We start from the raw sequence: 93,949 nt of genomic DNA, 5'->3' as shown, positions 1-93,949 counted from the left end.
GGCGGAGGCCTATTGCAGCCAGTACGGCAGCGACTTCATCAGCGTGATGCCGACCAATCTTTATGGCCCCGGCGACAATTATCACCCTGAATTGAGCCACGTCGTCGCCGCCCTGATCCGCCGCTTCCATGAGGCGAAAGAGTCTGGCGCCAAGAGTGTCGTCGTCTAGGGCACCGGTACGCCGCGGCGCGAGTTCCTCTATGTCGACGACATGGCGGATGCCTGCGTGCATCTGATGAAGACCTATTCCGGTGCGGACCTCGTCAACATCGGCACTGGCGAGGACATCGCCATCGCCGAGTTCGCGGGCGTGGTCGCGGAGATCGTCGGCTATCGCGGCGAGATCGCTTTCGACACCTCGCGCCCCGACGGCACGCCGCGCAAGCTGCTCGACGTCAGTCGGCTGACAAAGCTCGGCTGGCGCGCGACGACGTCACTCGAGGATGGCTTGAAGCGCGCTTATGAGGCCTATTTGGCTGAGGCGCAGGGGGCCTAGCGGTAATCCTGCTGGGTCGAGTCGGGTCGCTCAATCGGCGGAACATGGAAAGCGTCGCTGCTTTCGATGAGATTGATCTGCAGACTCGAATTGCCATTGAAGCAGTCAAGCGTGCCCGATTTCGCGGAAGCGTCATGATACGCGCTCAAATAGCGTGCGAGGCGTAATGTACCAGAGCAGGAAAAGGAGCGCGGCGCCATTCGTCACAAACGAAATCGTTAGCGGAACGTTGATGAAGGTCTGCGCGAGAACGCCGGCTGATAGAAGGACGAATCGCGATGGTAGGCCCGAGGATAGGCAATTGCCGAGCGAAATGATCAACCCGCACGCAAGGGCAGCAACCGGTGCCATATTCATTCCGACTGACGCGATGCCTTCGGTCGCGAACAGCGAGGCATTAAAGTATCCAATCTGATAGGCGTTTTGCATCACGACTGCCAGCGGCTCCCGGTACGGGCAATCGACGAACGATTTTACGAGATTGATCTGGCAAAAGTAGGTCAGTTCGTGCGTTGCGAAGAAGTCATTGTAGTAATCGAGTGCACTCGAAGGGAGGGCGATCATCCTGAAGTTGATCAAGCCGAAATATGAGATGAACTGCTGATAAGTGATCGCATTGGCATCAAAAAGCATTGCCAGAATCACCCCTAGCAGAATCGGCAGGAGTAGAGACAGCACCACGGCTGTCCTGGGCTCAAAGAAAATTGAGCCCAAGCCCAGGAATAACAACCAGGCCGGTGCGAACAGGGCAAGCTTGGTGAGTGTGATTGGATAAAAGAGTAGTAGGAGCAGCAATGTCGATATAGCTCGCCACCAGCTTTTCTGCGCAACAAAGCAAGCAAATGCAAATGGCAGCAGCACATTCGACGTGATGCCCATTGCATATTGTTATTGTAGCCAGGCCGGAAACCGGAGTTCACCGCGATAGGTGTAGATCTCCGCGAGCCTAACCATCCTCAGGTTGAAGAACGCGCCGCAGACGACAACGATCGCGCTGAGGATAAATATGGACGTCAACAATTTGCTAAACGTGCCTGGCGAGATCTCCACTCTTGGCTTTATGGGTGCTGTGATGAATAGCGCAGGTACGAGGAATGCGAGCGCCGAGGCAAAAGACGATGCATATGCCAGAGCATGATCATAAGGGAATTTCGATAGTTGGATCAGCCACAGATAGCCCAGTATGATCGTGTATAAGTAGAATCCAAGCAGATAGCCCAAGCTGAATTGACTAACGCTGAAGAGAATTGAGATCAGCGCAAACGGTGCGATGTTTAAGGCCGTTGCGTACAATGCGTCTGCATTGCTTCCTGTCCGCAGTATTGATTCGTAAAATTGTGTGACGTAGGCGAGTGACACGCAGCAGAGCACAATGTAGGCGAAGACGAGCAAGCTGGGCCCGAACCTAAAGGACTGCGGCGTGGGCGATCCAATCCCGGCTTGATCTGATGTTGTCAGAGCCCGCGCGAGGAAAATGGTCTCGATCACCGCCTGGCGAGCTTGTGCACCCATTCTTCAGGTCCGTGTCGCAACGAAATTGTGCAAAAGGGCGGCAGCTGCAAACGCCACTAAAATTGAGGTGATGGCTGCAATGAACAGAAATCCGAGTCGACGCGATCCCGATTGCCTTCTGATCATCGGTGATCTGTTGGCCGAGTTCTTCGGCGGATCGCTTGGCCAGCACGGCACGCGCAGCGGCGGGTGTCGTCCGCAAAAGGAACGTCCGATTGCTGGCTGGAGCGCCGCTGCAGTTGCTGGCCCGCCAAATCCTCCCGTTGGGCAGGTAGAGAAGCGCGGACCTCGTCGGACAATATCTTTAACTCGTCGAATAATCGACTTTCTCGTTGGCGGAGACCAACCCGATATCGATTGCCGACCGGGTCGTCGTCCGTGGCTTGACGAGCACGAAAATGGAGATCGCCAACAGGAAAAATATTAGTCCCGCGATCGAGAGCAGCGTCCAGCGATACCACGAGAGCGTCTGCAGCGGACCAGAGGCGGTTGTTCTCTCCGTCGTCATTTTGCAATCGGTTCCATGGCTTGATCGGGCGCTAACACGATCAGAGTTAGGAGAAAAAGCTGGCCGCGTCCATCTAAGTTGATCCTGCGACGTCGTCATGAAGTTCGAGGTGCCGTGATTCCGAGCAGCCAAGAAATCCCGGCGGCCGCGGATAGCGCCCGGCCAGGTCCCATCCTCAAGCGCGACAGCCGTCAGGACGGTTCTCGGATCACGTGATTTTGCGGTCAGACGGGGCAGATATGTGGCCCTGGCCGGCTACCGGCGAGAGACGGGAAAGCCCTGATGATCGGAGTCAACCTGACCTGGCACGAATGAGTCGCACAGTTCCAAGTGGGCGCACGGCGCGATTGCGGAGCCAGGTGACTTGCCTGGAGAGAGCGCTCGAGCCGGCTGTTGGTCTGATCGTCTGCGGAAGCGGGGCAGGGCAACGGCTCTAACCGCGCTCGTCTGCGATCACCTTGCCATCGTTTGGCAGCGCGCCGGGGCTGACTAGCTCGACTGCGCCGCCGAGCTTGGTCACGGCTCGCAGGCTGCTGGCGATCACTTCGCGCAGCGCATCGTCTGATGCGCTCGTCTCGGCCTTCAGCGTCATCGCATCGGTCTCACCCTGACGGGAGACGACGAGGCGCAGCCTTCCGAGCGAGGGGTGGCGCTTGCCGATCTCGGCGATCTGCTCGGGGCGGACGAACATGCCCTTGACCTTGGTGGTCTGGTCGGCGCGGCCCATCCAGCCCTTGATACGCATATTGGTGCGCCCGCACGGGCTTATGCCGGGCAGGGAAGCGGTGAGGTCGCCGAGCGCCAGCCGGATCCAGGGATGATGCGGATCGAGCGAGGTTACCACGATCTCGCCGACTTCGCCCGGCGCCACCGGATCGCCGGTGCCTGGTTTGACGATCTCCATGATCAGATCCTCGTTGACGACCATGCCGTCGCGTGCCTCGGTCTCGAACGCGATGAGGCCGAGATCGGCGGTGCCGAACGCCTGGTAGGCGTCGATGCCGCGCGCCTTGATCTCGGCCTGGAGGGAGGGCGGGAATGCCGCGCCTGAGACCAGCGCGCGCTTGATCGAGGAGACGTCGCGGCCCGCGGTCGCGGCGGCATCGAGCAGAATCTTCAGGAAATCAGGCGTGCCGCTGTAGCCGACCGGACGGTAGGCCTCGATCAGCTCGAATTGCTGCTCGGTGTTACCGGGCCCGGCCGGGATCACGGCGCAGCCCAGCGCGCGTGCCGAGGCGTCGAAAATGAAGCCGCCGGGGGTGAGGTGGTAGCTGAACGTGTTGAGCACGATGTCGTCGGGGCGGAACCCGGCCGCGAATAGCGCCCGTGCGCCGCGCCAGGGGTCGGCCTGCCGTCCCTCCGGCTCGAAGATCGGCCCCGGTGAGGTGAAGAGGCGGGCAAACGAGCCCGGGGCCGCCGCCACGAAGCCGCCGAAGGGCTGGGAGGCCTTGTGCAGGGCGGGCAGTTCCGACTTGCGCAGCACCGGAAGGCCCGCGAGCGCCGCCCTGGAGCTCACCGAGGCGGGACCGATGCCTTTCAGCCGCTCGGCATAGGTCGGGGCGGCCATGGCGCTGCGCAGCACGTCCGGCAGGCGGGCGAACAAATCGGCCTCGCGCGCCGCTTGTTCACGCTTCTCGAGGGCGTCGTAATGGGCGGTCATGGCAGATCTTTCCGGGTTGGCGTCCGTTGCACGCCGCCGCCCGCATGGGTATCAGACGGCCATTGACAGGGGTGGAGAGGGCGCGATGGCGAACGAAAGCATCATTCCGGCGGACGAGGCGGCTGGCGTCGTCGCGCGCCTGAAGCGCCGCATGGTCGAGGACGCGATACCGCTGTGGTCCACCGTTGGCTGGGACCATGCGACGGGCGGTTTCATCGACCGGTTGCATCGCGACGGCACAGCGGATGTGGCCGCGCCGCGGCGCGTGTTCGTGCAGGCGCGGCAAATCTATTGCTACGCCAAGGCCGCACAGATGGAGTGGTATCCGCAAGGCCGCGCCATCGCGCTGAAGGGGCTCGAACACATGCTTGCCAAGGCCAAGGCGCCCGACGGCAAGCCTGGCTATGTGCACCGGCTGACGCCTGAAGGCGCGGTGCTGGATGCGCGCCGCGATGCCTACGATCACGCCTTCATCCTGTTTGCGCTCGCGACCGTTTATTCGCTCGACAAGGACGCGCAGGTCCGCGCCGAAATCGACGCGCTGCTTGCTTTCGTCGACGGCCATCTGCGCTCGCCGCATGGCGGCGTGCACGAAGGTCTGCCGGTCTCGCTGCCGCGCCGGCAGAACCCGCAGATGCATATGTTCGAGGCGATGATCGCGTGTTTCGACGCGACCCATGATCTGTCGTTCCAGAACAGAGCCGGCGAGTTCTTCGCGCAGTTCCTCGCCAATCTCTACGACAAGCGGACCTGCGCGCTCGGCGAGTATTTCGAGGAGGATTGGTCGAAGATCGAGCCTGTCAGCGTCGAGGCCGGTCACCAGGCGGAGTGGGTCTGGCTGCTGAAAGGGTTTGAGCGCATCACGGGCTGCCCGACCGGACAGCGGCGCGCCGAACTGCTTGCGACCGCGATGCGCTATCGCGACCCGGTGACCGGCTGTCTCGTCGACGAGGGCGATGATGCCGGTAACATCCGTCGCTCCACGCGCCGGCTGTGGCCGCAGACTGAGATTGCGAAAGCGTGGATTGCGCAGGCCGAGTCCGGCGAGGCGGGCGCGGCGGAGGAGGCGCGGGCGGCGCTGGTGCGGCTCGAACGTTATTATCTCAGCCATCCCGTGCGGGGCGGCTGGTACGACCAGTTCGACTGCGACGGCAAATCGCTGATCGACACCATTCCTGCGTCGTCGTTCTATCATGTTCTCTGCGCGGTCACGGAAGCGGAGCAGGTGCTGAGCTGAGTTTCACAGCCACCTTTTGCGTCGCTTGAAGCTCTTGAGGTTCTTGAAACTCTTGCGCTGGTCGCCGGCGCCGCCGAGGTAGAATTCCTTGACGTCCTCGTTGTCGCGCAATTCGTCAGCGGTGCCGTCGAGCACGACCTTGCCCTGCTCCATGATGTAGCCGTGGCTTGCCACCGACAGCGCGGCGCGCGCGTTCTGCTCCACCAGCAGGATGGTGACGCCGAGGTCGCGGTTGATCTTCTGGATGATGGAGAACACCTCCTTCACCAGCAGCGGCGACAGGCCCATCGAGGGCTCGTCCATCAAGATCATCTTCGGGCGCGCCATCAGCGCGCGGCCGATCGCCAACATCTGCTGCTCGCCACCGGAGAGATAGCCGGCAAGGCCCGTGCGCTCCTTCAGGCGCGGGAAATAATTGAAGACCATGTCGAGGTCGGCATCGACCTCGCGATCCCGGCGGGTGAAGGCGCCGAGCCTGAGGTTTTCAAGCGACGTCATGTCGGCAACGATGCGCCGGCCCTCCATCACCTGGAAAATGCCGCGGCGAACGATCTTGTCGGGATCGATGCCGGCGATGGGCTCGCCCTCGAACAGGATCTCGCCGCGCGTGACCTCGCCGTCCTCGGTCTTGAGCAGACCCGAGATCGCCTTCAGCGTCGTCGATTTGCCGGCGCCGTTGGCGCCGAGCAGCGCCACGATCGCGCCCTTGGGCACGTCAAGGCTGAGGCCGCGCAGCACCAGGATGACGTCGTCATAGACGACCTCGATGTTGCGCACGGCGAGGAGGGGAGCGGGAGCCACGGCAGTCGGCTTGGCGCGAGATGCTTCGAGGGTGTCGGTCATATTGTCTCCGCTGTCGTCACAGCTTCAATCCAGTCATTCCGGGGCGGTCCGCAGGACCGAACCCGGAATCTCGAGGTTCCGGGTTCGCCTCGTCGAGGCGTCCCGGAACGACGAACGGATCAGGCGCTCACCAGCCGAACCATTCCGGCTTGCGCGGCAGCTCGACCGACTTGACCTTCTCCAGCTTGATCGTGCCTTTGCCCATCAGGTCGTTGATGTCGCCATCGGTCGCGCCCGACACCTTCGTGCGATAGAGGTCAACCTTCATGGTGCCGCGATGGTCCTTCTCGGTCCAAGTCGAGGGATTGCAGACGCCTTCCATCCCTGATGGCACCCAGTCCTTCTTCTGGTAGAAGCCCTTGGCGACGTTCTCGCCGGTGGCACCGCCGTTCTTGGCCGCCCAGTCGAGCGCCTCCTTCATGTAAAGCGCCGAGCAGACGGCGGCGACGTAGTGCACCGGGCGGTAGACCTTGCCGGTGGGATCGGACATCTTGGAGATTTCCATCACCGTCTTCATGCCGGGCGCATCGCCGCCCCATCCGACCGCCGTGCGCAGCGGGAACACCACGCCATCGGCGGCGTCGCCGGCAGCCTTCGCGCCATTCTCGTCCATGCCCCACACGTTGCCGAGGAACTGAACGTCGACGTTGGCGGCCTTGCAGGCCTTCAGCACCGACACGTTGGATTGGGGGGTGTTGCCGAGATAGGCGTAGTTCGCACCGGAGCTCTTCAGGCTAAGGCACTGGCTGCTGTAGTCGCCGGGGCTCAAAGCGAACACCAGCGGCGGGAGCACTTCGAAGCCGAGCTCGGTGGCGAGCGCCTCGCCAGCGGCCTTCGGCGCGTTGGGGTAGGGATGGTTGGCGCCCATATGGACGTATTTCGGCTTGCCGGGCTTGCCCTTGGCCTTCCAGTCCTCGGCCGCCCACATCAGCATCGCGCGCAGCGCGTCCGAATAGGTCGGGCCATAGAAGAAATTGTAGGGCGCGGGCTTGGCCTTGCCGCTGGCGCCTTCAGGATCCGACAGGGCTGCAGCGTAAGAGCCGGACATGTCGGGGATCTTGTCCTGGGCGAGGAAGCCGGTCAGCGCTTCGGTGTCCGCCGTGCCCCAGCCCATGATGGCTGCGACCTTGTTGTCCGGCGCCGACCACTTCTTGTAGAGCGCGATCGCGCGCGGCACCTGGTAACCGTAGTCGTTCGTGTCGACATTGAGCTGCTTGCCGCCGACACCGCCGTTCTTGTTGACCCAGGCGAAGGTATCGGCGACGGCCTGGCCGAACGGCGTGCCGACGTCGGCGGTGCCGCCCGAGCGATCCTCGAGATGGCCGATCGCGATCTGCGCCTGGGCGCCGGCGGAAAATGCGGCGATCGCCAGCGCGAGTGAGGCGGTGCTCAAAAGGGCTTTTGTCTTCATAGGTCGTCTCCTCCTGTTATTGGTTTGTTGAATTGACCGCGCTCAATACGAGAACGGGTAGAGTTTCCAGTACGCCTTGATCTGCCGCCAGCGATGCGCGAGCCCGTCGGGCTCGAACATCAGGAACACGATGATGATGAGCCCGATCGCGATCTCGCGCAGGAAGGTGAGGTTGTTGTTGAGCGACAGCGCCTGATCAATCGCGCCGCCCTTCAGATGCAGGCTGATCCATTCCATGGATTCCGGCAGCAGCACCACGAAGGCGGTGCCCATCAGCGTGCCCATGATCGAGCCGGTGCCGCCGATGATGATCATGGCGAGGAACAGGATCGAACGCTCGATGCCGAAGCCTTCCTGCGACACGACGAGCTGGTAATGCGCATAAAGCGCGCCGGCGATTCCGGCGAAGAAGGCGGCCAGGCCAAACGACAGCGTGCGGTATTTGGTAAGGTTGATGCCCATGATCTCGGCGGAGAGATAATGGTCGCGGATCGCCACCAGCGCGCGGCCGTCGCGCGTGCGCATCAGGTTGGTGACGAGAATGTAGCTCGCGAGCACATAGGCCAGCACGACGTAGAAATATTGCTTATCGCCCCGGAGCGTATAGCCGAAGATCGAGAATGGATTTGCGCTCGCCGGCACGGAGCCGCCGGAAAACCATTCTGCGCGGGAGAAGAAGTCGAGCAGGATGTATTGCGCGGCCAGCGTCGCGATCACGAGATAGAGACCCTTCAGTCGCGCCGCTGGAATGCCGAAGATCAGCCCGACCAGCGCGGTAACGACACCGGCGAGCGGGATCGCGAAGAACACCGGGATCGGCGCGTTGTTGGAGATGTAAGCCGAGGTGAAGGCGCCGAGCAGGAAGAAGGCGGCGTGGCCGATCGAGATCTGGCCAGTGAAGCCAACGAGGATGTTCAGCCCCAGCGCGGCGATCGAAAAGATGCCGATCTGGATCAGGATGCTCAGCCAATAGCCGCTGAGAAATTGCGGCAAGAGGCAGAGCAGCAGCACGCCAACAATCGCGAAGTTGCGGCTGGTCGTGGCCGGGAAGATCGTGGTGTCGGCCGCATAAGAGGTGCGGAAATCACCAGCAGGGATGAGGGAAGGGCCGGCCATGGATCATATCCGCTCGATGTCGTGGGTGCCGAACAGGCCGTAAGGCTTGATCATCAGCACGATGATGAGCACGTAGAACGGTGCAATCTCGTAGAGGTTGCCCCAATGCAGGTACTGGCTGTCGACATATTGCGCGATGTTCTCGAGCAGGCCGATGATGATGCCGCCGAGCACCGCGCCGCCGACGGAATCGAGCCCGCCGAGGATCGCCGCCGGAAACACTTTGATGCCGTAGGCCGCAAGGCCCGACGACACGCCGTTGACCACGGCGACGACCACGCCGGCGACCGCCGAGACGGTCGCCGATATCGCCCAGGCCATCGCAAACACGCTCTTGACGGAAATGCCGAGCGACTGCGCCACTTGCTGGTTGAACGCCGTGGCGCGCATCGCAAGGCCGTATTTCGAGGCGCGGAAGAACCAGGCCATGCCGATCATCATCGCGAGCGAGACGACCAGGCTCATGACATAGACGGTCTGGATCTGGAGGCCGAACAGGCCGACGGACTGGCTTTCGAACACGCGCGGGAACGGCTGCGGATTGACGCCGAACATCCATTTCAGCGTCGCCTGGAGTACGGTGGAGAGGCCGATCGTCACCATGATCACCGAGATGATCGGCTCGCCGATCATCGGCCGCAGGATGAGGACCTGGATCGCGATGCCGAACACGAACATGAACACCAGCGTCATCGGCATGCCGATCCAGAACGGCACCTGATATTTGGCGAGCAGCGCCCAGCACACCCAGGCGCCGACCAGCAACAGTTCACCTTGCGCAAAGTTGACGACCTGGGTGGCTTTATAGATCAGCACGAACGACATCGCGACCACGCCATAGAGCGTGCCGACGACGAGACCGTTGACCAGGAGCTGGATGAGGAAGGCGGTGTTCATGTGATGCTCGCTGACAAATCCGGCGCGCTCTTCCCCTCTCCCCTTGCAGGAGAGGTTGGCTTCGCGAAGCGAAGACGGGTGAGGGGTCGTCCCGGCAGTGACGGTGCGGAGAGAGGACCCCTCACCCCAATGAGGGTGTGGCTGATGGCGGTGATGCCCTCTCCCACAAGGGGAGAGGGCGCATCGACTGACAGCGCATTCTCCGAGAACGACATCACTCCGCAGCCTCCGCCATGGGGCCGCGTCCGCCGAGGTCGACGACTCGCAGCGTCGTGCGCACGCGCTGCGTGGTGCCGTCCTGGAAGCGGATCACGGTGTCGACGGGAATGTCGGCGTCGCCGCGATAGATGGCGTCGATGATCCCGGCGTATTTCTCGTTGATGACGCCGCGGCGTACCTTTCGCGTGCGGGTGAGCTCGCCGTCGTCGGCGTCGAGCTCCTTGTAGAGCAAGAGGAAGCGCGAGATGCGCTGCGCCGGCGGCAGCGTGGCGTTGACGGTCTCGACTTCCTTCTGGAGCAGGGCATAGACCTCGGGGCGCGAGGCGAGGTCGCTGTAGGTCGTGAATGAGAGCCGGTTCTTCTCCGCCCATTTCGAGATGATGGAGTAGCGGATACAGATCATCGCCGCGAGCGCGTCGCGGCCGGCGCCCAGCACCACGGCTTCGGCGATATAGGGCGAGAATTTCAGCTTGTTCTCGATGAATTGCGGCGAGAAGCGCTCGCCGCGCGCTGTCTCGGCGAGATCCTTGATGCGGTCGATGACGACGAGCTGGCGGTTGGCGTTGAAATAGCCGGCATCGCCCGAGAGCATCCAGCCGTTCCTGATGTCGGCGACACTGGCCTCCGGGTTCTTGTAGTAGCCGAGGAACATGTTGGGGTGCCGCACCACGATCTCGCCGACGCCGTGAATGTCGGCATTGTCGATGCGAATCTCTACATTGTCGGCCATCGGAACGCCCGTCGTGTCGGGGTCGACCTTGCCCTCGGGGTGCAGCGTGTAGGCCCCGATCAATTCCGTCTGACCGTAGAGCGTGCGCAGCGGAACGCCCATGGCCTGGAAGAACTTGAAGGTATCCGGCCCGAGCGCGGCGCCGCCGGTGGCGGCCGAGCGCAGGCGGGTGAAGCCGAGCCGGTCGCGGAGCGCGCGGAACAGGATCGCGTCGGCAAAGCCGGAGCGCTTGCCCTGTTCAAGTGCGGCGAGGCCACTGTTCATGCCGATATCGAACAGGCGCTGCTTGAAGGGCGTCGCATCCATCACTTTGGCGCGGACGTCGGCGGCGATCGATTCCCAGACCCTTGGGGCAAAGAGCACGAACGTCGGCGCGATCTCGCGCAGATCGTTCATCATCGTATCCGGCTCTTCGACGAAGTTGATCTTCATCCGGCAGAGCAGGCCTTTGCCGAGCACGTAGACCTGTTCCATGATCCAGGGCAGCGGCAGCACCGAGACATATTCGTCGTCGGGTCCCTTCGGGTCGAAGGCCAGATAGGTCGCGCAATGGCCGAGCACGCGCCCGGCAGCGAGCATCGCGAGCTTTGGATGTGACGTGGTGCCCGACGTGGTGCACAGGATCGCGACGTCCTCGCCCTTGGTAGCATCGACGAGGCGATCGTAAAGCTCCGGCTCGCGCGCGGCGCGGGCACGACCGAGCTCGGCGAACTTTTCCGCCGACATCAGACGCGGATCGTCGTACTTCCGCATGCCACGCGGATCGGAATAGATGATGTGCTTGAGATCAGGCACGCGGTCGGCCAGGGCCAGCAGCTTGTCGACCTGCTCCTCGTCCTCGGCGAAGACGAGCTGCGCTTCGCCGTAGTTGAGCAGGTAGGAGGCTTCTTCGTCGAGTACGTCACGATAGAGCCCGAGGCTCAGTCCGCCGATCGCATGGGTGGCCACTTCCGCCGCGACCCAGTCCGGCCGGTTGTCGCCGATGATGCCGATGACGTCGCCGCGGCCAAGGCCAAGCTCGATCAGGCCGAGTGCGAAGTCGCGCACGCGGGACTGGTAGTCGTTCCAGGTGAAGGGGCGCCAGAGACCCAGATCCTTTTCGCGCAGCGCAATCTCGTTGCCGTGCTCTTTTGCATTGAGCCGGAGCAGCTTCGGATAAGTGTCGGCCTGCGCGACGCGCCCTGCGTAATCCATCATGCCGCGCTCTCCTGCGCCGGCGGTGCATCATCGGGGCCGACCAGCGCCTCGTCCTCTTCGCCGAGATAGGCGCGCTTGACGTGAGGATCGGCGAGCACGGCGGCGGGATCGCCCTCGGCGATCTTGCGGCCGAAATCCAGCACCATAACGCGGTGGGAGATGTCCATCACAACGCCCATGTCGTGCTCGATCATCACGACCGTCATGCCGAACTCCTCGTTGAGATCGACGATGTAGCGGGCCATGTCCTCCTTCTCCTCGAAGTTCATGCCGGCCATCGGCTCGTCGAGGAGGATAAGGCGCGGCTCCAGCGCCATGGCGCGGGCGAGTTCGACGCGCTTGCGCAGGCCATAGGAGAGGGTGCCGGCGGTGGCTTTGCGCACCGACTGCAGGTCGAGGAAGTCAATGATCTCCTCGACCTTGCGGCGATGCGCGAGCTCTTCCTTGCGCGCGCCGGTGAGCCAGTACAGCGAGCCCGTGAGGAAATTATTCTTCAAGAGGTGATGGCGGCCGACCATGATGTTGTCGAGCACGCTCATGTGGTGGAATAGCGCAAGGTTCTGGAAAGTGCGGCCGATGCCGAGCTTGGGGCGCGCATTCGGCGTCAGCCCCGTGATGTCGCGGCCCTGGTAGAACAGCTGACCTTCGGTCGGCTTATAGCGGCCGGAAATACAGTTCACGATCGAGGTCTTGCCGGCGCCGTTGGGACCGATGATCGAGAACAGCTCGCCCTCGTTGATGGCGAAGCTGACGTCGGTCAGCGCACGAACGCCGCCGAATCGCAAGGACACGCCGCGCACTTCGAGACTGGTAGCCACCAAACAAATCCCTCCCGGTGATGGCGCATTCAGCGGCGCTCTTCGTCGGTTCCTCCTGGACGATCCTAGTACGGCCGCCCCAGCGAGGCCATGCAGCACATGGTCCCGACCAGAGCCGCGCCGCTTTCGCCCTGTTTGGGATCAAAAGCCGCATCGCCCGAGGTGGTTCTCAATAGGGGAAAGCGCTAATTTGAAATGTCTCCGGCCTGACAATTCTGCGACAAAGTTTTTCAGTCGGCCGCTGCCTCCTTCTTTCGTAGGCTGGTGGCTGGAGCGATCATGTTGCAATGCAACAGAAGGATGGCCGGCCTCTCGATCATGATTTCAGAGGATCAACTGAGGCGCGTCGCCGCCTGGTCACGCGAGCTCACGCCAGCGGAGATCGAGGTTGCCCGCGCCGGGATCACCGAACGGTCCTACGGTACCGGCGAGACCGTGTTTATGCGCGGCGACAAATTCGACTATTGGGCGGGTATGGTGAGTGGCCTCGCCCGCATGGGCGGGGTGTCGCGCGACGGCAAGGAGACCAGCCTGGCCGGGCTCACGGCAGGCGCGTGGTTCGGCGAAGGCAGCGTGCTCAAGAACGAATTGCGCCGCTACGACGTGGTCGCGCTGCGCGACAGCCGCGTCGCGCTGATGGAACGCTCAGCCTTCATGTGGCTGTTCGAGAACAGCGTCGGCTTCAACCGCTTCCTGGTGCGCCAGCTCAACGAGCGGCTCGGCCAATTCATCGGCATGCTTGAGGTCAACCGCACCCTCGATGCGACCTCTCGACTTGCCCGCAGCATTGCCTCCCTGTTCAACCCGATCCTCTATCCCGAATCGACCGCGCATCTGGAGATCACCCAGGAGGAGATCGGCGCGCTCTCCGGTATGTCCAGACAGAACGCCAACCGCGCGCTGAACCGGCTGGAGAAAGAGGGGCTGCTGCGGCTGGAATATGGCGGCGTCACGATCCTCAATGTCGAGCGGCTGCGTGGATACGGGGATTAGTTAGAGCGTTTTCAAGCGAAGTGGATACCGGTTCGCGTCAAGAAAACGCGTCAAAACAAAATCTACCGCGCATTGGCGGGCGCGTGCACCGGCCAGAGGTCGGTGCGCCAGCGGACCGCGATCGCCAGCATCGCGATGAAGCCCGCGGCGGCATAGAGCGACCCCGTCGCGGAATAGCCGATGAGGTCGATCAGGCTGCCAGCCGCGAGCAATCCGATCGGCAGGCCGTAGATCACCATCATGCGCACCCCCATCACGCGGCCGCGCAGGTGAGCGCTGGCGGTCCGCATCAGGATGACGGCTGCCGAGATCATCGACATGCTCTGGGCGATGCCGGCCAGCACCAGGCAGGCCATCGCCACCTGTATGGTCCTGATTTCGACGAACACCAACAGCAGCGTGTACCAGGCGAGGGTGGCGCCGATCAAAAGGCGGGCGATACGCAGGCCGCTAACCAGACTAAGCGTGACGGAGCCGATCAGCGAGCCCAGCGCGAAGCTTGCCGAGAGATAACCAAGGCCGGTCTGGTCGGTATGAAAGATGTCGCGCGCGATGTAGGGCAGCAGCCCATTCGTCAGCGGAAAAGCAGTGAGATTGGCCAGGAATGCGACGCACAGCGCGGCCAGCATGGCGGGCCCATTCCAGGAAAAAACGAGGCCTTCCTTGAGATCGCGCAGCAGCCGCGAGCCGGAATGGCTCTCGACCGTGCGATGCTCGGCGGACTTCGCCGGTCGGGTCAGGCAGAACATCAGACCGGCGGCCACGACATAGAGGCAGGCGATCACCACATAGACCTTGCCGATGCCGAAGGTCGCGAACAGTCCGGCTCCGGTCAGCGCGCCGGCGATGCGCGCGCTGTCCTGGGTCGTGCGTGACAGGCTGATCGCCCCCACCAGCAGCTCGGCCGGCATGATGTCGGCAAGCAGTGCGCTGCGAAGGCCGAGATCCGAGGAGCGGATCAGGCCCATGATCGTCACGATGATCATCACCTTGAGCGGCGCGAGATGGCCGGTCAGCGCCAGCGCCATGATGGTCGAGGCGAGCACGGTATAGGTGAGACGCAGCACGCCAAGAAGATCGCGGTGACCCATGCGGTCGCCGACCATTCCGAGCACCGGAGCGATCAGCGTTCCCACATATTGCAGCGAGGCGAGAACGGTCAGCAGCAGCACCGAGCCTGTTTCGACCAGGATGTACCAGCCGAGCACCAGCGTCTCGACCTCGAACGCCCAGGAGGTGAGCAGGTCCGACGGCCACTGAAAGCGATAGTTGCGAATGCGGAATGGTGCGAGCGCGGATGTGCTCAAGATGCGATGACGGGTTTCACGGCGATTCCCCCTTATTCTTGTTGTTCTGTTCGGCAGGGTAGCCGCGGCCAAGCCCCTGTCAATCGGCGCTACTGCATGCCGCCATGCTTGCCGACGACGCGCGGTGCGCCAGTGCGTCCGCAGCATCGCTTCGTCGCCCATCCGATACGGACATGTTGACCAACCACCGCTTGCTCTTCCGGTGCGACGAGGCCATGCTTGCCTGGTTTCTGGGCCCATCCGGCAGGTCCAGTAGATCGCGCCATCGCGGCTTCCGCGAGATCTTGACCCATGAACTGCTCTTGCTGTGGTCTAGAGGTCCAGAGCGGCTTTGCCTTCTGCCCGAAGTGCGGCACGAAGCAGCCGAACGCGTGCCCTGGCTGCGGCTTTCGATGCGCGCCGGATTTCGCCTATTGCCCGAAATGCGGCGTCTTCGTCTCTGAGGTCCCCGCAGGCGGCGAGCAGGCATCGGCGCGGACGAGCCCGACGACGCTCCCGATCCGCTCCTCCTCCCCGCCGCTCGCGCCGGCAGAGGAGGCCCAAGCCGCATTTCGAGCTCCGTCGGACAAGATCGACAGCGAGGCGAACCGCCGCACCATCACCGTGCTGTTTGCCGACCTCAGCGGCTTCACTGCGATGAGTGAGCGGCTCGACCCCGAGGTCATGCAGACGCTTCAAAACGAATTGTTCGAGGAGTTGACGGCCGCAGTGCAAAGCTTTGGCGGCTTCGTGGACAAATTCATCGGCGATGCGCTGCTGGCCCTGTTTGGTGCGCCGGCGGCGCACGAGGATGACCCGGAGCGGGCGGTGCGCGCTGCCCTCGACATGATCGACCGGACGGCGCGCCTCAGCGAACGCGCGAAGGCGTATGCAGGTTCACCTCTGCTGCTCCATGTCGGGATTAATACCGGGCATGTCGTCGCGGGCGGGCTCGGTGCGGGTGTCACCAAATCCTATTCGGTGACCGGCGACACGGTGAATACCGCCCAGCGACTACAATCGATGGCGGCTCCGGGCGAGGTGCTGGTCGGGCCGTTGACCCACCGGCTGACGCGGCATGCGTTTTCCTATGACTCGCTTGGCGAGGTCTCACTCAAGGGCAAGATGGGCAGCGTGCTGGTCCACCGTCTGAAGGAAGCGCTCGACACGCCCCGCGCGGCGCGAGGTCTCGATACGCTGGGCCTCAATGCGCCGTTGATCGGGCGGGACGCCGAGCTTGCGCGCATGATCGGCAGCCTTGATCTCGCGTGCGGCGGCGCGGCACAATTGGTGCGGCTGGTCGGTGAAGCCGGCATCGGGAAAACGCGCCTGGTCAGGGAGTTCGTCGCCCGCATTCGCGACCAGGATCAATTCGCTGGCGTGGCGATCCGGCAGGCGGCGTGCTCGCCGCTCGGCGAACAATCCTATGGCACACTCGCCGCCGTGCTGCGCAGCGCCTATGGCATCGCGCAGAAGGCGGGCGCCACTGAGGCGGAGGCGAAGGTCGCCGAAGCGCTGTCGGAGCTTGGCCTCGCGACTGACGAGGCCGACCGCCTGATACCCCTCTATTTGCACGTACTCGGCCTCGGCGACCCCAACACCTTGCTCAGGCATGTCGAGCCTGAACAGCTCCGCCGGCAGATATTTTTCGCGATTCGCACCGTCTTCGAGCGCCGCCTGGCACTGTCGCCACTGCTGATCATCGTCGAGGATCTGCATTGGGCCGATGCGGTGTCTCTGGAAGCGTTGCGCTTCCTGATGGATCGACTTGAGCGGACGCGGCTGATGCTGCTGTTTACGCATCGGCCGATGCTGGAACTGGACCAGTTCGGTTCGAGCAGGATCAGTCACGCAACCCTCCGGCTGCCCCCGCTTGGCGACGCCGACGGACAAAGGCTGCTCGCGGCTTACTTCAGTCACGGTTGGCGTGAACCGCCGGGGCGTCTGTTTAGTCGGATCCTCGATCGTGCCGGCGGCAATCCGCTTTTCCTCGAGGAGATCATACGCGGCCTGATCGAAGCCGGTACTCTGGAGCGCGACGGTGCGCAGTGGCGGATGACGTCGGATGAAGCCGCCGCCGATATTCCGGCAAGTATTCAGGCGTTGTTGCTCGCGCGTCTCGACCGGTTGCCGCATCAGGTGCGCCGCCTAGCACAGGAGGCCGCGGTGATCGGCCCGCGTTTTGATGCGGCTACTCTCGGTGCGGCGGCAACCGAGCCGGCAAGGGTTGAAGCAGGGCTCGAACTTCTGTGCGATGCGGAAATCGTCGAGGAGATCGCGGGCTCGAACTCGATTTCGCTGCGGACCTACCGCTTCACGCAAACCATGCTTCAGGACGTCATCTATCAAAACCTGCTTCTGCAGCGCCGGATCGAGCTTCATGGACGGATTGGTGGGGCGCTCGAGAGGCTCTATAGCAATGAGCCCGAGCGGCTCGAAGATCTCATACTGCTCGGACATCACTTCAGTCTGAGCGCGAGCAAGCCGAAAGGCGCGCGCTATTTGCGCGCGGCCGGCGACCGCGCACGCGCCAGCTATGCCAATGACGATGCCATCCGTCTCTACCAGCAGGCCCTCGCCGTGCTGTTGACCGGCGGCAGCGAACGTGAGCCGGAACGTCTGGTCCTGTACGAGCGGATTGCGGACCTCTGTGCCGCGGCTGGCCGCCGGAACACGGCCGAGGAGCACTTTCGCAGCGCGTTGGAGGGGCACCGCGCCACGCAGGACCGGATCGGCGAAGCACGAATTCTTCGTAAGCTTGGCCGATTGCTGTGGGATGCCGGCAAGCGGATCAAGGCAGAGACGCATTACGCCAAGGCGGCCAACCTGCTTGGAGGGATCGACGCGCCCATCGAGTGGGCGCATCTCTTGCAGGAGCGCGGCCGTCTCGCGTTTCGGACAGGCGATCACGTGGCCGCCGCGAGATGGGCAGACGAGGCGCTCGGCTATGCACGGTCCGTACCGGCGGAGGCGGACGAGCAGGGCGGGCTAGAGGCGGCACGTGCCATTGCGGAGGCCCTCAACACCAAGGGGGTAGCGCTGGCGCGGCTTGGACGACACGAGGAGGCGGTGCGCGAGGTGGAGCAAAGTGTTGCAGCCGCCGAAACAGCCGGCCACCTTAACGTAGCCTGCCGCGGCTACACCAACCTCGGTGTGCTCTATACGATTGTCGACCCGGCGAAAGCCGTGACGATCTGCCGGCGTGGGCTCGATATCGCGCGCCGGATCGGGGACCTCGGCTTCCAGGCGCGTCTTCTTGCCAATTTTGCTGTTGCCTGTTGCACCTTCACGGACAGATGTAGCGAGGAAGGTGTACCGGCTGCCGAAAAGGCAATCGAAATCGACCGTGCGCTGGATCTGCGCGAGCATCTCTCCGTGCCCCTGATCGTGCTCGGGCAAATCCATCAATGTCATTTCCGCCCCGATCTGGCCTCCCTCTGCTACAATGAGGCAATCGAGGTGGCGAACGAAACCGGCGAACCGCAGCAGCTTTTTCCGTGCTATGATGGTCTCGCCACGCTGAGCCTTGATCGAGGCGACATGCCCGAGGCAGACCGATATTTCGCGCTGGCCCATGATGTCTGCGCCCGCCACGGGCTCGATCCCGCCGGGCTGATCGTGTTGCCATTTCTTGACTAAGTCATATGAAGGAGTTCAACCATGTCAGAACTTCATGTCGATGGACCGCTTCAGCCGGGCGATCGTGCACCGAACATCGTGCTGGACGCCATCACACGCGATGGAACGATCGCGCTCCAGGATTTTCGCGGGCATAGTCCGATATTGATCGGCTTGTTTCGCGGGCTGCACTGCCCGTTCTGTCGGCGCCACATCGCGGCCCAGGCGCAACTTGACGCAGCCCTGCGCGAGAAGGGCGTCGAAAGTCTCACCGTCGTGAATACGCCGATCGAGCGCGCGCGGCTCTACTTCCGCTATCATCCCTTGCCCAATCTGCTTGCCGCGTCCGACCCAGAACGGGTCTCGCACCGCGCGTTCGGCCTGCCCAATATCGAGTTTACGGAGAACGAGACCGAGTGGCCGCGCAAGGTGGGTATGGACGTTGTCATGAGCATGCAGGTCGATATGCCCGGCGAAACGTCGGGGCCGATGAATCGGTTGGCGGCTTCCGAGTACCTCAACAACAAGGACGGCTACCAGATGATGGAGGCCGATCAGCGCATGGCGGCAACCGGCCAAGGCCAGCTGTTCGGCCAGTTCCTGCTCGATCGTGAGGGGATCGTGCGCTGGTCCTTTACCGAGGTTCCTGAAGGCGGCCAACGCATGTTCGGGGCTCCGAGCCCCCAGGAGTTGATGTCGGCCGCCTCGCAAGTGGCAAGCTAGGAATCGCCGCCGGGTTGGCGGTGCAAATGCCGCGCTCGACGCGCTGCAACCCGCGGCGACAGTTCCTGCTCATGACTCGTAAAGACTCAGGCGCACGATGACCCACATCCAGGAGCGGCTGCTCGAAAGCAAGATGACCGAGATCGAGCAGGCCCGATCCTGGAGCCCACGCGTGATCTCGAAATTCGAAACGCTTATCAGGGGCGGTGACGATCTCTCGCTCTACCGGATCAATCCCCTGGCGTTCGCGCGTGATCGCGCGATTACCGAGGCTGAAAGCATCGACCTGTTTCTCCATGCGACCAGGAGCGGGTTGTTCGAGATGAGTTGGGACGTTGTTTGTCCCCAGTCCGGCATGGTGCTCGACAGCTTTGGCGCTCTGCGCACCCTGAAAACCCATTACGTTTGCGGCCTCTGCGACGTCAGCGGTGAAACCGACCTCGACGATTTCATTGAAGTTACGTTTACGGTCTCGCCGCAGCTCCGGCGGATTCCATTTCATGATCCTGATTCCCTTTCGATCGAGGATTTCCACTGGAAGCTTCGTTTCCTTGGCGACGCGCGCATGCCCGGTCAGCAGGTCCGATTCCTCGATTTCCTGCGGGGATTGGTTCGTGGACTTGCGTTCTTGCCGCCGGGCTCGACCACCTCTCTTCGTGCCGACCTCGGTCCCGGTGCCCTGGCCGGAGTCAACGTCCAGACGCAGGCTGCATTCGTGGTCTCGGTCGTAGGCGAACCCGCAACTGCGCCGACCGTCCTGCGCGTCGGATATGATGCGCAGCGCTTTTCGCCTTCGCTGCCCGTCGTCCCGCCTGGCCCCGTTGTGATCGACGTGGAGAACTCCGGCGTAGTGCGTGGCTCATTGCTCTTGATCAATTGGCCGCCCGACGTCCTGGCTCAGACGACCAAGCCTGCGCTCGAGTTCGAACCGTATATGTCCGGCGGCATGTTACTTGCGCGGCATACCTTCCGCCGCCTGTTCCGCTCGGAACGTGTCGACGAGCGGGAAGGCCTCGGTATCCGGCAGGTGACCTTGCTGTTCACGGATCTCAAGGGGTCGACCGCGATGTACGAGCGTCTCGGCGATCTGAATGCCTACGCCCTGGTTCGCGAGCATTTTGCCTTGCTGGGAGCGACCGTCCAGGCGCATTCCGGCGCCATCGTCAAGACGATCGGGGACGCCGTGATGGCGGTCTTCTCCCGCCCGACCGACGCGGTCTCCGCGGCGTTGCAGATGCTCGGAGAAATAGAACGCTACAACAGCGAGCATGGTGACCCGAGCATCATCCTAAAGATCGGAGCGCATTGTGGCCCGTCGATTGCAGTGACCCTCAACGAAAATCTGGACTACTTCGGGCAGACTGTGAATGTTGCGGCGCGCGTGCAAGCCTTGGCTGATGCCGGCGAAATCTGTCTCTCGGAAGCGCTTTATTCGGCGCCGGGCGTCAGCGGCCTTCTCGCAGGCCACGCCATCGTTCAGTTTGACGCACCTCTCCGCGGCGTCGTGGGAAACGCGTGCGTGTATCGTGTCGTGCGTAGTTAGGATCCTGCTCCGGCACGAGCCTGCTGGGGAGTTTCACGTCACGGGTACTTTCGGCTTCTTCTCCGTCAGCACTACGGCCATCGCCGAGATCAGCGGCCGCATGAAATACGCATCTTCCGCCGGCGCGATGTCCGTGCGTAGGCCATGCGCGGCGAGCTCCCCCGACACCGCAGGGCCCACCGACGCAATCAGCGTCCGCTCCAACCCTGCGCGCAACTTCGCTTCGATGCCGTGTGCCTTCGCGGCTTCCATCAGTCGGCGAACCTGGCCGAGATTGGTCAGCGCGATGGAATCGATTCGTCCCTCCGCCATGTCGTCGATGGCGGCGACGATGCTGGCGTCCGCAGCTTTGGAGTCGTAGACGTAAGGCAGCAGGGTATCGACCTCAGCGCCTTGCGCGGCGAGTGCGCCAGTCAGGACGCTGTGGTCCTTGTCCGGATAAAGCTGGAGGCCGAGGCGATGCCCCTTCAAATCCAGCTTGCCCAGCATCTCGATCACGCCTTCGGTGGTCGGCTTCTCCGTGGTCTGCTGAGCCTCGAGCGAGATTTCGCGCAGCGCCTTGCCGGGCTTCGGCCCGCGGGTGAACTTTCGCGATTTGGCCAACGCTGCGACCAAAGCCTGGTCGAGCCCGCGCGTGCGCGCGAGCTTCATGATCCGCCGCAGGCCCTCGCCAGTCATCAGAACGAGGTCGTCGAACGGCTTGTCGATGGCGCGGCGGATCCAGGCTTCGACCGGGGCCGGGTCCGGAGCATCCTGGATGGTGAACATCGGACACTGCACGACCTCGGCGCCTTGCTCGGCCAGGAGCTTCGAGAACTGCGCCTCCTCGCGGGTCTCCAGGATCAGGATGTGGGTGCCTTTCAATCGGTCGGCCATGGGCGTGCTCCGTTCAGTTCAAAATCGCAATCGTCCGTTCATCCTGACTCCGCCGTCGGGATTGGCGCAAGGGTCGCCTCGGTGCTAGAGCAGGGCGCAAGTCGCGGATCGTTCCGCACATCGCTGCCCAAACCTTCGTCAAGAGCCATCTCTTCAACAGCCATTTCATCAACAGCCATGCCTGATCATCAATACGTTCTGACCCTGTCCTGTCCGGATCGCCCCGGCATCGTCTCGGCGGTGTCGACCTTCCTGGCGAACTCCGGACAGAACATTCTCGACGCCCAGCAGTTCGACGACGTCGAGACCAAGAAATTCTTCATGCGCGTGGTTTTCACCGCGGCCGATCTCGCCGTGGAATTGGCCGCGCTCCAGACCGGCTTTGCCGCGATCGCCGAGCGCTTCGGCATGGAGTGGCAGATGCGCGACCGCGCCGCGCATCGCAAGGTGATGCTGCTGGTGTCGAAGTCCGACCATTGCCTGGTCGACATCCTCTATCGCTGGCGCACCGGCGAATTGCCGATGACGCTCGCTGCGATCGTCTCCAACCATCCGCGCGAGGTCTATGCCGGGCTCGATTTCGGCGAGATTCCGTTCCATTATCTGCCTGTCACCAAGGAGACCAAGCGCGAGCAGGAGGCTCAGATCCTCGATCTCGTTGCCAGGACCGGGACCGATCTCGTGGTCCTCGCCCGCTACATGCAGATCCTGTCGGATGATCTGTCGGCCAAGCTGTCCGGCCGCTGCATCAACATCCACCACTCGTTCCTGCCGGGCTTCAAGGGCGCAAAGCCCTATCACCAGGCCCATGAGCGCGGCGTGAAGCTGATCGGCGCCACCGCCCATTACGTCACGCGCGATCTCGACGAAGGTCCGATCATCGATCAGGACGTCGAGCGGATCAGTCATCGCGACACGCCTGAGGATCTCGTTCGCAAGGGACGCGACATCGAGCGCCGCGTGCTGGCGCGGGCGATCCGCTATCACCTCGACGACCGTGTCATCCTCAATGGCCGCAAGACCGTGGTGTTCGTGGATTGATTTGCTCACCTCGCCCCGATTGCGGGGCGGGGAGCCAGTCCCTCAGTGCACCGCGTCGCCCGAAGTCGACCCAATCGCCCCCTTCTTCGCCTGCTCTTCCTTGTCGCGATCCGCCGCCGGCATCAGCCGCTTGCGCTCGCGCTCCTTCATGTAGGCGTCGTATTGCGGTGTACCCGGCCGGGGCGGGGCATCCGCCGGCAGGCCGCCGGCCCATTGCGGGATGTAATCGCCCATTCCGGCCGAGAGTTTTTCGTTGACCGTGCCGCAGCCGGACAGGCCCGCGGCAAGCGCGAGCAGGGACACGATGGAACGGAAACGTCTGGACATATTGGGCACTGCAATCGGGACGAGGGGCGGACACCGGGCGAGCGGCGCGACCGGAACGGTAGCCTTCAACAAGGTAAAATAGACTTATTCGAGATAGGTATAAAAATACCTGGCATTCGCGGTATCGATTCTCCCCCGATGTGCGGATTCTGCAAATGAAAGACGAAATCCTCCATCCCCGCGGGCGATCGCCTTCGTAGACTGCGGGCGTCGGTACGCGGCAATCTGCTTGGCCGGCGCGAGGGCTTTTTCGTTGACAGCTCCATTTCATTTGTACAATCGTACAAATGAAATGTGCGAACGCGGAGCCCGGGTTACCCCGGCGTAACCGCGACATCACTTTCCAATCTCGGTGACTGGAACGCGCGGGCCTTGCGCGGAATGGTCGCCAAACGTCCGATTGACAATGAGGGCGCGAAAGACGCCATGTGACGCGCGATATCGCTCGTGCGCGGGTTAAAGTCAGCCAAGGACCGAGCTAATCGGTCCATCGCAGAAGAAGGTCAGGAATGAAGGGGAGGGACATCTGATGTTCGAATACAAAACGTTTTCTAGGGCGGCTGCCATTGCCGCCATCGCAGGCCTTGCGGGCCTCGCACCGGTCAAGGCGCAAGACACCGTCAAGATCGGCCTGATCCTGCCGATGACCGGCGGCCAGGCCTCGACCGGCAAGCAGATCGAGAACGCGATCAAGCTCTACATGCAACAGAAGGGCGATACCGTCGCCGGCAAGAAGATCGAGATCATCGTCAAGGACGATGCGGCAATTCCCGACAAGACCAAGACCGCAGCGCAGGAACTGATCGTCAACGATAAGGTCAGTTTCATCGGCGGCTTCGGCGTGACGCCGGCCGCGCTGGCCGCGGCTCCGCTGGCAACGCAGGCCAAGATTCCGGAAGTCGTGATGGCGGCCGGCACCTCCATCATCACCGAGCGCTCGCCCTATATCGTGCGCACCAGCTTCACGCTGGCGCAGTCCTCGACCATCATCGGCGACTGGGCCGTGAAGAACGGCATCAAGAAGGTGGCGACCCTGACCTCGGACTACGCGCCGGGCAATGACGCGCTCAACTTCTTCAAGGAGCACTTCACGGCCGGCGGCGGCGAGGTGGTCGAAGAAGTCAAGACGCCGCTCGCCAACCCCGACTTCGCGCCGTTCCTGCAGCGCATGAAGGATGCCAAGCCCGACGCGATCTTCGTGTTCGTGCCGGCGGGCCAGGGCGGCAACTTCATGAAGCAATATGCCGAGCGCGGCCTCGATAAGGCGGGCATCAAGGTGATCGGACCGGGCGACGTCACTGACGACGACCTGCTCAACAACATGGGCGACGCCGTGCTCGGGACCGTGACCGCGCACATCTATTCAGCGTCGCATCCCTCGCAGATGAACAAGGACTTCGTTGCCGCCTACAAGAAGGCGTTCGGCAATCGTCCGGGCTTCATGGCGGTGAGTGGTTATGACGGCATCCACCTGATCTACGAAGCGCTGAAGAAGACCAACGGCGACACCGACGGCACCAAGCTGGTCGAAGCCATGAAGGGTCAGAAGTGGGAGAGTCCGCGCGGTCCGATCTCGATCGATCCGGAGACGCGCGACATCATCCAGAACGTCTACATCCGCAAGGTCGAGAAGGTCGACGGCGAGCTCTTCAATGTCGAGTTCCAGACCTTCGAGGCTGTCAAGGATCTCGGCAAGACGAAGAAGTGACGCGCGAAAGCGCGTCATCCGGCGGCTCTTCCTTCACACCTCTCCCGCTTGCGGGAGAGGTCGGCGCAGAGCGCCGGGTGAGGGTTCTTTCCTCTGGGGGAGCCTTCGTTGTTGAGACACCCTCTCCCCAGCCCTCCCCCGCAAGCGGGGGAGGAGCGCACAGCACGGCCCTGAGCGACACTAGAGATGATATTCGACGTTCCATGACCTCGATCCTCACCAACCTGTTCGATGGCGTGGCCTACGGCATGCTGCTGTTCGTGCTTGCCTGTGGGCTTGCGGTCACGCTCGGCCTGATGAACTTCGTCAATCTCGCCCATGGCGCCTTCGCCATGGCCGGCGGTTATGTCTGCATGCTGCTGGTGAACCAGCACGGCTGGCCGTTCTTCGCGGCATTGCCGCTCGCCTTCGGCTCGTCTGCGGTGATCGGCATCGTGCTCGAGCGCACGCTTTATCGCCACCTCTATGCGCGCAGCCATCTCGACCAGGTGCTGTTCACCATCGGCCTGACATTCATGTCGGTCGCGGCCGTGGACTACATCCAGGGCTCCTCCCGTGTCTTCATCAATTTGCCGGCAGCACTGCAGGGTCAGTTCGATGTGTTCGGCGTCGGTATCGGCCGTTACCGGCTGATGATCATCGTGATCTGCGGCTTGCTCACGATCGGTCTGCAGATGGTGCTCGCCAAGACGCGTTTCGGCAGCCGCCTGCGCGCCGCGGTCGATGACCCCCGCGCCGCGAGCGGTCTCGGCATTAACGTGCCGCAGGTCTTCGCCTTCACGTTTGCATTCGGATGCGGTCTCGCAGGTCTCGGCGGCGCGCTGAGCGCCGAGATTCTCGGCCTCGATCCGTATTTCCCTCTGAAGTTCATGATCTACTTCCTGATCGTGGTCACCGTCGGCGGCTCCTCCTCGATCACTGGGCCGTTCCTGGCCTCGCTCCTGCTTGGCATCGGTGACGTCGCCGGCAAATATTACGTGCCGAAGATGGGCCCCTTCGTGATCTACACCATGATGATCGTGATCCTGATCTGGCGCCCGAACGGCCTGTTCGGCCGCACGGCTGCGCGCTGAGCTTGCCGATGAGCGCTTCTTCCGACGTCGGTTTCCACGCCCAGCGGCATGCTCGCTGGCACTATGGCGAAGCGGCCTTCTGGCTTATCGTGCTGGCCTGCGGCTTCGTGTTTCCGTCGCGCTATCTGATCATGACCGACATCCTGCGGCTGGCGCTGTTTGCGATGTCGCTCGATCTCATCCTCGGCTATGCCGGCATCGTCTCACTCGGCCACGCCGCCTTCTTCGGCGTCGGCGCCTATGCGGCGGGGCTGCTTGCGCTTCATGGCGTCATCAACGAGCCGGTGCTGGCGCTGATCGCGGCGGGCCTTGCCGCGATGGTGCTGGGCTTTGCCACCAGCTTCCTGGTGATCCGCGGCGTCGATCTGACCCGGCTGATGGTGACGCTGGGCATCGCGTTGTTGCTGGAGGCGCTCGCCGAGCGCTTCTCCAACATAACCGGCGGCACCGACGGCCTGCAGGGTATCGAGATGCAGCCGATCCTCGGCCAGATCCCGTTCGACATGTTCGGCAAGGCCGGATTCTTCTATTCGCTGGCCGTGCTGTTCGTGCTGTTCCTGCTCGCCCGCCGCATCGTCCATTCCCCGTTCGGCCTGTCGCTGCGCGCGATCAAGAACAACCCGCTGCGCGCCGCCGCCATCGGCATCCCCGTCAACCGCCGCCTGATCGCAATCTATACGCTTGCGGCGTTCTATGCCGGCATCGCAGGGGCGCTGTTCACCCAGACCACCGCGATTGCCTCGCTCGATGTGTTCGCATTCGATCGCTCGGCCGATCTGATGCTGGTGCTCGTCATCGGCGGCGCCGGCTATCTCTATGGCGGCCTGATCGGCGCGGTAATCTTCCGCATGCTCCAGGAAGTGTTCTCCACCATCACCCCGCAATATTGGCAGTTCTGGATCGGACTCGTGCTGGTCGTGATCGTGCTGGTTGGTCGCCAGCGGCTGCACTATGGCGTGCTGTTCCTGCCCAATTTGCTGATCAAACAGATTGCGGGACGCAAGGCGGTTGTGACCGTGCCGGAGAGCGACGCATGACCATCGCACTTGAAACCCGGAACCTCGAAAAGACTTTTGGTGGCCTGCGTGTCACGCGGGATCTTTCGCTCAAGATCGAGCAGGGCGCCCGTCACGCGCTGATCGGCCCAAACGGCGCCGGCAAGACCACTGTGATCAACCAGCTCACCGGCGTGCTCAAGCCGAACTCGGGTCGCATCCTGCTCGAAGGCCAGGACATCACCGATCTGCCCGTGCACAGGCGCGTGTTGCGCGGACTGTCGCGCACATTCCAGATCAACCAGCTCTATCCTGATCTCACGCCGCTCGAGACCATCGGCCTTGCCGTCTCCGAGCGCCTCGGCCATGGCGGCGACTGGTGGCGGCGGATGGGCACGCGCAGCGACGTCAACGGCGAGATCGCCGATCTCCTGACGCGCTTCCATCTGCTCGATGTCATGAACGAGCAGACCGTGACGCTGCCCTACGGCAAGCAGCGCCTGCTCGAGATCGCGGTTGCGATCGCCGCCAAGCCGCGCGTGCTGCTGCTCGACGAGCCCGCCGCCGGCGTGCCGGAGAGCGAGCGCCACGACATTCTCGCGGTCGTCGGCAGCCTGCCGCGCGACGTCACCGTGCTGCTGATCGAGCACGACATGGACCTCGTGTTCTCGTTTGCCGACCGCATCTCGGTGCTGGTCTCCGGCGCGTTGCTGACCGAAGGCCCGCCCGAACAGGTCGCGCGCGATCCACAGGTGAAGGCGGTCTATCTCGGCGAGGAGGCGGTCAATGTCTGACCTGCTCGCAATCGACCAGCTTCGCGCCGGCTATGGCGAGGCGGTGGTGCTGCCGAAGATGACGCTGAACCTTGCCGAAGGGCAGGTGCTGGCGCTGCTGGGACGCAACGGTACCGGCAAGACCACGCTGATCAACTCCATCGTCGGCGTCACCCGCCGTTTCTCGGGCTCGGTCACGCTCGCCGGCACGGATGTCACGAGTTTGCGGCCCGACCAGCGGGCGCGTGCCGGCATCGGCTGGGTGCCCCAGGAGCGCAACATCTTCCGCTCGCTGACGGTGGAAGAGAACATGACCGCGGTGGCGCAGCCCGGTCCCTGGACCGTCGAGAAGGTCTATGAGATGTTCCCGCGGCTGAAGGAACGGCGCAGCAATTTCGGCAACCAGCTCTCCGGCGGCGAGCAGCAGATGCTGGCGATCGGCCGCGCGCTGACCCTCAACCCGAAGGTCCTGCTGCTGGACGAGCCGACCGAGGGCCTCGCCCCCATCATCGTCGAGGAGCTTCTGAAAGCGATCGGGACCATTACCCGGGCCGGCGGCATCTGCTCGATCATCGTCGAGCAGAACGCGCAAAAGATTCTGGGGCTCGCCGACCGTGTTGTGATATTGGAGCGCGGAACGATCGTCCACGACGCCCCGAGCGCCGCGCTCAAGGGCGACCCGTCGGTCCTCGAGCGCCACCTCGGCGTCGCAGGGGCGGCGGCCCACTAACTTGTCCGACGCGTTTTCTTCACGCGAACCGGTCTCCACTTCGCTTGAAAACGCTATAGAAAATATCTTGGGAGTTAAGAAATGCAGCGAACCAAAGCCCCCTTCCGTGCCGACGAGGTCGGCAGCCTTCTGCGCCCTGCCAAGATCAAGGACGCACGCGCAAAACTCGAGAAGGGCGAGATCTCGGCCGACGATCTGCGCAAGATCGAGGACATGGAGATCGAGAAGGTCGTGCACAAGCAGGCTTCGGTCGGCCTGAAGCTCGCGACCGACGGCGAATTCCGTCGCTCCTGGTGGCATTTCGACTTCCTCGCCAAACTCACCGGGTGCGAGCTGTTCCACCCCGACACCGGCATCCAGTTCGCCGGCGTGCAGACCCGTCACGACGCGGTGCGGGTGATCGACAAGCTCGATTTCTCCAACGATCACCCTATGCTCGACCACTTCCGCTTCCTGAAGAAGGTCGCCGACCAGGCCCACGTCACCGCCAAGATGACGATCCCCTCGCCGGCCGTGCTGCACTTCCGCGGCGGCCGCAAGGCGATCTCCAAGGACGTCTATCCCGATCTCGACGCCTTCTACGAGGATCTCGGCAAGACCTACCGCAAGGCCGTGAAGGCGTTCTACGACGCGGGCTGCCGCTATCTGCAGTTCGACGACACCGTGTGGGCCTATCTCTGCTCGCCCGACGAATTGCAGAAGGCGCGCGAGCGCGGCGACAATCCGGACGGTCTCCAGCAGATCTACGCCCGCATCATCAACTACGCGCTGGCCGAGAAGCCGGCCGACATGGTGGTGACGACGCATGTTTGCCGCGGCAATTTCCGCTCGACCTGGATTTCCTCGGGCGGCTACGAGCCGGTGGCTGAGACCATGCTCGCCGGCACCAATTACGACGGCTATTTTCTCGAATACGACAGCGACCGCGCCGGCGGCTTCGAGCCGCTGCGCTTCTTGCCCAAGGGCAACAAGGTCGTCGTGGTCGGCGTCATCACCTCGAAGTTCGGCGAGCTCGAGAAGAAGGACGACATCAAGCGTCGTCTCGAAGAGGCTTCCAAGTTTGCTCCACTGGAGCAGCTCGCCCTGTCGCCCCAGTGCGGCTTTGCCTCGACGGAAGAGGGCAACATCCTCTCCGAGGAAGAGCAATGGGCCAAGCTGAGCCTTGCGGTCGAAATCGCGAAGGAAGTGTGGGGGCAATAAGTCTCCACACTCTCGCTGTCATTCCCCGCGAAGGCGGGGAATCCAGTACGCCGCGGCTTCTCCGCATCTCTCGCTGTCTCTGGAATACTGGATCGCCCGCCTTCGCGGGCGATGACAGCTGAATGCGTATTGGATAGCGCGCTCGATCGCCGCGTCACTTCTCCGCCAGATAGACCTCGCCCAGCAGAGAGGAGTTCGACCACGGCACCTGTTTGTTCTTCGTGGTCGAGACCACCTCCAGCCCGCACCCGCGTCAGCATCTGCTGCACTTCGAGGCCCGGCGTGCCGAGATGGCGGGACAGCGCGGCGGAGAAGGGGGAGTTGGCGCCTTCGCCATCGAGCGCGACCTGGCCCGGCGCGGTCGCGAATGCGATCAGCGTGCCGGCCCCCAGTGTTGCACCGGACCCGAGGCTCGACGGCGCAGCGAGGCCCGAGGCGCCTTCAATGCCGCGACTTCCGCCAGCGTTTGCGACCTGCTGCGCCATCGGGTTGTTGCGGCAGGCATCGAAGATCAGGATGTTGGTGCGAACCTGGTCGTCGAGACCCGCCATGATCGTGTCCATGTCGATCATGGCTTCGGTCATGCCGCTGCCTGGCTTCAGTGCGACGTCGACGGGAATGAGATAGTTGCGGCCGTCGATCTGCACGCCATGGCCGGCATAGTAGACCAGCGCCACCTGCGCCCGTGCGGCCTCGCGCAGGAAGTCGCGCGTCATCTTCTGCATCGCGGCACGGTCGAGGTCGACGCCCTCCGACACGGTGAAGCCGATGTCGCGCAGGCTCTTTGCGACCGCGCGCGCGTCGTTGGGTGGGTTGGGCAGCGCCTTCACATGCGCATAGGCACCGTTGCCGATGACCAGCGCCATGCGGCTGCCGCGAACGGCCGGTGCAGGTGCCGCGCCCGTCTGCTGCGGCGTCGGCGCTGCCGCCGGTTGCGTCGTCGGGGATGGTGCATCGCGCGGGATCGGCGCCGCTGCGTCCGTCACCAGCGACAGCCGCACCTTTGCGGTGGCCTGATTGGCCTTGCTGACCGCATCGGAAGCCACGATCGCCAGCGTCGCGTTGTAATCCTCGCGCGCGTGGGTGTAGTCGCCTTTCGCTTCATAGGCCATCGCGCGATGGGTGTAGCCGGAGATCAGCACGCTGTTCGGCGGCGTCATGATGTTGACGGGCGGTTTCTCCTTGGCGAGCCGGATCGCCTCGCTGCCATCGGCAATGGCGCGATCGAGTTCGCCCTTGGCGCGCCAGATCGAGGTGCGGCTGATCAGCGGCTGCGGCAGTGTCGGATCGAGCCGGATCGCCTGGTTGATGTCGGCGAGCGCGCCGTCGAGATCGCCGAGCGCCTCTTTCGAAACGCCGCGGTTCAGCAACGAGAACGCCGATTTCGGATCTGCCTTGATTGCGGCATCGTAGTCGGCAATCGCCTTGGCGTAGTCGCGCTTGCCGCGCCAGGCATTGCCGCGATTATGGAAGATGCTGGCGCTTGGCGGGCCGAGCTTCAGCGCATCGTCGAAATCGGCGATGGCGATGTCGTAGTCGCCCTTGTCGTAATAGGCCGAGCCCCGCAAATTGTAGACCGGCTGGCTCGGCTGCAGCCGGATCGCCTCGGTGGTGTCGGCGATGACCTTGGCGTAGTCGCCTTTCTTGTTCCAGCCCACTGCGCGCCAGAAATAGACGGTCGCGAGCTGCTCGCCCTTGAAAACCTTCAGGGCGATAATCTTGGTGCAGGCATCGACCATCTGGTCCGCCGGCGTGGTCTCGGTGGTGCAGAGCGGCCCGAGCTGGCTGCGCGACTGGGCGGAGCAGGGTGCCGACCAAAGGGTCGCGGCGAGCAGGGCGAGCGCGACGAGCAGGGCGGCTCATGGGTAATTCCTTGAGGAGACGTGCTTGTTTGTTGTCCGGCGGCACGTTGGGGTTCACGGGCGCGTCATCGGGTTTGGGGTAAAGCAGGCGGCGGTATTCCCTCGGTGGGCAGAATTTGCTAGGAGACAGGTCCCAACTTACCTGCCCACCGCTCTCCCATTCATGAAGAACGACGAAATCCTGAGCCAAATCACCGAGTTCTGCCGTAAGGCGGACATGGCGGAATCAACGTTTGGCCGGCGGGCGGTGAACGATGGGAAGCTCGTGCACCGCCTCCGCGAGGGCAAGCGCATCACCATCGACACGCTGGAGCGGATCCAGGCCTATATCGCGGCATCGACGACCGGCGGCCTGCCGCCACCGCGGGGGCTTCAGGTTCCCCCGGAAAAGCGCGATCCACGGGGCAATTTCCGTTTTTTCGAGAACCGGCAGAAATATCTGCTGTTCGTCCACACCTGCAGCGAAAAACGGGTGGTCGCCGACCGGGTGGCGCTGGAGCTTTCCACAATCCATCCGCGGCCGCCGGCGCTGCGCATCTTCGATGCCGGGGTCGGCGACGGCACGGTGCTGGCGCGCGTGCTGCGCGCCACGCACCAGCGCTACCCGCACATGCCATTCTATGTGGCCGGCAAGGAGCTCAGTCTCGAGGATCTGCGCCTGACGCTCGAGAAGGTGCCGGACCGCATTTTCGAGCACCCGGCATCGGTTTTCGTCTTCACCAACATGTTCTATTCGGAGGCGCCCTGGCTCACGCCGGCATCGCCTGCGGCAGCTGCTGCGACCGTCTGGCACGAGGTGCCGCTGAGGGGCGCCTCATCGGGCGAGTTCGAGCAGCAGATCGCTGAGCTCCGGCCGTTCCTGGAGCAGAATTGGCGCGCCGCGATCAGCCCGCGTACGGCGATGCCGCTCTACGAGCGGCCGGTCGTGCTCGTGCTCTACCGCGACGACCACCGATTCCTGCTCGATTCGACCATTCCTCGGCCCGGACAGACCGAGGCCAATTTTGACCTCGTGATCGCATCCCAGCCATACCGGGCCCTGTCCTCGGTCAATTTTCGGGCCAAGCGGATCATTGCACCGCTGGCGCGGGCATTGCGGCCGGGCGGCCGCCTGATCGGAATCCACTCCCACGGTCACGATCCCGGCATGGAAATGATCCAGGCCATCTGGCCCGGAGAAAACCCTTTCTCGGTGAGCCGTCATGAGCTATTGCGCGCCGTTAAGTATGAGCTCGGATCGTTGGGCCGAGACCTAAATTTTAATGCTTATGCGGATAACCGTTCGATCTTCAGGTATGATATGGAAGCGCTGCCCAACGAGGTGACGGGTACCATCGGGACCTCGACGGCCTTTGCAGCGTGGAATGCGGCGGTGTATGTCGCTCAGATTGAGGACGACCGGTTGACAGATATGACTCAAAACGGCCGCACTCTGGATGCCGCCAGGGATGTGCTGCGGAAGTACAACGGGCTCTGGTTTCTCGACGAATCCTACGTCATCTCGCGCCGGCGTGATTGACATAATCCAACTGTAAACATCGCAAACGTCCGCCGGTAGCGGTGGAACAAGGGGTTTCTTGATGCGCGCGTCCTATCTCTTCACCAGCGAGTCCGTGTCCGAAGGCCATCCGGACAAGGTCTGTGACCGGATTTCCGATGAAATCGTCGACCTGTTCTACCGCGAAGGGCCGAAAGCCGGCATCGATCCGTGGGCTATCCGTGCCGCCTGCGAGACGCTGGCGACCACCAACAAGGTGGTGATTGCCGGTGAGACCCGCGGTCCGAAGTCGGTCACCAACGAGCACATCGAAAGCGTGGTGCGCGCGGCGATCAAGGACATCGGCTACGAGCAGGAAGGCTTCCACTGGAAGACCTGCGACATCGAGATCCTGCTGCACCCGCAGTCGGCCGACATCGCGCAGGGCGTCGATGCGCTGCAGCCGGGCGAGGTCAAGGAAGAGGGCGCTGGCGACCAGGGCATCATGTTCGGTTACGCCACCAACGAGACGCCGGACCTGATGCCGGCACCGATCTTCTACGCCCACAAGATCCTTCGCCTCATTTCCGAGGCCCGTCACTCCGGCAAGGAGAAGGTGCTCGGCCCCGACTCCAAGAGCCAGGTCACCGTGCAGTACGAGAACGGCAAGCCGGTCGGCGTGCGCGAGATCGTGGTCTCGCACCAGCATCTGGTTCCGGACCTCACCTCGAACCAGGTCCGCGAGATCGTCGAGCCCTATGTGCGCGAGGCGCTGCCGAAGGACTGGATCACGCCGAAGACCATCTGGCACATCAACCCGACCGGCAAGTTCTACATCGGCGGCCCTGACGGCGACTCCGGCCTGACCGGCCGCAAGATCATCGTCGACACCTATGGCGGCGCGGCCCCCCATGGCGGCGGCGCGTTCTCCGGCAAGGATCCGACCAAGGTCGATCGTTCGGCCGCTTATGCTGCGCGCTACGTCGCCAAGAACATCGTCGCCGCCGGTCTTGCCGACCGCTGCACGCTGCAGCTTGCCTACGCCATCGGCGTGGCGCGTCCGCTGTCGATCTACATCGACACCCACGGCACCGGTAAGGTGTCAGAGGATCAGCTCGAGAAGGCCGCCGCCAAGGCGATGGACCTGACCCCGCGCGGCATCCGCAGCCACCTCGACCTCAACCGCCCGATCTACGCGCGCACCTCGGCCTACGGCCATTTCGGCCGCACGCCTGACAACGAGGGCGGCTTCTCCTGGGAGAAGACCGATCTCGTCGAGCAGCTGAAGCGCGCGCTCTGATTCTTGTGCGTCATTCCGGGTTCGTGCGCGAACCCGGATCCTTAAATCCTCACGTCGCTAGTCCGGGGCGCCTCTTCAAGGTGTCCCGGAATGCCCGTTCAACAACAGGACACTCGCAATGAACGCGAAGCCCGGCTTCACCGATTACATCGTCAAGGACATTTCGCTCGCCGATTTCGGCCGCAAGGAACTCTCGCTGGCCGAGACCGAGATGCCCGGCCTGATGGCCACCCGCGAGGAGTTCGGCCCGAAGCAGCCGCTGAAGGGCGCGCGCATCGCCGGCTCCCTGCACATGACGATCCAGACCGGCGTGCTGATCGAGACGCTGGCGGCGCTCGGCGCCGAGATCCGCTGGGTCTCCTGCAACATCTATTCGACGCAGGACCACGCCGCCGCAGCGATCGCCGCCGCCGGCATTCCCGTCTTCGCCGTCAAGGGCGAGACGCTCAAGGATTACTGGGATTACACCGCAAAGCTGTTCGACTGGCACGGCGGCGGCCACCCGAACATGATCCTCGATGACGGCGGCGACGCCACCATGTACGTCCATCTCGGCCTGCGCGCCGAGAAAGGCGACACCGCGTTCCTGGACAAGCCGGGCTCGGAAGAAGAGGAAGTCTTCTTCGCGCTTCTGAAGAAGCAGCTCAAGGAGAAGCCGAAGGGCTACTTCGCCGCGATCGCCGAGAGCATCAAGGGCGTTTCCGAAGAGACCACCACGGGCGTGCATCGTCTCTACGACATGCAGAAGGCCGGCACGCTGCTGTGGCCCGCCATCAACGTCAACGACAGCGTCACCAAGTCGAAGTTCGACAACCTCTATGGCTGCCGTGAATCGTTGGTCGACGGCATCCGCCGCGGCACCGACGTGATGATGTCGGGCAAGGTCGCGATGGTCGCGGGCTTCGGCGACGTCGGCAAGGGCTCGGCGGCTTCGCTGCGCCAGGCTGGCTGCCGCGTGATGGTGTCGGAAGTCGATCCGATCTGCGCGCTGCAGGCCGCGATGGAAGGCTACGAGGTCGTGACCATGGAAGACGCCGCGCCCCGCGCCGACATCTTCGTCACCGCCACCGGCAACAAGGATATCATCACCATCGAGCACATGCGCGCGATGAAGGATCGCGCCATCGTCTGCAACATCGGCCACTTCGACAACGAGATCCAGATCGCGGGTCTGCGCAATCTGAAGTGGACCAACATCAAGCCGCAGGTCGACGAGATCGAGTTCCCCGACAAGCATCGCATCATCATGCTGTCGGAAGGCCGGCTCGTGAACCTCGGCAACGCGATGGGCCACCCGTCCTTCGTGATGTCGGCGTCCTTCACCAACCAGACGCTGGCGCAGATCGAGCTGTTCGCCAACAACAAGGACGGCAAGTACAAGAAGGAAGTCTACGTGCTGCCGAAGTCGCTCGACGAGAAGGTCGCACGCCTCCACCTCGCCAAGATCGGCGTCAAGCTCACCGAGCTGCGCAAGGACCAGGCCGATTACATCGGGGTGAAGCAGGAAGGTCCGTACAAGTCGGACCACTACCGGTACTGACCGGCAGACCTATCGATCAACAACGCGAAGCCCCGGAGCGATCCGGGGCTTTGTTGTTTCGGCGCATGGAATTCAACCCGTTTCGTGGTTTCCGCACGGCTGATTGCCGATTGACGCCCAGCGGCGACGGGCCGACAATCGCCTGTGGCGGAGGAAACCATGCAACAAGAACATTTCGACGTGCTGATCGTGGGTGCGGGGCTATCAGGCGTCGGCGCGGGCTATCATCTCCAGACCAAGTGCCCGGGCAAGAGCTACGTCATTCTGGAGGGGCGCGACTGCATCGGCGGCACGTGGGACCTGTTTCGCTATCCTGGCATCCGCTCGGACAGCGACATGTTCACACTCGGCTATTCCTTCAAGCCGTGGACCGATCCGAAGGCGATCGCCGACGGGCCGCAGATCCTGAACTATGTGCGCGAGACGGCAGCCGAGAACGGCATCGACAAGCACATCCGTTACCGCCATCGCGTCAAGCGCGCGGCGTGGTCGACGAGTGATGCGCGGTGGACCATCGAGGCCGAGCACATGGCGGGCGAGGGCGCCACGGAGCTCGTGCGCTTCACCTGCAATTTCCTGTTCATGTGCGCGGGCTATTACAAATATGAGGCGGGCTACACGCCGGAATTCGCGGGCGCAGCTGACTTCGCCGGCCGCATCGTGCATCCGCAGAAATGGACCGGGGATATCGACTACGCCGGCAAACGCGTCGTCGTGATCGGCTCGGGCGCGACCGCGGTGACGCTGGTGCCGGAACTCGCGAAGAAGGCTGCGCAGGTCACCATGCTGCAGCGCTCGCCCACCTATGTGGTGTCGCGTCCGGCCCAGGATCCCGTCGCCAACAAACTGCGCCGCAACTTGCCGGCGCGGCTGGCCTATCATTTGATCCGCTGGCGCAACGTGATGTGGGGGATGTTCTTCTTCCAGCTCAGCCGACGCAAGCCGGCGAAGGTGAAGAACCTGATCCTGACGGGCGTGAGAGCCGCGCTCGGGCCGGACTACGACGTCGCGACCCATTTCACGCCGCGCTACAATCCCTGGGACCAGCGGCTCTGCCTCGTGCCGGACGGGGATCTCTTCAAGGCGATCCGCGAAAAGCGCGCGGCCGTGGTCACCAACGAGATCGACACGTTTACGCACGACGGCATCCGCCTCAAGGACGGCAGCGAGCTTGCCGCCGACATCATCGTGACCGCGACGGGCCTGGTGCTCCAGGTCGTCGGCGGCCTCGAGGTCAGCGTCGACGGCCGTATCGTCGATTTTGCCAAGACTCTCACCTACAAGGGCATGATGTATGCCGACGTGCCGAACATGGCATCGGCCTTCGGCTACACCAATGCGTCCTGGACGCTGAAATGCGACCTCACTTGTGAATATGTCTGCCGGCTCATCAACTACATGGAGCGGCACAATTTCCGGCAAGCCGTGCCGCACAATGACGATCCCGATATCACCGCACAGCCGTCGCTGGAATTTACCTCGGGCTATGTGCAGCGCTCCGTCGCGAAAATGCCAAAGCAGGGCTCGAAGCGGCCGTGGCGGCTGTACCAGAACTATGCGCTCGACATCGTTTCCTTGCGCTTCGGCAAGATCGACGACGGCGTGATGCGGTACTCCTGATCGCCGGCTGACACTTGCAGCCCGGCCGCAATGGTGCCGGCAATGGTTAAACGATGCTGTCGAAGTGAGTGCGAACATACGCACCGCATTGAGTGGCGGCTGATATGCGCCAAGGCGCACCTCTCGACATGTCGCGGCCATTGTCGATCCGGAACAGATCGCCTCTATATGCACACAGGTTAATGGTGGCGAATGCGGGGTCCCGCAATGCATCACTCCGGCCGTCACGGGCTACGGCTTCTTCGTCGTCTAACCGCGATGTTCATTCGTCGCCTTGGTCTCGTATTCTTGCTTCCGCCCCGGGATACCAGGTTCTGGCAGCGGCCAAAAAAAATTTACAACACTATCGCGGGGACTCGACCATCTGTTATCTCAGCCGAGTAGAGTTCAAGCGCATCGTGGGATTAACTTAACTCATACTCCATCAAACCGGCAGAAGCTCAAAGTTACTACAAGATCGAGTGAGGACCATCCCATGCATCTCCAAAAACGGATACTTATCACAGGCGGTTCAGGATTCCTCGGCTCCCATCTGTGCGAGAGGCTGCTGGCGACGGGAGCGGAAGTCATCTGCCTTGACAACTTCTTCACCGGAACGCGCCGCAACATCGAGCACCTGATTGGTCAGACCCGCTTTGAGCTCATCCGTCACGATGTGACGTTTCCGATCTATCTTGAAATTGATGAGATCTATAATCTCGCGTGCCCAGCGTCCCCCGTGCACTACCAGCACGATCCGGTCCAGACGACGAAAACGAGCGTACATGGGGCGATCAATATGCTTGGCTTGGCCAAGCGTACCAAAGCCAAGATTCTTCAGGCCTCCACTTCTGAAGTTTATGGAGATCCTAGTGTCCATCCGCAAAACGAGGAATATTGGGGCAACGTAAATCCCATCGGGATGCGCTCTTGCTATGATGAAGGCAAGCGCTGCGCCGAAACCCTATTTTTCGACTATCGGCGTCAGCACAAGTTGCGGATCAAAGTTGCGAGAATCTTCAACACTTATGGTCCTCGCATGCATCCCAATGACGGGCGCGTCGTGTCGAATTTCATTGTTCAGGCGCTGCGAGGTGAAGACATTACCATCTACGGGGATGGATCTCAGACTCGCGCGTTTTGCTACGTCGATGACTTGATCCATGGGCTCGTCAGTTTGATGAACACCGATGATCGAGTTACCGGACCAATCAATATCGGAAATCCGGCAGACGTTTCGATGCTTGAGCTCGCAAGTACCATAATCAATATGACTGGATCATCCTCCAAGATTGTGCACCTTCCTTTACCGGCCGATGATCCGCGTCAACGACGTCCAGACATTACGAAAGCGAAGCTGGAACTGGCCTGGGAGCCGAAGACGCAGCTTGGCGAAGGGATTGCGAGGACGATTGCCTATTTTGAAAAGCTACTCAAAGAACTGCCGTAGTTTGTCCGCCCTGTACCAGAACTATGCGCTCGACATCGTTTCCTTGCGCTTCGGCAAGATCGACGACGGCGTGATGCGGTACTCCTGACCACGCCGCCGCCTGCGGTCACGCCTTGCGCGTCGTGAGCGCGAGGCCAAGGTCGATCGCGAGCGCCAATATCACGCCGCCGCCGCCGAGAGCGAACAGGACGAGATAGTCGCCGCCGGTCTGCGCAAAGATCCAGGAGAAGCCGTAGGCCGCAGCCGCCTGGAACAGCGCAAAGCTGGTGGTGGCGTGGCTCCATGTCGCACGCTGCTGCTCGCTGGAGTGCGGAACGAGCTCATGGATGCGGCCGAGCACCAAGGGCACGATGCCCGGCGTGAAGCCGCCGACCACTACGCTCGATACGATCAACGACACCGGTGCTGTGCTGACGGTGGGCAGCAGCACGGCGGCTGCTTCGATCAGAAAGGCTGCGCGCAAGGCCGGGCCGAATCCGGAGCGGTCGCCGAGATGGCCGGTGACGAGCGGGCCCACGATCGCGCCGAGGCCGTACAGGACCCAATAGCGTGATCCGGCCGCAATGCCCTGGCCCAGACCACGCGCCACGAAATCGACGATGAAGACCATGTGCGGCACCAGCGCGACCGCGTTGAGCCCGTACTGGATCAGGAGCGCCCGGGCGGCCGGCGAGGTGTGACGCCGTTTCGTGTGGTGCGAGGACGCAGTATCGCCCCTGGCTTGCGCGGGCCAGTTCCACCAACTGAGGAGTGTGAGGACGGCGGCGAGGACGCCAAGGCCATACCAGCTCTGCGGCAAGCCCTGTTGCAGCAACAGCGGCACCAAGGTGCCCGATGCAGCCACGCCGAGCCCAACGCCCGCAAAGATCACGCCGCCGACGATGCCGCGCCGGCTGGCCGGGGTGTGTGGCAGGATTACAGAAGCAGCCAGCACCATGATGATGCCGCCGGTGAAACCCGAGAGGAAGCGCCAGGCGAAGAACCAGATGAAAGACACCGGAGCAGAGCTGGCAAAGAAGGAGAGGGTGGCGAGCAGCATCATTGCTCGTAACGCTCGGATCGCCCCGATACGGGCGGCGACAGCTCGCGCCGCGAGCGCGCCGGCGAGATAACCGGCAAGGTTCGCAGCACCGAGATAGACGACGTCGGAGGCACTGAACCACTTTGCTGCAATCAGCGCCGGGATCAACGGCGTGTAGGAAAAGCGGGCGAGGCCAAGCCCGACCAGCGATGCGGCGAGGCCGGCGACGGCATATCGCCAAGTTGCCTCTGACGTCGTGCCCGGCCGCTGCTGCGGCCGGGCCTCGTGCTTGGTATTTGCATGGAGTTCGGTCATGTCATCCTCCTGCGCGCACGGGCGCGCAGATGTCCTTAGTGGCCGGCGCTCTGGCCGCCATCGACATGCAGAATCTCGCCGGTGACGAAGGACGCACCCTCCAGATAGAGCACGGCATTGACGATGTCGGACATCTCGCCCATGTGGCCGACCGGGTGCATTGCGCCGTACTGCGCGTGCGTCGACACCGGATGCATCGGCGATTTGATGATTCCTGGCGCCACCGCGTTCACGCGGATGCCGCGCCTGGCGTATTCGATCGCGAGCGACCTGGTCGCGGCGTTGAGGCCGCCCTTGCTCAGCGAGGCCAGCACTGAGGGCACGTTCGAATTGGCATGGTCGACCAGCGTGGTGCTGATCTGGACGACGTGGCCAGACGCCTGTTTCTCCATCTCGGCGATCGCGAGCTGGGTGATGTTGAAGAAGCCCGCGACGTTGGTGCCCATCACAGACGCGTAATCCTCGGCGGTATACTGCGTAAACGGCTTTGCGACAAAGATGCCGGCATTGTTGACCAGCGTATCGACGCGGCCGAAGCGGGCGACGGCCTGCGCAACCACGCGCTCGGCGGTTGTCCGGTCGGCGATGTCGCCGGGAATGGCGAGAACTTCGTCGTCGCCCGACGGCTTGATCGACCTTGCTGTGGCGACCACACGATAATTGCGATCGCGAAAGCCCTGGACGAGGGCGGCGCCGATGCCCTGCGACGCACCGGTGATGATGGCAACCTTCTGCTCGATACCCATGACGGGCTCCTGTTGTTGATCCGTGCCAGCGCTGGCTGGCCAGGGGGTGATCTATGCTGCGGTAGGCCGGCTGCGAATGCGCGCTGTCCGGCAGACACTCTTTCGCGGCGCGCACGAATGCCCGGCCGGCAGCTGGCGGGGAGTTGTCGCGGTTGGGGCAAACGCCTAGCTTGCGGGTGGAATTTCAGAAGGGCCGCGGGAAAGCATGGATCGTCTGGATGCGATGAAGGTATTCGTCCTCGCGGTGGACGAGGGCAGCCTTGCCGCCGCCGGCCGCAAGCTTGGCCGGTCGCCTGCGGCGGTCAGCCGCGCCATCGCCTTTCTCGAAGAGCGGGTGGGCGCCGAGCTGCTGCATCGGACCACGCGATCAATCAAGCTGAGCGAGGAGGGCGAGCGCTACGTCGCGGTCTGCCGCCGCGTGCTGATCGAGCTGGAAGAAGCCGACGACATTGCAGCTGGCCCGCGCACCGCGCCGCGCGGCCTGCTCACGATCACCGCGCCGGTGGTGTCAGGCGAGATGGTGCTGCGTCCGATCCTTGATGCGTTTCTGGACGCCTATCCGACGGTGTCGGCAAAGCTCCTGCTGTTCGATCGCGCGGTCAGTCTGATCGATGAAGGCGTGGATGTCGCGCTTCGCATCGGTCCGCTCGCGGACTCGGCGATGGTTGCGACGCGGATCGGCGAGGTCCGCCGTGTCGTCGTGGCAGCTCCCCGCTATCTCAATCAACACCCGCGAATCGAAGAGCCCGGCGATCTCGCCAAGCATCAGGTCGTGGCGATGGCCCATCTTCCCAATTCGTGGACGTTCAAGCCGCCGAAAAATTCGTCGGCGCCTCGCACGGTCCAGTTCACACCGCGACTCACCGTCAGCAGCACCTATGCGGCCGTGGCTTCCGCCGTCGCCGGGCGCGGCGTGGCGCGGATGTATTCGTATCAGGTTGCCGAGCAGGTGGCGCGCGGCGAGCTCGAGATCGTGCTTGCCGGTGACGAGGATCCCGAGATGCCGGTTCACCTGATCTGTCCGCAGGGACGGCTCACAGTGTCGAAGGTGCGGGCCTTCACCGACTTCGCAGTCCCGCGGCTCAGGAAGCAGTTCGCGCTGCTCAAGAAGAGTCTCGGTGCGCGCTAGACATCGCGGCCGCGGCGCGGCAGCCAATGCGTTGTTTCGCGTATACGGCCGCCCGGCTGAATCGGCGATGGTTCCCAAACAGTTAACGCCGATTTAACGGATGAGTCCTAGCCTGTCTCGGCCGGGGTTAATCGCAAGGCCGAGGTGAGCCCAATGGAAGCCCAGAAGATCGCGGTCGACGCTGTCGTCGCGCTGACCGATTGCGACCGCGACGCCGTCATCGCATTCATCCGCCGGCTCTACCTCGCCGGCGTCACCGATCCCAAGCGCCTGATTTTCAAGGGCTTGCAGGCGCTGTCGCGGGCTTGATTCGGCTAGTTTCGGTCCGTTTCGGCCCAAATCTCTAGTCCCGCGCTCCCCCCAGCGTGAACACAACCCGCCGGTGAATAACTTGCCGGTTGGGCCGGGTCGCGTTAGATCACGTCCCCGGCTGGGTCACTCGGGATTTGGGGAAATGCTGAAACAGCTTTTTGCGCCGCAACTTGTCATTTTGTATGTGCTTGTGGCATCGACGATTTACGTTCACTTCCGCGGCAAGCAGCGGCTGCGCTTTGCGCGCCAGCTCGGCGATCACTCGACCTACCTCGCGCCCTACAATGTGCTGATGTATGCGGGTTCGGCGGTGCCGAACAAGCCGGTGATCTCGGTTGAGCAGTTTCCGGAGCTGAAGCCGCTCAGCGAAAACTGGGAGACCATCCGCGATGAGGCCGTGCGCCTGTTCGACGAGGGCTTCATCCGCGCCGCTGCCAAGAACAATGACTGGGGCTTCTACTCATTCTTCAAGAGTGGCTGGAAGCGATTTTACCTGAAGTGGTACGACGACTTCCTGCCCTCGGCGAACGCACTGTGCCCGAAGACGGTGGAACTGCTCAAGTCGATCCCGAGCGTGCACGGTGCGATGTTCGCCATGCTGCCGCCGGGCGGCAAGCTCGGCGCTCATCGTGATCCCTTCGCCGGCTCGCTCCGCTACCACCTCGGTCTCGTCACGCCGAACTCGAACAAGTGCCGTATCCTCGTCGACGGCGTCGAATGCGTCTGGCGCGATGGCGAGGCCTTCATGTTCGACGAGACCTTCATCCACAGCGCCGAGAACCAGACTGATGTCAACCGCATCATCCTGTTCTGCGACGTCGAGCGCCCGATGAAGTACGGCTTCATGACCGCGATCAACCGCTGGGTCAGTCATCACATCGTCAAGGCGTCGGCGACCCAGAACGTCGATGGCGAGCATGTCGGTGCGCTCAACAAGGTGTTCGGCAAGCTCTACGAGATCCATCTCGGCAGCCGCAAGGTCAAGGAATGGAACCGCAATGTCTACTACACGCTGAAATATTCGCTGTCGGCGCTGATCCTGGGCCTCATCGTATTTTCGGCGTTGAAGTGATGTAGGTAGGGCGGATTAGCGACTTGTGCGCCGTAGCTCGAAGAGCGAAGGCGAAAGCGCAATCTGCCCACCATTCTCCGCACTCATCTGGCAGCGAACGCTACGAGCTGAACGCCAGCGGAGCCAAGGACAGTGGCAAGAACGTAGCGTGTTGCCGTTTGCGAGAGCCATCGCAACCCTATCGTGGTTCCGGCTATCGCGCCGGCGAGCGCGCCCAGTGCATACAGCCAAGTTTGGGATGACGGTACCTGTCCAACGTGGATCGCCCCGACCAATCCGATGGCGGAGTTTCCGAGGATGAAAGGCGCGGAGAGCGCCGCGGTCTGTTTGGGTGATGCCCAGCGCATTCCAACCAAAATGGGAGCTAGGAACACGCCACCGCCGACGCCGGTTAGCCCCGAGATGAAGCCGACGCCGGCGCCCGTCAATATTGCGGCCCCGAGTGGCGTGGCTCGATCCGGCAAATCTTCGTTTCTCCGTCCGATCACCAGGACGATAGCGGCGAGCAGGAGCACGATTCCCGTGATGGTGTGGTAGATATCATCGGCCAGAACGATGGATGCGCCCGCCAGAGTGGTTGGCAGTGAGGCGATCAGAAGTGGCTTCAGCTTGGCCCAGTCGATATGGCTGCCGCGATTGAATAGCCACGTGGAACAGGTAGCCGCAACGATATTGAGCAACAGGGCAGTTGGCCTCATCTCGTTTGGGGGAAACGAGGCAAAGGCCATGAGCGCAAGAAATGCTGTTCCGCCCGCTTGACCTACTGTCGCATAGAGAAGCGAAATTGCAGCGAAGAATGCCGTCAGCATTTTCTAGTGATGATGCCTGTGTCCTTCGGAACCGATGGGGTGCTGATAACCTCGCAGTTCGGCATATCGCTGCATTTGACTCTGATTGAGCAAAGCTGCGGTCGTCAGATGATATTTGAGGTGGCTTTCACGCAGCTGCGCCTGGGTTTCGGAAATGGCAGCGATGGTGGCTTTGAGCGATTCCGGTGTCACCGCACGAGCCGAGAAAAGCTGATCCAGTTCCCTCTCTTGCTCGACGAGCTTGTTGCCTAGCGGGACCGTCTCTTGCTTCATGGCGTCGTAGAGTTTCTGAACTCGAAGACGTTGATCCGAAGTCAACTCAAGGCGATCACCGAGTTCGAGAACATGGCTCGGGCCGGGGTATCCATTTAGTTCAGCGGCCAGCGCCAAGCCCATTCCGCGTCCGCTCAGCAGATCGTCGATCTGCTGTCGCGACAGCGCCTTGACGGGACGTTGCTCAAGACCGGCATAAGGCTGGTCCGACTGCGCGTCGGCAGCATTGCACATGATGACAAGCGTGGCCGCAAGCAGAAGGCGTCTCATGAGTCTCACTCCGTAAGGTCGGCCGGTTTGCTGATCGATTTCCGCCGGTGCTATCGATGCAGCATATCTTGCTGGACGGTTCGTCCCGTGGCAACAAGATTGCCTGAGCGAGTTGCCAAATATGGAGCAGGCAATGGCCCCGCTGCCACTTGCGAACACCGAGATCGTTCAATTCTTTCGGCAGTGGCTGGAGACCTTTGCGGGCTATGTCCGCGAGGTCGACTACGCCTCGGCTCGGCCGCTCTTTCACCCAGACGTACTCGCCTTCGGCACGCACAATGACGTCATCCCGGGGCTTGATCAGTGGGTCACTACGCAATGGAATAGCGTCTGGCCGAAGACCACGGACTTCCGCTTCGTGCTCGACCAGACCTCGATCCTCGCGTCGGCCGACGGCACGATGGCGACCGTGATCGCACCATGGACGAGCTCAGGCTATCATCCCGATCGCAGCGCGTTTCCGCGCCCTGGCCGCGCGACCATGATCTTTTCGCGGAATGGCGATGGCTGGCTGTGTGTTCACTCTCACATGTCGCTCAATCGCGGTGTGCCGCAGGCGAGCCACGCGAATCGGCCGGTGAAAGCCTGGTAGAAAGATCGAACTAAAAAGGGCCCCGGACAATGTCCGGGGCCCTTTTGATTTCGGGATGTTGGAGGCCTATTCCGGCTGGCCGATCGAGACCTTCAGCGTGCCGACGCCGTCGACGCCGCATTCGAGCTTGTCGCCAGGCTGAAGCTGCGACACGCCGGCCGGCGTGCCCGTCATGATGATGTCGCCGGCGGCGAGCTTCACCTGCTGCGAGAGCTGCCAGATGATTTCAGGCACATTCCAGATCAGCTCGGTAAGGTCGCCCTTCTGCGCTTCCTTGCCGTTGACAGTGAGCCAGATCTTGCCTTTGGAGGGATGGCCGATCTTCGAGGCCGGCTGCACCGCGGAGCAGGGCGCCGAACCATCGAACGACTTGCCGATCTCCCACGGACGCTCCTTCTTGCGCGAGGCGATCTGGAGGTCGCGGCGGGTCAGGTCGATGCCGACGGCATAGCCGTAGACGTGATCGAGCGCCTTGTCGGCAGGGATGTTCAGCCCGCCGCTCTTCATCGCGACGACGAGCTCGACCTCGTGATGCAGATCCTTGGTCAGCGGCGGATAGGGAATGGCGGCGCCATCGGGCACCAGCATGTCGGCGTGCTTGGCGAAGAAGAACGGCGGCGCGCGTTCGTCATTGCCCATCTCGCGGATGTGCTCGAGATAGTTACGGCCGACGCACCAGATGCGGCGCACCGGATAGCGGCCGCTCTCGCCGACGACAGGGAGCGAAGCCTGGGGCGGAAGCGGAATCACGTAGGATGCGGCGTTCATGAGGCGGTCTCGCTGCTCTTGAGGTGGAAGGGAACTCTATGCGGTTGCGCTGATCGGCGCCAGCGCCAAGCCTGTGTCGTGGTTTTGAAGGCGGAAGAACGAAGCATAGCGGCCCGAGCGGCGCAGCAAATCGTCATGCCGGCCCTGCTCGACAATCTCGCCGCCCTCGACCACCAGGATCGCATCGGCGCGCATGATGGTGTGCAGGCGATGCGCGATCACGATGGTGGTGCGGCTCTGGCAGAGATGCTCGATCGCCTCCTGCACCTGCCGCTCGGATTCGGAATCGAGCGCGGCGGTTGCTTCGTCGAGCAGGATGATCGACGCGTTCTTGATCAGCGCACGCGCCACCGCAATGCGCTGGCGCTGGCCGCCGGAGAGCTGCGTGCCGTGCTCGCCGACCGGCGTGTCATAGCCGAGCGGGAAGCTCGTGATGAAATCATGCGCGCAGGCGGCCTTTGCGGCCTCGATGATCTCGTCCTCGCTTGCGCCCGGCTTGCCGAAGGCGATGTTGTTGCGAATGGTGTCGCGGAACAGATAGACGTCCTGGCCGACATAGGCAGTCTGCGCCCGCAGCGATTTGCGCGAGACCGCGCCGATCGACTGGCCGTCGATGACGATGTCGCCTTGCGTCACCTCGTAGAAGCGCAAGAGCAGCGCCAGCACGGTCGACTTGCCGCCGCCGGAGGGGCCGACCAAAGCGGTGACCTTGCCGGGCTCGGCAACGAAGCTCATGCGGTTGAGCACCGTCTCGCCATTGCGATAAGAGAAGCTGACGTCGCGCAGCTCGATGCGGGCGTCGGAGAGCTTCAGCGCCGGCTTGTCGTCGTCGGAGTGCTCGCTGGCGGGGCTGTCGACGACTTCGAGCAGCATGCGCGCGCCGACGAGCTGGCTGTTCAAATCGATGTTGAGCCGGGCCAGCCGCTTGGCGGGCTCGGTCGCCATCAGGAACGCCGTCATGAACGAGAAGAACGCGCCCGGCGTGGCGTTGAGCGCGACCACGCTGTAGCCGCCGTAGAGCAGGCAGCCGGCGACCGCGAAGCCGCCGAGCATCTCCATCAGCGGATTGGAGCGATTGGCGACGCGGGCCATCTTGTTGGCGTTGCGCTCGACGATCGCGATGTTCTCGTCGATACGCTCCTGCATCGTCGCTTCGAGCGTGAAGGCCTTCACGGTGCGGATGCCCTGCAGCGATTCCTGCATCGTCTCCATGATGTCGGCGGTGCCGGTGAACTGGTTGTAGGCGAGGCCCTTGATGCGCTTGACCAGCTTGCGCAGCACCAGCATCGCCGGCGGCACTGCGACGAGGCCGATGAACGACATCAGCGGATCCTGCCACACCATCACGCCGATCATGGCCACCAGCATCAAGAGATCGCGGCCGATGGCGTTGACCAGCATGTTGAGCACGTCAGTGATGGATTTGGCGCCGGCTGTGAGCCGCGCCAGGAATTCGGACGAATGCCGCTCGGAGAAGAAACCGACGCTCTCGCGCATCAGTTTTGCGAACAGCTGGCGCTGGTTGTTGGCGAGGATGGCGTTGCTGATCTTGGTCAGGATCACCATGTGGCCGTAAGTCGCCACGCCCTTGATGAACAGCAGAATCACCGTGATGCCCGAGAACATCGCGATGCCCGGGATGTTCTTGTCGACATAGGCCTGGTTGATGACCTGGCCAAGCACGTAGGTCGCGCCTGCGGTCGCGCCCGCGGCAGCCGCCATGAACGTGAAGGCAATGACGTAGCGCCGCCAGTAGACGACCCCCTGTTCCATGACCAGGCGGCGAATGAGGACCATCGCCGCATAGGGATCGTCGGTGATTTTCTTTGGAAACTGGGCCATCCGTAGTCCATTGACGGCGCAGGGAAAAGCCTGCCCGCGCGTCAGGGATCGAATGGCCTCTGTGCCCGCTAAAGCTCCGCTTTTCAAGCCCAATTAAGGGCTTGCACAGGATGCGATTTTAGGCCGAGGCGGCTTGGCGGAGCTCGCCATGGCGCTCCCGGAACAGCTTGTCCTCCCAGGCCAGCGCGTGGGCCGCGATGGTCTCGAGGTCCTCGTATTGCGGCTTCCAGTCGAGCAGGCCGCGGATGCGGCTGGTGTCGGCGACCATGGTCATGATGTCGCCGGGCCGGCGCGGGGCGTATTGGACGGCGAAGCTGCGGCCCGACACCCGGCGCACGGCGTCGATGGTCTCCAGCACCGAATAGCCGCGGCCATAGCCGCAATTCAACGTCGTCGAGGCGCCGCCATTGCGCAAATAGGCCAGCGCCGAGCGGTGCGCCTGCGACAGGTCGGTGACGTGGATGAAGTCGCGAATGCAGCTGCCGTCGGGGGTCGGATAGTCGGTGCCGAACACGTCGATCTTGGCGCGCTGACCGGTCGCGGCCTCGACCGCGATCTTGAGCAGATGCGTGGCGCCGACGGTGGCAAGGCCGATGCGCGCCTGCGGATCGGCGCCGGCGACGTTGAAGTAGCGCAGGGTCACGTACTGCATGCCGTAGGCGGCGGCGACGTCGTGCAGCATGATCTCGGTCATCAGCTTCGACGAGCCGTAAGGCGACAGCGGCCGCGTCGGCGCGTGCTCGGGCACCGGCACCAGGTCGGGATTGCCGTAGACGGCGGCGGTCGAGGAGAAGATGAAGCGGCTGATGCCGCGCTTCACCGCGACGTTGAGCAAATTGCGCGCGGTCATGAAGTTGTTGCGGTAATAGCCGAGCGGATCGCGCATCGACTCCGGCACGACCACCGAGCCCGCGAAATGGATGATGCTCTCGATGTCGTGCTGGGCGATGACGCCTTCGACCAGGTTCTCGTCGCCGGCATCGCCGATGAACAGCGGCACGCCTTCGGGTAGATAGGTGGAGAAACCCGTGGAGAGATCGTCGATCACGACGACGTCCTCGCCGGCTTCCGCCAGCGCTAGGACCGTGTGACTTCCGATATAGCCGGCGCCGCCGGTGACTAGCACAGTCATGGTCTCACCCGTCATCGATCAACGCGCCAAGTTAACGTTTGCGCGGTGAAGAGGGGGTTTCGGCCCGGCTGAACTGGTCACTATGCTTAATGTTGCGTATAGGGGACGCACCAAACGGAGCATGACGTGGCGAATTCCCCGGACGATCTGCAAGTGATCGTGCCAAATCTGCACAGGCGCTATTCCGGGGTCACCGCGACCAACCGGATGGTGGCGCCGCGGCTGGCAAAGCTCTATCGCGCCGGCTGGTTCGGCTCCGATGCGCCGGAGGGGATTGCGCGGCTTGGCGTCGGCGATGTCCTGAAACTATGGCGCCGCAACAGGCCCATGATCTGGCACGCGCGGCGCAACAACGAGATGATCGTGGGCGTCTTGCTGCGCGCGCTGGGCTGGCCGTTCAAGCTGGTCTTCACCTCGGCGGCGCAGCGTCATCACACCTGGATCACGCGCTGGCTGCTCCGCCAGATGGACGCGATCATCGCGACCTCGGACATCTCCGCCTCGTTCCTGAAAGTGCAATCGACGGTAATCCCGCACGGCGTCGACACCGATGTCTACGCGCCTCCGGTCAATCGCGCCGCAGCGTTCGCGGAAAGCGGCTTGCCCGGCCGTTACGCCATCGGCTGCTTCGGCCGCGTCAGGGCGCAGAAGGGCACTGATGTGTTCGTCGATGCGATGTGCCTGACGCTGCCGCGCTATCCTGACTTCACGGCTGTCATCGTCGGCCAGGTCACGGCCGAACAGACGCCGTTTGCGAACGACCTGAAGAAGCGCATCGAGGCGGCTGGCCTGCAATCGCGCATCGTCATCACCGGCGAGCTTCCGATCGAAGAGGTGCAGCGCTGGTATCAGCGGCTGACGATCTACGCCTTCACCTCGCGCAACGAAGGTTTTGGCCTGACGCTGATCGAAGCGATGGCGACCGGCAGTGCGCTTGTTGCCGCGCGTGCAGGCGCCGCGACGCTGGTGGTCGAGGATGGCGTAAGCGGCGTGCTGATCCCGACCGGCGATGCGGAGGCGCTGGCGGCGGCGCTGGAACCGCTGATGCGCGACGTCGCTGCAGCGACGGCGATGGGCGAGCGGGGGCGCGCTCGGGTGCTCGAGAAGTTCAGCCTCGATGCCGAGGCGGTCCGGATCGGCGAGATCTATCGTCCGCTGCTCTGAGCCGCTTTTCCAAAAAGCGAAAACAACCCCATGCACAGTAGCCGGCGCAGATGGCTTGCCGGACGCGCACGGCCAAAATTCGAATTTTACGAAAGTTGTTTGACCTGTCGGGCAAAACAGGTGTAGATTGACATCATCCCAAGATCACCGCCGACATTTCGCCGGCGCGCCGCGCACGCGAATTTCGGCAAACCCAATCGTCACGCTTTGATCAAGCCGGCATCTCGCGGCTAGACCTCTTCCGGGCCTTCTGCCGCAAGAAGCTGACCTCGAGCTCGTCGCCGTTGATGCGGTCGAGCTGGCATCGTTGATAGGCAAGTCCGGTCGAGGAAAGGAGAAGGAAGAACTCGGTCAGCGCCAGGCCCTCAATCGACGTCTCGATGCGAAGGGTGGCGTCGCTTTCCGATACGTCTTTGACCAGGCAGGGGCGGCGCCAGGTGCCGTCGATCGACATCATCTGCGCCGACAGCGGCCGCTCGAACGAAACGCGCTGGCTCTCGCGCTCTTTCTCCTTGAGCATGCCTACCGCTTCATCTGCGGCTGCGAATGCCGGCCCGCGAGTCCTGGCGCGGCATGCGGCACCGGATGAAGCCTGCGCTCGTAGGTGTCGGCAAGATCGAGCAGACGCTTCCGGGTGAACGAGTCCGCTTTCGCCGCGAGCTCGCGGATGTCTTGAGCGCGCCCTCTGATGAAGTCTTCGTCCATTGGCTTTTTCCCCTGAAGCGAGAGGATGCCAATTCTTCCCGAGGGTGTATCCAACATAAGTTAGGTTCGGCGCGACGTCCGGCAAAAGCCGTCGATCGCTCAGCTCTCAGCCTGCTTGCCAGCCTCGCTCAGCACCTGCTGCGCAATCCCCACCACGTCGCTTGCCGCGATGTCTCGCATGCAGCGATGATCGTTCATCTTGCAGACCGTGCTCTGGCAGGGCTGGCACGACAGCACGCTCTTGGTCTGCACGACCGTCGCGGCAAGGCCGTTCAATGGCGCCCAGAGATAGGGGCTGGTCGGGCCGAAAATGCCCATGGTGGGCGTGCCCAGTGCGGCCGCGATATGCATCAGGCCTGAATCGTTGGAGATGGCGACGCCGGCCGCCGCCATGGCGAGGACGCCGTTGCGCAAATCGTTGCCGGTGAGGTCGCGCACGCCGGGGCCACCAGCGGTCCCCGGGCCGCCGGCTGCGACGATCTCCTGCGCGAGGCCCTTTTCCGCGGGACCGCCGACCACCCAGACTTCGAGGCCGCGCTCGACCAGCAGGCGGGCGGCCTCCGGATAGGAGGTCCAGCGTTTCGACACTCCGACCGAACCGGGAGCGAGCGCCACGGCCGCGCCGGCGCTGAGGCCGTTGGCCTGGCACCAGCGGGCGATCTCCTCAGGCGGAACCCGCAATTGCGGCACCGGCCATTCCGGGGGCAGCGGCGCGCCGTCCGGTTGCGCCAAAGCGGCATTCTCGTCGATGAAGCGGGGGAGCTTGCTCTCGCCCCAGCGCCATCGATTGATCAGTCCGAACCTGAATTCGCCGACCCAGCCGACCCGTTCGGGGATGCCGGCCAAGGTCGGCGCAATGGCGGCCTTCCAGGTGCGGGGTAGCACCAAGGCCGTGCCGTAGTTCCGCTCGCGCAGGAGTTTTGCGAGGCCGAACTGGCGGCGTAGCGCCAGGCGGCTGCGGGGCAGGTCCCAGACGATGCCGGCGCGCACGCCGGGCATGTAGTCGACCAGGGGAGCGCAAAGGGGCGTGGCGAGGAGATCCACCGGCCGGTTCGGCCATCGCTCCTTCAGGACCCTGACCACGGTGTGATTCCGGACGAAATCACCGATCCACATATAGGGGATGATCAGAATCGGGCGTGTGTCGCTCCGCTCCTCATTCCCGCCAAGATGCGAATCAATATTCATTCGTTAATTGGACCGCTATGCTCTCGATGTGGCGGTTCGGTAGCCGCTCCGGGCCGGCAGGTAAAGCTGGGAGAGGGCGAGTCCAAATGCGTCCGCCCAAAATGCTTACACTTTGGCAGATGATGCGCTACGGCAGGTATCGGGCCGCACAAGATCGGGCAGGGTGGTTGGAATGTTGCTGGTGACCGGCGGGGCCGGTTTTATCGGATCGAATGTGGTCGCCGCGCTCAACGATTCCGGCCGCAGCGACGTCGTGGTCTGCGACCTCCTCGGCAGCGACGGCAAGTGGCGCAATCTCGCCAAGCGACAGCTTGTGGATATCGTGCCTCCGGCCGAGCTCTCCAACTGGCTGAAGGGCCGCAAGCTGGATGCCGTGATCCATCTGGGGGCGATTTCCGAGACCACCGCGACCGACGGCGATCTCGTGATCGAGACCAATTTCCGCTTCTCGATGCGCCTCTTGGACTGGTGCACGGAGGGTGCGGTGCCGCTGATCTACGCGTCGTCGGCCGCGACCTATGGCGACGGTGCGGAAGGTTTTGACGACGATGCCTCGCTGGCGGCGTTGAAGAAGCTGCGGCCGATGAATCTCTACGGCTGGAGCAAGCAGCTGTTCGATCTGGCGGTCGCCGAGCGCATCGCGCGGGCTGAGAAACTGCCGCCGCAATGGGCCGGTCTGAAATTCTTCAACGTGTTCGGCCCCAACGAATACCACAAGGGTTCGATGATGAGCGTGCTGGCGCGCCGCTTCGACGACGTCAAGGCGGGCCGCGTGGTGCAGCTGTTCAAGTCGCATCGCGACGGCATCGCCGACGGTGACCAGCGCCGCGATTTCATCTATGTCGACGACGTCGTGCGCGTCATCCTGTGGCTGCTGGCGACGCCTAAAGTCTCCGGCCTTTTCAATGTCGGCACCGGCAAGGCGCGCAGCTTCAAGGACCTGATGCTGGCTGCCTATGCCGCACTCGGCACAAGGCCCAACATCGACTATGTCGACATGCCCGAGCAGATCCGGGGTGCGTACCAGTATTTCACCGAGAGCAAGGTCGATCGTCTTCGCCGCGCCGGCTATAACGGCGGCTTCACGGCGCTTGAGGACGCGGTGAAGGCCTATGTCGGGGACTATCTCGACCGGCCCGACCGCTTCCGTTAAGGCCATTTGACCATGCCGACGCCGATTCTCGATTTCGATGCCCTCGCGCAAGCCATTTCCGGCCGCACGGTGCTGTGCATCGGCGACATCATGCTGGACGAGTTCGTCTATGGCGAGGTGTCGCGGATCTCGCCTGAGGCGCCGACCCCCGTCATCGCGGCCCAGCGCAGCGAGATCCATATCGGCGGCGCCGGCAACGTCGCGCGCAATATCGCTTCGCTCGGTGCGCGCTGCGTCTTCGTCGGCCTCGTCGGCGAGGACAATGCCGGCAGGCAGCTCGCCCTGGCATTGGCAGACTATGCCGGGATCGAAAGCGTGCTGGTGTGCGACCCGTCGCGGCCGACCACGCGAAAAGTCCGCTTCGTCTCCGAGCATTTTTCCACGCATATGCTGCGCGCGGACTGGGAGCAGGCGCTGGCTGCCTCCGATGAAGTCGAGACCAGGCTAATCGAGGCGATCCTGCCGCAGATCGCGCGCGCCGATATCGTGCTGCTGTCCGACTACGCCAAGGGCGTGCTGACCGCGCGCGTGATCCGCCACACCATCGATGCGGCACGCGCGGCCGGCAAGCCGGTGATCGTCGATCCGAAGAGCCTGAACTGGGCGATCTATCGCGGCGCCACGCTGCTCACGCCCAACCGCAAGGAATTCTCGGAAGCCACCCGCAGCCGCGCCGACACACCGCAGAGCATCGTCGATGCCAGCGAGGACGTGATGCGGCTCGCCGATTGCGAGGCGATCCTGGTCACGCAAGGCGAGCAGGGCATGACGCTGGTGCCGCGCCATGGCGAGGCCGTCCACGTTCCCGCCTTCCCGGTGAAGGTGCGCGACGTCTCCGGCGCCGGCGACACCGTTGCCGCCGCGCTCGCGGTGTCGATCGCGGCCGGCGCGGATTGGGATACGGCGCTGCGCGTCGCCAGTGCCGCGGCCGCGGTGGCGGTCGGCAAGCAGGGCACCGCCAGCGTCAGCGTCGATGAGCTGCGCCGAAAGATCCTGCCACATGCCACACTTGCGGCCGAGGAGAAGGTCGTCAGCGCGTCAGGTCACCTCGAGGCCCAGCTTGCCGAATGGAAGCGAGAGGGGCTGCGTGTCGGCTTCACCAATGGCTGCTTCGACATCCTGCATCCCGGCCACGTCAAGGTGCTGACCGCGGCGCGCGCAGCCTGCGACCGCCTCATTGTCGGGCTGAACAGCGACGCCTCGGTACGGCGGCTGAAGGGCGCCGATCGCCCGGTCCAGGACGAGCGGGCGCGCGCGGAGGTGCTGGCCGCGCTCGAAGCGGTCGATCTCGTCGTCATCTTCGAGGACGACACGCCGATCGACCTGATCAGGCGGATTACGCCGAGCGTGCTGGTCAAGGGCGGTGATTACACCCGCGAGCAGGTGGTCGGTCACGAGGTCGTCGAGGCCGCCGGGGGAACGGTCGTGCTGGTCGACATCCTCAAGGGATTCAGCACGACCGCGCTGGTCCATCGTGCGCGCGGAGGCACCGAGTGACGGCACTTGCAGGGGAGACGACCGCCCAGATGCTGTGGCGGCGTTTCCGCAGTCCGGCCGCCTGGAGCGAGACCGTCGACCTGTTCGCGATCCTCACGGTTGCCTCGCTGCCGTGGTCGACCTCGCTTGCGGCAATCTTCAACGCCGCGTTCCTGGTCTGCATGGTGCCGTTCCTCGACATCAGGGCATTCCTGCAATCGCTGACGCGTCCGATTTGTGCGGCGCCGATTGCGCTGTTTGTGCTTGCGCTGGTGGGAACGCTGTGGTCGGACGCGGCCTGGGGCGCGCGCCTCTACGCGCTCAGTCCCACCGTCAAGCTGCTGGTGCTGCCCGTTCTGCTCTACCATTTTGAGCGCTCGTCGCGTGGAAACTGGATCTTCATCGCCTTCCTGGTCTCCTGCGCGCTGCTCTCGGTGATGTCGTGGCTGGTCGCTTTCTATCCCAATCTGACGCTCAAGCCGGACCATCTCGAGCGCGGCATCTTCGTCAAGAACTACATCGACCAGAGCCAGGAGTTCACGCTTTGCGCGGTCGCGCTGGCTTATCCGGTCGGGCTGCTGCTGCGCGAGAAGCGCTACTGGCTTGCCGGATTGCTGACGGCGATAGCGCTGAGCTTCTTCGTCAACATGGTCTTCGTGGTGGTGTCGCGCACCGCGCTCGTCACCGTTCCGATCATGTTCGGTGTGTTCGCGCTGCTTCATTTGAGATGGCGCAGCATCGCGGTTATCTCCGCCGCCCTGATCGCCGGCGCTGCGATCGCCTGGCAAGCCTCGCCGCAATTGCGCAAGACCGCGGACACGTTTTCGCGGGACTACCGCCTTTACACCCAAGAGAGCGTGCCGACGTCCATCGGCGAGCGCCTCGAATATTGGCGGCATGCCGTTCAGTTTTTTTCGGAAGCCCCGCTTGTGGGACACGGTACCGGTTCCTCGCAGGGGCTGTTCGAGAGAGCCGCGAAAGAGCCCTCATGGGTTCTGGGCGTCAGGGTCTTTCCGAATCCGCATAACCAGATGCTGCACGTCGCCATCCAGTGGGGGATCATCGGCATCGTCATTCTCTACGCGATCTGGATCCTGCATCTGCTGCTGTTTCGCGGTGACGGGCTGGCCAATTGGATCGGCCTCCTGATTGTGGTGCAGAACGTCTTCACCTCGCTTTTCAACTCCCATCTGTTCGACTTTCACGAGGGCTGGATCTACGTCATCGGCGTCGGCGTTGCCGGCGGCATGGTGATCCGGGCACAACGGGAGGGCGCGAAGGTGGTTAAAGTGGGTTCCTGAGCCAGGGGGCTGGCAACCTCTAGGTAGCAAGGCTCCTGCCGGCGAGTCTTGTGCTGGCAAGGCTTCTGCTAGCAAGTCTCGCCGAGATGGGCTATCAGCGCGGCAGGTTACACTAATGGGATAATCATCGGTCGGCGGATGACGCGGCTTTCGCATCTTTCTTTGCGCAATTTCATGATTGCGCTCCACGACCTGCTCGCAACGACAGCGGCGTTGTTCGCGGCGTTTTATCTGCGTTTTGAGGGGGCGGACGGCTTCTATGACCGTTTGCCGCTGCTATTCCAAATCCTACCGTACTTTCTCGCCTTCAGCGTGGTCGTGTTCTTCATTTTCAACCTGACCACCACCAAATGGCGCTTTATATCGCTGCCGGATGCGATGAACATCGTCCGCGTCGCTAGCGTGCTGACAGTTGCCTTGCTGGCGCTGGACTACATCATTGTTGCTCCCAATGTCCGCGGTGCCTTCTTCTTCGGCAAGGTGACGATCGTTCTCTACTGGTTCCTGGAGATCTTCTTTCTCAGCGCCTTGCGCATGGCCTATCGTTACTTCCGCTACACGCGGGTGCGGCGTCATGCTCGCGCGGAGGATGCCGCGCCGACGTTACTGATCGGCCGCGCTGCAGACGCCGAGGTGCTTCTGCGCGGTATCGAGAGTGGGGCGATCAAGCGGATCTGGCCGGTCGGCGTGCTGTCACCGTCGGGCTCGGATCGCGGCCAGTTCATCCGCAACGTTCCGGTGCTGGGCGGCGTCGATGACATCGAGGACGTAGTTTCCGATTTCGCCAAGCGCGGCAAGGCGATTGCACGCGTGGTGATGACGCCGTCGGCGTTCGAGCCGGAGGCGCATCCGGAATCGATCCTGATGCGGGCGCGCAAACTCGGCGTGATCGTCAACCGCATGCCCTCGCTCGAGAGCGGCGACACGCCGCGCCTGACCGCTGTCGCGGTCGAGGACCTGCTGCTGCGGCCGAGCGAAAAGATCGACTATGCGCGCCTCGAAGCCCTGATCAGGGGCAAGGCGGTAATCGTCACCGGCGGCGGTGGTTCGATCGGCTCCGAGATCTGCGAGCGTGTCGTCGCCTTCGGCGCCGCGCGCCTGTTGATCCTGGAGAATTCCGAGCCGGCGCTCTATGCGGTCACCGAGGCGCTCGCCGCGCACGACGCGGGTGCTGCGATCGAGGGGCGGATCGCCGACATCCGCGACCGCGAGCGCGTGATGCGCCTGATGGCCGAGTTCAAGCCCAACATCGTGTTCCACGCAGCGGCCCTCAAGCACGTGCCGATCCTCGAGCGCGACTGGAGCGAGGGCGTCAAGACCAACATCTTCGGCTCGATCAACGTCGCCGACGCGGCGCTCGCCGCCGGCGCCGAAGCCATGGTGATGATCTCGACCGACAAGGCGATCGAGCCGGTGTCGATGCTGGGCCTCACCAAGCGTTTCGCCGAGATGTACTGCCAGGCTCTCGACCATGATCTTGCGGCGGGGGCTGCCGGTGCCAAGCCGCCGATGCGGCTGATCTCCGTTCGCTTCGGCAATGTGCTGGCCTCGAACGGCTCGGTGGTGCCGAAGTTCAAGGCCCAGATCGAGGCCGGCGGCCCTGTCACGGTGACGCATCCCGACATGGTCCGCTATTTCATGACCATCCGCGAGGCCTGCGACCTCGTCATCACGGCAGCGACGCATGCGCTCGGCATGGCGCGTTCGGACGTTTCCGTCTATGTGCTCAACATGGGCCAGCCGGTGAAGATCGTGGATCTCGCCGAACGCATGATCCGTCTCTCCGGCCTGCAACCCGGTTACGACATCGAGATCGTGTTCACGGGGATGCGGCCGGGGGAGCGCCTGCACGAAATCCTCTTTGCGTCCGAAGAGCCGACCCGCGAGATCGGTGTCGCTGGCATCATGGCCGCGCAGCCGAACGAGCCGCCGATGCAGACCTTGCGCAAATGGATCGCGGCGCTCGATCAGGCCATCGAGCGCGACGATCGCGCGACCATCAGGACGATCCTCAAGGATGCGGTTCCCGAGTTCGGGTCAACCGCGGCCTGAGCATGCAGTCGCAAGGCCAGATCGTCGTCGCGAGCCAGCATTATCCGCCGGATCCCAGCACGACCGCGGCGATCATGGCCGAGATCGCCTGCCGCCTCGCATCTGACCATGAGGTCGTGGTGCTGTCGGGCTCATCAGGCGCGTTGCCGCCCTCGCAGATCGGCCCCGACAAGCCACGGGTCATCGCCATCAAGAACCGCATGGCGGGAAAGGCGGCGCTGGTCCGGCGCGGCATTTCCGAGCTGCTGTTCGTGCTGCGCATCTTCGTCGCGCTGCTACGGCGCTTGCGACGAGGTGACGTCGTGCTCACGGTCACCGCGCCGTTCATGCTGCCTTACGCAGTGGTGGCCGCGGCGTGGCTCAAAGGCGCGCGCTCGGCGCTGATCATGCACGACCTGTTTCCTGACGTGCTGGTAATGGCCGGTCTCTTGAAGCCGCGCTCGGTCGTGGCGGGCGTGATGCGCGCCGCCAACAGCCTGATGTTTCGCGCCCTCAATGCCGTCGTGACCATCGGGCGCGATGCGGAAGCGCCGCTGCTGACCTATTCCGGCATGACGCGCAACAAGATCCGCTTCATCCCGAACTGGGCGACGCTGGTGCCGGCGGTGCGGCCGGTGACATCAGACAATCCGTTCCGCAAGCACCTTGCGGCCCGCTTCGTGGTCGGGCTGTCGGGCAATCTCGGTTTCACCCACGATCCGGAGATCGTGTTCGAGGCGGCGCGCCTATTGAAAGACGAGGCGGATATTGGCTTCCTGCTCTCCGGCTGGGGCATTGGCTTCGAGCGGCTGAAGCAGTTGCAGGCCGAAGCGAACCTGCCCAATGTCGGCTTCGTGGCACGGGTGGAGGATTCCGAGCTCGAGGCCTTCCTGGCTGCGGCCGACCTTTGGATCATCCCCTACCGGAAGGACGTGGCCGGGGTGTCGGTACCGAGCCGTTTCTATAATCTGCTGGCGGTCGGCCGTCCGGTCGTGCTGATCTCGGAACCCGAGGCCGAGGCCGCCCTGACGGTCGTGGAGAGCGGCCTCGGCTGGGTCGTGACGCCGGGCCGCGCCGATCAGCTCGCCGCCGCGATCCGCGCGGCGTCCGCTTCCGGCGACGGCGCCATGGCCGCGCGCGCGGTGAAAGCAGCATGGGGGTTCGATCGCGGCGTGGCGATGAACGCCTATGCCGCCATGATAGACGACTTGTTGCGCAACCCGAACCTTTCGGAGCAGCGATGAGCAAGGAAAAGCCGCTTGTGTTGGTGACGGGAGCGAGTGGCTTCGTCGGTCGCCACGTCGTGCCCGACCTGGAGCGCGAAGGATGGGCGGTTCGGCGCGCGGTCCGCAGCCCGCACGGGCAGGGCGACGAGGTCGTCATCGAGAGCATCGGCCCCGACACCGATTGGACCGCCGCGCTCGACGGCGTCGATGCCGTCGTTCATCTCGCCGCCCGCGTGCATCACAAGCACGAGGAGCACGCGGTCCAGCTCTACCGCAACGTCAACATCGCCGGTACGCTGCACCTGGCGCGCTCTGCGGCAATGGCTGGTGTGCGCCACTTTATCTTTGTTAGCACGGTTCTGGTGCATGGCCGCACCAACGAGGGCCGTGCCCCGTTCAGCGAAAACGACATCCTGACGCCGCGCGGCCTCTACGGCATGTCCAAGGCGGCGGCCGAGGCGGGCCTGAGGACGCTCGCACGCGACAGCCAGCTGAATATTTCGGTGATAAGGCCGCCGCTGGTCTATGGCGCGGGTGCCAAGGGCAATTTCGCGCTGCTGACGCGCGCGGTGAACCTGGGATTGCCGCTGCCCTTTGGCTCGATCCGCAACCACCGCGCCTTCCTGGCGGTGGAGAACCTCTCGTCCTTCATCCTGCGCCGGCTTGGCAATACCGATCCCGCGAGCAATTTCGAGGTCTTCCTGGTGGCCGACAAGGAGCAGGTCTCGACGCCCGAATTCATCGAGCGCCTGGCCAGGGCGTCGGGCAAGAATCCGAGGCTGTTCGGCATGTCGCCGGAGCTGCTGAGCTCGCTGCTCGGCCTGCTCGGCCGGCAGGACACCCATGACAGCCTGATCGGCTCGCTCGAGCTCAACGTGTCCAAGGCGATCGCAACGGGATGGCAGCCTTCGGTGACGCTCGACGAGGGCCTGCGGCTGGCGCTGGCAGCTCAGGACGCCTGAGGGCGGGAGAACCGCAGCAGCACGAAGGCGATCGCGATCGCGGCCGCCAGCAGCGCGATCAGCGTGACCGTCACCGAGCCTGATCGGACCGTGAGAAGCGCAAGGGCCGCCAGCACGAGGTTGAGGACAAAGACTTCGCCGACGACACGCGGAACCGAAAAACCGTTGTCGGTGGCGCGCTGGTAGAAATGCGAGCGATGCGCCGACCAGAACTGCTCGCGTCTTGCGATCCGCCGGAACAGCGTGATGGTGGAATCCGCGAGGTAATAGGCCGGCAGCAGCAGCGCCGCGGCGGGTTGCCCGTGCCAGGCGAGCTCCAGCAGGCACCAGCCGAGCAGAAGGCCGATCGGCAGGCTGCCGACATCGCCCAGAAACACTTTTGCGACCGGCTTGTTGAACGGCGCAAAGCCGAGGATCGCGCCGCATAGGGCGGTTGCGACCAGCACCGCCGGCCAGGACAGGTCGCCGAGCAGGCCGAGCAGCATTAGCACTGCTGTGACCGGCACCACCTCCGCCACCGTCATCAGGTCGAGACCGTCCATGAAGTTGACGAGGTTCACGAACCAGACACCCGCGAGCAGGATCAGGCCGCGCTCTATCGTGAGCGGCAAAGCGGGCACGATGCGAGCGGTCTCGGGCGCGGTGAATACCACGGCGCCGACGCAGGCGGCCTGCAGCACGAGCCTCACCAGCACCGGCAGGGATACGATGTCGTCCGCGAAGCCGACCAGCGCGATCACGATGGTCGCAATCACCAGCGCCGGCGAGATCGCAACGCCCACCCACGCCGCCAAGGCGGAAGCGACGAGCAGCGTTGCTGCTATCACCGCGATGCCTGCACCCTGCGGCGTCGGGATGCGGTGGGAGGAGCGCGCGTTCGGCCGCGCCAGCGCGTAGCGCTGGAGCAGGGGGCGGCTGGTCCAGGTGATCAGCGCCGAGATCAGCGCGGCGATCGCAATGGCAAGCAGCGATGGCACGATCGTGAGCGCGCTCACTCAGGAACCCCGAGCTGCGCCGAGCCCTGCGCGGCTTTCTCCGCGCTGAGGATCCAGACCAGGCCGCCGACGGCGCCGACGATGAAGACGACCGCGCCGAACAGCAGTGAGACGTTGACGCCTTCGTTCGCGGCAAGTCCGGCGAAGCCGAAGGCCAGCCCCATGGTGGCCTCGCGCACGCCCCAGCCGGCGATCGAGATCGGCATCAGGGTGATCAGCATCACCGGCGGCACCAGCAGGAAGACCTGGGCGAGGCTGACCGGTGCTGCGATCGACTGCACCACGCACCAGGCGATGACGGCGGTGAGCACGTGAACGAGCAGCGATAGGACCGCGACCCTCGGTCCACGCGTCGGGTTGAAGATGACGCGATTGGCGATCACGGCGCAGGCGTGGAGATGATGGGTCGCCCACCAGGTCTTCAGCCACGACCATTTCAGCACGCCGAAGATCAGGAAGCCGATGCCGCCGGCGAGCGCGGCGAGGTCGACCAGCAACAGCGCCGAGCGGCCGTGCGGGTCGGTGATCAGCTGATAGCTCCAGGGCAGGCTCGCGACGATGAGGATCGCCAGCGCGATCAGGCCGATCGCGCGATCGACGAAGATCGAATAGGTCGCCGCGCGCCATCCGGCGCCGGCGCGCGCGACCAGCCACAGCCGGACCGCGTCGCCGCCGATCGCGGACGGCAGGGTCTGGTTGAAGAACGAACCGATCACGTTGTAGCGCATGGCACGGCCGAGCTCGAGCGGCGCGCCGCATGCAGCGCTGACATCGCGCCAGCGCAGCACGCCGACGAAGATCTGCAGGAATGTCACCGCGATCGCCATGCCGATCCAGAGCAGGCTGGACACCGTGAAGCGTGACACCAGCTCGGTCAGGTCGACCTTGCGCAATGCCAGGTAGAGCAGCGCCGCGGATATCAGGATTTTGGCCGTCGACAGCAGGATTCGGCGCATCTCGCCCGCATGAACAGGGGTTGGCGAAGGTTGAGGTTACCCGACGCCAGGCGCCGAATTCGGCCGCTTTGGTATGGTTTTGGCGCCGATCTTGCAATAGCTCTCTTGCGATGTTGAGCTCTCTTGCAATGGCCCTTGAGCTCCTGTGGGGCTCTTTACCGTTAAAGTTGCTGGCTATTGCGGCCCCCTCGGGGCGACGTCTAAAGAGGCTGATGTTGCCAGTGCGGCGAAGCATGTCCTCTGGTTTGCTTTGGGAACAGGATGACGGATCAGGCGATTTTGGTTACGGGAGCCGCCGGCTTCATCGGCTTTCACGTCGCCCGGCAGCTCCTGGCCGAGGGCAGGCCGGTCGTCGGATTGGACAATCTCAACACCTATTATGATCCGGCGCTGAAGCAGGCGCGGCTGGCGCTGTTGCGGAGCGAGGCCGGTTTCTCCTTCGTGCAGGCCGATCTTGCCGATCGCGGGGCGATGGCGGCGCTGTTTGCGCGACATCGATTTGCCAAAGTGGTGCATCTGGCGGCCCAGGCCGGCGTCCGCTACTCGATCGACCAGCCCCACAGTTACGTCGATTCCAATCTCCAGGGCTTTCTCAACGTGCTAGAGGGCTGTCGGATCAACGGGTGTCGTCATCTTGTCTACGCTTCGTCATCCTCCGTTTACGGCGCGAACACGAAACTGCCGTTTTCCGTGCAGGACCGGACCGATCATCCCGTGAGCTTCTACGCTGCGACCAAGAAGGCGAACGAGGTGATGGCGCAGTCCTACAGCCATCTGTACCGGCTGCCGGTCACCGCCTTGCGCTTTTTCACCATCTACGGCCCATGGGGACGGCCTGATATGGCCATGTTTCTGTTCGTAAACGCCATCATGGCTGGCAAGCCGATCCGGCTCTTCAACCATGGCAGGATGCGCCGCGACTTCACCTATATCGACGACGTGACCCGTGTCGTATCCAAACTGATCGATCTTGTGCCTGTAGACAATCCGGCTGCCGCAAATGCGCCGTCTCGAGTCTACAATGTCGGAAATCACCGCCCCGAAGAGCTGATGCATGTCGTCGGACTTCTGGAGCGGGAGCTGGGTCGGACGGCGATCAAAGAATTGCTGCCGATGCAGCCGGGAGATGTGGTGGAAACGTTCGCGGATGTCGAGGATTTGATGCGCGACACCGGCTTTGCACCGTCAACGCCGATCGAGCGCGGGGTCCACAATTTTGTCACCTGGTATCGCGACCACTACAAGGTTTGAAACGACGATGGACAAACGCATTATCCCCCTGATCATGTGCGGTGGTGCCGGCACGCGGCTGTGGCCGGCTTCGCGCGAGGTGCGCCCGAAGCAGTTCCTGCCGCTGTTCGGTCCGCGCTCGACGTTCCAGGACACGCTGCTGCGTGTTTCGGATGCGTCGCTGTTCGACCGCCCTGTGGTCATCACCAATGCGGCCTACCGCTTCATGGTGCTGGAGCAGCTCGCCGAGATCGGCATCGAGGCCGACGTCATCCTCGAGCCGATGCGCCGCGACTCCGGTCCTGCAATCGCCGCCGGCGCGGCGTTCGCGCAAAACCGCATCAGTGAAGCGATCGTGCTGGCGCTCGCCGCCGATCACGTCGTGCAGGACAATGCCGCCTTCGTCGCGGCGTGCCGCGAGGGCCTCGCGGCTGCGAGCACTGGCCGCATCGTCACCTTCGGCGTCAAGCCGGAGCGGCCGGCGACCGAATACGGCTATATCAGTCCGGGTGAGGTGATCTCCGGCGAGGTGCACGCGGTTGCGCGTTTCGTCGAGAAGCCGGATGCGGTAAAGGCCGCGGACTACGTCAATTCGGGCTATCTCTGGAACAGCGGCAACTTCATGTTTCCCGCGGCGCTGCTGCTCGACGAGTATCGCAAGGTCGACGCGGCGAGCGTGGAGGCGGTCTCCAACGCGGTCACCAACGCCGGCCGCGATCTCGGCTTCGTGACGCTGGAGCCGCAGGCCTTTGGCGCGGCCAAGGCAATCTCGATCGACTACGCCGTGATGGAAAAGACCTCGCGCGCCGCGGTCGTGCCGGTGTCGTGCGGCTGGTCCGACGTGGGCTCCTGGCGCGCGGTGTGGGAATTGTCCGAGAAGGACGCGCAAGGCAATGCCGCGCACGGCACGGCCGTGTTCGAGGATTCGCGCAATTGCAACGTCACGACCGATCACGCGCTGGTCGCGCTCGAAGGCGTCGACGATCTCGTCGTCGTCGCGACCGCGGACGCGGTTCTGGTCTCGCGGCAGAAGGATGCCAACGGGCTGAAGCGTCTCGTCACCAAGCTGAAAGCCGTCGCGCCGAAGGTCACCGAGGAGCATCTCAAGGTGCACCGCCCCTGGGGCAGCTATCAGTCGGTCGACAATGGCGAGCGCCACCAGGTCAAGCGCATCGTGGTGAAGCCGGGCGGACGCTTGTCGCTGCAGAAGCACCATCATCGCGCCGAGCATTGGATCGTGGTCCGCGGTGCGGCCCGCGTCACCGTCAACGAGACCGTGAAGACGGTGCACGAGAACGAGTCCATCTACATCCCGATGGGCGCCGTCCACCGGATGGAAAATCCCGGTAAAATCATGCTGGAACTGATCGAGGTCCAGACCGGGTCCTATCTCGGGGAAGACGACATCATCCGGATTGAAGACGACTATCAAAGGTCGTAACCAGCGAACTCCGAATCACGCGACCCGGGCCTGAAAAGCCTGCTTTCTGCGGCCTAAGGCCCGGAGAACGTGTAACTTTTTGAATCAAATCGTGTCCGGGCAGTTTGGCCGGCATTCGCCACAACTGTGGCACCCGTGCTAGAAGCGGCCCGGGGATTTGCGTTGAATCGGGGTTTGCTCAGATGAGTTCCATGGGATCACAGCCGGCAAAGGCCGGCCTGCGCGTTGGTGTCATCGGCGCCGGCGTGATGGGCAGCAACCATGCGCGGGTGCTCGCCGGTCTGCCCGGCGTCAGCCTGGTCGGCGTGGTCGATCCTTCGCCGGCGCATCGCGCGCGGGCGACCGAGCTTGCCGATTGCAACAGCTTCGAGACGCTCGACCAACTCCTCGCCGAGGGCGTCGATGCCGTCACCATCGCGGCGCCGACCCATCTGCATCACGAGGTCGCGCTCGCTTGCATCGCCAAGAACATCCACGTGCTGGTCGAGAAGCCGATCGCCTCCACGGTGAAAGAGGGCCGCGACATCGTCGCCGCCGCGCAAAAGGCCGGCGTCACGCTGATGGTCGGTCATGTCGAGCGCTTCAATCCAGCCGTTGCCGCAGTCAAGCAGGCGATCGCGGGCGAGGACATTCTCTCCATCGCGATCACGCGCGTCGGCCCGTTCCCGCCGCGCATGTCCAATGTCGGCGTCGTCATCGACCTCGCCGTGCACGACATCGATCTGATCCGCTGGTTCACCGAATCCGACATCGTCGAGGTGCAGCCGCAGCTGTCGAGCGCAGTCGCCGAACGCGAGGACATCGCGCTCTTGCAGTTCCGCACCGCCAATGGCGTGCTTGCCCACATCAACACCAACTGGCTGACGCCGTTCAAGGCGCGCAGCGTCACGGTCGCGACCCGCGGCAAATACGTGATGGGCGATCTGTTGACGCGCCAGGTCACCGAGTGCTTCGGCTTCAAGCCTGACGGCAGCTACTCGATGCGGCATCTGCCCGTCGGCCATGACGAGCCGCTGCGGGCAGAGCTGATCGCCTTCCTCAAGGCGGTGCGCAATGGCGAGACCCCCGCAGTCACCGGTGATGAAGGCGTCGCCAGCCTCGAGATCGCAACGCAGTGCCTTGAGACGCCGTCACGGCCCGCAGCAACATCGCCCGCCCGCAAGGGCCCGCGCCGCGTCGCCGGCTAACAGCCATTCCATGTCGACCAGGCAAGAAGGCGCCAAGAACCAGGCGAAGAACCAGACCATGAACCAGCATCTGCGTTCCGAACCCATTCCCTTCATCGACGTCGCCTCCCAGCGCGTCCGGCTTGGCGCCTCGCTCGATGCGGCCGTCAAGCGCGTGATGGATCATTGCCAGTTCGTCAATGGCCCTGAAGTTTTCGAGCTCGAGAAGCAGCTTGCGGCCTATTGCGGCGCCAAGCACGTGGTGACCTGCTCCAACGGCACCGATGCGCTTCTGATGGTGCTGATGGCGAGGAACGTCGGGCCCGGCGATGCCGTGCTGTGTCCCTCCTTCACCTTCATTGCGACCGCCTCGCCCGCGGCAAGGACCGGCGCGACGCCTGTCTATGTCGACGTCGATGAGACGACTTTCAACATGGACCCGGAGTCGCTCAAGCGCGGCATTGCGGCCGCGCGCAAGGCCGGCTTGAAGCCTGTCGCGGTCATTCCGGTCGATCTGTTCGGACAGCCTGCCGACCACGATGCCATCGCCGATATCGCCGCGGCCGAAGGCCTCTTCATCATCGATGACGCCGCGCAAGGTTTTGGCGCAAGCTACAAGGGACGCAAGCTCGGCACCTTCGGGCTCGCCACCACGACCAGCTTCTTTCCGGCAAAGCCGCTCGGCTGCTTCGGCGACGGCGGCGCGATTCTGACCGATGACGACGAACTGGCGGCGACGCTACGCAGCATCCGCGTGCACGGGCAGGGCGTCGATAAATACGACAATATCCGCCTCGGCCTCACCGGCCGGCTCGACACCATGCAGGCTGCGATCCTGATCGAGAAGCTGAAGATTTTTGACGACGAGGTCGCCGCCCGCAACAAGGTCGCCGAGCGCTATGCGCGCGGCCTCTCCAACATGGTCGCCGTGCCGCGTCTGGCGCCGGGCAATACCTCGGTCTGGGCGCAGTACACGATCCGGCTGCCTGAAGGTACCGACCGCGACGGCTTCGCTGCCGCGCTGAAAGCCCAGGGTGTGCCGACCGCCGTCTATTACGGCAAGTCGATGCATCAGCAGTCCGCCTACAAGCAGTATCCGGTCGCCGAGGGCGGCCTGCCTGGCTGCGAGAGCCTGTCGCAGGACGTCATCAGCCTGCCGATGCACGCCTATCTGACCGAAGCCGATCAGGAGCGGGTCATCGCCGCCGTGCAAGGCGCACTCGCGGGGTGATTTCCTTCCCTCTCCCACAAGGGGAGAGGGCACAGCAATTCGCATCGGAAGCCGAGCCCTCGTCTTTTTTGATCACGTCAAACTTCAAAGCCTTATCGTCAGGCTGATGAGTCTCTAAAACAGACGCATGCTCGGACGCATTTTCACGGTCGGTGGTTACACGCTGCTCTCGCGGCTGACGGGGTTTGCCCGCGACATCATGCTCGCGGCGATCCTCGGCGCCGGCCCAGTGGCCGACGCCTTCTTCGTGGCGCTGCGGCTGCCCAATCATTTCCGCGCGATCTTTGCCGAGGGCGCCTTCAACGCCGCCTGGGTGCCGGCCTATGCGCATGTCCACGGCGAAAAGGGGGAGGGGGCGGCACACCTGTTCGCCGACCGCATCTTCACGCTGCTGTTGGCCTCGCAGGTGGTGCTGCTGATCGTCGCCTGGCTGTTCATGCCTCAGGCCATGAGCCTACTTGCGCCCGGCTTTTCGGACGACGCCGAGCAGCGCAAGCTCGCGATCGAACTGACCCGGATCACCTTTCCCTATCTGCTGCTGATCACGCTGGTGACGCTCTATGGCGGCATGCTGAACGTGATGCAGCGCTTTGCCAGTGCGGCGGCCGCGTCGATCTTCCTCAATGTCGCGATGATGATGACGCTGGCGGTCGCCGTCTGGTTTCCGACCGCTGGCCACGCCGCGGCCTGGGGCGTCCTGATCTCGGGCTTCCTGCAATATTTCCTGCTCGCCGGCGATCTCGCGCTTCATGGCGGCCTGCCGCGCTTTGCGCCGCTCAAGCTCGATGAAGACGTCCGCAGCTTCTTCAAGGCGCTGGGTCCCGCGACACTGGGTTCGATGGGCACGCAGGTCGCGCTGTTCGCCGACACCATCATCGCGACCTTCCTGCCGGCAGGCGCACTCTCGGCGCTGTATTATGCCGACCGTCTCAATCAATTGCCGATCGGCGTCATCGGCATCGCCATCGGCACGGTGCTGCTGCCGGAGATGTCGAAACGGATCACGGCCGACGATCATGACGGCGCGATGAAGGCGCAGCGCCGCGCTTTCGATTTCACGCTGCTGTTCTCGATCCCCTTCGTCGCGGCCTTTCTCACCGTGCCCGACGAGATCATGCGCGCGCTGTTCGCCCGCGGTGCGTTCTCCAAGGCCGATGCGGTTGCCGCCGGCGGCACGCTTGCGGCCTATGCCATCGGCCTCGTCCCCTTCGTGCTGATCCGCAGCGCGGTCGCGACCTTCTACGCGCGCAAGGATACCGCAACGCCGGTCCGCGCGTCGCTGACCGGCATTGCCGTCAACGTCGCACTGAAGGTGGCCTTGATGGGATCGCTGGCCCAGATCGGCCTTGCGCTCGCGACGGCCGTCGGCGTCTGGACCAATCTCATGTTGGTGCTGTTCTTCGCCGTGCGGCGCGGCTTTCTCGTGCTCGACCGGGCGTGGCTGATGTCACTCGGCAAATTCCTACTGACCGGGATTATCCTCGCGGCTGCGTTATGGCTGATCGCACGTGTCAGCGGACCTTCGCAAGGTGCGATGCGCTTCCACGATGAAGTGACTCTGGTGCTGTTGGCCGTCGGGGGCACCATCGTTTACGCGCTCGCGGTCCTCGTGCTGTTCGGCCGCAGATGGCTGGTCTCGCTGGTGCGCGGCTAGGCGCGAGCGAGCGAATGGCCGGCCTTCAACTCGCCAGTTTTCTTTCCTTGGCGAACGGGCTGAGACCGAGCCAGGTTTGCATCGAGGATGCGATTTGCCGGTCGCCGGTCAGAATCATCCGACGATTGCCCACGGCCGCCCGGACCGTGTCGAGCCCCATCCAGATTGCGGTCATGCTGCGCAGATCGACGGAAATATAGAGGTCGACGTCAAATCCGGGATCGATCGAGCACAGGTCGACGCCTTCCTCGGGATCGACGATCAGCCACCAATGTCGTTGCGTCGCTGAAAGCTCGGGATAGACAAACTGAATGATGTTTCGCCGCCTGGGCATCGGCGTTGGATTCAGATTTCGCCGCATATCCCACATCAGCAGTTGAACGTCGAGGTGCTGGAGCGACAGGTCGGCCTTGATCCGGCGTTGGCCCCAGATTCCAAATCCTTCGACGATGGGAGTGAGTTCACGTCCCGCCGGCGTCAGCCGATATTCATGGACGCCAGGCTCCAAAACCAACGCTTCCCGCGCGACAATCCCCGCAGACTCGAGATCCTTGAGCCGTTGGGATAGCAGTGCGGGCGACATTCGGGGGACACCACGGCGCAGATCGTTGAACCGCGTCGAGCCGGCGATCAGCTCTCGCAGTAGCACCACAGTCCAGCGTGTACACAAAACCTCGGCGGCCATTGCGACGGGACAGAACTGCTTGTAGCTGCCAGCAGCCATGTTCTCTCTCCTTGTGGACCATTTGCGAACGTACTGCGGAATTCGCTCGGGCTTCCAGTTCAAAATCTGTACCGGCATCGATTCAGTTCGTGAACTAGTGGCGCGCAGAAGGCCCTTGCTAACCCTCAGCAATGCGGACTTGGACCGCTCCACCGGGCTCAAAGGGCCGTCGCGATGCGTCGGCCAGGAGCCTTATGGCATCAACTCACAATGACAAGGTAATTGCGATGATAAAGATTTTCGGCAGGCCCAGGCTCTCCCTGGCGAGCGCTGCGATGTTCGGCACGGTGTTGCTCCACTCGGGCACGGCATCCGCCGTTACAGCCACGATCACCCGTAGCGTTGACGTGCGGGCAACTGCCCAGGACGTTTGGTCGCTGATCGGGCCGTTCTGCGCGATCAGGGATTGGCTGCCTCCGGTGGGGCAGTGCATCGAGGATGGCAAGGCGCCATCGACGCGCATTCTCGTCACGAAGGACGGAAAGGCGGCTTTCGTCGAGACGCAAGTCGCTCGGAATGAAGCCGAGCGCAGCTACTCCTACAAGTTTCTGACGAGCCCTCTTCCCGTCTCGAACTACACCGCAACGATCAAGGTGACTGCGAAAGCCAATGGATCATCCACCGTCACCTGGAACGGCTCCTATACTCCCGAGCGAGGGCAAGAGAAGGCCGCGAGCGAAGCATTGCTCGGGGTCTATGACGCGGGGCTTGCCGAAATCCAGGCAAGGTTCGCGAAATAAGGCCGAAGCTTCAGACGTTCAGCAGACCAGATCAAGGAGATCAACATCATGACAAGTTACAACGGCAAGTGCTTTTGCGGCGAGGTTGAAATCGAAGCGGAGGGAGCACCGGAGGCAATGGGATATTGCCATTGCTCGTCGTGCCGCTCCTGGTCGGCCGCCCCGGTGAACGCATTCACATTGTGGAAGCCGCAGAACGTGCGGGTGACCAAGGGCGCCGAATTCGTCGCCACCTACGCACAATCGGAGCTAAGCCATCGGCAATACTGCAAGCGCTGCGGGGGGCATCTGATGTGCGACCATCCGCCGCTTGGGCTGGTCGACGTGTATGCAGCCACATTACCAACGCTGAAGTTCGCGCCGGGCGTGCACGTGAATTATTCCGAGACGGTGTTGCCGATCAGGGATGGCCTACCGAAACTGAAGGATTTTCCGGCCGAGTTCGGAGGCTCAGGTGTCGCCGTTTCTGAATAGCCCTCTGGTCTGGACGTTGATCGCGCTGATCTTGTCCATGGCCGGAATCCTTCATGACCTCTGCTGAGCTCCTTCGCAGGAGAGCGGCTGTCTTGTCGGTCGGCGATCTCCTTTCCGCGGCATGCGGCCGCGGAAAGAAGGCTTGCCTTGATCTGTCCCTGCAACGCCATTTTGGATGTTCGCGAACACCTGTCGCCACTCGCCTGAAAGGAGTGCTTGGCTCCCATGCATCTCTTGATTTCGCGCGATTGTCCTGCTATTGGCCGCGCATGATTAAATGCTCGCGCAAAGTCAACTTCAACCACATGACCCGCTTCGGCTGGGCCGTGGAAGGAGTCGTGCGCTAGCAATTCGACGACGACATCTTTTCCACCAGGCCCCGCCGGCATCGGACGGGGCCTTTTGTTTGGCCACGCTCCCTGCCGGCACAACAGCAGGAGCGTACGATGCCACCACAACTAACGGATATCTCACCCGGAATTGGGGGCGAGGCCGCAAGGCGCGGCCTTAGTCTCTCGATCGTGCAGGCGAAGGGCGCGATCGACCATGCGTTGGCGGAGCGCCTCAAGGCGTCCGCCAAGGCGCTGGACGAGGAAGCTGCCGGACCAACGGCGGCATCGACGCCAAGCCTCCTCGGACTGCTCAAGCAAGCCTGGCTTGCGTTTCTGGCACGGCGCCAGAACCCGCAGCTCACCTTGCAGGACCTGAGCGACAGGGAGCTCATGGATATCGGCCTGACGCGCGGGGAGGTCGACTACCTCTCGCCCCAGCGAGCGATCGATACGCTCAGGGATAGCACGATGTATCTATGGAGCCGCCGTGGGATGTAATCGATCACGCGTCAGAAGCGGACGTGCGCTTGACCAACGCGCATGGCCGCTTCTGATGAGCCAAGAGGCCTGATGCGTCAGGCTCCGTGAATAAGACGTTGATATTGCTTTTGACGGGGCGCCTGAAAATGCGGGTTAGGCTGGCTCAAATCGCGGATGCAGATCGTGCAGTCGACGTCGTGCGGCGGTCGATCCAGGAGTTGTGCGTGTCCGATCACAGGGGTGACGCGGCTACTCTGTCGATGTGGCTCAGCAACAAGACGGTGAACAACATGCGGCGATGGATCGCCACTCACGCTGTTCATGTGGCTGTCGACGATGAGCAGATAGCCGGGGTTGCGTCCGTTCGGTCCGATGGATTTATATTGTTGAACTATGTGGCGCCCGAGGCAAGATTCAAGGGAGCGAGCAAGTCGCTGCTGCGCGATATCGAACTCTGGGCATCACGCCGTGGCCTCGAATGGCTTGCACTCGATAGCACGGCCACCGCGCTCCGCTTCTACCTGTCGAGTGGCTGCACCATGATCGGGCCGCCGCAGCCTGCTTCGGGATAACGATGAGGCATCCGATGCGCAAAGCGGTGACGGTCCGACCGGAGGCTTGAGGTCTTGCTTTGTGTCATTCGCGCGGCGGCAAACGCAATGTCAGGCCCCGGATCGTCGATCTTCACAGGGAAATGACCGCGCTGCGGCCCTTCCGTCCAATCCCGCTCTGAGGTGCGAGCCACGGGACGATTTTTCGCGGGCCCGGTCTGCCTAAAGCCGTTTGCACTGCCTCTTTTTCCACGGCAATATGCCGGCAAAACAACCATAGGACGGACAAGACAATGGCAGCCCCCATCAAGTTCGGCGTCGGCCAAAGCGTGCTTCGCAAGGAGGACGACGCGCTGATCCGCGGCAAGGGCCGCTATACCGACGATTACGCGCCGCAGGCCGTGCTTCGCTGTCTGGTGCTGCGCTCGCCGCATGCCCATGCCAAGTTCACCATCGATGCCGGCCGCGCCCGCACCCTTCCTGGCGTTGCACTGATTCTGACCGCCGCCGAGGTCGGGGATCTCGGCAATCTGCCCTGCCTGTTCAATTTGGAGACCGATCCGTTCACCGGCCCGCCTTACCCGATCCTGGCCAAGGACGAGGTGCGGCATGTCGGCGATGCGGTCGCCTTCGTGGTTGCCGAGACCATCGACCAGGCGCGCGACGCGATCGAGGCGATCGAGGTTAAATGGAGCCCTCTGCCGGCGGTGACCGGCGTCGTCAACGCCATCAAGAAAGGCGCGCCGCAGGTCTGGCCGGACAAGCCGGGCAATGTGCTGTTCGACGTCTCGATCGGCGACAAGGCGGCGACTGAAGCCGTATTCGCCAAGGCGCACACGGTCGCCGAAATCTCCATCGTCAATCCGCGCGTGGTCGCGAGCTTCATGGAGACGCGTGCGGCGGTCTGCGAATACGACCCCAAGGCCGATCATCTGACGCTGACCGTCGGCAGCCAGGGCAGCCACCGTCTGCGCGACATCCTCTGCCAGAACGTGCTCAACATTCCCACGGACAAGATGCGGGTGATCTGCCCCGACGTCGGCGGCGGCTTTGGGACCAAGCTCTTCCCGTATCGCGAATACGCCTTGATGGCCGTCGCAGCGCGCAAGCTGAAGAAGGCCGTCAAATGGTCGGCCGATCGCTCCGAGCATTTCATGGGCGACGCGCAGGGCCGCGACAACGTCACCACGGCCAAGATGGCGCTGGCCGAGGACGGCAAGTTCCTGGCGATGGACTGCGACCTGATCGGCGACATGGGCGCGTACCTCTCGACCTTCGGGCCCTACATCCCGCATGGCGGCGCCGGCATGCTGCCGGGCCTCTATGACATCCAGGCCTTCCATTGCCGGGTGCGCACCATCTTCACCCACAGCGTGCCTGTCGATGCCTATCGTGGCGCGGGCCGACCCGAGGCCGCCTATGTCATCGAGCGCCTTGTCGATGCCTGCGCGCGCAAGCTCGAGATGACGCCGGACGCAATCCGCCGCAAGAATTTCATCCCGCCGAAGGCGCTGCCCTACAAGACCGCGACCGGCAAGGTCTACGATTCCGGCGACTTCGCCGCGCATCTGAAGCGCGCGATGGAGATCGGCGAGTGGAAGGAGTTTTCGAAGCGCGCCAAGGCGGCCAAGAAGCATGGCCTGATCCGCGGTATTGGCCTTGCAAGCTATGTCGAGGTCTGCGGTGTGATGGGTGAAGAGACGGCCAATGTCCGCCTCGACCCCAACGGCGACGTCACCGTCCTCATCGGAACGCAGTCGAGCGGGCAGGGCCACCAGACCGCCTACGCGCAGATCGTCGCCGAGCAGTTCGGCGTTGCGCCGGAGCGCGTGCACGTCCGCCAGGGCGACACCGCGGAGATTGCGACGGGCCTCGGCACCGGCGGCTCGGCCTCGATCCCGTCAGGCGGCGTCAGCGTCGAGCGCGCCACACGCGATCTCGGCCAGAAGCTCAAGGAGATCGCGGCGCAGGCGCTGGAAGCGAGCGCCGGTGACCTCGAGATCACCGACGGCATCATCAGGATCGCCGGCACCGACCGCTCGATCTCGTTCGCCGACGTCGCGAAGCGCGCGGGCGCCGATCCGTCGAAGCTCAATGGCAGCGCGACCTTCGCCAGCGCCGACGGCACCTATCCCAACGGCACGCATCTGGCGGAGGTCGAGATCGATCCGGCCACCGGCATCATCAGAATCGTCAACTACGTCATCGTCGACGATTTCGGCAAGACGCTCAATCCGCTGCTCCTGGCGGGCCAGGTCCATGGCGGCGCCATGCAGGGCATCGGCCAGGCGCTGATGGAACAGGTGGTCTATGGTGCGACCGACGGCCAGCTGATCACCGCCACCTACATGGACTATGCGCTGCCGCGTGCGGCCGATGGTCCCGCCTTCGTGTTCGAGACCAACAACATTCCCTGCACGACCAATCCAATGGGCGTGAAGGGCGCGGGCGAGGCCGGCGCGATCGGCTCCTGCCCGGCCGTCGTCAACGCCATCGTCGACGGGCTCTGGCGCGAGTACAAGATCGACCACATCGACATGCCGGCAACGCCGGAGCGGGTGTGGATCGCGATCAACGAGCACCACCGCCGCCACAGCCTGTAAGGCTGCCGCCCGGCTCCGCGGGAATGAACGGCCCGCGGCCGGGTTCTAACCCCTATGGTTTCCCCCAAACCGACTTGCGAGCCGGAGTAATAAGCCTATGAAACGAATGTTGATTGTCGCGGGCACCCTGCTTCTGGGTGCAGGCGCCGTGATGGCGCAGCAGGAGGTCGCCGTCCAGCAGGACAATCTGATGCGCTCGCAGGCGAAGAGCATGTACGGCGTGATCCTCAAGATGACGAAAGGCGAAATCCCCTACGATCAGAAAGCAGCCGACGCTGCGATCGCCAGCCTCGAGGCCGACGTCGCCAAAATCGCAAAGACCTTCGAGGTCAATCCCAAGCAGGACGTGGTCAACGCCAACTATGGTTCCTCGCCGAAGGTCTGGCAGAACAAGGCCGATTTCGACTCCAAGATCCCGCCGGTGCAAAAGGCGATCGCCGACGTCAAGGGCAAGATCAAGGACGTGGCAAGCCTGAAGGCGGCCTACACCGCGATGAACGATCGCTGCAACGACTGCCACGAGACCTATCGGCTGAAGCTGAAGTAGCTGCTGCGAGCGCGTCACTCAAATTCGGTGTCATCGCCCGCGAAGGCGGGCGATCCAGTATGCCGTGCTAGCGCGGGGGACGTTTGACGTCTCTGGAATACTGGATTCACCGCTTTTGCGGGGAATGACAGCGGTGGGTGCCGTAAATTCCGTTCGCGCGCCCTGACGGATCGCCGTCAGATGGACTATGTTTGCTCGCGCCGTCGGCGTTGATGTCTCACGCTGTTCAGAGTTCCGACCCGCGGCGAGGAACTGCATTAACAGCGAGACAGGCCATGGCAAAACCGTTCCCGTCGAAAACCCATATCGGCAACCATATGCTGCATCCGGAAACGCTGATGCTGACCTATGGCTATGATCCGCAGCTGTCGGAAGGCGCCATCAAGCCGCCGGTGTTCCTGACCTCGACTTTCGTTTTCAAAACGGCAGAAGACGGGCAGGACTTCTTCGATTACGTTGCGGGCCGCCGCGAGCCGCCAGAGGGCATGGGGGCGGGCCTGGTCTATTCGCGCTTCAACCATCCCAACAGCGAGATCGTCGAGGATAGGCTCGCGGTCTATGAGCGCACCGAGAGCTGCGCGCTGTTCTCGTCAGGCATGGCGGCGATCTCGACGACGATTTTGGCGTTCGTTCGCCCTGGCGACGTCATTCTGCACTCGCAGCCGCTTTATGGCGGCACTGAAACCCTGCTGACGAACACACTGTCGCGCTTCTCGATCGGCGCGGTCGGCTTTGCCGACGGCATCGATGAGGCGGTCGTCAACCAGGCCGCGGAAGAGGCGATGCGTCGGGGGCGGGTTTCGATGATCCTGGTCGAGACGCCGGCCAACCCGACCAATGGGCTGGCCGACATCGCACTGATGCGCCGCGTCGCCGACAGCATCGGCAAGGCCCAAGGCCACACGCCGATCATCGCCTGCGACAACACGCTGCTCGGCCCGGTATTTCAGCGGCCGATCGAGCATGGCGCTGACATCTCGCTGTATTCGCTGACCAAATATGTCGGCGGCCATTCCGATTTGATCGCGGGGGCGGCACTCGGCACAAAGGCGGTGATGAAGGGCATCAAGGCGCTGCGCGGCGCCATCGGCACCCAGCTCGATCCGCATTCCTGCTGGATGATCAACCGTTCCCTGGAAACCTTGAGCCTGCGCATGGAGAAGGCCAACAGCAATGCGCGCCTCGTTGCGGATTTCCTGCGCGACCATGCCAAGGTGGCGAAGGTCCACTATCTCGGCCATCATGCGGAGACCTCGTCGGCAGGGCGCGTGTTCGCGCGGCAATGCCTGGGCGCGGGATCGACGTTCTCGTTCGACATCGTCGGCGGCCAGGCGGCGGCAGAGAAGTTTCTCAACGGCCTGCAGATCTTCAAGCTCGCGGTTAGCCTTGGCGGCACGGAATCATTGGCGAGCCTGCCGGCGACGATGACCCATTCCGGCGTGCCCGCCGATATCCGCCGCAAGATCGGCGTGCTCGATTGCACCATTCGGCTGTCGATCGGCATCGAAAATCCGTCCGATTTGATCGCCGATCTCGAGCATGCGCTCAGCGGGGCTTAGGCGGCGGCTTCAAAGCGGATTGGACGCGCGACATGCCGACATGATCGCCGCAGCCGCCTCGTTGGACTGGGCACCCGAGAGCTGGCGCACGAGGCAGACATAGTAGCCCTTGCTGGATGCGTTCAGCAGGGACTCGCCGTTGACCACGAGCCAGTTGCAGGCCGAACGGATGTATTGGACGGCAAGCGGCGATCTCGTGTCGCGGATGGCCGCCAGCTCGCATTGCGCCTGCCGTTCCAAGTCGGTTTGCGCGCCGGCGATCTCCGCCGATGACAGCAGCATTGCTGCGGCAATCACAAAGGCTGCCAACGGGCGAGCTGCGTTGACGGACGCGACGTGTGTCGGCATATTCCGTTGCATCGATGCGTTCGTCATGAACCGCTCCCGGCGCCGCGAAGGGTGGCGCGCTCGGGTATTCTAGCTTGGCAGCCTGATTGGTTCTATCCGGGCCGTGCGATGCCATGTGGGCCGTCCGGAATCGAAAAGGCCGGACGCTTCCCGCGCCCGGCCTTCGCGAAAAGTTACGCTAAAACTTACTTGGTCACCTGGCCGCGGATTTCGCCGCCCGGGTTCGCCGCGGTGTGAATGTTGACGTAGAGCTTGCCGGCGAGGAGATCGGAGGCCTGCGCGTCGGTCAGCGTTGCCGAGCCCTCGGCCGGGCTCTTGGCGATGCCAGGGATCGGCACTGCGACGCCGGCGTTCTTGCCGACCTCGGCGGGGCCGTGGAAGTGGGCGGCGGTGGCCGGGCCGGAGAGGCCGGAATAGCTCACCTTCCAGGACAGCTTCTTGGTGGCGGCATCATAGTCGAGATCGGCGGTGCCGGTGGCGCTGCTGGTGGTGGCGGGGACTTCGGATTTGCCGTCCAGTGTCGCCTTCAGCTTCTCCGCGCTGGCCGGGCCTGCGAATGCGACGGCGGCTCCGAGTGCCAGCGTGGCAAAAAGCGCTTTGTTCATGGGTCTCTCCCTGTTGACGCCTGATTGCTGTCAACTTGCAAACAGTGCGGTTCCGACTTTATTCCCGGATTCCGATCAAACCACCTAAATTATTCGTGGCTGGAGCGGCTACGGGATGACCCGTAAATACGCTCGAGCTCAAAGGGATCCTGAATGCTGCGACGAACAATTTCCGTCTTCCTGGTTGCCGTTGTCGCAGCCTTTGCCGTCTATTGGTGGCTGACCGCGCCGACCGCCTTGGCCTTGCCGGCGCCGACGCGCGCGCCCGATCTTGCCAATGGGCAGGAGCTGTTCAATGCCGGCGGCTGCTCGTCCTGCCACGCCGTGCCCAATCAACCGGATCGTTTGAAGCTCGGCGGCGGCCTCGCGCTCGGCTCGCCGTTCGGGACGTTCTATGCGCCGAACATTTCCCCTGATCCCACCGACGGCATCGGCCGCTGGAGCGAGGCCGATTTCGTCAATGCGGTGATGCGCGGCATTTCGCCTGAGGGCACGCACTACTTCCCGGCGTTTCCCTACACGTCCTACCACATCGCCAAGGTCGACGACGTCCGCGATCTCTTTGCCTATCTGAAGACATTGCCGCTGGTCGCGGGTCGCGTGCGCGACCACGATCTGCCGTTTCCCTTCAACATCCGCCGCAATGTCGGCATCTGGAAATTGCTGTTCATGGATGTCAGGCCGTTCGTGCCGGCGGCGATGCATCCGGCAGAGTGGAATCGCGGCGCCTATCTCGTGAACGGTTTTGGCCATTGCGCCGAATGCCACAGCCCGCGCAATGTTCTGGGCGGCGTCATCAGCTCGCAGCGCTTTGCCGGCGGCCCCAATCCCGAAGGCGAGGGCTGGGTGCCGAACATCACCCAGAAGGGCATCGGTGACTGGAGCGAGAAGGATATTGCCGACTTCCTCGAAACCGGCGACATGCCCGAGGGCGACAGCGCATCGGGCGCGATGCGGCCGGTAATCAAGAACCTCGCGCAACTGAAGCCGGAGGATCGCGCCGCGATGGCCGCCTATCTGAAGTCGTTGCCGCCGGTCGACGGCCCGACGCCGCCCAAGCGCAAGGAAGGCGGCGGCTGAGCGGCACCGGCTAGCCGGTGCCGAACGCCTTGAAGGTGATGATGGTGAGCGTGTCCTGGATGCCGGGCAGCACCTGCACCTTCTCGTTGACGAAGTGGCCGATGTCGGTGTCCTTGTCGACATAGAACTTTACCAGCAAATCGTATTGGCCGGCGGTGGAGTAGATCTCGGAGGCGATCTCGGCTTCGGCAAGCGCATTGGCCACCGTGTAGGACTGGCCAAGCTTGCATTTAATCTGGACGAAGAAAGGAACCATTGCAGTCAACTCCGAAGACATATCTTGCCGCTAATAGGCCAAAACCGGCCCCATTTAGCAAGCGGGCTGGCCGACCGCCAGACACCGGTCCGCGGCTTTACGACGTCACCGCCGCTGCCGCAAATGCATCCCTGAGCCGCTGGGCGAGCTCGGTCTTGCGATAGGGCTTGGTCAGGACGACGGCCTCAGCTTGCGCGCGGCCCTGCTCGACCAGGGTTTCCAGCGCATAGCCCGAGGTAAACAGCACCGGCAGGCCGGGACGAATACGACGGGCCTGATCGGCGAGCTCCCATCCACTCATGCCGCCGGGCATGACGATATCGGTGAACAGCATATCGATGCCGGGGTCGGCGCGCAGCCGCTGCAGGGCCTCCTTGCCGTTAACGGCGGCGACGACGCGATAGCCGAGCGCCTCCACGCGGAGGATCACCGAGGAACGCACGAACGGATCGTCCTCTGCGATCAGGATGGTCTCATGGCCGCGCGGTGCGGCTTCGTCGTTCTCGGGCATTTCGGCCACGGTTTGTCCGGCGCCGACGCGCGGCAGGTAGATCCGGACCGTCGTCCCAAGACCCTGCTCGCTATAGATCGAGACATGGCCGTCGGATTGCTTGGCGAAGCCATAGATCATGCTCAGCCCGAGGCCGGACCCCTTGCCGACTTCCTTGGTGGTAAAGAACGGCTCGAAGGCGCGCTCGATGACCTCAGGCGTCATGCCTTCGCCGTCATCAGTCACCGAGATCAGGGCATAGCTGCCGGATGCGACCTCGGGGTGAAGCGCGCGATAGTCCTCGTCGATTGCGGCAATCTCCGTGCTCAGCGTCAAATGCCCGCCTGATGGCATCGCGTCCTGCGCGTTGAGCGCCAGGTTCAGCACGGCGGATTCGAGCTGGGCGCGGTCCGCAAAGGCCTGGATGGTGCCGGAACCGAACGTCGTCCTGATCTCGATGTTCTCGCGCAAGGTGCGCTTGAACAGCTTGAGCATGGACAAGATCAGCTCGCGGCAATCGATCGTGCGCGGCTGGAGCAATTGACGACGGCTGAACGCCAGCAGCCGCTGCGTCAGTTCCGCGCCGCGTTCGCCGGACTCGCAGATGTCGTCGGCAAATTGCCGCAGATCGGGCCGCGCCTTGAGCTGCTCGCTGAGGTGCTCGGCGTTGCCGATGATCACGGTGAGGAGATTGTTGAAGTCGTGGGCGATGCCGCCGGAGAGCTGGCCGACCGTCTCCATCTTCTGCGCCTGCTGGAGCTGCTGCTCGGTCAGCTTGCGCGCGGTCAGGTCGTGAACGATGCCGACGTAGATCAGCTCGCCATCCTGCCAGGCCTGGCCGACCGACAGGTCCATCGGGAAGGTCGATCCGTCCTTGCGCAGGCCGGCGGTCTCCCCGGTTGCGAAACCCGGCGCACGACCGGTCGATGAGGGCCTCTTCTCGTCAGCCATCAGCATACCGATGTCGAGATTCATGACCTCGTCGGCGCGATAGCCGAACAGCCGTTCGCAGGCGGGGTTGAACAGCAGAATGCGGGCTTGTGCGTCGAACAGGATGACGCCGTCGACCGCGGTCTCGACGATGGCGGTGAGACGCGTCATGCTCTCGCGCATCGCGCGCTGGGCCTCGCCCACCTGTTTCAACAGCTGGGTCGCATCGCGGCTCTTGATCTCCTCCACCTCGAGCGCGGCTTGGACTTTTTGCAGCTCGAACGGGGAAGGGATCGTCAGGATTTTCGGCAGCAGGGGCCAGAGCGCGGCCGCGGTGAAGATCGACGCGACGGCGGTTGCCGCCTTGACCAGGCCCTCGATGCCATAGATCGGCACCCAGAGCGTGTAGATCGAGAGCATATGCGTCAGGCCGCAGGCCATGATGAAGATCGCGAACGCCCAGAACACCCAGCCGAACTGGAGGTCACGCCGCTTGGTGACAAGGATCGCGAGTGCGAACGGAATCGAGAAATACGCCGCCGCGATGGCGGCGTCCGAGACGGCGTGGAGCCAGATCAGCTCGGGCTCCCACAGCAGGCAGATGCCGTGCGGTGAGAACATCGAGGAGTCGAGGATGCGTTCGAAATAGGCCCACATGATTTATTCCCAAGAGGATTGCGGGCCGAGGCCGGCCCGCAATTTGGCTGGACGAATCCATCCCCTAACGTGTCATTCGCACAGTTGGCCGCCAAGGCCGGGCGATGCCGAGGTCATATTTTCGCAGGGTATGCCCGCTTCCGGGACGACAGGGCTGCGCGGCTTTGTTCTGCCTGATTCGCCGGCTTGCTGGGGCTGCGGGGGCGCGCTAGGACAGGGCATGTCAGGACGGATCATGGCCGTGGTTTCTTCAAACAAGCGTATCCTGCGATGACCACGCCCGTGGCGCTCACCATCGCCGGCTCGGATTCGAGCGGCGGCGCCGGCATTCAGGCCGACCTGAAGACGTTTGCCGCGCTTGGCGTCTATGGCGCGTCCGCGATCACGGCGCTGACGGCGCAGAACACCAAGGGCGTCACCGGCATTCATGCGGTGCCCGCAGCGTTCGTCACCGCGCAGATCGATGCCGTGTTTTCCGATCTCGATGTTGGCGCGGTGAAGATCGGCATGGTGGCGCAGGCCGCGAGCATCGATGCGATCGCTTCTGCGCTGGCGCGCTGGAAGCCTCGTCATGTCGTCCTCGATCCCGTGATGGTCGCAACATCAGGCGATCGCCTGCTCGCCGCAGAGGCCGTCGCGGCGTTGCGCACCAAACTGATGCCGCTCGCCTCAGTGATCACGCCAAATTTGCCGGAGGCAGCCGCGCTGCTCGACGAGCCGATTGCGCAAACCGAGGCCGAGATCGAAAGCCAGGGCCGCCGCCTGCTGTCTCTCGGCTGCCGCGCGGTCCTGATCAAGGGCGGGCACGGCGAGGGCGCGGAGAGCACCGACTATCTCGTGGGTGCGGACACCACGGTCGCGCTTGCCGCGCCGCGTATCGCCACCCAAAATACCCATGGCACGGGCTGTTCGCTGTCGTCAGCGGTGGCGGCGGGCCTCGCCAAGGGCGAGGGTCTCGAGACGGCCGTACGCAATGCCAAGAGCTGGATCAGCGCGGCGATCGCTTCTGCCGACCGTTTCAGCGTCGGTCACGGCCACGGGCCGATCCATCATTTCCACAAGTTTTACTGACGCCGGCGTCTTTGCTGGCGCCGCCAGTCCGGCATTAACCAATTTGGCCGTGGTTCCCGGCTCTTGCGAGCCGTCATTGCCTGACCATGTCGCCTGATTGTCGCATGTGACTGATATTCGCGGGGAGGGCGAGGCAAGGTTCGATTCGTATCTGAGGGTGCCTCAAGGGTTCAATCGGTCATCCCCCTGTCACGGGACACAGTTACAGGCTGGCGCATGGGAAGTTACGATGTGAGTGACGAGAGCCCGGAGCGGCGCTTTCGCACGTTGTTCATCTCCGACGTTCATCTCGGAGCCCGCGGCTCTCAAGCCGACCTCTTGCTGGACTTCCTGCGCTACCACGATGCCGACACGATCTATCTTGTCGGCGACATCGTCGACGGCTGGGCGTTGAAATCGAGCTGGCACTGGCCGCAATCGCACAACGATCTGGTCCAGAAGTTGCTGCGCAAGGCGCGCAAGGGCGCCAAGATCATTTACGTGCCCGGCAATCACGACGAGTTCCTTCGCAACTATTACGGCACCCATTTCGGCGGCATCGACGTCGTCGAGAACACGGTACACACCGGCGCGGACGGCAAGCGCTATCTCGTAATCCACGGTGACATCTTCGACCTCGTGGTGCAGAACGCGCGCTGGCTCGCCCATCTCGGCGACAAGGCCTACGATTTCGCGATCCAGATGAATCGCTTCGTCAACTTCTTCCGCCGCCTGTTCGGCGTTCCCTATTGGTCGCTGTCGCAATGGGCCAAGCAGAAGGTGAAGAACGCCGTCAACTATATCGGCGCGTTTGAGCAGGCACTGTCCGCCGAAGCGCGGCGCCACGACGCCGACGGCGTGATCTGCGGCCACATCCACTATGCCGTGATCCGCGACGAGAACGGCATCCGCTACATGAACTGCGGCGACTGGGTCGAAAGCTGCACTGCGCTGGTTGAGCACGACGACGGCCGTTTCGAGATCATCACCTGGGCGGATCATCTGCAGAAGCCGGTACAAGTGCCGCAGGTGGCAGCAAGGGCGGCCTGATGCGCATCCTGGTTGCGACCGACGCCTGGCACCCGCAAGTCAACGGTGTGGTTCGGACGCTGACCAAGCTCGCTGACGCCGCCAAAGGGCTTCAAATCGAAGGTCGCGGTGTCGAGTTCACGTTCCTGACGCCGCAATCGTTCCGCACCTTCGCGATGCCGAGCTATCGCGACGTGCGGCTGGCGATGCCGCGCCCGGCGCGCATTGTAGAGCTGATCGAGGAAGCGCGGCCCGACAGCATCCATATCGCGACCGAAGGGCCGATCGGCCTGATGGTCCGCCGCTATTGCCGCCAGCGCAAGCTGCCGTTCACGACCAGCTTCCACACGCGATTTCCCGAATATGTCCGCGCCCGCGTGCCGGTGCCGGGGTCGCTGATCTGGCGGGCGCTACGCCGTTTCCACAGCCCGAGCCGGGCCGTGATGGCGGCGACGCCCGCTTTGGCCCGGGAGCTCAGTGAGCGCGGCTTCGACAATGTCGTGCTGTGGCCGCGCGGCGTCGACACCCATCTGTTCCATCCCCGTGCCGTCGATCTTTGCCTGCCGGCGCCGATATTCCTCTCGGTCGGCCGCGTCGCGGTGGAGAAGAATCTGGAGGCGTTCCTCGACCTCGATCTGCCCGGCACCAAGGTGATTGTCGGTGACGGCCCGGCGCGCAACGTGCTGGAAGAGGCCTATCCCGACGCGATTTTCCTCGGCGAAAAGCACGGCGAGGAACTGGCGGACATCTATGCGGCGGCCGACGTCTTCGTGTTTCCGAGCAAGACCGATACGTTCGGCCTGGTCCTGCTCGAGGCGCTCGCGAGCGGCCTGCCGGTCGCGGCCTTCCCGGTGAAGGGCCCCCGCGATGTCATCGGCGATGTGCCGGTCGGCGCGTTGGACCATGACCTGGGTAACGCCTGTTTCGCCGCGCTCGACATTTCCAGGCAGGCCTGCGTCGAATTTGCCGCCGCCTACACATGGGAGGCCTCGGCGAGGGCCTTTGTCGACAGTATCCGCGCAGTCGGCGCGGTGCTGCCCGGCCTGGACGGGGTGGAACAGGCGCGCTTCGTGGCCTGACCCAGCGGGAAAAATCCTCGCGCGGAGGTGTCTTGCCCGCGCCACATCCCGCGCGATAACATCCCGCCATGTCCGAACAGCCCCTTCCGATCGGCCCCGCCGATATCGACGCCGCAGCGCGCGTGCTCGCGCCCTTCGCCGTCCGCACCCCGCTGTTGTCCTTTCCCGTGCTCAACGAGCGCGTGGGCGCAAAAGTGTTCCTGAAGCCGGAGATGCTCCAGCGCACCGGCTCCTTCAAGTTCCGCGGCGCCTTCAACAAGGTGTTCTCGATCCCGCAGAACAAGCGCGCCGGCGGCGTCGTCGCGTTCTCCTCGGGCAACCACGCCCAGGGCGTGGCGGCGGCTGCAAAAATCCTCGACATGCACGCGACCATCGTGATGCCGGGGGACGCGCCGCTGTCGAAGCGCGAGCGCACCAAATCATACGGCGCGGAGGTCGTGCTCTACGACCGCTACAACGACGACCGCGAGGCGATCTCGCGCGGCATCGCCGAGAAGCGCGGCGCGACATTGGTGCGGCCCTATGACGATCCCCTCGTGATCGCAGGCCAGGGTACCGCCGGCCGCGAGATCGCGGAGGACATGGCAGCGCTCGGCCTCTCACCCGACATCGTGGTGGCGCCGGCCTCCGGGGGCGGCCTGATCGCGGGCGTCGCCACCGCCGTGAAGGCGCGCTATCCGCAGGCCCAGATCGTCGTGGCCGAACCGGAAGCGTTCGACGATCACGGCATCTCGCTGACTGCAGGCCATCGCGAGCCGCATCCGCCGGCGGGCCGCACCATCTGCGATGCACTGATGGCGCTGATCCCCGGCGAGATGACCTTTGCGATCAACAGCAAGCTGCTGGCGCGCGGCGTCACGGCGTCGGACAAGGAAGTCGGCGCGGCGGTTGCCTTTGCCTATCACGAGCTGAAGCTTGTGGTCGAGCCAGGCGGCGCAGTTGGCCTTGCTGCGCTGCTTGCGGGACGTCTGGATGTTGCCGGCGGGAACGTCGTCATCGTCCTCTCCGGCGGCAATGTCGATGCGGATTTGTTCGCCGAGCTGGTGGCCTGATTTTCCGGGAGATTGTGACCGCTGAACAGCCTCGTTCTGGAGACCCGCGAGGGCCAAGTAGAGATTTTCGATGAGCCGACATATTCATTCGGTTCAGCCGACAATCTGCGAAAGTACGATGCGGAGATGCGCCTTGACGATGCTCATCTCAATTCCGTTCACGGAGCAAGAGTCGACGGGAAGTGGTCCGTGATCGTTGGCGCCAGCGGTGGATTTTCCGGTGTCCATCAGCACTCCGCTGTCGAAGTCGACGGTCGTCTATATCTCGCGGTCGGTGACCGAGTGGTCTGCCTAAACCTTGGAACAGGTCTGATGGAGTGGTCGCGGCGCGTTGATCCGGCAACTTGCTTCGGGGTCTATTGGGATCGCCCTCACGAAGCGCTCATATCTCACGGTGAGGTACAGATTTCTCGTTTGTCTCTGGTGGGCGACGAACTCTGGAGCGCGATAGGCGCCGACATTTTCTCGGAAGGGTTCAGATGTTTGGCTGAAGGCATCGAAGTCGTAGATTTCAATCGCTCAGTGTACCTTTTTGACTATCGCAGCGGTGCGGTTCTGGCCGGCCCGTAAAGTACGTGCCGCGAACATGCAGAAGGGGCAGAGCGTTCCGCTCTGCCCCTTTGTCGTTCGTTGCCTGCCGCGATCAATGCATGAAGCTGCGGTGGTTGTTGCCGCCGTTCATCGCGGGCGACTGGTTCATCGACTGGCGGAAGTTGTTGTTGCCGCCACCGTTCCCCATCGCATTGAACTGCGGCCGATTGTTCTGGACTTGCGCCTTGTTCACCGGGTTGTTGTTGAGCTTCACGACGCCGCTGTTGACGCGGATCGGCTGGTTCTGTGGCTGAACATTCGTGGTCTTCACGTCGGTGGTCTTGACGTCGACGGTCGAACCGGTCTTGCCTGTAGTCACCGGCATGCTCACGATCTTGCCCGCCGGGCCAGCATTGTTGTTGCCCGTGTTCGGCGTGGTGTTGGTCACCGGCAGCGTCACGATCTTGCCGATGCCGTTATTGTTCGTGGTGGTGTTGGTCGGCGCGGGCAGGGTGATGATCTTGTTGACGGTGCCATCGACGGGCTTCTGCACGACCGGCAGGTTGGCGTTCATCGGCAAACCATTGCCCTGCTGCATCAGCGGCATGTATTTGGGCTGGCCGAGATTGCCCATCTTCAAGGTCGGGGCGACGTTCTGCGGCGCCAGGAACTTGGTTGCCTGCATCAGCGGGATGATCTTGGGCTGTGTCTCGAGCTTCAGCGCGGCTTGCGCATAGGGGCTGTTGCCGTATTTGCTATAGAAGGCCTGGTAGCCGATCGGCGAGTTCAAGAGCACCGCTTCGTGCCAGGCCTGCGAGATCAGCAGGTTCGCCAGCAGCCAGCGGATGTGATCGCACAGCGGGTCGTGCGGATACATCGCGACGAACTCCTGATAGTACTCCGGCCTGCCCTCCGACAGCACGTAATCATAGGCCTGGCGCGCCGAGCGGCTCGGCAGGTTGGAGGCCATCTGCACCACCGGCGCATGCACCGGCGCGCGGTTGGCGGCCACGGCGGTGTCGCCGAAGAAGGTGAAGTCGGAGGTGAGCGAGGAGCTCTCCCAGGGGACTTGCGCGCCGCTGGTGGTCTGGTTCACCGCGAGCCGCACGCGCTTGAACAGCTGCTCGATCGGCACGTTGGGCTCGCGCGCTACGTTCAGGAAGGCCTGCGTATAGGGGCTGTGGCCGTTGTTGCCGTCGAGCGCTTCGGCGCCCGGCGCGGTCGAATAGCCGACGATCGAGCCGTTCGGCGCATCGACGATGGCCAGGCCGCGGCCGGCGTCGTTCACGTTGGGGAACGGATTGTTGCGGCAGGCGTCGAGGACGACGATGCGCATCCGGCTCGGGATCGTCTCGAGCGTCGACATCACGTCGACCAGACGGACGGAGTCGTTGACGAGCTCTGTCTGGTTCGAGACTTTCGCGTCGACGGGAACGAGATAGTTCTCACCGGCAAGCTGCACGCCGTGACCGGCGTAATAGACCATCGCCACGGTGTTCGGACCGCGCGCGGACACTTTTGCTGAGAAATCCTGCACCACGCGCAGCATGTCGTTCTGGCCGAGGTCGGTGGCCGAGATCACCTCGAAGCCGGCCGAGTTGAGGAACTGCGCCATCGACTGGGCGTCATTGTCGGGATTGGCGAGCTGCGGCGCGTTCCGGTAGTTCGAATTGCCGATCACCAGCGCCACCCGCTGCTCCGGGCCTTGCAGCGCAGTCGGGGCAGGCACGACGGGGGCAACTTGCGCGGAAACAGGGCCGCAGGCGAAGCCGAACAGGCTTCCCAGCAGGCCGGCAGTCATCAAGGCGGATTTCAGGCGGAACATGGCGTGCTCCTTTGGCACTCATCTCGATGCGAGATTGGTTGCGAGGAAGCTAGGTCGCGTTCGAAGCCGCGGTCCGTGATCGCGATCACCCTGGACGGGGCGTGATCTAGGTCACGCAAGGCGTCGGTGCACTAGGGGAAGCTGCGGACGAGCTCAATTTGCCCGACGATTGCGGCATTGAAGGCATCGAGGTCCTCGGCCGGAATCCAATACTCCAGGTGCGAGCGGCCGCCAGCCTCCTGCACGTTGTACTTCGCAATGAAACTGCGCTTGACCGCGAAGCGCGTCACGTAGCCCACGCCGCTCGCCGGAACGTTCCAGTCGCGCGCGATCTTGATCGCATAGTCTTCAGTCAGCACCGGATAGAAGATCGGCTGGTCCGGCAGGCGTGGCGGAAACGCGCGCATGCCGGATTGCTGGATCAGCTCGAGCTCTTTCGGGCCGACGGGGCGCCAGAGGGTGAGCGTGTGTTCGCTAGGGGACACGAGCGCGCTCTTACGAGAAGAACGCGATCTTCTCGGCCTGGGTCATGCGGCGGATTGGCGCGAGTGCGTCGTTGGCGGCGGGGCGGGGCTTTTGCACGATGCCGCTGGCGAGGATGGTGGCGCCGAGCGAGGGCTCGGGCAGGGGGGAGGGCATCGGCAGCCCCGCGCTGGGGGCTGGGTCGAATGACATCGCGGCGGCCATGGCGGGGGCCGGCTGCTCCATCACTTCGGCTGCGGCTTCCGCAATGGCATCGGTGAGGCGCGCCAGCGATTCCATCGCGATCGGGGCTTCGACGATAGGCTCCTTGACGACGGGCTCCTCGACCTCAGGCTCCTCGACCTCAGGCTCCTCGACATGGGGCGCGATCCATGCCTGCTCGGCGACCGGTTCCGCGATCTCTGCGACCATCGGTTCCGGCAGCGACTCCGTCACGGCTGCTGCCATCTCGGCGGGCTCGACGATCGCGTCGAACTCCGGATCGGGCGCGGCCATCGCCAGCGCGATGGCGTCGAGGATGGCGTCGTCCTCGGCTTCCGCGGCGGCATCGAGCGAGAATTCGTCGGTGATCTCGGCGACGTCTGTGGGATCGGCGAGGCTGTCCTCGACGGCCGTAAAAGTCTCTTCGACGGCGGTGTGGCTCTCGACGATCTCGAGCGCGATCGCGACGTCCATCGTCGCGTCCTCGGTGATGCCGCTGATGTCGGCGGATGCCTCGGGCTCGGGAGCGATCTGCTGCGTCTCCGCAAAAGCCACGGGTGCTTCGCTCGCCATCGCGGTGGGCGCTTCGGCCATTGGCGCTTCCGCCACTGGCGGCGCTTGCGGTGCGGGCGCCGGAGCCCGCTGTACCGAGCCTTGCCGCGCCGCGATGCCGTCCATGTCGGTCTGCTCGACCCGGTCCTTGAGCAGATCGAACGCGGCCTTGAGGTCGCCGCGCGGATCGATGGCCGACACCTGGGCGCAGGCCGCTTCGATCGAGGCGAGCTGCGAATCAATCAGGTCGCAGATTCGCCCGTCGGCGCCGATCTCGCGCCAGCGCCACGAGATCTCCTTGATGATGCGCACGCCGCGCGGGATCGGCGCGAGGCTGGCCTCGATCGCGGCGGGATCGAACGCCTTCCCGGCTGCGCTTTCTGCGTCCTCGACCGCGCGGCGGATCGCGACCAGCGCTTCGGGCAGGCGATCCTCGACGACGGGTTGTCGCTGTGCTGCAAGGGTTTCTTCGATTTTTGCGACCGCGTCGAGCACCATGCGCGTGTCGGCATTGCGGTTGCGCTTGGCGTATTCGCCGAGGAACCAGCGGCCGCGCGCGGTCTCCATGAAGGCTTCGCGGATCGCGTCGTAATCCTGCTCGTTCGGCTCGGCCGCGCGGGCAGACATGGGCGAGAGGGCGAATGCTTCGTTGGCCATGACAATCTCGTCGCGCAAATCACCGCGCGTTACTGTAACGATCACCACGATATCGACCGAATCGCAATTGGTTTGATGCCTCCCGAATCACAAATCCCCACGCCAGCAGCGATCAAGCGGCGATTCGCCGTCAGTCTCGCGCTGTTCTACGGCACGTCGTACGGTGTCCTGGGCACCCATCTGCCGTTCTTCACGGTGTGGCTGAAAGCCATCGGCATCGAGCCGGGCTGGATCGGAATCATCAGCGCCGTGCCCGCCGTCACGCGCTTCACGACGCTGCCTTTCGTGACCAGCCTCGCCGAACGGCGCCGCGCATTGCGCGGCGCGATGCTCCTGACGGCGTCGGCCACCGCGCTCTGCTTTGTGCTGGTCGGCACCCAGCGGCAGCCTTCGCCGCTGCTCGTGCTCTACATCGTGACCTGTTGCTGCTGGACTCCGCTGACGCCGCTCACCGATGCCTATGCGTTGCGCGGCGTCGCCCGCTACAAATTCGATTACGGGCCGGTGCGGCTCTGGGGATCGGTCGCGTTCATCCTCGGTGCGCTCGCTTGCGGGCTGTTGATCGACGTGATCGCAGCGCGCCAGCTCATCTGGATCATCGTCGCGATGGCGACGATCTCGGCCCTGACAGGGCTTTCGCTGCAGCCGCTGGCGGATGTGCCGCGAACGTCTGGGGTGGCGGAGGCCGGCAAGCCTCTGCTGCGCGATGTTGGCTTCCTCGCCATCATTGTCTCGTCCGCGTTCATCCAGTCCAGCCACGTCGCCTATTACACCTTCGCCTCGATCAACTGGCAGAGCCACGGTCTTGGCGGATTGACCATCGCGGGGCTGTGGACGCTTGGCGTCTGTGCCGAGATCGTCGTCTTCGCGGTGTCGCCGCGCTTTTCGCTGCATCCCTCGCTGCTGGTGGTGATCGGGGGCTTGAGTGCCGTATTGCGCTGGTCGATCACCGCGCATGAGCCGCCGATCGGCCTGCTCGCGATCGCGCAGCTCGGACATGGCCTGAGCTTCGGCCTGACCCAGGTCGGCGTGATGACTCTCCTGGTGCATCACGTGCCGCCCCGTCAAATGGCGCGGGGACAGGGATATTATGCGGCGATCGGCGGGCTGTTGAGCTCGGCGACGTCGATCATCTCGGGCGCGATCTACGCACGTTACGGCGAGGGGCTGTACTACGTCATGGCCGCGATGGCCGCGGCCGGTGCCGTTCTGATCTGGTCGGCGCGCCATCGGCTCAAGGATCAGCCCCACAGCGCGACGTCGGGCGGATAGACCAGGCTGCCGTCGTAACGAAGCCCATGATCGCGGTCGCGCGCCAGCAGCAAGGGACCGTCGAGATCGACGAAGCGCGCCTGCGGCGTCACCAGCATGGCAGGCGCCATCGACAGCGATGTCGCGACCATGCAGCCGATCATGATCTCGAAGCCGAGCGCCTGCGCCGCATCGGCCATGGCGAGCGCTTCGGTGAGGCCGCCGGTCTTGTCGAGCTTGATGTTGACGGCGTCGTAGCGCGCGCGGAGTGGCGCCAGCGAGTGGCGGTCATGCACGCTCTCGTCGGCGCAGACCATCAGCGGCCGCTTGATCCGCGCCAGCGCCTCGTCCTTGCCCGCCGGCAGCGGCTGCTCCACCAGGGTGACGCCGACGGCGGCGCAGGCGGCGAGGTTGGCTTCCAGATTGGCCTCGCTCCAGGATTCATTGGCATCGACGATCAGCTCGGATTCGGGGGCGGCCTTGCGCACCGCCGCGATCCGCATCGCGTCGCCATCGCCGCCGAGCTTGATCTTCAGCAGCGGCCGGTGCGCCGCCTTGGCGGTCGCCGCCGCCATGGCCTCCGGCGTGCCGAGCGAGATCGTGTAGGCGGTGGTGCGCATCCCCGGCTCCGGGCGGCCCAGCAGGTTCCAGGCCCGCTGGCCGGCCGCCTTAGCCTCTAAGTCGATCAGGGCGCAATCCAGCGCATTGCGGGCAGCGCCCGGCGGCATGGCGGCCTGGAGGGTCTGCCGCGTCAGCCCGCCCGCCACGGCGGCCTGCATGGTCTCGATGGCTGCAACGGCCGCCTCGGGGGTCTCGCCATAGCGGGGATAGGGGACGCATTCGCCGCGGCCGGTCAGGCCGTTCTGGCTCAGTTCGGCCACAACGGTCGCCGCTTCCGTCTTGGCGCCCCGGCTGATGGTGAAACTGCCGGCGATCGGAAACCGCTCGATTCGGGCGGCAAGGGCAGGAACTTTGCTGGAAGTCATTTTGAACTCTGGCGAAATCTGAACCTGCTGGTTACCTCTAGCAACTAATATTAACCAGTTGGGGATACCTTTTCTGGGTAAGGGCGCGTGCGCAACGATCTGATTTCCCCCGCCCTGGCATGGGAGCGGGCACCTTGAGCGGCGATCCGAAACTGGAACGGATTGCCAAAGGCAATGCGCTGGCCCTCTGCGCCACCGGAACCTGGACCGCGAGCTTCGCGCCGGCCCTGGAGCGGATGGTGGCCGACGCCGAGAAGCTCGCCGGCAGCCCCCAAAACATCTTCATCGACGTCTCCGAGGTCGCCAAGCTCGACACCTTTGGGGCCTGGCTGATCGAGCGGCTGCGCCGCAGCCTGACGAAAGGTGAGGTCGAAGCGCAGATCGCCGGGCTGTCCGCAAACTATTCGAGCCTCGTCGATGAGGTGCGCCGCGTCAGGGCGACCCCCGTGGTCGAGACCTCAGCGATCACCATCACCGGCATGCTGGAGCAGATCGGTCGCGCCGTGGCCGGCGTCGGCGGCACCTTTGCCGGCCTGATCGACATGTTAGGCGCGGTGCTCGCGGCGGGCGCGCATGTGCTGATCCATCCGCGCTCGTTCCGCCTGACCTCGACCGTGCATCACATGGAGCAGGTCTGCTGGCGCGCGGTGCCGATCATCGTGCTGATCACCTTTCTGATCGGCTGCATCATCGCCCAGCAGGGCATCTTCCATTTCCGCCGCTTCGGCGCCGATATCTTCGTCGTCGACATGCTCGGCGTCCTGGTGCTCCGCGAGATCGGCGTGCTGCTGGTCGCGATCATGGTCGCCGGCCGCTCGGGCAGCGCCTACACCGCCGAGCTCGGCTCGATGAAGATGCGCGAAGAGATCGACGCGCTGCGCACCATGGGCTTCGACCCGATCGAGGTGCTGATATTGCCGCGCATGCTGGCCTTGGTGCTGGCGCTGCCGATCCTGGCGTTTCTTGGGGCCATGGCCGCGCTCTATGGCGGCGGCCTCGTCGCCTGGCTCTATGGCGGCGTCGATCCCGAAGCGTTTCTGCTGCGTCTGCGCGATGCCATCTCGATCGACCATTTCATCGTCGGCATCGTCAAGGCGCCCGTGATGGCGGCGGTGATCGGCATCGTCGCCTGCGTCGAGGGACTTGCCGTGCAGGGCAGCGCGGAATCGCTCGGACAGCACACCACCGCTTCGGTGGTGAAGGGCATCTTCTTCGTCATCGTGATGGACGGCGTGTTCGCCATCTTCTTCGCCTCGATCGGGATGTGACGATGGCGCAAGACACTCAAAACGCGATCCAAAGCCCCATCATCCGCGTCCGCGACATCACCGTGCAGTTCGGCAGCACGCGCGTGCTCGATGGCCTCAACCTCGACGTCAAGCGCGGCGAGATTCTTGGATTTGTCGGTCCCTCAGGCGCGGGCAAGTCAGTGCTGACGCGCACGATCATCGGTCTCGTGCCGAAGGTCGCGGGCAGCATTGAGGTCTTCGGCGTCGACCTGGATTCCTCCAACACGTCGCAGCGCCGCAATGTCGAACGGCGCTGGGGCGTGCTGTTCCAGCAGGGTGCGCTGTTCTCATCGCTTACCGTGCGGCAGAACATCCAGTTTCCGATGCGCGAGTACTTGCGCGTCTCGCAGCGGCTGATGGACGAGATCACCATGGCCAAGCTCGCCATGGTCGGCCTCAAGCCTGAAGTGGCCGAGCGTTTCCCCTCGGAACTCTCCGGCGGCATGATCAAGCGTGTCGCGCTTGCCCGCGCACTGTCGCTCGATCCCGATCTCGTGTTTCTCGACGAGCCGACCTCCGGGCTCGATCCGATCGGCGCCGGCGACTTCGACGAGCTGGTCAGGACGCTGCAGCGGACTTTGGGGCTGACCGTTTTCATGGTAACCCACGACCTCGACAGCCTTTACACAGCTTGCGACCGCATCGCCGTTTTAGGGAACGGTAAGATCAT

83 protein-coding genes and 2 pseudogenes (1 of these 85 running past the window's edge) are annotated in these 93,949 nt (G+C 63.6%); 50 read left to right on the top strand and 35 right to left on the bottom strand.

The window, feature by feature from the left end:
* A pseudogene (locus L6637_RS33595) lies at positions 1 to 496 on the top strand (NAD-dependent epimerase/dehydratase family protein); the annotation flags it as partial.
* A gap of 132 nt (positions 497 to 628) precedes the next feature.
* Here L6637_RS33595 and L6637_RS33590 read toward each other — a convergent pair.
* From L6637_RS33590 to L6637_RS33575, 4 genes are all read right to left on the bottom strand, one after another.
* On the bottom strand, positions 629 to 1,375 hold the full coding sequence (locus L6637_RS33590; RefSeq protein WP_237873275.1) for a hypothetical protein: 747 nt from the start codon (positions 1,373 to 1,375) through the stop codon (positions 629 to 631).
* A 9-nt stretch (positions 1,376 to 1,384) separates the two neighbouring features.
* Positions 1,385 to 2,008, bottom strand: a complete 624-nt coding sequence (locus L6637_RS33585; RefSeq protein ID WP_237873272.1) for a hypothetical protein — start codon at positions 2,006 to 2,008, stop codon at positions 1,385 to 1,387.
* A 304-nt stretch (positions 2,009 to 2,312) separates the two neighbouring features.
* Complete coding sequence (locus tag L6637_RS33580) at positions 2,313 to 2,516, bottom strand: hypothetical protein (protein WP_237873271.1); 204 nt, start codon at positions 2,514 to 2,516, stop codon at positions 2,313 to 2,315.
* Between the two features lie 433 nt (positions 2,517 to 2,949).
* Positions 2,950 to 4,176, bottom strand: a complete 1,227-nt coding sequence (locus tag L6637_RS33575) for a phenylacetate--CoA ligase family protein (protein WP_237873270.1) — start codon at positions 4,174 to 4,176, stop codon at positions 2,950 to 2,952.
* Positions 4,177 to 4,261: 85 nt separating this feature from the next.
* On the opposite strand from L6637_RS33575, the gene L6637_RS33570 reads away from it, so the two are divergent.
* Complete coding sequence (locus L6637_RS33570; RefSeq protein ID WP_237873269.1) at positions 4,262 to 5,413, top strand: AGE family epimerase/isomerase; 1,152 nt, start codon at positions 4,262 to 4,264, stop codon at positions 5,411 to 5,413.
* A 3-nt stretch (positions 5,414 to 5,416) separates the two neighbouring features.
* Here L6637_RS33570 and L6637_RS33565 read toward each other — a convergent pair whose 3' ends face one another.
* From L6637_RS33565 to L6637_RS33540, 6 genes are all read right to left on the bottom strand, one after another.
* Entirely contained in the window at positions 5,417 to 6,256 is an 840-nt protein-coding gene (locus L6637_RS33565; protein ID WP_237865073.1) for an ABC transporter ATP-binding protein, read from the bottom strand.
* A 127-nt stretch (positions 6,257 to 6,383) separates the two neighbouring features.
* The gene (locus L6637_RS33560; RefSeq protein ID WP_237865072.1) at positions 6,384 to 7,667 is read right to left on the bottom strand and encodes an ABC transporter substrate-binding protein; all 1,284 of its coding nucleotides are present in this window, start codon (positions 7,665 to 7,667) and stop codon (positions 6,384 to 6,386) included.
* A 42-nt stretch (positions 7,668 to 7,709) separates the two neighbouring features.
* The gene (locus L6637_RS33555) at positions 7,710 to 8,783 is read right to left on the bottom strand and encodes a branched-chain amino acid ABC transporter permease (protein WP_237865071.1); all 1,074 of its coding nucleotides are present in this window, start codon (positions 8,781 to 8,783) and stop codon (positions 7,710 to 7,712) included.
* A 3-nt stretch (positions 8,784 to 8,786) separates the two neighbouring features.
* Positions 8,787 to 9,680 (bottom strand): branched-chain amino acid ABC transporter permease, encoded by an 894-nt coding sequence (locus tag L6637_RS33550; protein ID WP_237865070.1) that lies wholly within the window; start codon positions 9,678 to 9,680, stop codon positions 8,787 to 8,789.
* A 214-nt stretch (positions 9,681 to 9,894) separates the two neighbouring features.
* Positions 9,895 to 11,826: a long-chain fatty acid--CoA ligase gene (locus L6637_RS33545; protein WP_237873268.1), complete on the bottom strand. Its 1,932-nt coding sequence runs from the start codon at positions 11,824 to 11,826 to the stop codon at positions 9,895 to 9,897.
* The gene (locus tag L6637_RS33540; RefSeq protein ID WP_237865068.1) at positions 11,823 to 12,644 is read right to left on the bottom strand and encodes an ABC transporter ATP-binding protein; all 822 of its coding nucleotides are present in this window, start codon (positions 12,642 to 12,644) and stop codon (positions 11,823 to 11,825) included. Before L6637_RS33540 ends, L6637_RS33545 begins: the two co-directional genes overlap by 4 nt.
* A 318-nt stretch (positions 12,645 to 12,962) precedes the next feature.
* Here L6637_RS33540 and L6637_RS33535 point away from each other — a divergent pair, with 318 nt between their 5' ends.
* Positions 12,963 to 13,637 (top strand): Crp/Fnr family transcriptional regulator, encoded by a 675-nt coding sequence (locus L6637_RS33535; RefSeq protein ID WP_237873282.1) that lies wholly within the window; start codon positions 12,963 to 12,965, stop codon positions 13,635 to 13,637.
* 62 nt (positions 13,638 to 13,699) lie between these two features.
* Here L6637_RS33535 and L6637_RS33530 read toward each other — a convergent pair whose 3' ends face one another.
* Positions 13,700 to 14,944, bottom strand: a complete 1,245-nt coding sequence (locus L6637_RS33530) for an MFS transporter (protein WP_237873267.1) — start codon at positions 14,942 to 14,944, stop codon at positions 13,700 to 13,702.
* A gap of 291 nt (positions 14,945 to 15,235) precedes the next feature.
* Between L6637_RS33530 and L6637_RS33525 the strand changes: the two genes are divergently transcribed.
* The 3 genes from L6637_RS33525 (at position 15,236) to L6637_RS33515 (ending at position 20,807) form a co-directional block, all read left to right on the top strand.
* A complete protein-coding gene (locus tag L6637_RS33525; protein WP_237873265.1) occupies positions 15,236 to 18,562 on the top strand; it encodes an adenylate/guanylate cyclase domain-containing protein in 3,327 nt (1,108 codons plus the stop codon).
* A gap of 21 nt (positions 18,563 to 18,583) precedes the next feature.
* Positions 18,584 to 19,264: a redoxin domain-containing protein gene (locus tag L6637_RS33520; protein WP_237865064.1), complete on the top strand. Its 681-nt coding sequence runs from the start codon at positions 18,584 to 18,586 to the stop codon at positions 19,262 to 19,264.
* A gap of 97 nt (positions 19,265 to 19,361) precedes the next feature.
* Positions 19,362 to 20,807: an adenylate/guanylate cyclase domain-containing protein gene (locus L6637_RS33515; protein ID WP_237873264.1), complete on the top strand. Its 1,446-nt coding sequence runs from the start codon at positions 19,362 to 19,364 to the stop codon at positions 20,805 to 20,807.
* Positions 20,808 to 20,840: 33 nt separating this feature from the next.
* Here L6637_RS33515 and L6637_RS33510 read toward each other — a convergent pair whose 3' ends face one another.
* Positions 20,841 to 21,683: a uroporphyrinogen-III synthase gene (locus L6637_RS33510; RefSeq protein ID WP_237873262.1), complete on the bottom strand. Its 843-nt coding sequence runs from the start codon at positions 21,681 to 21,683 to the stop codon at positions 20,841 to 20,843.
* A gap of 177 nt (positions 21,684 to 21,860) precedes the next feature.
* Here L6637_RS33510 and purU point away from each other — a divergent pair, with 177 nt between their 5' ends.
* Entirely contained in the window at positions 21,861 to 22,724 is an 864-nt protein-coding gene (purU, locus tag L6637_RS33505; RefSeq protein WP_128958365.1) for a formyltetrahydrofolate deformylase, read from the top strand.
* Positions 22,725 to 22,766: 42 nt separating this feature from the next.
* Here the strand turns inward: purU and L6637_RS33500 are convergent, their stop codons facing one another.
* Positions 22,767 to 23,051, bottom strand: coding sequence for a hypothetical protein (locus L6637_RS33500; protein ID WP_237873261.1), 285 nt, complete (start codon positions 23,049 to 23,051; stop codon positions 22,767 to 22,769).
* Between the two features lie 529 nt (positions 23,052 to 23,580).
* Between L6637_RS33500 and L6637_RS33495 the strand changes: the two genes are divergently transcribed.
* The 6 genes from L6637_RS33495 (at position 23,581) to L6637_RS33470 (ending at position 29,530) form a co-directional block, all read left to right on the top strand.
* Entirely contained in the window at positions 23,581 to 24,759 is a 1,179-nt protein-coding gene (locus tag L6637_RS33495) for an ABC transporter substrate-binding protein (RefSeq protein ID WP_237865059.1), read from the top strand.
* Positions 24,760 to 24,962: 203 nt separating this feature from the next.
* Positions 24,963 to 25,832 (top strand): branched-chain amino acid ABC transporter permease, encoded by an 870-nt coding sequence (locus L6637_RS33490; RefSeq protein WP_237873260.1) that lies wholly within the window; start codon positions 24,963 to 24,965, stop codon positions 25,830 to 25,832.
* A gap of 8 nt (positions 25,833 to 25,840) precedes the next feature.
* Positions 25,841 to 26,869 (top strand): branched-chain amino acid ABC transporter permease, encoded by a 1,029-nt coding sequence (locus tag L6637_RS33485; RefSeq protein ID WP_237873258.1) that lies wholly within the window; start codon positions 25,841 to 25,843, stop codon positions 26,867 to 26,869.
* The gene (locus tag L6637_RS33480; protein WP_237865056.1) at positions 26,866 to 27,621 is read left to right on the top strand and encodes an ABC transporter ATP-binding protein; all 756 of its coding nucleotides are present in this window, start codon (positions 26,866 to 26,868) and stop codon (positions 27,619 to 27,621) included. The genes L6637_RS33485 and L6637_RS33480 overlap by 4 nt, the downstream gene beginning before the upstream one ends.
* On the top strand, positions 27,614 to 28,330 hold the full coding sequence (locus tag L6637_RS33475) for an ABC transporter ATP-binding protein (RefSeq protein WP_237873257.1): 717 nt from the start codon (positions 27,614 to 27,616) through the stop codon (positions 28,328 to 28,330). The genes L6637_RS33480 and L6637_RS33475 overlap by 8 nt, the downstream gene beginning before the upstream one ends.
* Positions 28,331 to 28,411: 81 nt before the next feature.
* Positions 28,412 to 29,530, top strand: coding sequence for a cobalamin-independent methionine synthase II family protein (locus tag L6637_RS33470; RefSeq protein WP_237873256.1), 1,119 nt, complete (start codon positions 28,412 to 28,414; stop codon positions 29,528 to 29,530).
* A gap of 154 nt (positions 29,531 to 29,684) precedes the next feature.
* Here L6637_RS33470 and L6637_RS33465 read toward each other — a convergent pair.
* Positions 29,685 to 31,269, bottom strand: a pseudogene (locus L6637_RS33465) (caspase family protein).
* 286 nt (positions 31,270 to 31,555) lie between these two features.
* Between L6637_RS33465 and L6637_RS33460 the strand changes: the two are divergent.
* From L6637_RS33460 to L6637_RS33440, 5 genes are all read left to right on the top strand, one after another.
* Entirely contained in the window at positions 31,556 to 32,911 is a 1,356-nt protein-coding gene (locus L6637_RS33460; RefSeq protein WP_237873255.1) for a hypothetical protein, read from the top strand.
* A gap of 61 nt (positions 32,912 to 32,972) precedes the next feature.
* Positions 32,973 to 34,169: a methionine adenosyltransferase gene (metK, locus tag L6637_RS33455; RefSeq protein WP_237865050.1), complete on the top strand. Its 1,197-nt coding sequence runs from the start codon at positions 32,973 to 32,975 to the stop codon at positions 34,167 to 34,169.
* A 118-nt stretch (positions 34,170 to 34,287) separates the two neighbouring features.
* The gene (gene ahcY / locus L6637_RS33450; RefSeq protein WP_237873254.1) at positions 34,288 to 35,709 is read left to right on the top strand and encodes an adenosylhomocysteinase; all 1,422 of its coding nucleotides are present in this window, start codon (positions 34,288 to 34,290) and stop codon (positions 35,707 to 35,709) included.
* A 159-nt stretch (positions 35,710 to 35,868) separates the two neighbouring features.
* Positions 35,869 to 37,329, top strand: a complete 1,461-nt coding sequence (locus tag L6637_RS33445) for a flavin-containing monooxygenase (protein WP_237873253.1) — start codon at positions 35,869 to 35,871, stop codon at positions 37,327 to 37,329.
* Positions 37,330 to 37,804: 475 nt separating this feature from the next.
* The gene (locus tag L6637_RS33440; RefSeq protein WP_237865047.1) at positions 37,805 to 38,758 is read left to right on the top strand and encodes a UDP-glucuronic acid decarboxylase family protein; all 954 of its coding nucleotides are present in this window, start codon (positions 37,805 to 37,807) and stop codon (positions 38,756 to 38,758) included.
* Positions 38,759 to 38,864: 106 nt separating this feature from the next.
* Here L6637_RS33440 and L6637_RS33435 read toward each other — a convergent pair whose 3' ends face one another.
* The gene (locus L6637_RS33435; protein ID WP_237873252.1) at positions 38,865 to 40,094 is read right to left on the bottom strand and encodes a YbfB/YjiJ family MFS transporter; all 1,230 of its coding nucleotides are present in this window, start codon (positions 40,092 to 40,094) and stop codon (positions 38,865 to 38,867) included.
* A 35-nt stretch (positions 40,095 to 40,129) separates the two neighbouring features.
* Positions 40,130 to 40,840, bottom strand: a complete 711-nt coding sequence (locus L6637_RS33430) for an SDR family NAD(P)-dependent oxidoreductase (protein WP_237873251.1) — start codon at positions 40,838 to 40,840, stop codon at positions 40,130 to 40,132.
* A gap of 205 nt (positions 40,841 to 41,045) precedes the next feature.
* Between L6637_RS33430 and L6637_RS33425 the strand changes: the two genes are divergently transcribed.
* The 3 genes from L6637_RS33425 (at position 41,046) to L6637_RS33415 (ending at position 43,353) form a co-directional block, all read left to right on the top strand.
* The gene (locus L6637_RS33425; protein WP_237865043.1) at positions 41,046 to 41,969 is read left to right on the top strand and encodes a LysR family transcriptional regulator; all 924 of its coding nucleotides are present in this window, start codon (positions 41,046 to 41,048) and stop codon (positions 41,967 to 41,969) included.
* A 153-nt stretch (positions 41,970 to 42,122) separates the two neighbouring features.
* On the top strand, positions 42,123 to 42,278 hold the full coding sequence (locus tag L6637_RS33420) for a hypothetical protein (protein WP_164936107.1): 156 nt from the start codon (positions 42,123 to 42,125) through the stop codon (positions 42,276 to 42,278).
* A gap of 145 nt (positions 42,279 to 42,423) precedes the next feature.
* Entirely contained in the window at positions 42,424 to 43,353 is a 930-nt protein-coding gene (locus L6637_RS33415; protein WP_237873250.1) for an aspartyl/asparaginyl beta-hydroxylase domain-containing protein, read from the top strand.
* Positions 43,354 to 43,436: 83 nt separating this feature from the next.
* Here the strand turns inward: L6637_RS33415 and L6637_RS33410 are convergent, their stop codons facing one another.
* Together L6637_RS33410 and L6637_RS33405 are read right to left on the bottom strand one after the other, a co-directional pair.
* Positions 43,437 to 44,162: a sulfite exporter TauE/SafE family protein gene (locus L6637_RS33410; protein ID WP_237873249.1), complete on the bottom strand. Its 726-nt coding sequence runs from the start codon at positions 44,160 to 44,162 to the stop codon at positions 43,437 to 43,439.
* Positions 44,163 to 44,165: 3 nt separating this feature from the next.
* Positions 44,166 to 44,705, bottom strand: a complete 540-nt coding sequence (locus L6637_RS33405) for a Spy/CpxP family protein refolding chaperone (protein WP_237873247.1) — start codon at positions 44,703 to 44,705, stop codon at positions 44,166 to 44,168.
* Between the two features lie 133 nt (positions 44,706 to 44,838).
* On the opposite strand from L6637_RS33405, the gene L6637_RS33400 reads away from it, so the two are divergent.
* A complete protein-coding gene (locus tag L6637_RS33400; RefSeq protein ID WP_237873246.1) occupies positions 44,839 to 45,297 on the top strand; it encodes a YybH family protein in 459 nt (152 codons plus the stop codon).
* 66 nt (positions 45,298 to 45,363) lie between these two features.
* Here L6637_RS33400 and L6637_RS33395 read toward each other — a convergent pair whose 3' ends face one another.
* The 3 genes from L6637_RS33395 to galE form a co-directional block, all read right to left on the bottom strand.
* Positions 45,364 to 46,065, bottom strand: a complete 702-nt coding sequence (locus L6637_RS33395; protein ID WP_237873245.1) for a fumarylacetoacetate hydrolase family protein — start codon at positions 46,063 to 46,065, stop codon at positions 45,364 to 45,366.
* Positions 46,066 to 46,101: 36 nt separating this feature from the next.
* A complete protein-coding gene (locus L6637_RS33390; RefSeq protein WP_237873244.1) occupies positions 46,102 to 47,907 on the bottom strand; it encodes an ABC transporter ATP-binding protein in 1,806 nt (601 codons plus the stop codon).
* A 118-nt stretch (positions 47,908 to 48,025) separates the two neighbouring features.
* Positions 48,026 to 49,039: a UDP-glucose 4-epimerase GalE gene (gene galE / locus L6637_RS33385; protein WP_237873243.1), complete on the bottom strand. Its 1,014-nt coding sequence runs from the start codon at positions 49,037 to 49,039 to the stop codon at positions 48,026 to 48,028.
* A 126-nt stretch (positions 49,040 to 49,165) separates the two neighbouring features.
* Between galE and L6637_RS33380 the strand changes: the two genes are divergently transcribed.
* Positions 49,166 to 50,203 carry a glycosyltransferase family 4 protein gene (locus L6637_RS33380; RefSeq protein WP_237873242.1) on the top strand — a complete coding sequence of 346 codons (1,038 nt, stop codon included), beginning with the start codon at positions 49,166 to 49,168 and terminating at the stop codon, positions 50,201 to 50,203.
* Between the two features lie 211 nt (positions 50,204 to 50,414).
* Here L6637_RS33380 and L6637_RS33375 read toward each other — a convergent pair whose 3' ends face one another.
* From L6637_RS33375 to waaF, 3 genes are all read right to left on the bottom strand, one after another.
* Positions 50,415 to 50,723 carry a PilZ domain-containing protein gene (locus L6637_RS33375; protein ID WP_237873241.1) on the bottom strand — a complete coding sequence of 103 codons (309 nt, stop codon included), beginning with the start codon at positions 50,721 to 50,723 and terminating at the stop codon, positions 50,415 to 50,417.
* Between the two features lie 2 nt (positions 50,724 to 50,725).
* Positions 50,726 to 50,908, bottom strand: a complete 183-nt coding sequence (locus L6637_RS33370; RefSeq protein ID WP_237873240.1) for a hypothetical protein — start codon at positions 50,906 to 50,908, stop codon at positions 50,726 to 50,728.
* Positions 50,909 to 51,007: 99 nt separating this feature from the next.
* Positions 51,008 to 52,096, bottom strand: coding sequence for a lipopolysaccharide heptosyltransferase II (gene waaF / locus L6637_RS33365; protein ID WP_237873239.1), 1,089 nt, complete (start codon positions 52,094 to 52,096; stop codon positions 51,008 to 51,010).
* 172 nt (positions 52,097 to 52,268) lie between these two features.
* On the opposite strand from waaF, the gene rfaD reads away from it, so the two are divergent.
* The 6 genes from rfaD (at position 52,269) to L6637_RS33335 (ending at position 60,245) form a co-directional block, all read left to right on the top strand.
* Positions 52,269 to 53,249: an ADP-glyceromanno-heptose 6-epimerase gene (rfaD, locus tag L6637_RS33360; RefSeq protein ID WP_237873238.1), complete on the top strand. Its 981-nt coding sequence runs from the start codon at positions 52,269 to 52,271 to the stop codon at positions 53,247 to 53,249.
* 12 nt (positions 53,250 to 53,261) lie between these two features.
* Positions 53,262 to 54,746: a D-glycero-beta-D-manno-heptose-7-phosphate kinase gene (gene rfaE1 / locus L6637_RS33355; protein WP_237873237.1), complete on the top strand. Its 1,485-nt coding sequence runs from the start codon at positions 53,262 to 53,264 to the stop codon at positions 54,744 to 54,746.
* Positions 54,743 to 56,026, top strand: coding sequence for an O-antigen ligase family protein (locus L6637_RS33350; RefSeq protein WP_237873236.1), 1,284 nt, complete (start codon positions 54,743 to 54,745; stop codon positions 56,024 to 56,026). Before rfaE1 ends, L6637_RS33350 begins: the two co-directional genes overlap by 4 nt.
* A gap of 138 nt (positions 56,027 to 56,164) precedes the next feature.
* Positions 56,165 to 58,078 carry an SDR family NAD(P)-dependent oxidoreductase gene (locus L6637_RS33345; protein ID WP_237873235.1) on the top strand — a complete coding sequence of 638 codons (1,914 nt, stop codon included), beginning with the start codon at positions 56,165 to 56,167 and terminating at the stop codon, positions 58,076 to 58,078.
* A gap of 2 nt (positions 58,079 to 58,080) precedes the next feature.
* The gene (locus L6637_RS33340; RefSeq protein WP_237873234.1) at positions 58,081 to 59,301 is read left to right on the top strand and encodes a glycosyltransferase family 4 protein; all 1,221 of its coding nucleotides are present in this window, start codon (positions 58,081 to 58,083) and stop codon (positions 59,299 to 59,301) included.
* The gene (locus tag L6637_RS33335) at positions 59,298 to 60,245 is read left to right on the top strand and encodes an NAD-dependent epimerase/dehydratase family protein (RefSeq protein ID WP_237873232.1); all 948 of its coding nucleotides are present in this window, start codon (positions 59,298 to 59,300) and stop codon (positions 60,243 to 60,245) included. Before L6637_RS33340 ends, L6637_RS33335 begins: the two co-directional genes overlap by 4 nt.
* Here the strand turns inward: L6637_RS33335 and L6637_RS33330 are convergent.
* Together L6637_RS33330 and L6637_RS33325 are read right to left on the bottom strand one after the other, a co-directional pair.
* Positions 60,233 to 61,240, bottom strand: coding sequence for an MraY family glycosyltransferase (locus tag L6637_RS33330; RefSeq protein WP_237873230.1), 1,008 nt, complete (start codon positions 61,238 to 61,240; stop codon positions 60,233 to 60,235). The two genes, L6637_RS33335 and L6637_RS33330, sit on opposite strands and share 13 nt — an antisense overlap.
* Positions 61,237 to 62,196, bottom strand: a complete 960-nt coding sequence (locus tag L6637_RS33325) for a lysylphosphatidylglycerol synthase transmembrane domain-containing protein (protein ID WP_237873229.1) — start codon at positions 62,194 to 62,196, stop codon at positions 61,237 to 61,239. Before L6637_RS33325 ends, L6637_RS33330 begins: the two co-directional genes overlap by 4 nt.
* 261 nt (positions 62,197 to 62,457) lie before the next feature.
* Here L6637_RS33325 and L6637_RS33320 point away from each other — a divergent pair, with 261 nt between their 5' ends.
* The 5 genes from L6637_RS33320 to murJ all read left to right on the top strand — a co-directional run bounded on the left by L6637_RS33320 (position 62,458) and on the right by murJ (position 68,918).
* Positions 62,458 to 63,447 carry an NAD-dependent epimerase gene (locus tag L6637_RS33320; protein ID WP_237873228.1) on the top strand — a complete coding sequence of 330 codons (990 nt, stop codon included), beginning with the start codon at positions 62,458 to 62,460 and terminating at the stop codon, positions 63,445 to 63,447.
* Between the two features lie 7 nt (positions 63,448 to 63,454).
* On the top strand, positions 63,455 to 64,867 hold the full coding sequence (locus L6637_RS33315; protein ID WP_237873227.1) for a mannose-1-phosphate guanylyltransferase/mannose-6-phosphate isomerase: 1,413 nt from the start codon (positions 63,455 to 63,457) through the stop codon (positions 64,865 to 64,867).
* A gap of 182 nt (positions 64,868 to 65,049) precedes the next feature.
* Positions 65,050 to 66,054: a Gfo/Idh/MocA family protein gene (locus tag L6637_RS33310; protein ID WP_237873226.1), complete on the top strand. Its 1,005-nt coding sequence runs from the start codon at positions 65,050 to 65,052 to the stop codon at positions 66,052 to 66,054.
* Positions 66,055 to 66,064: 10 nt separating this feature from the next.
* The gene (locus L6637_RS33305; RefSeq protein WP_237873225.1) at positions 66,065 to 67,264 is read left to right on the top strand and encodes a DegT/DnrJ/EryC1/StrS family aminotransferase; all 1,200 of its coding nucleotides are present in this window, start codon (positions 66,065 to 66,067) and stop codon (positions 67,262 to 67,264) included.
* Positions 67,265 to 67,391: 127 nt separating this feature from the next.
* Complete coding sequence (gene murJ, locus L6637_RS33300; protein ID WP_237873224.1) at positions 67,392 to 68,918, top strand: murein biosynthesis integral membrane protein MurJ; 1,527 nt, start codon at positions 67,392 to 67,394, stop codon at positions 68,916 to 68,918.
* 25 nt (positions 68,919 to 68,943) lie between these two features.
* Here the strand turns inward: murJ and L6637_RS33295 are convergent, their stop codons facing one another.
* Positions 68,944 to 69,642, bottom strand: coding sequence for a winged helix-turn-helix transcriptional regulator (locus tag L6637_RS33295; protein WP_237873222.1), 699 nt, complete (start codon positions 69,640 to 69,642; stop codon positions 68,944 to 68,946).
* Between the two features lie 227 nt (positions 69,643 to 69,869).
* Between L6637_RS33295 and L6637_RS33290 the strand changes: the two genes are divergently transcribed.
* The 7 genes from L6637_RS33290 (at position 69,870) to L6637_RS33260 (ending at position 76,928) form a co-directional block, all read left to right on the top strand.
* Positions 69,870 to 70,382 (top strand): SRPBCC family protein, encoded by a 513-nt coding sequence (locus tag L6637_RS33290; protein ID WP_237873221.1) that lies wholly within the window; start codon positions 69,870 to 69,872, stop codon positions 70,380 to 70,382.
* A gap of 48 nt (positions 70,383 to 70,430) precedes the next feature.
* Positions 70,431 to 70,856 (top strand): GFA family protein, encoded by a 426-nt coding sequence (locus L6637_RS33285; protein WP_237873220.1) that lies wholly within the window; start codon positions 70,431 to 70,433, stop codon positions 70,854 to 70,856.
* Positions 70,857 to 71,302: 446 nt separating this feature from the next.
* Positions 71,303 to 71,686 carry a DUF1127 domain-containing protein gene (locus L6637_RS33280; protein WP_237873219.1) on the top strand — a complete coding sequence of 128 codons (384 nt, stop codon included), beginning with the start codon at positions 71,303 to 71,305 and terminating at the stop codon, positions 71,684 to 71,686.
* A gap of 206 nt (positions 71,687 to 71,892) precedes the next feature.
* Positions 71,893 to 72,240, top strand: a complete 348-nt coding sequence (locus tag L6637_RS33275) for a GNAT family N-acetyltransferase (RefSeq protein WP_237873218.1) — start codon at positions 71,893 to 71,895, stop codon at positions 72,238 to 72,240.
* Positions 72,241 to 72,512: 272 nt separating this feature from the next.
* Positions 72,513 to 74,822, top strand: coding sequence for a xanthine dehydrogenase family protein molybdopterin-binding subunit (locus L6637_RS33270; protein ID WP_237873217.1), 2,310 nt, complete (start codon positions 72,513 to 72,515; stop codon positions 74,820 to 74,822).
* A gap of 97 nt (positions 74,823 to 74,919) precedes the next feature.
* The gene (locus tag L6637_RS33265) at positions 74,920 to 75,369 is read left to right on the top strand and encodes a cytochrome c (protein WP_237873216.1); all 450 of its coding nucleotides are present in this window, start codon (positions 74,920 to 74,922) and stop codon (positions 75,367 to 75,369) included.
* A 275-nt stretch (positions 75,370 to 75,644) separates the two neighbouring features.
* Complete coding sequence (locus tag L6637_RS33260) at positions 75,645 to 76,928, top strand: cystathionine gamma-synthase family protein (RefSeq protein ID WP_237873215.1); 1,284 nt, start codon at positions 75,645 to 75,647, stop codon at positions 76,926 to 76,928.
* Positions 76,929 to 76,937: 9 nt separating this feature from the next.
* Here L6637_RS33260 and L6637_RS33255 read toward each other — a convergent pair whose 3' ends face one another.
* Both L6637_RS33255 and L6637_RS33250 read right to left on the bottom strand, forming a co-directional pair.
* A complete protein-coding gene (locus tag L6637_RS33255; protein ID WP_237865007.1) occupies positions 76,938 to 77,303 on the bottom strand; it encodes a VF_A0006 family four-cysteine protein in 366 nt (121 codons plus the stop codon).
* 158 nt (positions 77,304 to 77,461) lie between these two features.
* Positions 77,462 to 77,881, bottom strand: a complete 420-nt coding sequence (locus L6637_RS33250) for a CHRD domain-containing protein (protein ID WP_237865006.1) — start codon at positions 77,879 to 77,881, stop codon at positions 77,462 to 77,464.
* Between the two features lie 153 nt (positions 77,882 to 78,034).
* Here L6637_RS33250 and L6637_RS33245 point away from each other — a divergent pair, with 153 nt between their 5' ends.
* Complete coding sequence (locus L6637_RS33245) at positions 78,035 to 78,961, top strand: c-type cytochrome (protein ID WP_237865005.1); 927 nt, start codon at positions 78,035 to 78,037, stop codon at positions 78,959 to 78,961.
* Positions 78,962 to 78,971: 10 nt separating this feature from the next.
* Here the strand turns inward: L6637_RS33245 and L6637_RS33240 are convergent, their stop codons facing one another.
* Both L6637_RS33240 and L6637_RS33235 read right to left on the bottom strand, forming a co-directional pair.
* Positions 78,972 to 79,217 carry an Lrp/AsnC ligand binding domain-containing protein gene (locus L6637_RS33240; RefSeq protein WP_018642903.1) on the bottom strand — a complete coding sequence of 82 codons (246 nt, stop codon included), beginning with the start codon at positions 79,215 to 79,217 and terminating at the stop codon, positions 78,972 to 78,974.
* A gap of 97 nt (positions 79,218 to 79,314) precedes the next feature.
* The gene (locus L6637_RS33235) at positions 79,315 to 81,294 is read right to left on the bottom strand and encodes a PAS domain S-box protein (protein ID WP_237865004.1); all 1,980 of its coding nucleotides are present in this window, start codon (positions 81,292 to 81,294) and stop codon (positions 79,315 to 79,317) included.
* Between the two features lie 270 nt (positions 81,295 to 81,564).
* Between L6637_RS33235 and thiD the strand changes: the two genes are divergently transcribed.
* The 5 genes from thiD (at position 81,565) to L6637_RS33210 (ending at position 86,074) form a co-directional block, all read left to right on the top strand.
* On the top strand, positions 81,565 to 82,365 hold the full coding sequence (thiD, locus tag L6637_RS33230; RefSeq protein WP_237873213.1) for a bifunctional hydroxymethylpyrimidine kinase/phosphomethylpyrimidine kinase: 801 nt from the start codon (positions 81,565 to 81,567) through the stop codon (positions 82,363 to 82,365).
* 216 nt (positions 82,366 to 82,581) lie between these two features.
* Complete coding sequence (locus L6637_RS33225; protein WP_237865002.1) at positions 82,582 to 83,394, top strand: UDP-2,3-diacylglucosamine diphosphatase; 813 nt, start codon at positions 82,582 to 82,584, stop codon at positions 83,392 to 83,394.
* On the top strand, positions 83,394 to 84,452 hold the full coding sequence (locus tag L6637_RS33220) for a glycosyltransferase family 4 protein (RefSeq protein ID WP_237873212.1): 1,059 nt from the start codon (positions 83,394 to 83,396) through the stop codon (positions 84,450 to 84,452). Before L6637_RS33225 ends, L6637_RS33220 begins: the two co-directional genes overlap by 1 nt.
* A gap of 68 nt (positions 84,453 to 84,520) precedes the next feature.
* Positions 84,521 to 85,504, top strand: a complete 984-nt coding sequence (locus tag L6637_RS33215) for a threonine/serine dehydratase family protein (protein ID WP_237873211.1) — start codon at positions 84,521 to 84,523, stop codon at positions 85,502 to 85,504.
* 189 nt (positions 85,505 to 85,693) lie between these two features.
* Positions 85,694 to 86,074: a hypothetical protein gene (locus L6637_RS33210; protein WP_237864999.1), complete on the top strand. Its 381-nt coding sequence runs from the start codon at positions 85,694 to 85,696 to the stop codon at positions 86,072 to 86,074.
* Between the two features lie 73 nt (positions 86,075 to 86,147).
* Here L6637_RS33210 and L6637_RS33205 read toward each other — a convergent pair whose 3' ends face one another.
* The 3 genes from L6637_RS33205 to L6637_RS33195 all read right to left on the bottom strand — a co-directional run bounded on the left by L6637_RS33205 (position 86,148) and on the right by L6637_RS33195 (position 89,753).
* A complete protein-coding gene (locus L6637_RS33205; RefSeq protein ID WP_237873210.1) occupies positions 86,148 to 87,860 on the bottom strand; it encodes a caspase family protein in 1,713 nt (570 codons plus the stop codon).
* Positions 87,861 to 87,991: 131 nt separating this feature from the next.
* Positions 87,992 to 88,345, bottom strand: coding sequence for an ADP-ribosylation/crystallin J1 (locus L6637_RS33200; RefSeq protein WP_237873209.1), 354 nt, complete (start codon positions 88,343 to 88,345; stop codon positions 87,992 to 87,994).
* A gap of 10 nt (positions 88,346 to 88,355) precedes the next feature.
* Complete coding sequence (locus L6637_RS33195) at positions 88,356 to 89,753, bottom strand: hypothetical protein (protein ID WP_237873208.1); 1,398 nt, start codon at positions 89,751 to 89,753, stop codon at positions 88,356 to 88,358.
* Between the two features lie 75 nt (positions 89,754 to 89,828).
* Between L6637_RS33195 and L6637_RS33190 the strand changes: the two genes are divergently transcribed.
* Entirely contained in the window at positions 89,829 to 91,025 is a 1,197-nt protein-coding gene (locus L6637_RS33190) for an MFS transporter (RefSeq protein ID WP_237873207.1), read from the top strand.
* Here the strand turns inward: L6637_RS33190 and dgcA are convergent.
* Complete coding sequence (gene dgcA, locus L6637_RS33185; protein WP_237873206.1) at positions 90,995 to 91,990, bottom strand: N-acetyl-D-Glu racemase DgcA; 996 nt, start codon at positions 91,988 to 91,990, stop codon at positions 90,995 to 90,997. The two genes, L6637_RS33190 and dgcA, sit on opposite strands and share 31 nt — an antisense overlap.
* 134 nt (positions 91,991 to 92,124) lie before the next feature.
* Here dgcA and L6637_RS33180 point away from each other — a divergent pair, with 134 nt between their 5' ends.
* Both L6637_RS33180 and L6637_RS33175 read left to right on the top strand, forming a co-directional pair.
* Positions 92,125 to 93,258 (top strand): MlaE family ABC transporter permease, encoded by a 1,134-nt coding sequence (locus tag L6637_RS33180; RefSeq protein ID WP_237864993.1) that lies wholly within the window; start codon positions 92,125 to 92,127, stop codon positions 93,256 to 93,258.
* A gap of 2 nt (positions 93,259 to 93,260) precedes the next feature.
* Positions 93,261 to 93,949 carry the 5' portion of an ABC transporter ATP-binding protein gene (locus tag L6637_RS33175; RefSeq protein WP_237864992.1) on the top strand. The gene runs 94 nt beyond the window's last position, so 689 of the gene's 783 nt are visible here — the first part of the coding sequence; it begins with the start codon at positions 93,261 to 93,263; the stop codon falls past the right edge of the window.

The organism is Bradyrhizobium zhengyangense, from assembly GCF_022012435.1.
GTDB lineage: Bacteria > Pseudomonadota > Alphaproteobacteria > Rhizobiales > Xanthobacteraceae > Bradyrhizobium > Bradyrhizobium zhengyangense.
The sequence above is the reverse complement of the archived record's forward strand: the minus strand, read 5'-3'. Positions and strand labels throughout refer to the sequence as shown.

What these genes read in the sequence shown, in the direction of transcription:
- L6637_RS33590 (WP_237873275.1), bottom strand. Translation starts at nt 1,375, where the DNA reads ATGGGCATCACGTCGAATGTGCTGCTGCCATTTGCATTTGCTTGCTTT.
- L6637_RS33585 (WP_237873272.1), bottom strand. Translation starts at nt 2,008, where the DNA reads ATGGGTGCACAAGCTCGCCAGGCGGTGATCGAGACCATTTTCCTCGCG.
- L6637_RS33580 (WP_237873271.1), bottom strand. Translation starts at nt 2,516, where the DNA reads ATGACGACGGAGAGAACAACCGCCTCTGGTCCGCTGCAGACGCTCTCG.
- L6637_RS33575 (WP_237873270.1), bottom strand. Translation starts at nt 4,176, where the DNA reads ATGACCGCCCATTACGACGCCCTCGAGAAGCGTGAACAAGCGGCGCGC.
- L6637_RS33570 (WP_237873269.1), top strand. Translation starts at nt 4,262, where the DNA reads ATGGCGAACGAAAGCATCATTCCGGCGGACGAGGCGGCTGGCGTCGTC.
- L6637_RS33565 (WP_237865073.1), bottom strand. Translation starts at nt 6,256, where the DNA reads ATGACCGACACCCTCGAAGCATCTCGCGCCAAGCCGACTGCCGTGGCT.
- L6637_RS33560 (WP_237865072.1), bottom strand. Translation starts at nt 7,667, where the DNA reads ATGAAGACAAAAGCCCTTTTGAGCACCGCCTCACTCGCGCTGGCGATC.
- L6637_RS33555 (WP_237865071.1), bottom strand. Translation starts at nt 8,783, where the DNA reads ATGGCCGGCCCTTCCCTCATCCCTGCTGGTGATTTCCGCACCTCTTAT.
- L6637_RS33550 (WP_237865070.1), bottom strand. Translation starts at nt 9,680, where the DNA reads ATGAACACCGCCTTCCTCATCCAGCTCCTGGTCAACGGTCTCGTCGTC.
- L6637_RS33545 (WP_237873268.1), bottom strand. Translation starts at nt 11,826, where the DNA reads ATGATGGATTACGCAGGGCGCGTCGCGCAGGCCGACACTTATCCGAAG.
- L6637_RS33535 (WP_237873282.1), top strand. Translation starts at nt 12,963, where the DNA reads ATGATTTCAGAGGATCAACTGAGGCGCGTCGCCGCCTGGTCACGCGAG.
- L6637_RS33525 (WP_237873265.1), top strand. Translation starts at nt 15,236, where the DNA reads ATGAACTGCTCTTGCTGTGGTCTAGAGGTCCAGAGCGGCTTTGCCTTC.
- L6637_RS33520 (WP_237865064.1), top strand. Translation starts at nt 18,584, where the DNA reads ATGTCAGAACTTCATGTCGATGGACCGCTTCAGCCGGGCGATCGTGCA.
- L6637_RS33515 (WP_237873264.1), top strand. Translation starts at nt 19,362, where the DNA reads ATGACCCACATCCAGGAGCGGCTGCTCGAAAGCAAGATGACCGAGATC.
- L6637_RS33510 (WP_237873262.1), bottom strand. Translation starts at nt 21,683, where the DNA reads ATGGCCGACCGATTGAAAGGCACCCACATCCTGATCCTGGAGACCCGC.
- purU (WP_128958365.1), top strand. Translation starts at nt 21,861, where the DNA reads ATGCCTGATCATCAATACGTTCTGACCCTGTCCTGTCCGGATCGCCCC.
- L6637_RS33500 (WP_237873261.1), bottom strand. Translation starts at nt 23,051, where the DNA reads ATGTCCAGACGTTTCCGTTCCATCGTGTCCCTGCTCGCGCTTGCCGCG.
- L6637_RS33495 (WP_237865059.1), top strand. Translation starts at nt 23,581, where the DNA reads ATGTTCGAATACAAAACGTTTTCTAGGGCGGCTGCCATTGCCGCCATC.
- L6637_RS33490 (WP_237873260.1), top strand. Translation starts at nt 24,963, where the DNA reads ATGACCTCGATCCTCACCAACCTGTTCGATGGCGTGGCCTACGGCATG.
- L6637_RS33485 (WP_237873258.1), top strand. Translation starts at nt 25,841, where the DNA reads ATGAGCGCTTCTTCCGACGTCGGTTTCCACGCCCAGCGGCATGCTCGC.
- L6637_RS33480 (WP_237865056.1), top strand. Translation starts at nt 26,866, where the DNA reads ATGACCATCGCACTTGAAACCCGGAACCTCGAAAAGACTTTTGGTGGC.
- L6637_RS33475 (WP_237873257.1), top strand. Translation starts at nt 27,614, where the DNA reads ATGTCTGACCTGCTCGCAATCGACCAGCTTCGCGCCGGCTATGGCGAG.
- L6637_RS33470 (WP_237873256.1), top strand. Translation starts at nt 28,412, where the DNA reads ATGCAGCGAACCAAAGCCCCCTTCCGTGCCGACGAGGTCGGCAGCCTT.
- L6637_RS33460 (WP_237873255.1), top strand. Translation starts at nt 31,556, where the DNA reads ATGAAGAACGACGAAATCCTGAGCCAAATCACCGAGTTCTGCCGTAAG.
- metK (WP_237865050.1), top strand. Translation starts at nt 32,973, where the DNA reads ATGCGCGCGTCCTATCTCTTCACCAGCGAGTCCGTGTCCGAAGGCCAT.
- ahcY (WP_237873254.1), top strand. Translation starts at nt 34,288, where the DNA reads ATGAACGCGAAGCCCGGCTTCACCGATTACATCGTCAAGGACATTTCG.
- L6637_RS33445 (WP_237873253.1), top strand. Translation starts at nt 35,869, where the DNA reads ATGCAACAAGAACATTTCGACGTGCTGATCGTGGGTGCGGGGCTATCA.
- L6637_RS33440 (WP_237865047.1), top strand. Translation starts at nt 37,805, where the DNA reads ATGCATCTCCAAAAACGGATACTTATCACAGGCGGTTCAGGATTCCTC.
- L6637_RS33435 (WP_237873252.1), bottom strand. Translation starts at nt 40,094, where the DNA reads ATGACCGAACTCCATGCAAATACCAAGCACGAGGCCCGGCCGCAGCAG.
- L6637_RS33430 (WP_237873251.1), bottom strand. Translation starts at nt 40,840, where the DNA reads ATGGGTATCGAGCAGAAGGTTGCCATCATCACCGGTGCGTCGCAGGGC.
- L6637_RS33425 (WP_237865043.1), top strand. Translation starts at nt 41,046, where the DNA reads ATGGATCGTCTGGATGCGATGAAGGTATTCGTCCTCGCGGTGGACGAG.
- L6637_RS33420 (WP_164936107.1), top strand. Translation starts at nt 42,123, where the DNA reads ATGGAAGCCCAGAAGATCGCGGTCGACGCTGTCGTCGCGCTGACCGAT.
- L6637_RS33415 (WP_237873250.1), top strand. Translation starts at nt 42,424, where the DNA reads ATGCTGAAACAGCTTTTTGCGCCGCAACTTGTCATTTTGTATGTGCTT.
- L6637_RS33410 (WP_237873249.1), bottom strand. Translation starts at nt 44,162, where the DNA reads ATGCTGACGGCATTCTTCGCTGCAATTTCGCTTCTCTATGCGACAGTA.
- L6637_RS33405 (WP_237873247.1), bottom strand. Translation starts at nt 44,705, where the DNA reads ATGAGACGCCTTCTGCTTGCGGCCACGCTTGTCATCATGTGCAATGCT.
- L6637_RS33400 (WP_237873246.1), top strand. Translation starts at nt 44,839, where the DNA reads ATGGCCCCGCTGCCACTTGCGAACACCGAGATCGTTCAATTCTTTCGG.
- L6637_RS33395 (WP_237873245.1), bottom strand. Translation starts at nt 46,065, where the DNA reads ATGAACGCCGCATCCTACGTGATTCCGCTTCCGCCCCAGGCTTCGCTC.
- L6637_RS33390 (WP_237873244.1), bottom strand. Translation starts at nt 47,907, where the DNA reads ATGGCCCAGTTTCCAAAGAAAATCACCGACGATCCCTATGCGGCGATG.
- galE (WP_237873243.1), bottom strand. Translation starts at nt 49,039, where the DNA reads ATGACTGTGCTAGTCACCGGCGGCGCCGGCTATATCGGAAGTCACACG.
- L6637_RS33375 (WP_237873241.1), bottom strand. Translation starts at nt 50,723, where the DNA reads ATGCTCAAGGAGAAAGAGCGCGAGAGCCAGCGCGTTTCGTTCGAGCGG.
- L6637_RS33370 (WP_237873240.1), bottom strand. Translation starts at nt 50,908, where the DNA reads ATGGACGAAGACTTCATCAGAGGGCGCGCTCAAGACATCCGCGAGCTC.
- waaF (WP_237873239.1), bottom strand. Translation starts at nt 52,096, where the DNA reads ATGAATATTGATTCGCATCTTGGCGGGAATGAGGAGCGGAGCGACACA.
- rfaD (WP_237873238.1), top strand. Translation starts at nt 52,269, where the DNA reads ATGTTGCTGGTGACCGGCGGGGCCGGTTTTATCGGATCGAATGTGGTC.
- rfaE1 (WP_237873237.1), top strand. Translation starts at nt 53,262, where the DNA reads ATGCCGACGCCGATTCTCGATTTCGATGCCCTCGCGCAAGCCATTTCC.
- L6637_RS33345 (WP_237873235.1), top strand. Translation starts at nt 56,165, where the DNA reads ATGACGCGGCTTTCGCATCTTTCTTTGCGCAATTTCATGATTGCGCTC.
- L6637_RS33340 (WP_237873234.1), top strand. Translation starts at nt 58,081, where the DNA reads ATGCAGTCGCAAGGCCAGATCGTCGTCGCGAGCCAGCATTATCCGCCG.
- L6637_RS33335 (WP_237873232.1), top strand. Translation starts at nt 59,298, where the DNA reads ATGAGCAAGGAAAAGCCGCTTGTGTTGGTGACGGGAGCGAGTGGCTTC.
- L6637_RS33325 (WP_237873229.1), bottom strand. Translation starts at nt 62,196, where the DNA reads ATGCGCCGAATCCTGCTGTCGACGGCCAAAATCCTGATATCCGCGGCG.
- L6637_RS33320 (WP_237873228.1), top strand. Translation starts at nt 62,458, where the DNA reads ATGACGGATCAGGCGATTTTGGTTACGGGAGCCGCCGGCTTCATCGGC.
- L6637_RS33315 (WP_237873227.1), top strand. Translation starts at nt 63,455, where the DNA reads ATGGACAAACGCATTATCCCCCTGATCATGTGCGGTGGTGCCGGCACG.
- L6637_RS33310 (WP_237873226.1), top strand. Translation starts at nt 65,050, where the DNA reads ATGAGTTCCATGGGATCACAGCCGGCAAAGGCCGGCCTGCGCGTTGGT.
- L6637_RS33305 (WP_237873225.1), top strand. Translation starts at nt 66,065, where the DNA reads ATGTCGACCAGGCAAGAAGGCGCCAAGAACCAGGCGAAGAACCAGACC.
- murJ (WP_237873224.1), top strand. Translation starts at nt 67,392, where the DNA reads ATGCTCGGACGCATTTTCACGGTCGGTGGTTACACGCTGCTCTCGCGG.
- L6637_RS33295 (WP_237873222.1), bottom strand. Translation starts at nt 69,642, where the DNA reads ATGGCTGCTGGCAGCTACAAGCAGTTCTGTCCCGTCGCAATGGCCGCC.
- L6637_RS33290 (WP_237873221.1), top strand. Translation starts at nt 69,870, where the DNA reads ATGATAAAGATTTTCGGCAGGCCCAGGCTCTCCCTGGCGAGCGCTGCG.
- L6637_RS33285 (WP_237873220.1), top strand. Translation starts at nt 70,431, where the DNA reads ATGACAAGTTACAACGGCAAGTGCTTTTGCGGCGAGGTTGAAATCGAA.
- L6637_RS33280 (WP_237873219.1), top strand. Translation starts at nt 71,303, where the DNA reads ATGCCACCACAACTAACGGATATCTCACCCGGAATTGGGGGCGAGGCC.
- L6637_RS33270 (WP_237873217.1), top strand. Translation starts at nt 72,513, where the DNA reads ATGGCAGCCCCCATCAAGTTCGGCGTCGGCCAAAGCGTGCTTCGCAAG.
- L6637_RS33265 (WP_237873216.1), top strand. Translation starts at nt 74,920, where the DNA reads ATGAAACGAATGTTGATTGTCGCGGGCACCCTGCTTCTGGGTGCAGGC.
- L6637_RS33260 (WP_237873215.1), top strand. Translation starts at nt 75,645, where the DNA reads ATGGCAAAACCGTTCCCGTCGAAAACCCATATCGGCAACCATATGCTG.
- L6637_RS33255 (WP_237865007.1), bottom strand. Translation starts at nt 77,303, where the DNA reads ATGACGAACGCATCGATGCAACGGAATATGCCGACACACGTCGCGTCC.
- L6637_RS33250 (WP_237865006.1), bottom strand. Translation starts at nt 77,881, where the DNA reads ATGAACAAAGCGCTTTTTGCCACGCTGGCACTCGGAGCCGCCGTCGCA.
- L6637_RS33245 (WP_237865005.1), top strand. Translation starts at nt 78,035, where the DNA reads ATGCTGCGACGAACAATTTCCGTCTTCCTGGTTGCCGTTGTCGCAGCC.
- L6637_RS33240 (WP_018642903.1), bottom strand. Translation starts at nt 79,217, where the DNA reads ATGGTTCCTTTCTTCGTCCAGATTAAATGCAAGCTTGGCCAGTCCTAC.
- L6637_RS33235 (WP_237865004.1), bottom strand. Translation starts at nt 81,294, where the DNA reads ATGTGGGCCTATTTCGAACGCATCCTCGACTCCTCGATGTTCTCACCG.
- thiD (WP_237873213.1), top strand. Translation starts at nt 81,565, where the DNA reads ATGACCACGCCCGTGGCGCTCACCATCGCCGGCTCGGATTCGAGCGGC.
- L6637_RS33225 (WP_237865002.1), top strand. Translation starts at nt 82,582, where the DNA reads ATGGGAAGTTACGATGTGAGTGACGAGAGCCCGGAGCGGCGCTTTCGC.
- L6637_RS33220 (WP_237873212.1), top strand. Translation starts at nt 83,394, where the DNA reads ATGCGCATCCTGGTTGCGACCGACGCCTGGCACCCGCAAGTCAACGGT.
- L6637_RS33215 (WP_237873211.1), top strand. Translation starts at nt 84,521, where the DNA reads ATGTCCGAACAGCCCCTTCCGATCGGCCCCGCCGATATCGACGCCGCA.
- L6637_RS33205 (WP_237873210.1), bottom strand. Translation starts at nt 87,860, where the DNA reads ATGTTCCGCCTGAAATCCGCCTTGATGACTGCCGGCCTGCTGGGAAGC.
- L6637_RS33195 (WP_237873208.1), bottom strand. Translation starts at nt 89,753, where the DNA reads ATGGCCAACGAAGCATTCGCCCTCTCGCCCATGTCTGCCCGCGCGGCC.
- L6637_RS33190 (WP_237873207.1), top strand. Translation starts at nt 89,829, where the DNA reads ATGCCTCCCGAATCACAAATCCCCACGCCAGCAGCGATCAAGCGGCGA.
- dgcA (WP_237873206.1), bottom strand. Translation starts at nt 91,990, where the DNA reads ATGACTTCCAGCAAAGTTCCTGCCCTTGCCGCCCGAATCGAGCGGTTT.